Below are 112888 nucleotides of genomic sequence, written 5' to 3' on the forward strand. Positions count from 1 at the left end.
CGATCGCGATGGAGCAGGGCCTGCGCTTCGCGATCCGCGAAGGCGGCCGCACCGTCGGCGCCGGCGTTGTGTCGAAAATCACTGAGTAATCACGGTAGGCCGGGCTTCAGCCCGGCACATCGTTGAACGAATGAAGGCCGTTCCACATGGGGCGGCCTTTTTCGTTTTTGGCGAGGCATTTCCGAGGTGAATCTGAATGTGTTCGAAGGGAGCAAACGCTTGGAATGCCCGCCGTCGCCCAAGAACTGAACCGGATTGAGGCTTCTTAATCCTACGTCCACCTCACGGAAAGACAGGAAACCCACATGTGCAATGAAACAAAAAGTGGGGCGCGTATCTAGCGAACCGCTGAAGTAAGCAGGAGGAAATCATGTTTGGTTTTGAATTCTTGAATTATGGAACGCAAATCCTTCACAGCAAGGATTTGGAGGACATGCGCGCCGCCATACTTGGAGGCGACGATCAGGAAATCGAACGTGATAACAGCGACTTTTGCCGCGAGCGTAAGCGGTTCAAAGTCACGCTTGCGGAGTTGCCTAACAGAGCCTGACGCGTAAACGCGCGGCTAAAATAACTACCGTCAAGCTTCGTGCTAGTCGTTGCGTGGGGTGAGATCCATCAAGTGTCATTTTGGTTTTCTTAGGCTCAATGATTGTCGCGCGCAGGCTGTTTAGCTCATTCGTAGTCCTGCTGCGCACTATCGTTGCGAAGTTCAATCTAAAGACTGGTTTTTGGCGCCGGCTCCTGTCGCCCTTTTAGGTCCAACAAGGCCAACAAACCCCTTGCCAAACCCCACCAACCCAACTAATACGCGCGAGTTCTCGATAAGAACGTCAAGGCGGGGTGATTCCCGCCTTTTGGGTTCGAAGAGGGTTGGCGATGCGCGTCTGTCCTCCTCTCAACCTCAACGCCTAAAAAAGGCTGTTAATATGCAAAGCCAAAACATCCGTATTCGGCTGAAGGCATTTGACTATCGCGTTCTGGATGCCAGCACGCAAGAGATCGTCAACACTGCCAAGCGGACCGGCGCGAACGTGCGCGGCCCGATCCCGCTGCCGAACAAGATTGAGAAGTTCACGGTTCTCCGTGGCCCTCACGTTGACAAGAAATCCCGCGACCAGTTCGAGATCCGTACGCACAAGCGTCTGCTCGACATCGTTGATCCGACCCCCCAGACCGTTGACGCGCTGATGAAGCTCGACCTCGCTGCTGGTGTGGACGTCGAGATCAAGCTGCAGTCGTAAGATCGGAGGGTATAGATTATGCGCTCTGGTATTATCGCAAAAAAAGTTGGCATGACCCGCCTGTTCATGGAGGACGGCAAGCAGATCCCTGTGACCGTTCTTCACCTGGACAACCTGCAGGTCGTTGCACAGCGCACCGCTGACAAAGACGGCTACACCGCCGTTCAGCTGGGTGCTGGTGCTGCCAAAGCAAAACGCACCTCGAAAGCCATGCGCGGCCACTATGCCGCTGCAAAGGTTGAGCCCAAGCGTAAGCTGGCCGAGTTCCGCGTCTCCGAAGATGGCCTGATCGATGTGGGCGCCGAGATTTCGGCAGAACACTTCCTGGAAGGACAGAAAGTTGACGTTTCGGGTACCTCGATCGGTAAAGGCTTTGCCGGTGCGATGAAGCGTTGGAACTTTGGTGGTCTGCGCGCCTCGCACGGTGTTTCGATCAGCCACCGTTCGCACGGTTCGACCGGTCAGTGTCAGGACCCGGGCAAGGTTTTCAAAGGTAAGAAGATGGCCGGTCACATGGGTGCTGCCCGTGTTACCACCCAGAACCTGGAAGTCGTCAAAACCGACGCCGACCGTGGTCTGGTCTTCATCAAAGGCGCCGTTCCCGGACCGAAATCGGGCTGGGTCACTGTCAAGGACGCCGTGAAGAAGAAAGCTCCGGAAGGCCTGCCTTTCCCGGCTGCTGTGAAATCGGCTGCAACCGAAGCACCTGCGGAAGAAGCTCCCGCGGAAGGTGGTGAAGCATGAAACTTGATGTAATCAAACTGGACGGCGGCAAAGCCGGTGACATCGAGCTGAACGCCGATCTGTTCGGTCTCGAGCCGCGTGCAGACATTCTGCACCGTGTGGTCCGTTGGCAGCGTAACAACGCGCAGGCCGGCACCCACAAGGTCAAGACCCGCTCGGAAACCAGCTACTCGACCAAGAAGATCTATCGCCAGAAGGGCACCGGTGGCGCACGCCATGGTGACCGTAACGCGCCGATCTTCCGCAAGGGTGGTGTCTACAAGGGCCCGACCCCGCGTTCGCACGGCCACGACCTGCCCAAGAAGTTCCGCAAGCTTGGCCTGCGCCACGCTTTGTCGGCCAAAGCCAAGGCAGGTGAACTGGTTGTGATCGAGAACGCCGAAGCCGAAGGCAAGACCGCCGCTCTGGCCAAACAGGTTGCAAACCTGGGCTGGAAACGCGCTCTGGTCATCGACGGTGCGACCGTGAACGAAGGGTTCCTGAAAGCGTCCAAGAACATCGAAGGTCTGGATATCCTGCCGTCGATGGGCGCAAACGTCTATGACATCCTCAAGCGTGACACCCTGGTGCTCACCAAAGCGGCTGTCGAAGCACTGGAGGCTCGTCTGAAATGAGCGCGAAGGCAGAACACTACGACGTGATCCGCAAGCCGATCATCACTGAAAAGTCGACCATGGCGTCCGAAAATGGCGCGGTTGTCTTTGAAGTGGCGATCGACAGCAACAAGCCGCAGATCAAAGAGGCCGTTGAGGCGCTGTTTGGTGTAAAGGTCAAAGCGGTGAACACCACCGTGACCAAAGGCAAGGTCAAGCGGTTCCGCGGCCAGCTGGGCCGTCGGAAAGACGTCAAAAAAGCATATGTGACCCTGGAAGAGGGCAACACAATCGACGTGAGCACCGGTCTTTGATCCGACGCTTACTGCGACTATTCACGGCCTCGGCGGTTCAACCCGCCGGGGCCGATTTCGTTTCAGACCCTGAAACTATGCGTGCGCAGGTGCTGGAGCAGATGCGGGTGTTCAGTGCTGAACCCTATTTTCAGATCGCCGATGAAAAGCTGGGGTTGCTGTCGGTGTTCGATGACCTGAAATATGACCGGGCGGATGTGGACATGATCTCTCCGGCGATGCGCAAGCATGTGGTCGGCAAGCTTGGTCCGCTAGGATTCCGCCAGACCTCCGGCACGGTATTGGAGCATGCCGAGGCTGATATGTGCGTGCACATCCCCAAGTTCCACGCCCTCGGCGCTTCGCCCTTCGACATCGCGCGCTATACCGAGAAACGCCCGCAGGATTACTGCCTGCTGACGCCCACGCAGGTGGCCTGTCAGTACGTGGATTTTTACGCGCTGGACGACGCCGTACAGCGGATCGAGGCGCTGATTGCGAAGCACCCGATCAATCTGCTGAAACTGGCGGATTATCTGGAAGGAAAACCCAAACACCGCGCCTTTCGCGAGGTGCTGGGCCATATCAAGCTCAAGCAGCGGATTGCGGTGGAGTCCGAGCCGCTCTGTAGAAGACGCTCGCTAGGTTGAGGGTTTTCCTGACCCCTCAGAAACACGTCAAAGCTGGAAGTGGATAACGCTCATCGACTTGTCCAGCGGCCCCTTGTAGGATCATCTTTGGGGCGAGGAACGAGGCCAGCACACGTGAAGGTCGTTCTTAAGCAGCGACACCGAAATTTGAGCGTGAAATTCTCTAATTTTGAACAATTCACTTGCTATGTCGGGCGGGTAGTCTATCCGGCTTCAAACAAGCAAAAAAGACATGGCAGGCGTATGACCGAAACCTCTCTCTCGACCCGGGCATACCCCACTACAACCGCTGCGCGGGATTGGGTGTCGACGCTTGCCAAATACCGTGAGCCAAATCAATGGCGCAGTTCCTTTGAACTGAGTGTCAGCATTATTCCATTCTTTGTGCTGTGGGCGCTGTCCTGGATGGCGCTTTCCGTCAGTTATTGGTTGGCGTTTGCGATTGCGGTCTTGAATGCCGCCTTCCTGCTGCGCCTGTTTGCGATCCAGCATGATTGCGGGCACGGGGCGTTCTTCAAGAACCGGACAGTCAGCGACTGGGTTGGACGGGTGATAGGGGTGCTGACCCTGACACCCTATGATGTCTGGCGCCGCACGCATTCTTACCATCACAACAGCTCGGGTAACTTGGACAAACGGGGAATGGGCGATATCCACACGCTGACAGTGGCGGAGTATCAATCCAAGCCCCCCATAAACCGGTTCTGGTATCGTGTTTACCGAAATCCCGTCACACTTTTTATTCTTGGCCCCAGCTATCTATTCTTGTTCCAAAACCGCTTGCCGTTGGGGTTGACTGATAGCGCTCGGTTCTGGGTCAGTGCGATGGGCACCAATGTCGCTATTCTGGCCGCGCTTCTGGCTGTCTACTACTTTGGCGGCCTAATGCCGGTCCTGCTGATCTTTTTGCCCTCAACCCTGATTGCGGCAACTGCCGGAGTGTGGCTGTTTTATGTGCAGCACCAATTCGAAGAAACGCATTGGGATGCGGACGAGGATTGGCAATTGCACGAGGCCGCTCTGTGCGGTAGCTCGCATTATGTCCTGCCGCCCGTGTTGCAGTGGTTCAGCGCCAATATTGGTATCCACCACGTGCACCATCTGTACAGTCGTATTCCTTTCTACCGCCTTACCGAGGTGCTGCGAGATCACGACGAATTGGCAAACAGCAACCAGATGACCATCCGTGAGAGCCTTGCAAACGCGCGGTTGCACCTTTGGGACGAGAAGCATCGCCGCCTGTTGTCCTTCGCTGAGGCGCGCATACTGTATCAGTGAAGTGGCTGACGACTTAGGTTCTAGGACTGTTTGCGCAAAGCAAACTGACCGAGCGACTTTAGGAAATGAAACCCAGGGCAAATGTTTCGGTAGCGTTTTCTTCGGTCTCCATCAGAATCTTTGGCAGCATACTATAGACACCCACCCCCAACACTGCTAAACGCTCCCAATCTTACGGCCTCGGATTCGTTCCGGGGCCTCTGATATTTGTAACCGGGGACCTTCGGGGCCCTATACCCTTGGCACCTACGGGGGCCTATCACATAGCGGGGAAACCCCCTGCACTTGCTAAACGGAAGACAGAAAGCATGGCACTCAAGTCGTACAAGCCGACGACGCCGGGCCAGCGCGGGCTGGTGCTGATCGACCGTTCGGAGCTTTGGAAAGGACGTCCGGTCAAGTCTCTCACAGAGGGTTTGACCAAATCGGGCGGCCGGAACAACACCGGACGGATCACTTCACGCCGCCGCGGCGGTGGCGCAAAGCGTCTCTACCGGATCGTTGACTTCAAACGGAACAAATTTGATGTCGCGGCAACCGTCGAGCGGATCGAATATGACCCGAACCGGACCGCATTCATCGCACTGGTAAAATACGAAGATGGCGAGCAGGCATATATCCTGGCTCCGCAGCGCCTGGCTGTTGGTGACAAAGTCGTGGCATCCGCCAAGGCTGACATCAAGCCGGGCAACGCAATGCCGTTCTCGGGCATGCCCATCGGTACCATCGTCCACAACATCGAGATGAAGCCTGGTAAAGGCGGTCAGATCGCACGTGCGGCCGGTACATATGCTCAGTTCGTTGGTCGCGATGGCGGCTACGCTCAGATCCGTCTGAGCTCGGGCGAGCTGCGCATGGTCCGTCAGGAATGCATGGCCACCGTTGGTGCCGTGTCCAACCCTGACAACAGCAACCAAAACCTCGGTAAAGCCGGTCGTATGCGCCACAAAGGCGTTCGTCCGTCGGTTCGTGGTGTTGCAATGAACCCGATCGATCACCCGCATGGTGGTGGTGAAGGTCGTACCTCGGGTGGCCGTACACCGGTTACGCCTTGGGGTAAGGACACCAAGGGTAAGCGTACCCGCAACAAGAACAAAGCGTCCCAGAAGCTGATCATCCGCTCGCGGCACGCCAAGAAGAAGGGACGTTAATCCATGTCTCGCTCTGTTTGGAAGGGTCCTTTCGTCGATGCTTACGTGCTGAAAAAAGCCGAAGCAGCGCGCGAGTCGGGCCGCAACGAAGTCATCAAAATCTGGTCGCGTCGTTCCACCATTCTGCCCCAGTTCGTGGGTCTGACCTTTGGTGTGTACAACGGCCAGAAACATATCCCCGTCAACGTCTCGGAAGACATGATCGGTCAGAAGTTCGGTGAATACTCGCCGACCCGTACCTATTATGGCCACGCCGCAGACAAAAAAGCGAAGCGGAAGTAAGTCATGGGCAAGGAAAAGAACCCCCGCCGCGTGGCTGAAAACGAAGCAATGGCGAAAACGCGCATGCTTCGCACCAGCCCGCAGAAATTGAACCTGGTTGCGCAAATGATCCGCGGCAAGAAAGTTGAGAAGGCTCTGACCGACCTGACTTTCAGCAACAAGCGTGTCGCGCAGGACGTCAAGAAGTGCCTGCAGTCCGCAATCGCGAATGCCGAAAACAACCACAACCTGGACGTTGACGAGCTGATCGTCGCCGAAGCATGGGTTGGCAAGAACCTGGTCATGAAGCGCGGTCGTCCGCGTGCCCGTGGCCGTTTCGGCAAGATCATGAAGCCGTTCTCGGAGATCACCATCAAGGTGCGTCAAGTTGAGGAGCAAGCCTAATGGGTCATAAAGTAAATCCGATCGGCATGCGCCTGCAGGTCAACCGCACCTGGGACAGCCGCTGGTACGCCGACACCAAGGACTACGGTGATCTTCTGCTGGAAGACCTCAAGATCCGTGAGTTCATCAACAAAGAGTGCAAGCAGGCCGGTGTTGCCCGTGTGATCATCGAACGTCCGCACAAAAAGTGCCGCGTTACGATCCACACCGCACGTCCCGGTGTCATCATCGGCAAGAAAGGTGCAGACATCGAAGTTCTGCGCAAAAAGCTTGCGCGTATGACCGACAGCGAACTGCACCTGAACATCGTCGAAGTGCGCAAGCCTGAGCTTGACGCGCAGCTGGTTGCCGAGTCCATCGCTCAGCAGCTGGAACGTCGTGTTTCGTTCCGTCGTGCAATGAAGCGGTCGGTTCAGAATGCCATGCGCATGGGCGCCCTGGGTATCCGGGTGAACGTCGCTGGTCGTCTGGGCGGCGCTGAAATCGCACGGACCGAGTGGTACCGCGAAGGCCGCGTGCCTCTGCACACCCTGCGTGCCGACATCGATTACGCACATGCCGAAGCGATGACCCCCTATGGGATCATCGGGATCAAGGTCTGGATCTTCAAAGGTGAGATCATGGAGCACGATCCGCAGGCACGTGACCGTAAAGCACAGGAACTCCAGGACGGCCCTGCACCTCGTGGTGCTGGTGGCGGTCGTCGCTAAGGAGGGAAAGATATGCTTCAACCAAAGCGTACTAAATTCCGCAAGATGCACAAAGGCCGGATCAAGGGTCTCGCCAAGGGCGGCTCTGATCTGAACTTTGGCACCTACGGCCTCAAAGCTCTTGAGCCTGAGCGTGTAACTGCACGCCAGATCGAAGCTGCACGTCGTGCCATGACGCGTCACATGAAGCGTCAGGGTCGTGTCTGGATCCGCATCTTCCCCGACACTCCGGTCACGGCCAAGCCGATCGAAGTTCGTATGGGTAAAGGTAAAGGTTCGGTCGACCGCTGGGCCTGCAAGGTCAAGCCTGGCCGCGTGATGTTCGAGATCGACGGCGTTAATGACGACATCGCGCGTGAGGCCCTGCGCCTGGCCGCGATGAAGCTGCCGATCAAGACTCGCGTCGTGGTTCGCGAAGACTGGTAAGCGATCAGGGGGCAACCCCGTTCGTGACAAGATTGACCCCCGTCGGGAAGCCGGCGGGGGTTTTCTGTTGCGCTTGTGAAGTTAAGGGCCGCAAAAACCGTCGACCTCTTCCTATCGCGCCCCTAGGCTGCCCGGTAGAAATGGGAGGGCCCTATGGTTCGGCTGCGCAAAAAGATGTTCATCAAGGAAATCATAACCACCGATCAGTTGGGCCAGCCCTGTGATCCGATAAGCCGGGTTGCTGCTCTGGCGGTGTTCATGAACCCTCTGGCTGGACGGTTCTCGGATGACCTTTCAGAGTTGTTTGAGATTGGTGCGCTTCTTGGCCCGGACCTCGCATCCGAAGCGATATCCCAACTGGACGGTGCGCCGGTATCCTACGGTAAGGCAGCGATCATCGGCGTGAACGGCGATCTTGAACAGGGCGGGGCGGTGATCCACCCCAAACTCGGTGCTCCTATGCGCGCGGCGGCGGGCGGAGGCGAGGCGGTTATCCCCTCGAATGCCAAATTAGGCGCGCCGGGTTGCGCGATTGATCTGCCACTGGGGCATAAAGATAACCCGTGGTCGTTCGACCATTTCGACACTATGACGCTGAACATTCCAGACGCGCCGAAACCGGATGAGATCGTACTGTGCCTCGCCTATGCTGATGGCGGCCGCCCAATTCCCCGCTGTGGCAAAGGACCCGTCAAAAGCTAATCGACTGGCCTTGTAGAAAACACTGCGGTATGCCCGGCCCATGGCACAGATTGAATCACTCTTCGTAACCCGTCTCTACCGCGCGTCTCTTTCCGAGTTCGATCCGAAGATCGACGCTCAGGAATTGGAAAGCTCTTGCCTTGTTATCGCCGAGGATGATGAGGCGGGGCAGGAATGGTGCGAAGAGAACGGCTATCCCGGCTATACCAGTTATGCTTCGCTGACCGACCTGCCGTGGCGGTTCCCGATTTTCGCCGATCTGGTCGCTGCCTTGGATCAGCACGTCGCCGCTTTTGCCAAGGATTTGGAGTTCGATCTGGGTGAGGGCGCGTTGAAGCTGGAAGACCTGTGGATCAACATCCTGCCCGAGGGCGGAATGCATTCCAGCCACCTGCACCCGCACAGCGTAATCTCGGGCACGACCTATGTGGCGATGCCCGAGGGGGCGAGTGCGTTGAAGCTAGAGGATCCCCGCTCGGGTCGCATGATGGCTGCGCCGACGCGCGTTAAAGGCGGGCGGAGGGATTTGCAGCCGTTCATCTATATGAAGCCGCAGGTGGGGGACGTGCTGCTGTGGGAAAGCTGGCTGCGCCACGAGGTGCCGATGAACATGGCCGAGGATGAGCGGATCAGTGTCAGCTTTAACTACAAGTGGGAGTGATGACAGTTACCTCAGGCGCGAGCATTTTTCATTAAACATCCAGATTGTACGTGATCAAGATGAGTTCGAGCACAATACTTCACAAACTCAACAATCTGTATCTTTGGGCCAGGTTCTGGAATCATAGGAGAAAGGTTCGTAGGAATGAGCTTGCCAAGGCTAAAACTCAGAACTCCAACAAGAACCGTCTTTGCGTACTTGGAACAGCAAAAAACGAGGCCTTGAATTTGGCCGAGTGGGTCGAGCACTACGCACAGCAGGGTGCCGACAAAGTATTTGTTATCGATAACGGAAGTACAGACAACTCGATGGAAGTAATTTCGAGCTTCCTAAGTTCTGGTTTCGTAGAAGTTGTCAGTCTCCCCCATAAACACAAGCAAGTGGCTCACTATTGGAAGGCATTCCAAAAATTTTAGGTTCCGCAGTTGTTTGAGTGGATGTTGGTTGCTGACGTTGATGAGTTTTGGTTCTGCAAAGATGGGGCCAAGCTGGTTGATGCGTTAGAGCAATTTGACGATGTGGACGTTGTTTATGCGAACTGGACGGTCTTTGGTACTTCAGGTCACAAAGAACATCCCAACAGCTTGAGAAAAAATCTGGTCAAACGAAAACCCGGTTTGAGCCCACACAAATGGCGAAAGTACCTTGTGAGGACGTCAGTCCCGAAAAAACTAGGGGATATCGGGGTACACTATGTACGTGGCGCGGATTCATGCCGCACGATCTCTGACAACGAGACCTTCCAGATTAACCACTATCAGTTTCAAAGCCTACATTACTGGCAAAACGTTAAGTTGACTCGGGGAGACGCTGATAAATTCCACCAAGATCACAGTCGAAAACTCCAACATCTCATCGACTTTGATAAACTGTGCACGGAGTTGGACACGCAACTTGCAGATAGACTCCGATCGCTCGAATCGTAAAAGGGCTGGAAGATTGGAGCCTTTCAAACTTCCTCTTGCCACCCAACCCTCAAACCCTTATACGGCGGCATCTTGCGATCTCCCGGCGTTGTCGGGCGATTCGTATGTCTATCATTCATCCACCAGGTCAAAGGTGACCCGTGTACGGGGCCTTCTGGTGTTTTGAGCAAAGGAAAAAGGCGATGAACGCCCAAGAACTGCGTGACAAGACCCCGGACCAGCTCCGCGAGGAACTGGCCAACCTGAAGAAAGAAAGCTTTAACCTGCGCTTTCAACAGGCAACCGGTCAGCTGGAAAACACTGCTGGTATCAAAGCGGCCCGCCGCAACGCTGCCCGCGTCAAAACCATTCTGAACGAAAAGGCCGCTGCTGCGGCATCGGAGGAGTAATCCTATGCCCAAGCGTATCCTGTCCGGCGTGGTAACCAGCGACGCCAACGAGCAAACCGTAACCGTTTCGGTTGAGCGTCGTTTCAAGCACCCGCTGCTGCACAAAACCGTTCGTAAGTCCAAGAAATACCGGGCTCATGACGAAAAGAACGCCTTCAAGGTCGGTGACACAGTCCGCATCATCGAATGCGCGCCGAAATCGAAGACGAAACGTTGGGAAGTTCTGGAGGCGTAAGCCCCTAGGATTTTCCCATTTGTCGAAACCCTGGGGGATCTAATCAGACCAGCCCCCACAGGTCGGGAGAAACCACATGATCCAGATGCAGACCAATCTGGATGTCGCTGACAACTCCGGCGCACGCCGAGTTCAGTGCATCAAGGTCCTGGGTGGTTCCAAGCGTAAATACGCCTCCGTCGGCGACATTATTGTCGTCTCGGTGAAGGAAGCCATCCCGCGCGGCCGCGTAAAGAAAGGGGACGTCCGCAAGGCCGTCGTCGTACGCACCGCCAAGGAAGTCCGTCGCGAAGACGGCACAGCGATCCGTTTCGATCGCAACGCCGCCGTCATCCTGAACAACAACAACGAGCCAGTCGGTACCCGTATCTTTGGCCCCGTTGTTCGCGAACTGCGCGGCAAGAACTTCATGAAAATCATCTCGCTGGCTCCGGAGGTGCTGTAATCATGGCTGCTAAACTCCGCAAAGGCGACAAGGTCGTCGTGCTGGCCGGCAAGGACAAGGGCAAAGAGGGAACCATTTCCTCGGTTGACCCCAAAGCCGGTAAAGCTGTTGTCGAAGGCATCAACATTGCCATCCGTCACACCCGTCAGTCGCAAACTTCGCAAGGTGGTCGTCTGCCTCAGGCAAACCCGATCCAACTGTCGAACCTGGCGCTGCTGGACAAAAACGGCAAAGCAACCCGCGTTGGCTTCCGCATGGAAGGTGACAAGAAGGTGCGCTTCGCCAAGACCACAGGGGACGTGATCGATGCTTGATTCCGCAACCTACACCCCGCGTCTGAAAGCTCAGTACGTTGAAACCATCCGTGCCGCTCTGAAAGAAGAGTTCGGCTACAAGAACGACATGCAGCTGCCCATGCTGGAGAAAATCGTTCTGAACATCGGTTGTGGTGCTGAGGCGGTCAAAGACTCGAAGAAAGCGAAAGCTGCTGTCGAAGATCTGACTGCGATTGCTGGTCAAAAGGCCGTTGCAACCAAGGCGAAGAAGTCGATCGCGGGTTTCCGCGTCCGTGAAGACATGCCGCTGGGCGCGAAAGTGACCCTGCGCGGTGACCGGATGTACGAATTCCTAGATCGTCTGATCACCATCGCGCTGCCGCGCGTTCGTGACTTCCGCGGTGTTAAGCCGTCTTTCGATGGTCAGGGCAACTTTGCCATGGGCATGAAAGAGCACATCGTGTTCCCGGAAATCGACTTCGACAAGGTCGACGAGGTCTGGGGCCTGGATATCGTAATTGCCACCACAGCGAAAACCGACGCTGAAGCAAAGAGCCTGTTGAAAGCTTTCAACATGCCCTTCAACGCTTAAGCGCCGCGAGGATTGAGACATGGCTAAAAAAGCAATGATCGAACGCGAAAAGAAGCGCGAACGCCTGGTGGCCAAATATGCCGCAAAGCGTGCCGAGCTGAAAGAAATCGCGAATGACGAGAGCCGCCCGATGGAAGAGCGTTTCAAAGCGCGTCTGAAACTGGCGAAACTGCCGCGCAACAGCTCGGCTACCCGTCTGCACAACCGTTGTCAGCTGACCGGTCGTCCCCACGCTTACTACCGTAAGCTGAAGGTCAGCCGTATCGCGCTGCGCGAGCTGGGTTCTGCTGGTCAGATCCCCGGCATGGTGAAATCGAGCTGGTAAGGGAGACATAGATATGAATGATCCTATCGGCGATATGCTCACCCGTATCCGCAACGCGCAAATGCGCGGCAAGTCCACCGTTTCCACCCCGGCTTCCAAGCTGCGCGGTTGGGTTCTGGACGTGCTGGCGGACGAAGGCTACATCCGTGGCTATGAAAAGACGACCGGTGAAAACGGTCATCCGGCCATCGAAATCAGCCTGAAATACTACGAAGGCACCCCTGTCATTCGCGAACTGAAGCGGGTTTCGAAACCCGGTCGTCGTGTCTACATGGGCGTCAATGACATTCCGCAGGTCCGTCAGGGTCTGGGCGTGTCGATTGTCAGCACTCCGAAAGGTGTGATGTCGGACGCAAACGCTCGCTCCAACAATGTTGGCGGCGAAGTGCTCTGCACCGTCTTCTAAGGAGGTCTGCAATGTCTCGTATTGGTAAAAAACCGGTCGAGCTGCCCAGCGGCGTTACCGCCTCTGTGTCTGGCCAGACCATCGAAGTGAAAGGTCCGAAAGGCACCCGCAGCTTCACCGCCACCGACGACGTTACGCTGTCGGTTGAAGACAATGTGGTCAAGATCGACCCCCGTGGCATGTCCAAGCGTGCCCGCCAGCAGTGGGGCATGAGCCGCACCATGGTTGCCAACCTGGTAACCGGTGTGACGACTGGCTTCAAAAAAGAGCTGGAGATCCAGGGTGTTGGTTACCGGGCTCAGATGCAGGGCAATACCCTGAAGCTGAACCTGGGTTACAGCCACGATGTTGATTTCACTGCTCCGGAAGGTGTCACCATCACCGCGCCGAAGCAGACCGAAATCGTTGTGGAAGGTATCGACCAGCAGCAGGTGGGCGAAGTCGCGGCCAAAATCCGCGAATGGCGCCGTCCCGAGCCGTACAAAGGCAAGGGCATCCGCTACAAGGGCGAGTTCATCTTCCGCAAGGAAGGCAAGAAGAAGTAAGGACGCAGACAATGGCAAACAGCAAAAGAACCCTGTTTCTGAAGCGCCGCCTGCGCGTTCGGAACAAACTTCGCAAAGTCAACGCCGGCCGCGTACGCCTGTCGGTTCACCGTTCGAACAAGAACATCAGCGTTCAGCTGATCGACGACGTTCGTGGCGTGACCCTGGCCGCAGCCTCGACCCTGGAAAAAGATCTGGGTGTTGTTGGCAAGAACAACGTCGAAGCGGCCACCAAAGTGGGCGCGGCCATCGCCGAGCGTGCCAAGAAGGCGGGCGTCGAAGAGGCCTATTTCGATCGTGGTGGCTTCCTGTTCCACGGCAAGGTGAAGGCAGTTGCCGACGCCGCGCGTGAAGGTGGTCTGAAGATCTAAGACCTGCGGGCAGCTTGACGGCTGCCCCGATGATCCGGGGGCCCTGACGTCAGTCGGGGCTCACTTGGATTGACGAAAACGGCGCCGAAAGCGCCACATGAGAAAAGGGATGCCAAATGGCAGAACGTGAAAACCGTCGGGGCCGTGGCCGCGACCGTGAAGAAGCACCGGAATTTGCAGACCGCCTGGTCGCAATCAACCGCGTGTCGAAAACCGTTAAAGGTGGTAAGCGCTTTGGCTTCGCCGCTCTGGTGGTTGTCGGCGATCAGAAAGGCCGCGTCGGCTTTGGCAAGGGTAAAGCGAAAGAAGTACCCGAGGCCATCCGCAAGGCGACTGAGCAAGCCAAGCGTCAGATGATCCGCGTGCAACTGCGCGAAGGTCGTACTCTGCACCACGACATCGAGGGCCGTCACGGCGCTGGTAAAGTGGTTATGCGCACCGCACCTGAAGGTACTGGTATCATCGCCGGTGGTCCGATGCGTGCCGTGTTCGAAATGCTGGGCGTTAAGGACGTTGTGTCCAAGTCGCTGGGCTCGCAGAACCCGTACAACATGATCCGCGCCACCATCAACGGCCTGCAGAAAGAGCAGAGCCCGCGTTCGGTTGCCGCACGTCGTGGCAAAAAAGTTGCTGACATCCTGCCCAAGCGGGACGAAGCACCGGCTGAAGCCGAAGCGTAAGGAGTAGCGTACTATGGCAAAAACCATCGTCGTCAAGCAGATCGGCTCCCCGATCCGCCGCCCCGCCGAACAGCGCGCAACCCTGATCGGTCTGGGCCTGAACAAGATGCACCGCACCCGTGAACTGGAGGATACACCTTCTGTCCGCGGCATGGTCAACAAGATCCCGCATCTGGTTGAGATCATCGAAGAACGCGGCTAAGCGCGAGTTCTATCGAACAAAGAAACGCCTCCGATTTTTGGGGGCGTTTTTTTTGTAATATATGTCTGCTTTGAGCCCAATGCGGCAACAGAAGTTTAAAGAAAGCCCTACCTTAAACCCGCCGATTCCTTGAGGCCTTGCCAGACGCATTCAAAATCTGCGATCCTATTATGAGTCGGCTTCACACTATTGAAAATTCCCGGAGGTCCTAATCGGAGGCAATTGCAATGGCTTGTTCCGCGCAAAACAGAAACTGTATTTTGGTGATCATATCTACGTTTTTTCTGGCTTCGGCGAATACTGTAGGCGCGCAAAGTAATGATCCAACCGAATGGTCTAGGACGGAGCCGTTTCCTAACCAAACTGTTTATTATCCAGGAACCGAGGCTCTGGCTCCTGACGAAATGCGAGTTGTCGCCTGTGGCACCGGTATGCCTCAGCCGCGTCTGAAACAAGCTGCGGCATGTTTCTTGGTTGAATTGGGAAATGGCGAAAAGTTTATCTTCGATATGGGAGAGGGATCCTATGAAAGGATCATGGCGCTTGGGATTCCACTGGATCAGCTGGATAAAGTCTTCTTGGGTCATCTGCACCTAGATCATGCTGGCGATTTTCCAGCCTTTTACTTCACCGGTCCCGTAAACAACCGTCTCACGCCTGTTCGCCTTTGGGGGCCCGAAGGCATCAAGCCTGAGTGGGGAACAAAGTCTTGGGCAGATCATATGAAGAAAATGTGGGCATGGGAAGAAGCGACTCGTGGGGCGGCGGTCGACCCCAGAGGGCTGCAACTTGAGGTTAACGAATTCGATTGGAAAATCGTAAATAACGTCATTTTTGACGAAAACGGTGTTCAGGTCAGAACCCTGCCAGCCATACATGGCGAACAATCAGTTAGTTTTCTACTTGAATGGAGCGGTCTGAAGTTTGCTTTTTCATCCGACACTCTTCCTACGCGATGGTGGAGAGAGCATGCAGCAGGTGCGGACCTTGCAATTCACGAGTGCTTCACCCCTCCAGATTTCATGATCGAGAAATATGGGTTTGCCCCTTCCGAAGCAATTTTTGTTGGTTCTCAAGGGCACACTTCCGCGCAAGCATTCGGCAAGATTATGTCCGAAACGGAACCAAGATTGGCGGTTTGCTACCACTTCCAAAACGATCATGACATTGCGCTGGCCGTCTATTCAGCAATTCGAGAGACATATGATGGGCCATTGGACTTGGCGGCTGATTTCATGACCTGGAATGTAACCAAAGATAGTATTCGTACTCGTCAAGGAGTGCCCAATGAAGAGTCTTTCCCGGCACCGGTACAAATGCCCAAGCAACCGCCTGACTCAGCTGCAGAGTTCCCGTTCTCCGAATTTGATCTCGAGAGCATGGACCTCGGGGCAGCAGAAGCTACAAACGAAATGATCGGGGCATTCAACGAACGCACAGGGAATGACGAGGTCGGAGCTTATACAAGCATTCCCTTCCAAGAGTGAATAAGGCGTCGGAGCACCCCAAAGAATTGCAAGTTGCAAGGTCAGCTTTGTCCGCAAAGCGGATCGTGTCTTAAGTAGTGCCAAGCACCCAATTACTGGGCCATTCCGCCAACGCATACCGGATAGACCGAAACATCCGTTGTTAGCGATACCCGTCCTCCTTATCTGAGCCCTGTCCCAAACAGGAACGCAAACAGTCACTCGGGGAATTCGCCTCGGGCTTAGAAAGGAAACGAACCATGGCACATACAGCAACATTTACTCGCGAAGGCTTTGGCCTGACCGCCCGCATCACAGCGCTCGTTGCGCGCATCAAAGAGGGTTTTGCCCTGCGCACCGAGTACAATCGCACCTATGCAGAGCTGCAAAGCCTGTCTGATCGGGAACTGAACGACATCGGTGTGCGTCGCTGCGATATCAAAGACATCGCGCGTGAGCACACTTACTGCTCGTAAAACTACCACCACTCACTGATGAAGGGGCGCCAAATCGGCGCCTCTTTTGGTTTTTGGGGGTGTGATACAACAAACCTTGCATCCTGCGGGGCAAAGCTGTAGAGCGCTCCGGTGGATTTGTGTCCACGAGAATCAAAACCAAGAAATGCCGTGTTTGGCCCATCACGCTTCGGGGGTCACATCCGGCTAAGGAGAAGCGATATGAAACTGCACGAATTGCGCGACAATGCTGGCGCCGCCCCGAAACGCACCCGCGTTGGCCGTGGTCCGGGTTCCGGCAAAGGTAAAATGGGTGGCCGTGGTATCAAAGGCCAGAAATCCCGTTCGGGTGTGGCCATCAACGGCTACGAAGGCGGTCAGATGCCGCTGTACCAGCGCCTGCCCAAGCGTGGCTTCAACAAGCCGAACCGCAAGGAATTCGCCGTTATCAACCTTGGCCTGATCCAGAAATTCGTTGACGCGGGCAAGCTGGACGCATCGGCTGCAATCACCGAGGATGCGCTGGTCGCTTCCGGTCTGGTGCGCCGCAAACTGGACGGTATCCGCGTTCTGGCCAAAGGCGAAATCAGCGCCAAAGTGAACCTGGAAGTAACCGGTGCTTCGAAATCTGCTGTTGAGGCAGTTGAGAAAGCGGGCGGTTCACTGACGGTCACAAAAGCCGCTGCGGCAGAGTAAGCGCTTGTGAGCGGGCCAAGACCCGCTTACATAGACTTCAGAGTTTTCCAAGACGCCGCCCGAGCCGGAAAACGGTTCCGGGCGGTGTTTGCATAAGAGAGACCGATTTATGGTATCAGCAGCAGAACAAATGGCAGCCAATACAAGCTGGGCTGCTTTGGGCAAAGCCACCGATCTGCGCAACCGCATCCTGTTCACGCTTGCATTGCTGATCGTCTATCGTCTGGGCACCTTTATTCCGGTTCCGGGCATCGACGGCCAAGCACTGCGCGAGTTCATGGAGCAAGCGGGGCAGGGCATCGGCGGCATGGTTTCGATGTTTACCGGCGGGGCGCTGGGGCGGATGGGTATCTTTGCCCTCGGCATCATGCCCTACATTTCGGCCTCGATCATCGTGCAGCTGCTGACATCTATGGTTCCCGCGCTCGAGCAGCTCAAGAAAGAGGGCGAGCAGGGCCGCAAGAAGATCAACCAATATACCCGTTTCGGCACCGTGGCCTTGGCCACCGTTCAGGCTTACGGTCTGGCGGTTTCATTGGAATCGGGCGATCTGGCAACCGATCCGGGCCTGTTCTTCCGCCTGTCGACCATGATCACCTTGGTTGGTGGCACCATGTTCCTGATGTGGCTGGGAGAGCAGATCACAGCACGCGGCATCGGCAACGGTATCTCTCTGATCATCTTCGTGGGCATCATCGCCGAAGTTCCGGCCGCTTTGGCACAGTTCTTCGCTTCGGGCCGCTCGGGCGCGATCAGCCCTGCTGTGATCATCGGTGTGATCGTGATGGTGATTGCCGTGATTACATTCGTGGTCTTTATGGAACGCGCCTTGCGCAAGATCCATATTCAATACCCGCGTCGTCAGGCCGGTATGAAGATCTATGAGGGCGGCTCGAGCCACCTGCCGGTCAAAGTGAACCCAGCGGGCGTGATCCCGGCGATCTTTGCCAGCTCGCTGCTGCTGCTGCCGGTGACGATCTCGACCTTCTCTTCGGGGGCGACCAACGGGCCGGTCATGTCTTGGCTTCTGGCCAACTTTGGTCCCGGACAGCCTCTGTACCTGCTGTTCTTCGCTTCGATGATCGTTTTCTTTGCCTATTTCTACACGTTCAACGTGTCGTTCAAACCGGACGATGTGGCGGATAACCTGAAAAAGCAGAACGGTTTCGTGCCGGGCATCCGTCCGGGCAAAAAAACCGCCGAGTATCTAGAATACGTGGTCAACCGCGTACTTGTTCTGGGTTCGGCCTATCTGGCGGCGGTCTGTCTGTTGCCTGAAATTCTTCGGGGCCAGTTTGCCATCCCGTTCTATTTCGGCGGCACCTCGGTTCTGATTATCGTCTCTGTGACCATGGACACGATCCAACAGGTCCAGAGCCACCTGCTGGCGCACCAATACGAAGGGCTGATCGAAAAGTCCCAACTGCGCGGCAAAGGCAAGAAACGTGGCAGGAAGGGACCCGCTCGTCGATGAACATCATTCTTCTCGGCCCCCCGGGGGCAGGCAAAGGAACGCAAGCGCGTCACTTGGTTGAAACCCGCGGCATGGTCCAGCTGAGCACTGGCGACATGCTGCGTGAAGCCAAAGACAGCGGCACCGAAATGGGCAACCGCGTAGCCGAGGTGATGGCTAAGGGCCAGCTTGTGACGGATGAGATCGTGATCGGCCTGATCCGCGAAAAGTTGGAACAAGGCGCTGAAGGCGGGTTCATCTTTGACGGTTTCCCGCGCACTCTGGCCCAAGCTGATGCGCTGGGTGAATTGCTGGACAGCACCGGCGAGACGCTGGACGCGGTCATCGCAATGGAAGTGAACGACGACGCTCTGGTCGCACGTATCACGGCTCGGTCAACCTGCGGCGGTTGCGGTGAAGTCTACAACGACATCACTAAACCGATCCCGGCGGACGGCAAATGCTCGAACTGCGGCAAGGAAGGTGACTTCAAACGCCGTGCGGACGACAATGAGGAAAGCCTCAAGACCCGTCTGATGGAGTACTACAAAAAGACCTCAATGCTCATCGGCTATTATCACGCCAAGGGCAACCTGTCCTGGGTTGATGGTCTGGGCGAGATTGATGAGGTTCAGGACGCGATTGCTGGCGTGTTGGACGCCTGATCGATCCACATTTGAATATGGGCTTGACGGCACTGCCAAAAGCCCATATCGACCCCCATCCCTAAAGGGAATCAAGACTGCGTGAGGGATTCGTCCCAACCGCCCCGACCACCTCGAATAATGCTGGGCCCGCTGGCGACACTGCCAAGGTCAAGCGTTGTGAAAAAAGGTTCTGGAGTTACGGAACCGCAACGAAAAGGAAAGTGACACGTGGCACGTATTGCCGGCGTAAACATCCCGACTGCAAAGCGGGTACCTATCGCCCTCACATATATCACCGGTATCGGCAACACCTCGGCCAAAGCGATTTGCGAAGCCGTGGGCATTGAAGCGACCCGTCGCGTCAACGAACTGTCCGACGCCGAAGTTCTGAAAATCCGCGAGTACATCGACGAAAACTACACTGTCGAAGGTGACCTGCGTCGTGAAGTTCAGATGAACGTCAAACGCCTGATGGACCTGGGCTGCTACCGCGGTCTGCGTCACCGCCGCAACCTGCCGGTTCGCGGTCAGCGTACCCACACCAATGCTCGTACCCGCAAAGGCCCCGCGAAGGCCATTGCTGGTAAGAAGAAATAAGGGAGGGTCTGACCGATGGCACGCGATAAGACTCGCATCAAGCGCAAAGAGCGTAAGAACATCGCATCGGGCGTTGCCCATGTGAACTCGACCTTCAACAACACCAAAATCCTGATCTCGGACGTACAGGGCAACGCCATTTCGTGGTCGTCTGCCGGTACCATGGGCTTCAAAGGCTCGCGGAAATCGACACCTTACGCCGCTCAGATGGCTGCAGAAGATGCAGGCAAGAAGGCGCAGGAACATGGCGTCAAGACGCTGGAAGTCGAAGTTCAAGGCCCTGGTTCGGGTCGTGAATCGGCTCTGCGCGCTCTGGCTGCTGTGGGCTTCAACATCACGTCGATCCGCGACGTGACGCCGATTGCGCACAATGGTTGCCGCCCGCCGAAGCGTCGCCGCGTCTAAGCGATTTTGAATTGAGCTGGGGCTGTGTTTTTGCACGGCCCCAGCACGTCATTTTGAACCTCGGGCGTCTGCACCTTGTTGGTCATGGGGCGCGGACAGGAATGGAGGGATTACATGATCCATAAGAATTGGGCAGAATTGATCAAGCCGACTCAGCTGGACGGCAAGCCGGGCAACGACCCTGCGCGTCAGGCAACGCTGGTTGCTGAACCGCTGGAGCGTGGCTTTGGTCTGACTTTGGGTAACGCGCTGCGCCGCGTTCTAATGAGCTCGCTGCAAGGTGCGGCCATCACCAGCGTTCAGATCGACAACGTCCTGCACGAGTTCTCGTCGGTTGCTGGTGTCCGCGAAGACGTCACCGACATCATCCTGAACCTCAAAGGCGTGTCGCTGCGTATGGAAGTCGAAGGTCCCAAGCGCCTGTCGATCAATGCCAAAGGCCCCGCCGTTGTCACCGCTGGTGACATCAGCGAAAGCGCCGGTATCGAGGTTCTGAACCGCGATCACGTCATCTGCCACCTGGATGATGGCGCCGACCTGTTCATGGAACTGACCGTCAACACCGGCAAGGGTTACGTCTCGGCTGAGAAGAACAAGCCCGAAGATGCACCCATCGGCCTGATCCCGATCGACGCGATCTATTCGCCGGTCAAGAAGGTTGCCTATGACGTTCAGCCGACCCGTGAAGGTCAGGTTCTGGACTATGACAAACTGACCCTGAAGATCGAAACCGATGGTTCGATCACTCCCGAAGACGCGTTGGCATTTGCCGCACGCATCCTTCAGGATCAGCTGTCGATCTTTGTCAACTTCGACGAGCCGGAATCGGCCAGCCGCCAAGACGAAGACGATGGTCTGGAGTTCAACCCGCTGCTGCTGAAGAAAGTGGACGAGCTGGAACTGTCGGTCCGTTCGGCAAACTGCCTGAAGAACGACAACATCGTCTATATCGGCGACCTGATTCAGAAGACCGAAGCCGAGATGCTGCGCACCCCGAACTTCGGCCGCAAGTCGCTGAACGAGATCAAGGAAGTGCTGTCCGGCATGGGTCTGCACCTCGGCATGGATGTCGAGGATTGGCCGCCCGACAACATCGAAGATCTGGCGAAGAAATTCGAAGACGCGTTCTAAGCGCGTGTTCACAAATGCCCGGACTTCCGGGGATCATATGGGCACTTCCGCCCCAAGGAGAGCCGGTGACACGCATCGCCGGCCAGACAAAGCACAACGCGAAAGAAGGAACTAGAAAATGCGTCACGCACGTGGTTACCGCCGCCTGAACCGTACTCATGAGCACCGTAAGGCTCTGTTTGCAAACATGGCTGGCTCGCTCATCGAACATGAGCAAATCAAAACGACTCTGCCCAAGGCAAAAGAACTGCGCCCGATCATCGAAAAGCTGGTCACTCTGGGCAAGCGCGGCGACCTGCACGCCCGCCGTCAGGCCGCAGCACAGCTGAAAGAAGACAAAGACGTCGCCAAGCTGTTCGAAGTTCTGGGCCCCCGCTACGCCGAGCGTCAGGGCGGTTATGTCCGCATCCTGAAAGCAGGCTTCCGCTATGGCGACATGGCGCCGATGGCGATCATCGAATTCGTTGATCGTGACGTCGACGCCAAAGGCGCAGCCGACAAGGCCCGCGTTGCCGCCGAAGAAGCCGCTGACGAAGAATAAGATCAGGCCGTCTGGCTGATTAGAAACCTCCGCCCCACGTCGGGCGGAGGTTTTTCTTTTGCGGCATCGCTGACTTGCATTCGGCTGCGCGGGTCCGCATATCTGGGGCGATCCAAATCCCGGAGGTCTCATGATCCGCGTCTTACTGACCCTGATGCTATTGAGTCTTGCATCCCACAGCCACGCTGAAACCAAAGTGCCGACCTCTCAGGCCGAAATCAGTCTCGGCTTTGCGCCGGTGGTGAAGCAAGCGGCACCGGCGGTGGTGAATATTTATGCCAAGATCGTGCGGGAAGGGCGGGGGAACACTCTGTTTTCGGACCCGTTTTTTCAGGACTTTTTCGGCCGCGGTTTTGCCGAGCCGCGCCCAAGGGTTCAGAACTCGCTGGGGTCGGGGGTGATCCTGACTGCAGACGGGTATGTGGTGTCGAACTTCCACGTTGTCGGCAAGGCAACTGAAATCCGGGTGGTCACGACCGATCGTCGCGAGTATTCCGCACAGGTGGTGCTGGGCGATAAGGAAAGCGATATCGCCATTCTGCGTTTGGATGAGGCCGAGGCGTTGCCCTATCTGCCGCTGCGCGATTCCGATCAGGTTGAGGTTGGTGAACTGGCGCTGGCAATTGGCAACCCGTTTGGCGTCGGACAAACGGTGTCGTCTGGGATTATCTCGGGGTTGGCGCGTACGGGCACGGCAACCGGTAATGCGCGGGGCTATTTCATCCAGACCGATGCAGCGATCAATCCGGGCAATTCCGGCGGGGCATTGATTGACGTGAACGGTGATCTGATCGGCATCAACACCGCGATCCTGACGCGTTCGGGCGGGTCGAACGGAATCGGCTTTGCGATACCGGCCAATTTGGTTGCGGAATTCCTGCGTCAGGCCCAGGCTGGAAATAACAGTTTCATAAGCCCATGGGCCGGAATGGCGGGCCAGCACATGAGTGCGGACATCGCCGAGTCTCTGGGTCTTGTAATTCCGCAGGGCGTCGTGGTGTCCGATCTGCATCCGCTCAGTCCTTTGGGCGAAGCCGGGTTGCGGGTTGGCGACGTGGTGACGCATGTGGATGGGGACGAGGTGAACTCACCCGCTGAAATGAAGTTTCGCATGTCTGTCGCGGGTGTGGGCGGCAGCTCGGTCCTGACGCTGTTGCGGGGCGAAGTTCGGGAAGAGGTCGAGATCGCCCTGATCAAAGCGCCCGAGGTTCCGCCCTCGGACGATACGATACTGGACAACCAGACGGTTATGCCTGGGTTGAAAGTAGCGCGGATCAACCCGGCTGTCATTGCACGGATGGGGTTGATCTTGTCGCAGACCGGCGTGGTCGTCACCGATCCGGGGCGCTATGGCGGGCGCTCGGGTCTGCGTGTTGGTGACGTAGTCAACAGCATCAATGGGGTCTCAATTGAACACCCTGATGATGTGGTTCAGGCGCTGACCGATCCGGGGCGCAGATTGCAGTTGGATGTGTCGCGCGGGGGGCGTTCGGTTTCGGTAAGGTTCCGCTTGTGAGTGATCTGTTCGATACCGGCGCGGCGCAACCAGCCCCGTCAGGGCATCGTCCGTTGGCCGACCGTTTGCGTCCCCAAAGCTTGGCGGATGTGATCGGGCAGGAGCAGGTCCTGGGACCGGATGCTCCGTTGGGTGTCATGCTGGCCTCGGGCAGCCTGTCCAGCCTGATCTTTTGGGGGCCGCCGGGCGTGGGCAAAACGACTATTGCACGCCTCTTGGCGCAGGAAACCGACCTTCATTTCGTGCAGATCAGCGCGATTTTCACTGGTGTTCCTGATTTGCGCAAGGTCTTCGAGGCCGCGAAAATCCGCCATCAAAACGGGCAGGGCACGTTGCTGTTCGTGGATGAGATCCATCGGTTCAACAAAGCCCAACAGGACGGGTTCTTGCCGCATATGGAGGACGGCACGATCCTGCTGGTGGGGGCGACGACCGAGAACCCCTCGTTCGAGTTGAACGCCGCTGTGTTGAGCCGCGCGCAGGTGTTAGTGCTGGAACGCCTTGATCTGGCCGATCTGGAACGCCTGACCCAACGTGCAGAAAAAGAGCTGGGCAAAGCACTGCCCCTGACCGGCCCCGCGCGTGAGGCGTTGCAGGAAATGGCCGATGGCGACGGGCGGGCGCTGTTGAACCTGATCGAACAGGTCGCAGTGTGGAAAGTAGACGCGCCGCTTGACCCGGATGCGCTGTCGACCCGTCTGATGCGGCGGGCGGCGAAATACGACAAGTCGGGGGATGAACACTACAACCTAATCTCGGCCCTGCATAAATCGGTGCGCGGGTCGGACCCAGACGCGGCGCTGTACTGGTTCGCGCGGATGCTGAACGGGGGTGAAGACCCGCGCTATTTGGCGCGACGCATCACGCGCATGGCGGTCGAGGATATCGGGCTGGCCGATCCGCAGGCACAGGCGATCTGTCTGCAATCGTGGCAGACCTATGAACGCCTTGGCAGCCCCGAGGGGGAATTGGCGTTGGCGCAGGCGTTGGTCTATCTGGCGCTCGCCCCCAAATCGAACGGGGCCTATGTGGGGTATAAGGCGGCGATGCGGCTGGCTAAGCAATCGGGCAGTGAACCGCCGCCCAAGCATATCCTGAACGCGCCGACCTCGCTCATGAAGGATCAGGGCTATGGCGCGGGCTATGCCTATGACCATGATGCGGAGGATGGCTTTTCCGGCCAGAACTATTTCCCCGACGGGATGGACCGGCCCGAGCTGTATCAACCGGTTGAACGCGGGTTTGAGCGTGAATTGAAGAAACGGCTGGATTATTTCGCCAAGCTGAGGGCGCAACGCAACGGTTGACTCTGCCTGTAAGTCACGCCACAGACGCGCATGTTTTCAATGGCACTGAATGGCATGCAATCCGCGCGGACCCGCCGCGTGAAGGGGATATCGGTATGAGTGGCGTACAAATGATCACCGTGGCAGAAGGCGATGGCGACCAGCGGATCGACCGCTGGCTGCGCCGTCTATTCCCGCATGTCAGTCAGGGGCGTATCGAAAAGATGTGCCGCAAAGGTGAGTTGCGCGTTGAAGGCGGGCGGGTGAAGGCCTCGACCCGGCTTGAGGTTGGACAGGTCGTGCGGGTGCCGCCCCTGCCGGACGCCGATCACAAGCCTGTCGAAGTGAAACGTCGTATCTCGGATGCCGACGCCAAGATGATCCAGTCTTGTGTGATCTACCGCGACGATCACGTGCTGGCGCTGAATAAACCGCACGGCCTGCCGGTACAGGGCGGCAGCGGCCAAACCCGACATGTGGACAGTCTGTCCGAGGCGCTGCGCTTTGGCTATGACGAAAACCCCCGCCTTGTGCATCGTCTGGACAAGGACACCTCTGGCGTTCTGCTGCTGGCCCGCACCCGCGAGGCTGCCAAGGGCCTGACCGCCGCTTTCCGTCACCGCGACACGCGCAAGATCTATTGGGCCCTGGTCGCCGGTGTGCCGACCCCTTATCTGGGTGAGATCAAGACTGGGCTGGTCAAGGCCGCAGGTCACGGCAAGCACGGCGAGGGTGAGAAAATGATCCCCGTTCATCTGAACGAGATCAACGAAACCCCCGGCGCGAAACGGGCGCATACGCATTATGCCACGCTCTACCGTGTGGCCGGGCGCGCGGCCTGGGTCGCGATGGAGCCGATCACCGGCCGCACGCATCAGCTTCGGGCGCATATGGCGGCGATTGGTCATCCGATCATCGGTGACGGCAAATATGGCGGCTCGGGTCAGGAAAACCTTGGCGATGGCTGGGGTGCGCAGTTGGGCGGGATCATCAGCAAAAAGCTGCATCTGCATGCGCGGCAGGCCTCGTTCGAACACCCGGTGACGCGCAAGACGATCACCGTGAAGGCCCCCTTGCCGGATCACATGAAACACAGTTGGGACACCTTCGGCTGGACCGAGGATTTGGCCGCCGACGACCCGTTCGAGGAACTGCAATGAGCGCACCCCTGCGTCTGGTGCTGTTCGACGTGGACGGCACTCTGGTCGACAGTCAGGGCAGTATCGTTGCTGCTATGACCGCCAGTTTCAACGCGCTGTCCTTGCCGGTGCCGGATCGCACGGCGATCCTGTCCATTGTTGGCCTGTCCTTGCCCAAGGCGATGGCGCAGCTTGCACCGCAGCATTCGGATGCAGATCAGGTGCGGCTGGTCGAGGGGTATAAACAGGCCTATCACGCACATCGGTTGGAACAGGGTATGGCGGGATCGCCGCTCTATCCCGGTGCCCGCGAGGTGATTGTGGCGTTGCACGCCATCCCCGAGGTGCTGCTGGGCGTGGCGACCGGCAAATCTCAGCGCGGATTGGATGCGTTGATCGAAGGGCACGGGCTGCAGGGCTATTTCGTGACGCGGCAGGTGGCGGATCATCACCCTTCAAAACCGCACCCGTCGATGATTGACACCGCGCGGGCTGAGACGGGGGTTGAGGCTGCCGATACCGTGATGATCGGCGACACCCGGTTTGACATGGACATGGCCGCGGCTGCCGGTGTGCGCAGCGTCGGCGTCACATGGGGTTATCACGCGCGGCCCGCGTTAGAGGCAGCAACCTCTATCATCGAAACCTTCGACCAGTTGCCCGGCGCGCTGGATCAAATCTGGACCTGAAACGATGAGCGATTGGAAACCGAAACGATTCTGGACCCAAAGCGCAGTGGTTGAGACCGAAGGCGGCTTTACCGTCGAGCTGGACGGCCGACGTGTGAAAACCCCGGCCAAGGCGGGGTTGGTCGTGCCGACACAGGCCATGGCTCATGAAATCGCCACCGAGTGGGACGCGCAGGAAAAAGAGGTCGACCCGACCACCATGCCTTTCACCCGCTCGGCCAATGCAGCCATCGACAAGGTCCGGCATCAGCACGCCGAGGTTGCAGATATGCTGGCCGACTACGGCGATTCGGATCTGCTGTGCTACCGGGCCACGCACCCGCAAGAGTTGCAGCAACGACAGGCGGATCAGTGGGACCCCGCCCTTGATTGGGCGGCCGAGACGCTCGCCGCGCGCCTGCTGCCGGTCGCGGGGGTTTTGCATCAACCCCAGGACCCGCAAGCTTTGTTGGGCCTGCGCCAACGTGTCCATGGTTTCAGCGACTTCCAGTTGGCCGCCTTCCACGATCTGGTCAGCCTGTCTGGTTCACTGGTGCTTGGATTTGCTGCCACCGCAGATTGGCGCCCTGCCGAGGAGATCTGGCAAGCCTCTCGATTGGACGAGTTGTGGCAAATCGAACAATGGGGTCACGACGACGAGGCCCACGCCGCGTCCGAGGTCAAAAGGGCCGCTTTCCTACACGCCAAGCGGTTCTTTGACCTCTCGGTTTGAGCCCTTATGCTGGAATTTTTGCCGTTACTGCGGACATCTGGAAGATGATCCATCGTTTTCACTGATCCGACCCTTGACGTTTGTTTATGAATGCGACCAAACTCGGGCGCACTAAAGGGGAGACACCTTTGGGGAAACCTTTCTGGTGCCAAAGGTGCCGGACAGAGCCGTCTCTGGACAGAGGCGGAAAATCAGGAAGAGGTAAAAATGAAAAAATCCGTAATCTTGGGCGTGGCAACCGTTGCCGGCCTGGCTGCAGGCGCAGCGGCAGCGGGGACTGTCGATGATGTCAAAGCGCGCGGTAAGCTGAACTGCGGTGTGACCACCGGTCTGGTTGGCTTTGCTGCACCAGACGCGAATGGCGAATGGCAAGGCTTTGACGTCTCGCTGTGCCGCGCGGTCGCTGCTGCCGTTCTGGGCGATGCAAGCGCCGTAGAATTCGTTCCGACCACTGGCAAGACGCGTTTCACCGCGCTGGCCTCGGGCGAGATCGACATGCTGGCCCGTAACACCACCTGGACCTTCAGCCGCGACGTCGACCTGAAGTTCGAATTCGTGGGTGTGAACTACTATGACGGTCAGGGCTTTATGGTTCCCAAGGCGCTGGGCGTCAGCTCGGCCAAGGAACTGGACGGCGCAACCGTCTGCATCCAGACCGGCACCACGACAGAGCTGAACCTGGCGGACTTCTTCCGCTCGAACAACATCAGTTACGAGCCGGTTCCGATCGAAACCAACGCCGAAGCGCAGCAGCAGTACCTGGCTGGCGCATGTGACGTCTACACCACCGACGCATCGGGCCTGGCCGCAACCCGCGCCACGTTCGAAGATCCGGCGGCGCATGTCCTTCTGCCCGAAATCATCTCGAAAGAGCCTCTGGGCCCGCTGGTTCGTCACGGCGATCACGAGTGGGGCGACGTTGTCCGCTGGACTCTGAACGCGCTGGTCTCGGCTGAAGAGCTGGGCGTGACCTCGGCAAACATCGACGAGATGGCCGCTGGCACCAACAACCCCGAAGTGAACCGTCTGCTGGGCAGCGAAGGCACTCTGGGTGAGATGCTGGGCCTCGACGCTCAGTGGGCGATGCGCGCGATCAAATCGGGCGGCAACTATGGTGAAGTCTTTGCCAAGAACATCGGCGAAGAAACTCCGATCGGTCTGGCACGCGGCCTGAACGCGCAGTGGACCGATGGCGGCCTGCTGTACTCGCCGCCGTTCCGCTAAATCCTAAGGAATAGGGCGCGGGGGAACCTGCGCCCTTTTCTCATCAAATTGCTGCGGACAGCTCATGAGCGGGGAGAACCCTGCCGGAAAAGAAGAATCCGCAGACTACGGGGATCCAAAATATGTCGACTATGACCGACCCGCCGAAAGCTGACTTTCGGTTGTCTATGCTCATAAACGATACCCGCTATCGCTCGCTGACATTTCAAGTGATCGCGGCCATCGCTATTGCGCTTTCCATTTGGTATCTGGGCAATAACCTGATCCAGAACCTGCGGGCCGCAGGCCTGAACATTTCCTATACTTTTCTGGGCGATCCGTCTGGATATGACATCAACCAGCGTTTGATCGAATATGACAGCCAGTCCTCGCATGGACGTGCGGCTGTTGTGGGCATTCTGAACACTCTGCTGGTGGCGTTTCTTGCGTGTATCACCGCCACTGTCTTTGGAGTGATCGCTGGGGTCTTGCGTCTGTCGAACAACTGGCTCGTCTCAAAGCTAATGGCGGTCTACGTCGAGATCTTCCGGAATATTCCTGTGCTGATCTGGATCATCATCATCTTTACGATCATGACGGCTGTGCTGCCGGGTCCGCGCGCCTTCCGAGGTGACAACCCGACTTCAAGTATGCTGTTTGACTTGTTCGCCTTTACCAACCGCGGCGTTTATATCCCGGGGCCTCATTTCTCTAGCGGTTTTTTCAGTGCAGCTTTTCTGAATTGGTTGCTGGTGATTGCTGTATTGATTGGATCGTGGTTCGCCTCGCGCGAGGTTGAGAAGCGTGCAACCCTGCAACAGGAACAGACCGGCCAACGACCCAAAACCGGCCTTGTCAAACTGGGTGTCTGGCTAGTGCCCGTCGCGTTGCTGATGGTGCTGATGGGGCTGACTTGGGATGTGCCCGAGCTGAAGGGTTTTAACTTCTCCGGTGGCATCAAGATCGGTGGACCTCTGATCGCGCTTTGGTTCGCCTTGTCGATCTATACTGGTGCCTTCATCGCGGAAAACGTGCGCGCGGGTATTCAGGCGATCAGCAAAGGCCAGACTGAGGCTGCTGCTGCGTTGGGCCTGCGCCCCGGTCGCATCATGAATCTTGTGATCCTGCCTCAAGCATTGCGTGTGATTATCCCGCCGTTGATTTCACAGTACTTGAACATCACCAAGAACTCGTCACTGGCGATTGCCGTGGGGTATGCGGATATCACCGCCACTTTGGGGGGTATCACGCTGAACCAGACTGGCCGCGCGATTGAGTGTGTTCTGCTGCTTATGCTGTTCTATCTGACGGCTTCGCTGCTGATCTCGATGGCGATGAACGTCTACAACGCATCCGTCAAGTTGAAGGAGCGCTGAGCCATGGCTGATCAAACAACAAATCCGATCGCTTTTGTGGCTGAAGGCACCATTCCTCCTTCTCCTCCACCAGCGAACCAGACGGGGATCGTCAAATGGCTGCGCGAGAACCTGTTCTCGGGCGTGACCAACACGATCCTGACGCTTTTGTCTTTGATTCTGATCTATGTTCTGCTCAAAAACACGTTGCCGTGGATTATGAACGGGGTATGGAATGCCAATTCTCTGGCGGAATGCCGTGAAATTCTGGCTGGTAAGACTGGGGCCTGTTTCGCGGTTCTTACAGAACGCTGGCCGCAACTGATCTACGGTTTCAAATACCCTGACGAGGCCTACTGGCGCCCGAATCTGGCATTCGTATTGATGTTGGTGGCTCTGGCACCGGTCCTGTTCTTTGACCTGCCGCGCAAGCTGCTAGTGTTCACGGCGCTCTACCCCTTTATCGCTTTCTGGCTGATCTGGGGCGGCACTATTCTGGTTCCACTCGTGGCATTGGTTGGCTTTATAGCGGCAGGAGCAGTGTTTCAGAAGCTTGGCCGCAACAGCTTCGCTGCCGGGTTCTTCGGCGCGATCGTGGTGGCTCTGATTGTCTGGAATATCGGCGGGGCTCTGATCCCGGAAGATGCCAACGAAGGGGCTATGCTCACGGCAGTTCCAAGTCGTGATCTGGGCGGCTTCATGCTGAACATGATGCTGGGCCTGACCTGCGTGTCACTGTCGGTTCCGCTTGGGATTGCACTTGCACTGGGCCGTCAATCTTCCATGCCGCTGATTAAGTGGGTCTGTGTCATCTTCATCGAATTCATCCGTGGTGTGCCTCTGATCACGCTGCTGTTCGTGGCTTCGGTGATGCTGGCCTATTTTTTCCCGCCTGACAGCACGGTCGACCTGTTCCTGCGCGTTGTGATCATGATCACCATGTTCTCGGCCGCTTATATCGCCGAGGTTATCCGTGGCGGTCTGGCAGCTCTACCACGCGGGCAGTACGAGGCAGCAGACAGCCTTGGTTTGGATTACCCGCAGGCGATGCGCCTGATCATCCTGCCGCAGGCACTGAAGATCTCGATCCCTGGTATCGTGAACGTGGCCGTTGGCCTGTTCAAAGACACCACACTGGTTTCGGTCATCTCGATGTTCGATCTGGTGGGCATGATCCGGGGACCCATCCTGGCGTCAACCGAATGGAACGGCGTCTATTGGGAGCTTCTGGGCTTTGCCGCGCTTCTGTTCTTCGTCGTTTGTTACGGCATCTCTCAATATTCCCAGTGGCTCGAGCGTCGCCTTGCCACGGACCATCGTTAAGGAGTTCAACACATGTCTGAACTTGCAATTGAACGCGAAATCGACCGCTCGAAAATGCAGGTGAGCGACGAGGTCGCCATCGAAATCAACGGCATGAACAAGTGGTACGGGTCTTTCCACGTGCTGCGCGACATCAATCTGACCGTCAATCAGGGCGAGCGGATCGTGATCGCGGGGCCGTCGGGCTCGGGCAAGTCCACTCTGATCCGCTGTCTGAATGCTCTGGAAGAACACCAGCAGGGCACGATCGTGGTGGACGGGACCGAGTTGTCGAATGACCTTAAGAACATCGACAAGATCCGGTCCGAGGTTGGCATGGTGTTCCAGCACTTCAACCTGTTCCCACACCTGACCATTCTGGAAAACTGCACGCTGGCCCCGATCTGGGTGCGCAAGACGCCCAAGAAAGAGGCCGAAGAGCGGGCAATGCATTTCCTGGAAAAGGTGAAAATTCCCGATCAGGCGCTGAAGTATCCCGGCCAATTGTCCGGTGGTCAGCAGCAGCGTGTGGCGATTGCGCGGTCCTTGTGCATGATGCCGCGGATCATGTTGTTCGATGAACCCACTTCGGCGCTGGACCCCGAGATGATCAAAGAGGTGCTCGACACCATGATCGAACTAGCCGAGGAAGGTATGACCATGCTGTGCGTCACGCACGAGATGGGCTTTGCCCGTCAGGTCGCCAACCGTGTGATCTTTATGGACGCAGGCCAGATCGTGGAACAGAACGAACCCGAAGAGTTCTTCAACAACCCGCAAAGCGAACGGACAAAGCTGTTCCTCAGCCAGATTCTGGGCCACTGATCCATTCGAAATTTGGGAAAGGGCGGGGCTTTGGCCTCGCCTTTTTCTATTCCAGCAGTTCGCGCGGAATGGCGAAGTCTTGAACGTCCCCGCTGTGCCAGTCTATGTCGGCCCAATCGGTGATGCCAAAGCGGATGATCATTGTGGCGCCTGTGGGATAGTCGTGAAACCGCGCATGATCCGGCGCGCTTCGTACGATACGGCTGGCAAATTCGGCAATACCGGGATTGTGGCCCAGCATCAGCACCGTGGGCTCGGTCGCCCCGGACAATTCGATCAACATCTCTTCGGGCTCCGCCAGATAGAGCGTGCGATGAAAGCAGATTTTTTCCGCTTGCAACCCCATCCGGTCCCAGGTCTCGCGCGTGCGGGCTGAGGTCGAGCTGAGAACCTCGTCCGGGACAAGGTTGTGCTGCTGCAACCATGCACCAACCGCTTGGGCGGACTTCCGGCCTCGTTTGTTCAAAGGACGGTCATGATCGTCAAGCGTTGGGTTGTCCCAACTGGATTTTGCGTGCCGGGTCAGGATCAGCGTCAGGCTCATGACGGGTGAAAGGCCCGCATATGGTGCGCGGATTGTTCCGGGTCGCGGCCTGCACCGGCGCTCAGAGGGCAGGCCAGCCGCGCCTGACAACCGCCGGTCATGCAGGTCTGGCCTTCGATGGTGGACAGGTGGTCATGGCATGCGGCCACGTTGTAGAATTCGCGGCTGTTTAGGGCCTCCACCGGACAGGAAGTCACACAAGGGGCTGGGCAGTTCGTACAGGGAGAGAGATCAGAGACCTCGGGTATGTAAAATTCCTGCTCAAAATGCAGGGCACCCCGATATGAGATCATCATGCCCACGGTATCATGTACCAGCGCGCCGACCGGACTGCTGAACGTGCGGCCCGATTTCAGTGCCCAATCGATGAAAGGTGCATAGGGTGGGCCACCAAACGGGAAATGTGCAGTAGCGCCCAAATCCCGCGCCATCTGGCCAATAACACGGGTCGACCATTGGTCCACCGGGTCAGGTTCCTGCCATTCCGGTGCGGCTTTCAGAACGGGCCAGAAGGCTGAGCCTGCGCCCAGTAGAACCAAAGTGCCCCCGTCCAGTCCTTTGGCCTCGCTGATCCGGGGATGCGTTGCGCCCATCACGATCAGGCCTGCCTGATGTGCCACGCGCCCCACCCAGCCATAGCTGATCGCTGTGCGATAGGCTGAGGCTGGTGGAAGTGCGGTCATCTCTTTTTGGCTCTTTGGGTCAGTCAGGGCGGATCAATGACCCGGCGCCATGCTCGGTGAACAGCTCCAGTAGTACCGCGTTTGGCGCGCGCCCGTCCAGAATGACCACCGCCCGCACGCCGCTGTGTAGCGCGTCCAGCGCGGTTTCGGTCTTGGGGATCATGCCGCCCGCAATCGTGCCTTCCAGGGTCATTTCGCGGATCTGGCCGGCTTTCAACTCGGTCACGACCTCTCCGGCGGCATTCTTTACGCCCGAGACATCGGTCAGGAGCAGCAAGCGGTCCGCCTTCAGCGCCGAGGCGATCGCACCGGCGGCGGTGTCGCCATTGACGTTGAATGTCTCACCCTCGCGCCCAGCGCCCAACGGCGCGATCACTGGAATCACGTCATGGGCAAACAGATCATGTAGGATTTTCGGGTCCATCTGCGACGGAGAACCTACGAACCCCAATGAAGGGTCTGTCTGCTCGCAGATGATCAGGTTGGCATCCTTGCCCGACAGGCCCACGGCAGTGCCGCCCTGGCCGTTGATCGCCTGCACGATGCGCTTGTTCACGAGACCGGACAAGACCATCTCGACCACTTCCACGGTCGGTTTGTCAGTGACACGCTTGCCGCCGACAAATTCGGACTGGATGTCCAGTTTATCCAGCATCGCGTTGATCATCGGACCACCGCCATGGACGATCACCGGGTTCACCCCAACCTGACGCATCAGCACCACGTCGCGGGCAAAGCTTTCCATCGCTTCATCACTGCCCATGGCGTGCCCGCCCAGCTTGATGACGACAATTGCCCCGTCATAGCGTTGCAGATACGGCAAGGCGCTATTCAAAGTGGCAGCGGTGGCGATCCAGTCCCGGTTCATATCTCGTGTCTTCATGGCTTAGGTCCTTCTGACGTTCCGTGTTAGGGCCTTTGCACGGTGCTGCCAAGGGGCAAGCTATTCCAGATTGGCGATGATCGAACGCAAGGTCGGAATCCCGTCACCCTTTTCGGACGACGTCAGCACAATCTCAGGGAAGGCGGCAGGGTGTTTTGACAGCGCGCCGCGCACCTGATCTAGCACCTTTTCGCGGTCCTTGGCCTTGACCTTATCGGCCTTGGTCATCACGCATTGAAAGGTCACGGCGCTGGTGTCCAGCAGCTTCATGATCTCGGCATCGACCGGTTTCACGCCGTGGCGCGAGTCTATGAGGACAAAGGCCCGACGCAGGGTTTGACGCCCGCTCAGGTATTGTTTCAGCAGCCGCTGCCATTTCTCGACCACCTTGACCGGCGCGTTGGCATAGCCATAGCCGGGCAGGTCGACCAGATATAGCTCGGGGCCTTGGGTGAAAAAGTTGATCTCTTGCGTGCGGCCCGGCGTGTTCGAGGCACGCGCCAATCCTTTGGTGCCTGTCAAAGCGTTGATCAGGCTAGATTTGCCCACGTTCGAACGACCCGCGAAACACACCTCGAGCCGGTCGGGTGCGGGCAGGCCGTCCATGGCGACCACGCCTTTGACGAACTCGGATTCGCCCGCAAAAAGTTTGCGGCCACGTTCTTGCGCGAACTCATCCGGTGTTTCGGCTAGGGGAAAGGGCAGGGTGGTCATAGCGGTTGAACCTTGTCGCCCGGCTTGACCTCGCCGCCCTGGATCACTTCGGCGTAGACGCCAAAATCCTGATGATCCCATGTGTTCAGGGCCGCCAGCGTGTCAGCGTCGCGCTGCCCGGTATCCGGGTTCGCGGTTGTCGCAAGGCAACGGGTGATCCGTTCACGCACATTCAGAACGGCCTGACCGATCTGAATGTCGCGGCCCAGCCAGTCAAATTCTTCCCACAGGGGCAAGCCGTCGAACCATATATTGCCGCGCCAGCGAATGGGGGACAGCTCCTGCCCCAGCTTTTGCTCGACCGCGCGATGTGAGGCCATGTTGCACAGGCTGATCGAGGGGAAATCGCTGTCGGTCATGCCGCGCCCGGGCACTCGGACAATCCGGGTCGAGGCCGCGCGGTCTACAGGCATCAACGGTTTGACCCAATCCAGAAAGACATCTTGCTGCGTGTCCGGCTGAAAGCGCAGCTCGGGGCGATCGGGATGGGTGAGGGTGACGATGTCACCGTCGGTCCGGGCCGAGATTGCCATCAGTGACGGTGCCTTGGCCCCGCGACTGAAATTTGGGCACGGCACCCATTCGGACCCATCGGCCTTGGACGCCTCATGCGCGACCGCCCAAACGCGATCCCCGGGCATGGTCTGCCCGGGGTTCAGAGTGACGGTCTGGACGGCCTCGCGGCCATGGCTTTTGATCGGATGCCGCCAGAGGCTGGTTACTTCACCGGTCATTTGTCATCCGCTTTTGGCGTGCGCTTGAAGCCTGATTTGATGTTGCCGAACACATCCGGTGTATAGCCCTGGCTGCGCATGATCAGGTATTGCTGCGTGAAAGTGATCGTGTTGTTTGCAATCCAGTAGACGACCAGACCGCTGGCAAACCCACCCAGCATGAACATGAAGACCCAAGGCATCCAGGCGAAGATCATCGCCTGCGTCGCGTCAGTTGGGGCCGGGTTCAGTTTCTGTTGCAGCCACATCGAGATACCCAGAAGCAATGGCAGGATACCGATGAAGATCAGCGCCATGAAGCTTTCAGGTTGCGGCGCCGCCCAGGGCAACAAGCCAAACAGGTTCATAATCGAGGTCGGGTCCGGCGCGCTCAGGTCTTGGAAAGGGCCGAACCATGGGGCCTGACGCAGTTCGATGGTGACGAAAATCACCTTATACAGCGAGAAGAAGATCGGGATCTGCAACAGGATTGGCAAACAGCCCGCGGCGGGGTTTACCTTTTCCTTCTTGTACAGCTCCATCATGCCTTGCTGCATCTTCTGGCGGTCGTCGCCTGCGGCCTCTTTCAGGGCCTCCATCTGCGGCTGCAGCTCCTTCATCTTCGCCATCGAGACGTAGGATTTGAACGCCAGCGGGAACAAGATGGCTTTAATGATCAACGTCAGGCCGATTATCGACCAGCCCATGTTGCCAATCAGCGCATTGATGTTGTGCAGCAGCCAGAAGATCGGCTTGGTCAGGAAATAGAACCAGCCCCAGTCGATGCTGTCGATGAACTTCTGAACGCCTTCAGCCTGGTATTCGCGAATGGTTTCCCATTCCTTGGCGCCCGCGAACAGACGGGTCGTAACCTCTTCAGTCGCGCCGGGGGCTACAGACAATGTCGGAAGAACGGTTTCGGTTTGGTAAATCTTGCGGCGCGCATCGTATTTGGCGGCGGCTTTGAAGGCCGATCCTTCTTCGGGGATCAGGGTGGTCATCCAGTAGTGATCGGTGAAGCCAACCCAGCCGCCTTCCTTGACCTGAAACACCTCGGCCTGCGCACGTTCATTCGGGTCGATGTCAAAGTCGCGGACATCGCCATAGTCGATCTCGTCCAGCACGCCATCGGCCATGACCATGACGCCCTCGTGCAGGATGAAGAAGTTCTTGAGACCGGGCAAATCGCCATCTTCGCCGATCCCGTGACGGGCTAGGATGCCATAGGGGGCCATGCCCACTTCGGCCTGCGTGTTGTTTTCCACCGATTGGGTAACGTCGAACATATAGTTCTCGTCCACCGAGATGGTCCGGCGGAAGGTCAGGCCGTTGCCATTATCCCATTTCAGAGTGACCGGCGTGTCGACGCCCAACGTCTCACCGCTTTCCAGCGTCCACAGCGTATTGGGCCCCGGAACATCGGTGCCTGCAACACCTGCGCCAGGCGCCCAGCCGTACAACGCATAATAGGCCGATTCCGATCCCACCGGGGACAGTAGCTCCACAATCGGTGCGCCTTCTTCGATCGAGACTTTGTAGTCCTTCAGGAATAGCTCATCGATGCGGCCACCTGACAGGGATAGGCTGCCTTCCAGGCGCGGTGTGTCGATCGCAATGCGCGGTGCTTCGGCATCAGGCAGTGTTTCTTCCGCTGCGGCTGTTGCCTCGCCAGTCGTGCCTGCATCCGACGCGCTGGGCGTCTGAACCTCGGTCGCGTCGGTGGCGCTGATCTCGGCCTGATCGGGCAGCGTCGTTTGTTCCGGCGGCGGGAACAGCACGAACCAAACGAGGATCACGAGAAAGCTGAGCGCGGTTGCGAGGATGAGATTCTTGTTCTGATCGTCCATCTGGGACAGCCACCTTAAGCAGTGAAACACACCCGGTGGGTTCAACAGAGTGCAGCCCCAAAGGTCAAGCGGATTCGCCCGTCAAACCGCCGCAGAGTGCGTATTTGTGGTGCAATTTTGCGTTTATGGGCCGGCTTTGCGACCAATCTTGGGCACACCGTTCAGCTTGTTCTGATGGGCCGTGATCCAGTCGAACGTGTTTTCGAAGGGCATGGGCTTGCCAATCCCGAAGCCCTGAACATGGTTGCAGCCCAGCTGAGCCATCAGTGCGTGTTCGCCCGGCGTTTCGACCCCTTCGGCCAGAGTTTCGACGTTCAGCCGCTCGGCCATGGTCAGGATGGCGCTGACCAGCTGCTGCTGGCTGGCATCCCGATCTGCCTTGGCCACAAAAGAGCGGTCGATCTTGATCCGAGAAACATCAAAGCGCTTGATCGACGCGATTGAGGCATGTCCCGTCCCGAAATCATCCAAATCAATGCAGCACCCCAGTTTCGACAGGCTAGTCACGTTGCGGGTAATCACGTCATCGGGTCGGCGCGAGAAGACGGTTTCCAGCACTTCAACGGCCAACCGGTCAGGGGTCAGGTCGTTTTGGTCCAGCTCCCATTTCAGCCGGTCGATCAACGCTGGGTCGCGCAGCTCATCTGAGGAGAAATTCACGCCGATCCGGGGTACAACGATCCCGGCATTGTCCCATTGACGCATGGCGGCGAAGGCGTGGTGGCGCATGGTTTGGCCAAAACGCTCCATTAGACCCGCCTGTTCGGCAAAAGGCAGAAATACATGCGGGCTCAGCACGCCTTTTTGCGGATGCTCCCAACGTGCCAGCGCTTCGAACCCGGTGACGCGGCCGGTATCCGTCGAAATCTGAGGCTGAAACCAGGGTCGAATCTCGCCACTATCCAGTGCGGCATCAAACTCGCGCCGCAGGTTGGCCCGGATGCGTGAGCGGCGCCGCGTTTCGCTGGAATAGGCGCGGATGGTCGAGGGGCCATTTCTTTGCGCCTCATCCAAAGCAGCTGAGGCAGCATCAATCCACGCCTCAAACCCATCATTCCGGATGCTGGACAACAGGCTGAACCCGATCGAGCAAGACAGGTAAATGCCGGTGCCGTTCAGCACCACGGGTTCTTCAATAGTGGCTTGAATGCGCCCCGACATTTGGATGCAAGCTTCAAGATCAAGATGCTTGGACGGGTTCAGTCCGACGACGATTTTGTCCTCATCCAGCCGGGCGGCGATATCATGAGCGCGGATCACCGACAGCATCCGGCTGCGGAACTGATCAACCACATGTGCCGTCGCTGCGTTGCCGTGCAAATCCTCGAATTCAATGAACCCGTCCAATGCCACAATTAGGCAGGCCGAGTCGTCACGCGTGGTGGCGGTGGACCTGAAAAATCCCTCCATCCCTGCGGCAAAGCTGTCGAGCGGGATCAACCCGCTGGGCCCGGTTTGGTCATCGGGTGTTGTGGCCAGCGCCGAAAATGCGGCCAGCAAAAGCGGCAGGGTCAAAGCCACAGTAACCAAAGCCCGCTCTCCCCCCACCCAGAACGCGGCCAGGCTGATCGCAGGGGCAAAGGCCAGCGCGGGCGGGCCGCTGAGGGCGGTGGTCAGGACATTGAGAGCTTTTTCAACCGGGATACGTTTCCACATCGGTGTTCCAGGCCTTTCCCTTGGGCATCGCACGCTTGGGGAAACCGTAGAAAACCATTCTGAGTCAGACGTTAACGCAGACGCGGAATTTCATCCGAATTTTCGTCATTTTTGCCGGGGTGCAGCGCAAGCCCCTGAAAATCGAACAATTTCGGGTCCAGCAGATGTGAGGGGCGCGCATTGGTCAGGGCGCGGAACATCACCTGACGCCGACCGGGACTGTTCTTTTCCCACTGATCCAGAATCTGTTTCACCTGCTGGCGCTGTAGCCCGTCCTGACTGCCGCAGAGGTCGCAGGGAATGATGGGATAGTTCATTGCGTTGGCAAATTTCTCGCAATCGGCCTCGGCCACATGGGCCAAGGGGCGGAAAACGAACAGATCGCCTTCCTCGTTCACCAGTTTCGGCGGCATCGTGGCCAGACGCCCACCGTGGAAGAGGTTCATGAAGAACGTCTCGAGGATATCGTCGCGGTGATGGCCCAGCACCACGGCCGAGCATCCCTCTTCCCGCGCGATGCGATAGAGATTTCCGCGTCGCAGACGCGAGCACAGCGCGCAATAGGTCCGACCCTGCGGAACCTTGTCCATCACGACGGAATAGGTGTCTTGATATTCGATCCGGTGAGGTACGCCCATGCGGTTCAGAAACTCGGGCAGAACGGTGGCCGGAAAGCCGGGTTGACCCTGATCCAGATTGCAGGCCAGCAGATCGACGGGCAGCAAGCCGCGCCATTTCAACTCGTATAGAACTGCCAGCAGGGTATAGCTGTCCTTGCCGCCGGACAGGCAGACCAACCATCGCGGCGGTTTGCCGTCTTTGTCATGGGCCGACGGATCCACCATCCCGTATTGCTCGATGGCTTCGCGGGTTTGGCGCACGATGCGCTTGCGCAGCTTCTTGAACTCGGTGGTCGAGGGCGCGCCGGCAAAGAGCGGGTGGATATCGTCAGCTTCGTCAAACATGCGCAGCCCCTACAATAGTTGCTGCAACCGGGCAAGGGCGGCGCTTAGCCGAGGCGGGCCAACAGGGCTTCGGTGTCCAACCCTCGAACCGACCCGGGCACCCGACCGCTGTCGCCGGTCAAGCGCGTCGCGATGAACCCATCGGCCACGGCAGGCGGGGCGTGGCGCAACAGCAGTGAGGCCGTCAGCAGCAGAGCGGTGCGTTCCGCAAACCAGCGGGCCTCAGCCTCGGGAGGGAGGTCAGGCCAGCGTCCGATATGATCCCGCAGGGCCGCATCATATCCTCGATCCACGCCTTTTGCGGCGTCTACTTCGGCGCGCAGCACTTCGGCGGCCAAAGGTTCACGCGCCAATGTCCGCAGAATATCAAGGCAGATCACATTGCCGGACCCCTCCCAGATGCCATTCAGGGGTGCTTCGCGGTAGAGCAGGGGCAGGGGCGTATCCTCGACGTACCCCATGCCGCCCAGTATCTCCATCGCTTCGACCACGACCACGGGGCAGCGTTTGTTGTTGAGGAACTTGGCCAGCGCCACGCCGATTCGGGCAAAGGCGCGGTCTTCCGGGGTTTGTCCGTCAAAGGCCTTGGCCACGCGCATCCCAAGGGTCACTGCGCCCTGCCAATCCAGCGCTAGATCGGCCAGCACCACGCGCATCAGGGGTTGGTCGATCAGGCGGCGTTGAAAGGCGCTTCGGTGGCTCACCCAATGATGCGCCTCGGACAGGGCCGCGCGCATCAACCCGGCAGGGGCCATCGCGGTGTCCAGCCGCGTGTGATGCACCATCTCAAGGATCGTGCGAATGCCCGCGCCCTCGTCCCCTAACTGATAGGCCAGAGCGTCGTGATACTCGATCTCGGCCGAGGCGTTGGCGCGGTTGCCCAACTTGTCTTTGAGGCGCATGAGGTGGATGGCGTTGCGTTCGCCCTCTAGCCAGCGTGGCACAAGGAAACAGGTCAGCCCGCCGGGGGCCTGCGCAAGGGTCAGGAAACCGTCAGACATCGGGGCCGAGCAGAACCATTTATGCCCGCGCAACCGCCAATGATCGCCGTCCCGCGTGGCGGTGGTGGTATTGGCGCGGATATCCGATCCACCTTGTTTTTCAGTCATCGCCATACCCAACGTGGCGCTGTGTTTCTGCGCTATGGGCCGGATTGTAGGATCGTAAGTATGCGCGGTCAGTTTCGGCACCCAGAGCTTGGCGATACTGGCGTCGGTGTTCAATGCAGGTACCGCAGCATAGGTCATCGTCAGGGGGCAGCAATGACTGGGCTCGACCTGACTGGCCATATATACCATAGCGGCATGGGTCGAGTGGCCGCCGGGTTCGTCATTCCACGGTAGTGCGGCGTATCCGGCGCTTTGGCTTAGTTGCATCAACTGGTGATAGGCGAGGTGAAAGCGAACCTCGTCCAGCCGTCGCCCACCGCTATCGAACAGGCGCAGGTGCGGCGGGTGCGCATTGGCCGCGCGCGCCGCCTCGTGGATCTCGGGCATTCCCAAAGTTTTGCCATATCGGGCAAGCGGCTCGGAACACCCTTTGGCACGGGTCACACACTCTTGCAGCACAGGGTCCGCAGCCCATAGGTTGATTGGATCGCGATCGGTTGGTTGGTTGGTCACTTCATGGGTTGGCAGGGTATCGCGGGCGGGTGTGGTCATGGGCTGAGTGTTCCGCCCGCAACCCGTCTGGTCAAGCCTGACTTAGCGATGGTCGGACTCATCTGGCACTGGGTCATATCCGGTACCGCCCCACGGATGACATCGGCCAATACGGCGCGCGGTCAGCCAGGCGCCTTTGATGGCCCCGTGCTTTTCTAGCGCTTCAAGCGCATAGGCCGAGCAGGTAGGTTGATAGCGGCAATTATGGCCAACCCAAGGGCTGAAGATCAGGCGATAGGCCTTGACCGGCAGGGCAAAGACGCGCGCCAGCGGGGTCATTTCCGGTCACTATGGATTTTGCGCAGCGCATAGCGCAGATCGCCTAACAGCGCGTCATAGGGGCGGTTCGCCGTCACCTCGGCGCGGCCAATCAGGACATAGTCCCAACCGTCGTGGCCATGCACCGGCAGAACGGCGCGTGCGGCCTCGCGCAGACGGCGTTTGGCGCGGTTGCGAGCGACGGCATTGCCCACCTTCTTGGAGCAGGTAAAACCCACGCGAATCCCCGATCCTTCGTCCAAGGTGCGCTTGCGGGCCTGGACCATCATCGACGACGTCCCCTGCCGCCGCGCGCGGGCCGCCTTCAGGAAATCGGATCGCTTCTTGAGGATGATCACAGGTGCAGACACGCAAACGGACGCCGCCGGAGGCTTGCTGGGCTGGACTGAACCATCCTCAGGGGCCTCCGGCGGCGTCATGTTCATAACCTGAAAGGTCGAGCGGCTTACGCGCTCAGCGACTTGCGGCCGCGTGCGCGACGTGCGTTCAGGATTTTGCGGCCGGCCTTGGTGGCCATGCGCGCGCGGAAACCGTGGCGGCGTTTGCGAACCAGGTTCGAAGGCTGATAGGTGCGTTTCATCGCTCCGTCTCCAATCTATAGCGGTCGGGTGCGGCGCAGATTCGCCTTGCCCTAGTGTTCGAAGCCCGTCCTCTACTGGGTGGCGGGGGGTAAGTCAAACCCTTAGGTGGGGGTTTTGCCGCCTTTTGCAACAATTCTGGTATCCCACCGGGACAAACGTTTCAAAATGACAGTGTTGCCCTTTTATTCCGTCACAATCCCTGCGGTCAAGATCAACGCCGCGTGAGGGGCCTGTTGCGCAGGCACTGGACAGCGCATGTTGTGTGCAGATGAAACGCACAAAACCGGACACAGACATGAGCGATACAACACAGGCCCCGCGCAGCGGGCTTGCGCGCCATATTCCCTTGCTGGTGATCCTTGCCGTTGCGGTGGCGGGGTTCTTCACCTTGGGCGATTACCTGACCTTTGAGACCCTGCGCGATAACCGCGAATCCCTGCTGGCATGGCGAGATGCAAATTACTGGGCCATGGCAGGTGCATTCGTGGTGATCTATATCGTGATCGTTGCCTTTTCACTGCCGGGCGCCGCTGTAGCCTCGATGACCGGAGGGTTCCTGTTCGGCTTATTTGCAGGCACCGTGTTCAACGTGTTTGCGGCCACCATTGGCGCATCGGCGATCTTTTTGGCGGCGCGATGGGGGTTGGGCGAATCTCTGACCGCCAAGCTGGAGTCATCCGAAGGGACGGTCAAAAAGCTGAAGGACGGGCTGCGCGAGAATGAAATCTCGGTCCTGTTCCTGTTGCGCCTCGTACCGGTGGTGCCGTTCTTTGTGGCCAATCTGGTGCCAGCACTGGTGGGCGTCAAATTCCGAAATTTCCTGTTCACCACCGCGCTGGGCATTATTCCGGGCGGCATCGTTTACACTTGGATCGGTGTTGGTCTGGGTGGCGTGTTTGACCGGGGTGAGACGCCTGACGTGTCCCTGCTGTGGGAGCCGTTCGTGATCGGACCCATCATTGGCTTGTGTATGCTTGCGGCGTTGCCCATCCTGATCAAAGCCCTGCGCGGCAAAAAGGACGCCTGATCTTATGCAAGAATTGAAGACGGATATCCTGGTCATTGGCGCCGGGTCGGGTGGCTTGTCGGTGGCTGCCGGGGCCAGCCAGATGGGCGCGGATGTGATCCTGCTGGAGGGTCACAAGATGGGCGGAGATTGCCTGAACTTTGGCTGCGTGCCCTCGAAGGCGCTGATCGCCAGCGGCAAGGCGGCTTACGGGCAGGCGCATGCCTCGGCATTGGGCGTCGCGGATGTAGTGCCGCAGGTGGACTACGCCGCCGCAAAAGATCATGTCCATGACGTGATCGCGCAGATTGAACCGATGGACAGTCAGGAACGGTTTGAAGGCTTCGGCGTCAAGGTGATCCGCGAATATGGTCACTTCGTCTCGCCCACGCAGGTGCAGGCGGGGGACAATCTGATCTCTGCACGGCGTGTCGTGATTGCGACCGGTTCCTCGCCAATGGTGCCCTCGATACCCGGTCTGGATCAGGTGCCATACTACACCAACGAGACGATCTTCGATCTTCGCGACAAGCCCGAGCATCTGCTTATCATCGGCGGCGGCCCCATCGGGATAGAGATGGCACAGGCGCATATCCGACTGGGCTGCAAAGTCACTGTGATCGAGGGAATGCAGGCTCTGGGCAAGGACGACCCTGAGGCGGCAGAGATCGTTCTGGATTCGTTGCGCGCGGAGGGCATCGAAATTCATGAACAAGCTATGGTGGCACAGATTCGCGGCGCGGACGGAAAGGTCGAGGTCGTGACCGAGACGGGCCAGATCTATACCGGCTCGCACTTGTTACTGGCCGCTGGGCGCAAGGTCAATACTGATCGCCTGAACCTTGAGGCGGCCGGGATTGAGCCAATACGAAACGGCATCAAAGTCGACGACGCGCTGCGCACCACGAATAAAAAGGTCTATGCCATCGGCGACGTTGCAGGTGGGCTGCAATTCACTCATGTCGCGGGGTATCACGCGGGCATCATCATCCGCTCGGCCCTGTTCGGTCTGCCCTCCAAGGCGAAAACCGCGCATATCCCTTGGGCCACCTATACCGACCCCGAACTGGCTCAGGTTGGTCTGACTGAGGCGCAGGCTCGCACGCAGCATGGCGACAAGGTGGAAATCGCGCGCTTTGACTACCACCACAACGACCGCGCCATATCTGAGCGCAAAACGAAAGGCTTCATTAAGGTCATGGTCGTAAAAGGCCGACCCGTGGGGGCCACAATCGTAGGGCATCAGGCGGGGGAATTGATCAACTTGTGGTCGCTGGCCTTGGCGAATAACCTGAAGATGGGACAGGTCGCCGCGATGGTTTCGCCTTATCCGACGATCGGAGAGCTTAACAAACGCGTGGCGGGTGCCTATTTCTCGCCAAGGCTGTTTGAGAATCAGACAGTTAAACGAGTGGTCGGGTTCGTCCAGCGCTGGCTGCCCTGACTGGGAGGAGAGTAAAAAGTGAACTCGCTGTCGGGCCGATTTCTGATCCTGACCACGGTCTTCGTCATGTTGGCCGAGATCCTGATTTTTGTCCCCTCGATAGCGCGGTTCCGCGAAGACTTTTTGTTGAACCGGCTAGAGCGCGCCCAGATCGCGTCGCTGGCGCTGTTGGCCGATGACATGCTGGCCGATGATCTCGAGGCCGAGTTGCTGGCCAATGCGGGCGTCTACAACGTTGTTTTGCGTCGCGATGAAGTGCGGCAGCTGATGCTGTCTTCCCCCATCCCTGAACAGATCACCAAAACTTATGACCTGCGCGACGCAACCCCGTGGATATTGATCCGCGATGCGGTCGCGCGTTTGTTCACTCCGGAAAACGAAGTAATCCGTGTGATTGGTGAGCCGGTCAAGGGCGCCGGTCTGTTGATCGAAGTGACCACCGACAGTATGCCTTTGCGCATGGCGATGACCGATTACGGGCTGCGCATTCTCGGGCTGTCTTTCGTGATCTCAATCATCACCGCCTTTTTCCTGTTCCTTGCCGTGCGCGTAGTTCTGGTGAAGCCGATCAAGGGCGTGGTTGGCTACATGCAGCGCTATGCCGGCGCGCCCGAGGACGCGCGCGGGATCATCTCGCCCAATTCCAAGGTGACCGAGCTGCGTGAGGCCGAGGAAGCGTTGCAACAGATGCAGACCGAACTGACCCACGCGCTGAAACAGCGCGAGCGTCTGGCGCAACTGGGCGGGGCGGTGGCCAAGGTCAGCCACGATTTGCGCAATATCCTGACCTCGGCCCAACTTTTCACAGACCGGATTGAATCCAGTGATGATCCTTTGGTCCGTCGCATGGCGCCTAAGCTGGTGAACTCGATCACCCGCGCGGTGTCATTGTGCGAAAGCACGCTGGCCTTTGGCCGGGCCGAGGAACCGGCCCCCACGCTGACGATGGTCCCCATGCGCGCCGTCGCAGACGATGTCGTTGCAAGCGAGCAGTTGGCCGTCGCAGGCGGGTGCGTCGAGATCGTCAACGAACTACCCGAGGATCTGATCGCTCGTGCAGATCCCGAACAGATTTTCCGGGTGATCATGAACCTTGTGCGCAATGCGCGTCAGGCGCTTGTGGCCGCTGGGAAGCCCGGTAGAATCACGATTACCGGATGTGAATATGAAACGAACTGGTGCATCGAGATACGGGATAACGGACCGGGATTGCCGCCCAAGGCCCGCGAAAACCTGTTCACGCCCTTTCAGGGTGGCGTGCGCAAAGGCGGCTCGGGCCTGGGTCTGGCAATTTCGCAGGAATTGGTGCGCGGTCACGGCGGCGACCTCGTTCTGGCCGAGACGGGCCCGATGGGGTCTACCTTTGAAATCCGCCTACCGCGGGGCGATGTGACTTTTTAAAATATTTTTGCAGAATCGGCTTGCACGTCCCGAACACGAGGTCTAAACAGCGCCTCACCAACGCGGACCGATAGCTCAGCTGGATAGAGTACTTGACTACGAATCAAGGGGTCGGGGGTTCGAATCCTCCTCGGTCCGCCATTTGGTACTGAAAACATTGACGAAATTCCGATCAACGTTTTCCTGCCCCTGATCTGCCACTAAATTCGAAACGCTTGCCGGTTTACCCCTGCGATGCCGAGTGAGTCCGAATGTCGCACCCCACCCCCCGGCCTCACCCGGACGCCGCACGGTTTTGTTTATACCCCACGCATACCAAGCGCGGGGTATCTGGACTTTTTGACTGATAGGTCAGGTGAGATATGGCCACTCCCGCGCGGCTACAAACTCGTTACGCCGAGAGTACATCAGCTGCTTGGCCATTTGGCGCACTTAGCACGAAAGACCGCTTTGAAGTCCACGCAGACACCCGATCCATTCCGATGATTATCCGCAATGCGGACTTTGCAGCCATCCGCATTCTTGCTCTAAAGGACCACAATCAGCCCAAACCAGACATTCAGAGTCGGACTTTGCAAAGTCCGACGGAAGGAATAGGCGGACTTTCTTGCCTATTTGAAGATCATGCAAACTTCATTCAACTTGAGAACCGGTGTGGTAGCTTGGTCGAGCGAGTTCATGAGATCAGATCAGTCCAATTGGAGTACGACCATGCGTCATATCGAGCTATTTCGGATATTACCAAAAGCGACCATAGCCTTTGTGGCTTCAGTATCGATGGCCTGGGGATGCACTGGCATCATGTTGACAGGGCAGGATGGAAGCATCGTTCGCGCAAGGACCGCCGAATGGGGGCCGTTCGATCTTGAGACAAAGATCAACATTATTCCGCGAGGTTTCACTTATACCGCAGGCGAAATGCCAGATGAGCGAGACGGAGCAAACTGGACCGGCCGATTTGGAATGGTCGGTATCAGCATGTTGGATCATGGGGCTCCCGCAGATGGCATCAACGAAGCTGGGTTGACCGCCGGGTTGTTTTATCTGCCCGGCTTCACCGAGTATCAGGAGTACGACCCTGACCTTTCCGGCAACACGATTCCCGGCGATTTGCTAGCCAGCTATGTCCTTTCCCAATTTGAGACAGTTGAAGAGGCTGCCACCGGGTTGGCGAATGTCCGTGTTGTCGGGGTCGTAGATGAGACTCTCGGATTTCCCTTCCCATTTCATATGTTGGTTGCTGACCGGTTCGGCGGAAGGATCGTTGTCGAGTACATTGACGGTGAACTGACGATTTTCGATGCTCCGCTTGGCGTGATAACCAATTCGCCAAACTACGATTGGCACATGACGAACCTTAACAACTACGTAAACCTGTCGGCCCTTGGGCTTCCGGAAGTTGAGGCAAGTGGCGTTACTTTCGCGCCCCTTGGCGCTGGGAGTGGAATGATAGGGCTGCCAGGCGACTTCACACCCCCATCCCGGTTCGTCCGCGCAGTCGCCTTTTCTCAGACGGCGCGGGAGACGCAAGGTGGCTATGACACCGTGCGCGAGGCGTTTCGCATTCTGGATAATTTCAACATTCCGGCCGATGCAGCGGAGGGCGCTCAAGACGATGTGCAGTCGGACGACCTGCTTTACAGCGCAACTCAGATCACGACCGCTGCGGACTCCCTCAACCTCGTCTACTACTATCACACGATGTACGACAGAACGGTGCATATGGTCGATATGAAGCAGATTGACTTCGGAGCTATGGGAGACGAGATGATCGTCTTTGAAACCAGCGGTGATCGCGAACCAACGTTAGTCGATGTGACCCCAACGAACTGACGTTTTACCACGTGGGCCGTGGCGGCATCACCGCTGGCTGCGGCCCAATAAAACTTCGGAATGGAGGGTTTACCGCTCCAGCGAATTACCGGCGCTAGGCTCGAAGCCGCGTTCACCACTGTTCGCACTAGTGACTGGAGGCAGCCCGAAGCGGACCTTCACTATGAGCTTTACACCCTCTGAGATGCGGACTTTGCGGCCGAAGAAATTTCTTGCACCAAGGTGCTGAGCCCAAAAAGTTAACAAATCAGACCGTTCCTCTAAGCCGATGTTTTTCCTATGGTTGGTAAGTAGTACCAAGCCGGGAGGTCTTAATGAACAAGCTTATCTCAGTAACGGGTGCCGTCTGCTTTGCTTTCACTGGAGCTTGGGCCGACGAACATACCCCGCCCAACATTCTTGTCATCATGGCAGATGACGTAGGTTGGGCGAGCGTCGGCGTTTACCACGGAGGTGTCAAAAGCATCGAGACGCCGAACTTGGATCGTCTCTCGTCAGAGGGTGCTCGTCTCACAGATTATTATGCCGAGCCAAGTTGTACTGCCGGTCGATCAGCTTTCATGACCGGACAATTGCCAATACGGACTGGTATGCACACGGTTGGACTGCCGGGTGATCCGATAGGTTTAAACCCAGATGACCCAACGCTTCCGATGTTCCTGAAAAAGTTGGGGTATACGACGGGACAGTTTGGAAAAAACCACCTAGGCGACCTCAATGAGTTCCTACCGACTACAAAAGGTTTCGACGAGTATTGGGGTTGGCTCTACCACCTGAATGCTATGGAATATACGTCTGATCCGGATTGGCCAGACGACCCAGAATTCAACGCGCAATTTGCGCCTCGCAACATCATTCATTCATTTGCAACAGAGGAAGTAGACGAAACAGTCGACCCGCGATTTGGAAAAGTCGGGAAGCAGCGCATTATTGATGACGGGCCTGCGCCTCCTGAGCGCCAAAAGACTTTGGATGACGAAGTGACATCTTACACGAAGGACTTCATTTCTCGTGCAGTAGAGTCGGACACTCCGTTTTTTGTCTGGATGGCTCCAGCCCGTGCACACGTCTGGACCCACCTCAGCCCCGAATACGAAGCTATGTTGGGCAATGGGCGCGGACTTCAGGATGTTGTCATGAAGGAGTTGGACAACAACGTTGGTAACGTTCTCAGCCACCTTGAGGATCTGGGAGTTGCCGATAATACCATAGTGATGTTCACCGCCGACAATGGCCCAGAAACACTGACGTGGCCCGATGGCGGTACGACGCCGTTTCATGGGGAAAAGGGTACTACCTGGGAAGGTGGCTTCAGGGTTCCCGCGATTATTCGCTGGCCGGGCAAAATTCCTGAAGGACAGGTTTTGAACGGTATCTTCAGCGGAATGGATTGGATGCCAACACTTGTAGCCGCGGCGGGAGGCCCCACAGACTTAAGAGAAAAGCTCCTAGATGGTTATGAAGGGTACAAAGTACACTTGGATGGCTACAACCAACTATCTTACTTGACCGGTGAGGACGAAGAGAGCAATCGCCGCGAGCTGATTTACTATCAGGGTACGGACCTCCAAGCAGTACGCTACAACGATTGGAAAGCGCACTTTGTCGTTCAAAACCACGGCTGGTCAGGCCCGAAGGAAGAACTGGTCGCCCCCTTGCTTTTCAACCTCCGCCGCGATCCCTACGAAAAAGCTGCGGAGGAAAGCGGTATGTACGTCCGCTGGATGGGTGAGAAAATGTGGGCATTCGGCCCAGCCGCCCGGTTAGTGCAGGCACATCTCGCTACTTTCGAGGAGTTCCCTCCGCGCGGGAAGCCGGTCGCCAATCAAGACCATGTTGAAGAACAAACATCAACCGAAGGCGGCATCTCTCAGTAGAGGAAGCTAGGCAACCAATACGCCTTTCCCACCGCAGCGTGGGCATCCGGCTCGGATCATCGGATGCCCAAAATAACCGACTAGGAATCTCGCAAAAAGCGAAACCTCTACGAGACGGAGTCCTCCATGAGTGCTAGATTGGTCCTTCTGCTTGCTGCCGTCGGCCTCATGCCAATCGCGTTATCATACGGTCTGATGCCAAGCAGTTCGATCCCAGTTTTGCTGGGATTTTCGGTGGAAGGAACGAACCAGACGCATGTCTTCCGTGCGATTATGGGACTTTACCTGGCAAACGCTTTGTTTTGGTTAGCGGCCGTGGTGAAACCAGATCTACAACGACCGGCGCTTTGGGTTCTTTTTTTGTTTATGTCGGGACTGGCCGTTGGACGCATACTAAGCATTCTTATCGATGGAGTTCCGAACGGGATACTTCTCTTTTACCTTGCGGCCGAGATAGCTTTTGCAGCTCTGGCGGCGGTTTCACTGAAAAAAGCACGATGAAACAGGAAGTGAAAAGATGCTGAGGTTTTTCTTTGTTCTCTCGATGATTGCAACTTCATCAATATCGACATCGGCTCTTGCACAATCGTCATCTGCCCAGAGTGCGGTGGACGAAAACTTCTTAGTGCTTGAGACTGCCGTTGAAGAAGCGGGAGCTACGCCAATCGCATCGATAGATCACGCGCGACTGGCCAAAGTCGAAGGTGTAGAAATGCCAGCGTCTCGTGTGCTCCTTTTCTCTGATCCAGAGATAAACACGCCCATTCTGAAAGAGAACGTGCGAGCAGGTCTGGACCTTCCTTTTCGCGTTCTTTCCTTCGATCAGGATGGTCGTCCACAGATCGCCTACACAGACTCTCAATTTCTCAAAGTCCGGCATGGGCTCACGGACGCTTCTTCGTTGAGTGCGTTTCAGAGCAAGATGCTCGAAGTTCTAAACGACTTGGATGCAACATCAGCGCCGACCAACGGATTGTTTGCCGACTACGGGATCATCGAACTGCAAACTCTGCTCAGCGTACCAGAGGCAGTCGAACGTCTCAGGACAGCTGTCATGGGGCAGGACGATACTGTCTGGTTCGGTGAAATCGATTTTGCGACCGAAGCGTCCCAACTGGGGGTGGACCTGCCGGAGGCGGTACTTTTACTGTTCGGCGGACCAGCACCCGGTGGCGTGGCTATGGCGGGCTTTCCGGCAATTGGTTTGGATGCCTTTTGCCAAAAACTATTGGTTTACGCGAATGAAGAAGGCGGCTCCGTAGTCATTTTCAATGACATCGCTGCTTTGGCTGAGTTGCACTACGGTTCTTCAGCCGAACCTCATCACGGTTTGAACAAACGGCTTACCGCAACATTTCAAAACGCAATAGAGTAGCCGCTGATAGGAAACCGCAATAGAAACCCTATACCGATTGGCCATCTTTTCGTTGTCCACTTTGGGCTCGAAGAAGACGTTCGCTGCACTTTGTATGAGTGTCTGCTATTCATGTGTTTTACCAGTCGTTCCGTCATGCTCGAACCTGAGGCATTGAAGCGTTGGCTCCAATGTTAAGTGAGGTATATTGGGTGGTATGCATTTTAGATGACAAAATTTTGTATATGTTTAATAGCAATTTACAAAAAATATATGGCTGCTCCTTTCTCCGCAATTGCCTTCCTGTTGAACGTCACACGAACCTGACCCAACCGTCGTAGTTAGACCAGAAAAGGGGTGAGTATTCGGCATCTGAGGGCAACCCAAGTCATATTTTCTTTTGTGAACGAAGTGAGATCCAGGGCTGCAGATCAGTCGCTGTATCTTGTAATTTGTTCAATCATTTGTGTAGTTTGCGATCTGCCAAATTGGGCCCATTCCTGCCATTGGTTATAGCACGCCGACGCTGCGCTGCGGCCCATCAAACCTGCCGTTCGCCAAAGGATCGAAATTCTTAGGCGGCCGAACTCACAGTCCACGGAAAGAGCCCTCATTCGCTGCCGTCGTGCGAATATCAGGTTCCGGGCTAATCATCAGAGCCCGAGCGCCCGTGTAGTCGCCGAACTGCCTGGCGGATATGGCGAAGCGTATCGGGCATCCCAGACTATCTGTAGCAGCATGCAACTTAGTGTTCATGCTGCCTTTGGTTTGCCCGATCAACTGACGCCGCCCCGTTAATATCATGTTGCCAATTCCACAAACACCGCCCTCCAAGAAGTTTGCGACACAACGCCCACAATCAGCTTCACGTTCAATTGAATGGTCGTTGGCGAACTTGCCTGTTAGCTGCGCCACAGATCAACAGCAGGAGAATCCATGCAGGTTTCGGCAATTATTGCTCTATTCGGTGCCGTAATTCTGGCAAGTCTCTGGGTATCACCCCGGCGTGCTTCGGTTTCGGGATTCTTTGGTGGGACAACCACCGAAGGAGCCGCGCCAGGCCTGTGGACGTTGGTGCTGAGCCAAGTCACAACTTGGATTTTTGCCCGCTCGCTCATGAATTCTGCCATTCTGGGCTATTTCTACGGCATCACAGGGGTTTTGGCCTATGCCACGTATTACGGCTCTTTCCTGACTGGTGGTTTTGTAGTGCAACGGTTGCGCGCGCGGGGTGCACGGTCGGTTCAGGATTGGCTCCGCGACAGTTTCGGAACAATGGGAACAGGGTGCTATAACCTCGTGATTGCCCTCAGACTCTTGTCTGAGGTCTTTGCCAACCTGATCGTGGTCGGTCTGATCTTTAGCGCACTAGCACCTGACAGCGCCAATATCGGCACGTATTCGATCCTTTTGGTCGGGCTATTGGCGCTGGCCTATTCGGCCTGGGGCGGGCTCAGCGCAGCGCTTCGGACGGATGTTCTGCAGATGGCGGTCTTTCTTGTAGTCTTCGCCTTGGCCTTTGTCGCGCTGGTTCTCAGCCCCAACTTTGATCTGGGCGCGGTTTTGACCGCCGAAGGCACTTCGGGCCCGCACAATGGCTGGGTTTTGCTGGTCGTGGCTTTTCTGCAGGTGTTCTCCTATCCCGTGCATGATCCGGTCATGATGGATCGTGGGTTTATTGCGGACAGCGATACAACCCGGAAGAGCTTCTTGCACGCGTTCTGGATTTCCTCGCTTTGCATCGTGGCATTTGGGTTCTTTGGCATTCAGGCGGCACTGGATGGGGCGGCATATGAGGGCGAGCTGATCAGCACCTGGGCGCAGTCCCTGCCGGGCTGGGTTTTTATGGCGCTTTTGGTTTCACTCCTGGTGTCGGCGCTCTCGACGCTGGATTCCGCGCTGTCTTCGGCCGCGCGACTGGTGGTTGAAGAACTGCGCCTAGCCCCTCGCACCCTAACCGGTGGGCGCATTGCCATGGCCCTCTTCGCAGTCGCGGGCGCGGCGCTGACGCTCTGGGGTAACCAGACCCTGTTTGATGCCGTAGCGGTCTCGGGCACCGCCTCGATGTTTTTGACGCCGATCCTGCTGGCTGGGCTTATTGGCGGTCGACAGGTGGCCCTCTGGGCGTATCTTGTCAGCTTTGCCGCCGCCATGCTTGGCGCAATGGCTTACCTGTTCCGTGGGCAGGGTTTTGTGGCGCAGGTCCTCATTGATGGGCACAAATACGAGCAGCTTTTGCAGATTTGTATCTGTGTGTTGGTCGTGGGATGCATCGCTGTCTGGATTGGGTCGCAGCGCGCAGCGGGCAGGGTTGCGGGCGAATAGCTGACCCGCGCGACAGCTTGAACGGCCTATAAGAGACATTCGTCACGCAGCTCTGACGCCGCGGTCGCGCTGCATTGCCGTCGTTCGTGGCATTCGCGCAATCTGGAAATGATCGTACTCGCAGATTGCGGACAAACCTGCGGTTCGCTGAAATCACCTCAACGGTCCCGACCAATGGCTTTCTCGCTTAATCTAGCGAATTGTCCAATTTCATTTGGAATGTCAGTTCCAAGCGCAGAGCTTCAGCACAATTTCTATCATTCTGACTACCTTGTAGAATGTTTACAGCTAAGGCTTCCAATGAAGACAAACAATCCTCCGCTTCTCACCGGCCTCTTCAATTGGTGTTGTTTTAATTGACACATTGCCCTGCATGCGATCCGCTGAACCAGGTCATCTATTTTAACGCAAGGATTTGATGTCATGCCAGAATCGCTCAACCTGCATAAATTTGAAAACCTAAGTCCTTTCCAAATCAAAGACGAACTTATCAAGTTGGCGCAAAAAGAGGCGCGGCAGATGGCTCTGCCATACCTAAATGCCGGTCGAGGGAACCCCAACTGGATCGCTACCAAAGCGCGGGAAGCATTTTTCCTTTTGGGACAGTTCGCCTTGACAGAAGCTCAGCGCCATCGGAATGAGCCGGAGGTTGGTCTGGCTGGGATGCCGCAAGGGCCAGGATGTTATGACAGGCTAAAGACGTATTGCGCCAAATCGGTTGAAGGAAACGGCCCTCCTGGTGCGGATACTTTGGTGGCCACAGTTGATTTTGCGATTGAGAAATTTGGATTTACGCCTGACGATTTTGTGCTCGAGTTGACCGACGGTATTGTCGGCGACCATTACCCGATGCCCGACCGTTGCATGGAACACAACGAAATTATTGTCCACGAATACATTATGTGGGCGATGTGCGCGGGGCACCGACCGGATGCGAAGTTCGATATCTACGCGGTTGAGGGCGGAACCGCAGCGATGTGTTACATCTTCAAAGCGCTCAAGAACCAGCGATTGCTGAATGCCGGTGACACCATTGCGTTGGGTACACCGATTTTCACGCCCTATCTGGAAATGCCCGTCCTTGAAGACTATGGACTAAATACAGTGGATGTCTCTTCGAAGGAAGAGGACCACTTTCAACTGAACGACGAAGACTTCGAAATTCTGTCCGACCCGAAGGTCAAAGCACTCTTTCTGGTCAACCCGGGCAATCCGTCTTCCGTCGCTATCAGCCCAGAGGTCTCGGCGCGGCTCGTCGAGTTCGTAAAGACCCGCCGCCCGGACCTGATCATTTTGACTGACGATGTTTACGGGACCTTCGTTCCAAACTTTCAGTCGATCTTGAGGCATCTGCCCGAGAACACCATCGGGGTTTATTCCTACTCCAAGTATTTTGGGTGCACCGGATGGCGTCTGGGCGCGATTTTGGTGGCCGAGAACAACATCTTCGACAAGATGATTGCGGATGCTCCGGATGAAACCAAGGCCATCGTCAACGCACGCTACGAAACGTTGACGCCTGATCCATCCTCGTTCAAGTTCATCGACAGGATCGTCGCCGACAGCCGCGATGTTGCGCTGAACCACACTGCAGGTCTATCGCTGCCGCAACAGGTGATGATGACCTTGTTTTCACTCGTCGAGCTTATGGACGAAGAGAAGGCCTATCAGAAATTCTGCTGGGGTATTCTGAAACATCGCTTTGACGAGCTGGTCGAAGGGATGGGCATTGAAGTTCCCGAAAATCCGCTGTTCGACAAATACTACGGTATTATCGACTTCGAATTCTGGCTTCGCAAATACGTCGGTGAAGAGGTCGTCGAGTGGATCAAGGAGAATGTGCACCCGTTGGATATATCCTTCAAACTGGCTCAGGACCACGGGATCGTGTTGCTGAATGGATCGGGCTTTGACGCGCCTAACTGGTCGGCGCGGGTATCGTTTGCCAATTTGGATGATAGTGCCTACCGCCAGATCGGAAGAGCGGTGCGCGCAGTGGCCACTGGCTACGTGCAGGCCTACCGTGCCTCGAAAGGACTGCCTTTGCATGGTTGAGGTCTAGCTGCAGCGTAGAGCAACGGTTCAGCATGATGATTGGTAATCATGCTGATCTCACCCTTCCAAGCCAGGACTCTGATTGTTGTGCGGTCTGACTTACGGAACAAAAGCCACAACCAAAGGCCCCCAGAGTGTCAGGAAGATATTGGCCACGGCGTAGGTCATGGTGAAGGCTGGCGTTGGTGTCGAGTTCCCGGCTTTTTCCAAGAGTGTCGCAAAACCGGGATTACCCGAGCGTGATCCGGTCACAACCGCACAGGCCTCAACCGGGTTCTTGATACGCAAGGCAAAATAGTTGATCGGGAACTGCACGATCATGGGCATCAATGTAACCACAACGCCTAAAAGCAGAAGCGTGATCCCATATTCCTGAATCGCCTCCAGTGCGGGTTTGCCTGCATTTAGGCCAACCACACCAACAAACACGGCCAAACCGAAACTCTGAAGGAAATTCGCGGCCCCACGGTTAATACCGCCGATCTTGGGTTGCCGGATGCGCAAATAGCCGATGATCAATCCTGTAACCAGGCAACCGAGGCCGGACCCCAAAGCCACCTTCGTTCCTGCAATGACAAAACTGATCTCTCCGATCAGATAGCCGATGGCCACCCCGATCCCCAAGGCAATGAAGTTGGTGACCGAGGCCGAAGGCGGCACATAGCCTGCAACTTTGGCAACTCGGTTCAGGTCGTCCTTGTGACCGACAATACTGATCTCGTCACCTGCGTGAATCTCGGTGTTGTGCAGGACGGGGACATCATGGCCCATGCGGGTGATCTTTGAGATATGAACACCGCGCCTTTGATCTGCCGTCAGAGCCTCGCGCAGCTCCACCAAGGTTTTGCCGGTCAGTTTACGGTTGATGACCACGACGTTGCGACGCTCCTCAACAACGGTCAATTCAGGAGGATACTCTCCGATTTCACCACTGGCGCTCCCCTCGAACTGGGTCAAAGTCGTGACGAGGCCGGAGACGACCACAACGTCTCCGGCGTTGATTATCGTTTCAGGAGTCGGATCCACAGGAGCGCCATCGTGGAGCAACCGTTCGACGATCAGATCACCATCATAGCCATTTTCGATGTCCTTGACGGATTTTCCGGCAATGCTTGCATCGGCATCTACCTGATAGGCGCGGGCGTCGAACCGATTCATGGGAAGGAACTCACCTTCCTCTAGTTTGGGACCACCGCCGCCGAGTTTCTGAGCCAGCTTAATCGCTTCTTGCCGCAGATCGACACGCATGATGATGGGAATGATGCTAACTGCCAATATCGGGCCGATTGAGCCGAAGATGTAAGTAACCGAGTATCCTACAGCGATGTTGGTTTTCAGCTTTTCCGCCTCATCAGCGGCGAGCCCAAGCAGATCGATGGCGTTTCCAGCGGTGCCAATGATTGCAGATTGTGTCAGACCGCCAGCGGCCAGTCCTGCGGCCAGCCCTTTGTCCAAGCCCGCCAACCGAGCAACAACGATAACAAAAAACAACCCCCAGACGGTCATCATAAACGCGGCCAATAACTTGGTCAGCGCAGTTCGGTTCAAGGCCGCAAAAAATTGAGGCCCCCCATTGTAACCGACCATAAATATGAAGAGGGAAAAGAATACATTCTGAACATCGGTACTAAGATTGATGCCGCCGATCTGGCCTATAAAGACCGCCACCAACAACGTGCCAGCAATGCCTCCTAATTCGAACTTGCCGACCCGAAACTTTCCAACGCCATATCCCAGGCCAAGACAAAGAAACAGAGCCATGATCGGGAAGGCGCGAAGTTGTTCTGTAATCAATTCCATTTTGAAATCTCCAGAGTCCAAACGCTGGTCCTTTCCCCTAAAGATACAGAGCCTTACTGTATTGAAAACAAAAATTTAAACACCCGAGGTCATGCGGTCGTTTCGAAACTACTTGGAACAAACTCTTTTAAAGGGCAGGTGAACGTGGAACCCAATAGCCGTTTTGGGAATGCAGGTCACACCATACACTCTTCGTCTTTTAGGGTCAGGTCTCATAGCCAGTATATGGCGAGCGCTGCGAGTGCGACGGCGGACAAGAAGAATTTGGGGCACCTGTCGTAGCGGGTTGCCACACGCCGCCAATCCTTCAACATTCCGAACATGATCTCGATCCGTTTGCGCCGTTTGTATCGACGCCTGTCGTACTTTACCGGTTTCTTCCGCTGCTTCCGGCCAGGGATACAGGCTCGTTCCCTTTGTCTTTCAACGCTTCTCGAAGACGCGCCATCTGCGCATCTGTGAGCCAGAAAAGATCAGACATGGTCACCGCTCGTTTTTCGAACCGTGACTCATGCACCAACGCGGAAATCAATGGGTCCTGACCCTAAGGCGCACCAGGTAGAACGGTCTCTCTGCGATGAAATGGGAACGTGCTGTAGATGCGTCTCAGAAAATGTCGATTTTTAGACTAGAGCAACCAAGCTGCCAAATAAAACGTCGCGAACCGGCACGCGCATGACGTTTTTTTAGGCGGATGGTAGAGCGAACGTTCTACACTATGTTTATGAATGGAACCAAACAAAAGATAGCTCGTGCCCTTCACCAACAATTCTCGGAGTTGGGTTTCGCGGGCCTAGGGGTCGAGGCATTGCGTGCAGGTGCAGATGTTTCGATCCGCACGCTCTATAAGCATTTCCCGAGCCGTGAAGAGATGATTGTTGGCGCGTTGGAGCATCGGGACGCTGCATATTTCGAGTGGCTTGCGGGTGGTCCGAAACAGGGCATTGACCATGTATTGTACCCGCTTGTGCGACTGGGTGACTGGTTGAGTGATGTATCAAACACTGGGTGTCTATTTTTGAATGCACTGGCGGAGCACCCCAACAGCTCGCCGATCTCCGGTCTGGTTAAGGCGCACAAGCTCAAATTGGCGAATGAATTTGAGCTCCGTTTAGAACGTATTGCTCCAGACCAGAACACGCGCCACGCAGCCGAAACCTTGTTTCTTTTGCACGAAGGTTTGACTGACGTGGCCCGCTTAAGGGGTCCTGCAGCGGCCACCCAATCTGCGCTTCTTGCAGCCCGCAAAGTGCTGGAAACGGAAGACATCACATGAGTCACGGTCCTAAAATCGAAGAGATCCATATCTATCAGCACAATCTGCCGGTAAAGAATGGACCCTATACGATGGCCAATGCCGAAGTTTGGGCGCTGGACACAACACTGGTGAAGATTGTAGCGACCGATGGGACAGAAGGGTGGGGAGAGACCTGCCCGGTAGGCCCCACCTATGCCGAAGCGCATGCGCTTGGCGCACGCGCGGCTTTGATACATATGGCACAAGATTTGATCGGTATGCCGCTCTGGCCATTGGTGTTGCAACGAAAGATGCACAGCCTGCTCAATGGCCACAACTATGCAAAAGCGGCGATAGACATCGCAGCGCACGACCTGTTGGGCAAGTTGCTTGAGATAAGAGTGGCAGACTTCCTCGGGGGTGCTGTGACGGAACGCGTACCCTCTTACTATGCGACAGGTGTGGGTGCTCCGGATGAGATCGCCCGGCTCGCTGCTGATAAGCGCGATGAGGGCTATCCGCGCCTTCAGGTGAAGGTTGGCGGGCGTCCGGTCGAGCTGGATATCGAAACGATCCGGAAAGTGTGGGAGCAGATCAAGAACTCAGGAATGCGTCTTGCGGTTGACGGCAATCGAGGTTGGACAACGCGCGATGCACTGCGCGTGAGCCGCGAATGCCCTGACATTCCGTTCATTATGGAACAGCCCTGCAACACGGTCGAAGACTTGCAAAAGATCCGCCCGCAAGTCACCCACGCCATCTACATGGATGAAAGCAGCGTTGACTTGAATACCGTGATCAGCGCAGCGGGGGCCGGCCTAATAGACGGGTTTGGAATGAAGGTCACGCGCATCGGAGGACTGACCAACATGCGCAGCTTCCGAGATATCTGCGAAGCCTGCAACCTGCCGCATACCTGCGACGATGCCTGGGGCGGCGACATTATCGCGGCGGCTTGTGTCCATGTTGCAGCAACCGTGCGCCCCGACCTTTGCGAAGGAGCATGGGTGGCCGCACCTTACATCGACGGGCACTATGACCCCGAAAACGGTATACGCATCGAAAGCGGGTTTATCGCGCTACCCGAAGGTCCGGGTCTTGGCGTTACCCCAAATCCCGAGATATTTGGTGATCCTGTTGCCAGCTTCCAAGCGTGAGGATGGATATGAGATTTGTGGGCAAAAAAGCACTGGTCACAGGCGCAGCTGGTGGGATCGGGGCGTCAATCGTTTCCAACTTGCGGGCCGAAGGGGCGTTGGTGGCCGCGGCGGATCGAAATGTTGATGGCATTGATGCTGACGCTCACCTGCCGGGTGATCTGTCGCAGGCTGACTATGCAGATACCCTCCCTCAGGCTGCTAATCTTGCGCTCGGCGGCCTGGACATCGTAGTCAACAACGCAGGCGTTATTACACGCGGTGCCGTGACAGAGACGACAGACGCAGATTGGGATCTCTCGATCACGGTTAACGTCGAAGCCCCCTTTCGCATTTGTCGGGCAGCAATCCCGATAATGGCCAATGATGGCGGTGGGGCGATCGTAAACACAGCTTCGTGTTGGGGTGGAAAAGCTCCAGGCCCGAACCACGCGCTATATTGTATGACCAAGGCGGCAATCGCATCTTTGACCCAATGTATGGGAATGGACCACGCGCATCAGGGCATTCGGATCAACGCGGTGTGCCCAAATGAAGTGAACACGCCCATGTTGCGTAGCGGCTTTGAAAAGCGCGGTTATGACCCCGACACTGCCGTGGCTGAACTAGGGGCCACTGTCCCCATCGGCCGGATAGCTGAACCCCAGGACATTGCGGATGTCGTTTTGTTTTTGGCTTCCGACGCAGCGCGTTACATGTGCGGCGCACTTGTTGAGGTGAATGGTGGAAAGCCAGTCTCATGAGGCGATTTGAAGGGAAAGTCGCACTGGTCACCGGTGGTCGATCTGGCATCGGCCTCGCCATTGCAGAACGACTGCGGCAGGAGGGCGCGCGTGTATTCACGGCGCAACGTCAAACCGATGAGGTCTTTGAAGGCATTGTCGCGGACCTGAGCGATCCGCAGCTGCCCGCCGAGGTCGTCAAGACAGTGGTTGGGCGTGCCGGTCAACTGGACGTGCTCGTTAACAATGCCGGTATGATGCAGGAGGCCAAAATCGAAGACACGAGCATTGAGGATTGGCAACGTAGCCTGGCATTGAATCTAACGGCTCCGTTCTTGATGATCCGGGCCGCGCTCCCCCATTTGCGCAAAACACGCGGGAGCATTGTCAACACTGGGTCGATTGAAGGTTTGGGATCCAATCCTCGTCACGCGGCCTATTGTGCCGCAAAAGCGGGCCTGCACGGCCTGACTAGGTCTGTCGCTGTGGATCACGGAGAGGAAGGAGTCCGATGCAACGCTGTAGCACCCGGATGGATCGACACGGAACTCAACGAAGACTTCGTGAATTCGATGCCAGAGCCTGATGCGTTCCGACGTAAGATCGGCGGAATTCATCCGGTTAACCGAACCGGGCGACCCGACGAAGTGGCCGCACTGGTCGCATTTCTGGCGTCAAGTGAAGCCAGTTTTGTAACAGGGCAGGTCTACACGATCGACGGTGGTAGAATGAGTAAACTCAGCCTGCCTTAAGGCTTGCTGATCCGACTATTGCCTAAACAAATTTTCGCATTTCAAACACTCTTTCAACCGCACTTTAAGCAGCGGACCTTTTTGCGAACCGCAGTATCTAGCACTTTGGGTTCATTGCCAGCCCCGGATGCCGCGTAGCATCCACGCCTTCGGCAAAATTGCTAGAAATTCCTCACGTCCCAAACGTGTCATTGGTCGAGATTTCCAATCGCTGCGGTGCTGCTCACCCGACTGGCCCTTCGCAGCGCGAGCAAAGTGCTGACTCTCACGGACTCACAAATCGTGGGACGAAGCGGGCGATCGCCAATCAAACGTCCGCTTTGTAGTGCGCGAGGAACATAGCAACGCAATCGTCCAAAACATTCTTTGATGTCGGGTTCTGACCGAGGAAGAACTCTGGCCAGAAGAAGAAGTTTTTCACCAGCCCCAAAAGCTGGTTGGTTGCGAAGGCCGGATCAGCTTTTCGGATGACGCCTGCGTCCATAGCTCCACTGATCAAGCCTGTCATTGGGTAGTCATGGGACTCGGTCTCAGTGAAAAACCGCCGGGAACGATCAAGGTCACGGATCAGCTCAGATAGAACCATTCGATTAAGTCCAATAGCTGTTTCTTCTGTGATCACCTCGACGTAGCGCCACAAAGCATCCTTCAGTTGCTGGGCAAAGTCGCGAGCTGGGTCATAGGATACCGGCTCCATGCGCCGGTTCTGTTCCAACATGATCTCTGAGATTGCATCGAACAGCGCTTCTTTGCTTTCGAAGTGATTGTAGAGCGTGCGACTCGATACGTTCGCTTTTTTGGCGATTGAAGTTGTTTTCGCCCCCAGAAACCCCTGCTCTTTGAACTCATCGATGGCCGCATCGATAATATCTTTTCGTTTTTTTTCAGTGCGTTTCATGATTTTAACCTCAAAAAGTAAAAAGATGTGTTTACAAACATCATCTATTCACCATAAGTAAACACAACGATTTACTTTAGCAAGGCGCAATGATGCCTGATCCCGAAAGGAACAAGACCATGACAACCCAAAATTTCACAGCGGGCAAAAACGAAGTCACCTTCAAATCCTTTGGCGTGGATTTGGCGGGCGATCTGTACCTGCCCGAAGGCTTTGAAGAGACAACGACCTATAAGGCTATCGTGGGGGCCAGCCCGTTCCCGCAGGTCAAGGACCAAATCCCGGCAACTTACGGACCGGAAATGGCCGCGCGCGGGTTCATTTACCTTGGTTTCGACTACCTCGGCATGGGCGTCTCCCCGGCGCTGCCGGGGGAGTACAAGCAGTCGCGTTATATGTTCCGTCTGATCGAAAACACTTGGGACGCCGTGTCTTTTCTCGGCACGCTGCCGTTTGTTGACGAGATTTACGGTCTGGGCGTTTGTCAAGGCGGGTCCATCATCGCATCGGCAGCTGTGACGGACCATCGGATCAAGAAGATCGCGATGGTGTCGGGCATGATGGCGGCGGACGCTTTCCAGTGGACCGACCGCGATGTGGTTAACCAGCAGATCGCAGCCGCTAATGCGTCGATGCAGAAAATGTATGAAACCGGCGAGCCCGATTATGTCGCACCATTTGGGCTGAATGATGAGCAAGCCCGCGAAGACTTTGTCGGATCAGGCGTCAATCCGATGGCCGGAGAATCCTATGACTACTACGGGCGTGATGGTGTCAAAGGCCCGGTCGCGGTTCCGACCTACACCAACATGCATATCGGAGACCAGGGCATGCAGTCGCTGATCTCCATCGGCGAAGCCTATGCCGACAAAATCGTGCAGCCGTCACTGACCATCTACAGCAAAACGGCTTTCACCGCGCCTTGTTCAACCCAGTTTGTTAAGAAGCTGACAAATGAACACGAGGAACTGGCCTTTGATGAATTCAGCCACGTGGACTTCTACTACAAACCTGAAGCTGTAAAGGCGTCGACTGACGCGGTCGCTGAGTTCTTCGGCAGATAAACTGTAAAGGCAGAGGCCCTTTCGCGACCGCTGCCTTTTTGATTGATGAGTTGCGGGATCGCTTGAACGGTCCCGCAGAAATCTCATCGTCATCCCGTGCGATTGCAAAAAACCTCGATCATCGTTTCGGGATTTTCCGCGAAGAAGTTGCAACCATTGAAGTGACGCGTGTTGCTGTTTTCAATCCCGCGTATCCTCAAGTTATAAAATAGAATATTTTTGTTTTCACGTCGACCGATGGCGTCAAGCGACAGCTTTGAAATGATATCTATGGACGCAGTTTTCGCGCAAACAAAGCCGTTCGCTTGGTCTTCGCCGTAGCTCGACCAGCTTGGGATTAATCATTTGCCCGGTTCCAGCCCGCACCATGTTCACAAGGAATGTGAAAGTAGCGTCCATTGACACATCAGGCTCCGTCCGCTTGGTGCGATCACCAGGACCGATTTAGTAGGTCGAATGTTGCGGCGATCATCGGGTTATCTTTGCGCCGTTTTAGCGTCACAAAGCACAGGCACGCAGGAACTGAAACAGAATTACAGACGGCAAGTCCAAAGGATTGTTTTTGATGGAGCGCGATGGAATCGCGGCAGAGGCTCAGGCCAATCCCGGATCTCACCATTTCAAGCATCGAAGCTTCTTGATCCACCAATGCGACCACGTTCGGGCGGCTGGCCTGATCTTCGAAAATCTTGGCCAGCAAGCGATGGTGGACAGAGGCTTCGGGAGTGCCAATCCAAGGCAAGGCTGCAAGCGAAGGCCAGTCGGACTCTTCCACCTGCTTCTGCCAGCCAGCTGGCCCGATCACGCGATACACAAAATCGGCCAGCTTTATGGCGTGCACAGGATCACCGCCGTCCGACCCAATACTGGAAAGGTCATCGGGTCCACACAGGTAGAACCCGGCATCGACGCGACCCCGTCTGAGCCATGTCAGGATGTCCCCGCTGACCCCGTGTACCAACTCGGTTTCGACATCAGGATGCTCTGATCGCAGATGCGCCAATAGACGGCCCAAGCGAATGAACTCTGGATCGACGATCGTGCCGATCGTCAGTTTTCCACTCAAACGACCAATACGCTGGCGGGCACTGCGTTGGAAATCACCGACTGCATCGAGGACTTGTTTCGCCTTTGCCAAAACCGCAGCGCCGTCATGGGTGATCTGCAACCCAGTTGCGGTTCGGTTGAACAGCGTCAGTCCAGTCTCTTCGCTAAGACGCTTGATCTGATGGCTGATGGCCGGCTGGGTAAGGTTCAACACTTCGGCTGCGCGGGAAACGCTGCCTTCACGGGCCACCGTTACAAAGGCCAGAATGGTGTTAATATTCGAAAACCGGTCCATATAAAATTTACTAATATGGCATTGTGCGAATTGTCATTAGATTTTTGTGTGCCTCTCGCGCAGAGATCAGTGAAGCCAATGATGCGGGGCCAGGTGAACAGCCTCCCGAACTTCGGAGGTAAATGAAAGGGTCGCGTACAAGAAAATCGGAATCCATTTCCTTTCCGGTGCGCATAAGGCGAAGCAACGACTGAATAGGTGGACGACACGGATGTCTGACGGCGCAAACAGGTTCGACTATATCGTGATTGGTGGCGGATCGGCCGGGTGCCTGATGGCCAACAGGCTGAGCGCCGACACCAAGAACCGAGTTTTGCTGCTTGAGGCGGGTAAGGCCGATACCTATCCTTGGATACACATCCCTGTTGGCTATCTCTACTGCATCGGCAACCCGCGCGCGGACTGGATGTACAAAACCGAACCAGCCAAGGGGCTGAACGGTCGCAGCCTGCTGTATCCGCGCGGAAAGACGCTGGGTGGATGCTCTTCGATCAACGGGATGATTTATATGCGGGGTCAGGCCCGCGACTATGACAATTGGGCCAAGCTCACCGGTGAAGAGGCCTGGAGTTGGGACAACTCGCTGGCCGACTTTAAGGCTCATGAGAACCACTACAAGCTAGACGATGGCGCCGACCCGAGCACTGGTGACAACAGCCGGTTTTCCGACCTGCACGGGCATGGTGGCGAATGGCGGGTCGAAAAACAGCGGCTGCGCTGGGATGTTCTGGACAGTTTTGCCGATGCCGCCGTTGAGAACGGCATTTCCAAGACGGATGATTTCAACACGGGCGACAATGCCGGGGTGGGCTATTTCGACGTCAACCAGCGCTCGGGCTGGCGCTGGAACACGTCCAAGGCGTTTCTGCGCCCGGCCAAGTCACGCCCAAATCTGACGATCTGGACCGAGGCGCAGGTCGAGAAACTGACCTTTGAGAAAGGCAAAGACACCGCGTTGCGTTGCACCGGCGCGGTTGTCCACCACAAAGGGCAGCCCGTTACGGTCCAAGCCTCAAAGGAGTTGGTTCTGTCGGCGGGTGCCGTGAACTCTCCGCAAATCCTGCAACTGTCTGGAATAGGCCCAGCGGCGCTTCTCAAAGAGCACGGGATAGACGTAGCAATGGATGCGCCCTTCGTTGGTGAGAACCTGCAGGACCACCTGCAAATACGAGCGGTATACAAGGTAAAGGGCACTCGGACGCTGAACACCTTGGCCAATTCTCTGGTAGGCAAAGCCAAGATCGGTTTGGAATATGTGCTGAAGCGGTCTGGCCCGATGAGCATGTCGCCCAGCCAACTGGGGGCTTTCACTCGATCCGATCCTCAGCGCCCTCATGCCAACCTCGAATATCATGTCCAGCCGCTGAGCCTTGAAGCCTTTGGCGAAGACCTACATGACTTCCCGGCCATTACCGTCAGTGTATGTAACCTGAATCCGACCAGTCGCGGGCATGTCCGTATTGCGTCTTCGGATTTCCGTCAGCCACCTCAGATTTCGCCCAACTATCTTGACACAGACGAAGACCGCATAGTTGCCGCCCAAAGCCTGCGGCAGGTGCGCGAAATCATGGCGCAGCCCGCGATGGAAGCTTACGAGCCGGAAGAATTCAAACCGGGTATCCAATATCAAACTGACGAGGAACTTGCCCGGTTGGCAGGCGACATCGCCAGCACGATCTTTCACCCTGTCGGCACGATCAAAATGGGGCGCGAGGAAGATGAAACCGCCGTTCTTGACCCGCATCTACGCATGAAGGGGGTGGCTGGTCTGCGTGTGGTTGATGCCTCGGTCATGCCAGAGATTACCAGCGGTAACACCAATTCGCCCACTATCATGATCGCAGAAAAAGCCGCGGGCTGGATGCTGGCGGGTCAATAAGACCTGTCAGCATCCGGACGTAAAAGTTTCCCGGAGGATCCATGCGCAATTCGTTTTCCAATCTTCCGCTGACCGGTGTGAAGGTCGTCGATTTCGGCCAGTATATCGCGGGCCCTGCCGTCGCAATGTTGCTGGGCGATTTGGGGGCAACCGTGGTGCATATTGATCCGCCCAGCGGTCCGATGTGGGACAGCCCGGCAAATGCTGCACTGAACCGGAACAAGGTGATCGTTAATTTGGACCTCAAGACGCCAGAGGGGTTGGAGAGAGCCAAAACGCTCTGCGCCGAGGCCGATATTATCGTCGAGAACTTCCGCCCGGGTAAGTTGGCCGCGCTTGGAATGGACTTTGCCGCGATGCGCGAAGAAAGGCCCGAATTGATCACGATCTCGATCCCCGGTTTTGCATCAAATGACGAAGAACGGCGCGAACTTCGGGCCTACGAAAGCATCGTCGCGGCAAGTTCGGGCGTATTTACCGACATGGGGCTAAACCGAGTGCTAATGGGGCTGAACCCGTCATTTTCTCCCCTGCCACTTGCCTCGGCTTATGCCTCGCAGATCGCCGCGTCGGCTACGGTATTGGCTTTGCAATCACGGCAGGTAACAGGTCTTGGCGACCAGATCGAAGTTCCGCTGGCAGCCGCCGTGATGGAGGGGCTCTGTTACAACTCGATCAAGGTAGAAAACATGCCCGAGCGCTATCTGACCCAGCGCGAGGTCGAGATTGAACGTCGGCGTATCGAAGGTCTGCCGATGAACGTTGCATATGAAGAACTGCAGGAATTGTTGGACCCGTTCTTCCGCAGTTACATGTGTAAGGACGGGCGCATGTTCTACGTCGTTTGCCCCAGCCACAAGAACCACGCCCGTCGCTGTCTGGAAGTACTCGGCATTTATGACGAGTTGGTTGCTGACGGGCTGACTTCGGAAGAAGACACATACAAACCTTGGTCGGAATGGTCGCACGACACCTCACTCGGGGTCTATCCGATGCCCAAATTCTGGGCCGATAAAATCTCGGCGCGTATGAAAGAGGTCTTTATGACCCGCACATCGCACGAATGGAAAAAAATGTTCGGCCGGGGCCTGATCCCCGGAGCGCCGCAGCGCTGGCTACAGGAATGGATTCATGACGAATACGCCGAGACTTCGGGTCTGATGATCGACGTTCACGACCCGATTTATGGTGATATGACGCAACCCGGCCCAGTGGTCTGGATGGAAGAGAGCGGCGAAGAGGCATTGCAGCCGGAGCCCCGTCGATGGGTCGATTTCGACGAAGCGCTGAAAATATTGAAGAAACACCGCACCGAGATCCCAGACCCTTCTGAAGAAACCGCGAAAGTAGGGTGGTTAACCGGCGTACGGGTTCTGGACCTATGCAATGTGATCGCGGGCCCACATTCGGCCAGTTATCTGGCGCGGTTCGGGGCCGAGGTGATCAAGCTCGACCCCTCCGTGCCGATGTATGACAGTTGGAACACCGTCATCTATGGCATGTCCCAGATGCGCGGCAAGCGCTCCATTCTAGCAGATATCACCTCTCATCACGGACGCCGGGTTTTCGAGGATCTTGTTAAATCCGTCGACGTTATCGTTTGGAACGCACCGGACAATCAGATCAAGAAAATGGGTCTTGATGCTGACAACCTGCGCAAACTCAACCCGGATGCGTTGTTCTGCAAACTCGATTGTTTCAGCGGCGTGCGCCGGGGCACGCGTACTGACTACATCGGCTACGATGACTTGGTTCAGGCGACAACCGGTATCATGCTGCGCTTTGGTGGTGCTATGGACCGACCAGAGGAACACGCCCATGTGGGCACGATCGACGTTATGTGCGGATTTGGTGGCGCACTTGGAGTGGCCGCAGCACTCTATCAGAAATACCGCTTCGGTCGGATTGGGCGCGGTCGCACCTCGCTCAATGCTAATAGCGGTCTTCTGCAAATCCCCTTTGCTTTTGATTACAAGGGGCGAGGGCTTTTCGACGAACCGTCGGGCCCCGAGGCAAATGGCTATGATGCTCTGACACGGTTCTATAGTACCGCGTCGGGGCGCTATGTGCTGCTCAGTGCCTACGAAGCCGATCTGCCGCGGTTCCGAAAAGTCGAGGGCCTAGAGGAACTGCCTGATCTGCCAGAAGAAGACCGTGCCGCCTATCTTGCGACTGCATTCCAAACCCTTCCTGCGTCGGATTGGGTGGAAAAACTGCAATCGGCTGATATCGGCGTGGCAATCTGCGAAAATCTCGACGCCTTGCGCGCGAGGAATTCACGCGAGGCGGATGGTACACCGGGCACTGAAAATGGCAGCTACTCTTTCTCGATTTACCCCGACCACCCCAGCGGTCATGAGGTAACACAACTTGACCCCTACGCAGTGCGCCCAACCCGTGCAAAGGTATTTGCAGTCGAGCCATCCGAGAAGTTTGGCACTTCAACCCGCATGATCCTCGGTGAACTCGGTTATGTGGAGGAGGCCATCGAAGTGATGATCAAATCTGGCGATGTTGCAGAGTCGTGGAGTACGGAATATTTGCCGAGCTAAACGAATGGCAAGGTCGCTTGTGGCAGGGCGCAGGGATAAGCTTGCTTTTTGCGATTGGCGGCTCTGGGACGACATAGAGTACAGCTAATTTTGCGACCGTTGCAGCGCGCATTTCTTCCGAAAGAGTTTCGCAAGCGATAGAGCCGCGCAATGCCCAGGAAAACAAGAAACTTAGTTTGCAGGTCGTTGATCAAGGAGCTTGACTGCTTCAATCACATCGATCGTAGTCTCACCTCCAGCAATCCCATCCAAAGCAGTGCGAACATCAGATATCGCCCTATGCGCCTGTCCAAATAGTTTGCATTGTTTTGCGAAATCTACGGATGTTCGAAGTTCAAGCATCTTTGCTTTCTGTTCTCTTGCAGTAGCTAGTGCCCCACGAAATTCTTTTTCTGCCAATTCATTGTCGCAACGTGCCAGCGCGTAGACTCGATCCGTCTCAGATCGGGCCCATCCTTCATTTGTGTACTGCTGTTGTTCACGAGCCTGAGCCAGAAAATTTAGGGCCCTATCTCGGTCACCTATGTTCAATGTGAGTTCCGCCAAAAGTGTCAGAAAGAATGGTTTGTAGTTTCCCGCACCACTCTCCCACCACGCTATCGACGCTTCGTGTAACGCATCGATTGATTCTTGGTTTGGCGAAACATGGGCTTTCACCCAGCTTCGCCACAAGGTCGCAGTCAAAGACATGAATGTGAATGAGTGCTTGGCTGACAGCCCGTCAAGCTGCTTTGCGATCTCCAGCACTTTTTCGGGTTCACGGCGCAACAGATGAAGCATGCATAGATAGGTCAGAGACTGCGCGATACTGTGAGCATGCTCCAGCTCTTTTGCACCCAAAACCGCCAGCATTTGAACCTCAAGTGCTTTGTCTGGGTCCCCGCGCATCCACATTGCCAAGCTTAGGAAACACGACGTAATCGCCGCATGGTCGGATCCATAGATGTAAGCCAGATGTGCATCACGTTCCCGGCTGTAGAGTTCCAGTGCTTTGCTTAAATGATCGTATGCGGGCTCCAGATCACCAATATGAAACAGAACTGCGCCCATTGCGCGATGCGCCACCATCTGATGCTGCGTCTCACGAGTCGAGGTCGACAGATCCAGCAATTGCGCCGCGACGTTCCTGGCCAAATCATACTCGGCGCGCACCAAATGGAAGGAATACAAACCATTCAGAACTGGAAATAGCTGCTCTGTTTCTTCAACTCGTTCACACAAGTCGCGTATTCTTTCGTAAACAGAACCGGTTTCGTCGGCGGCTATTCCGGCGGTCGTTCGTAAGACACCGGCCTTGAGAACCTGAACCTCAATTTCCTTGCGGTCCCGCTCGATACTTTGATCCATTTCGCCAAGCTGCTCAATCGCCAGGGACAATTGCGTGCCTGCCTCAATGTTAGCGGATCGCTGGACTGCCCGCTGGCCTGCAAGATAACGATAGTCCACTGCCTCCTTACACATGCCTGCCATGGTGTAGTGATGAGCCAGAATTTCCGGGCTTGCATCACCCGTATGTGCCGACTTTTCTTTCAAATATTGCGCGACACGAGAGTGTAGAACCCGACGTTCCCGCTTTAGAAGGCTATTGTAAGCGGTGTCACGAATAAGGGCGTGACAGTAGCTGAAGGTTTCAAAACCTTCTGAACGAGACGCTGTTACTATGCCAGCCTCAACCAAAAGTTCCAGTCCTGCGCGCAACGCACCATCGCCTACGTTCGCCACTTTTGAGATCAATTGAAAAGTAAACTGAGGGCCTATTACAGCGCCAATCTGGGCGACCTCTTTGGCAGAGCTCAGGCGATCAAGGCGTGCCATCAATGCATCATGTAACGTACTGGGCACCGAGTTTGCCGGCGATGCCCCGCCCATCGTGTAGGTGTCCCTTCCCCTGGTCAGGACGCCAGATTCAAGGAGATCTTTCGTCACCTCCTCAACGTATAGCGGCACGCCGTTGGATCTTGCCGCGACCACGTCATACATCTCTTCAGCGACCATCTCGCCTTTGGCGACTTCGTCAACAATGCTCTTTACCTGTCGAAAGTTTAGCTGCTTCAAATCAACCTTCGTAAGGTTGGATTGCAGTGTCCAACCTGGATCGAACTCGGGCCGGAAGGTCATGACGACCAGCACCGGAAGGTTGCGAATTCGATCCACCATCCGATCAAGCAGCAATTTGGTTGTTGGATCAATCCAGTGGGCATCTTCCAAAAGGAAGAGAACTGGAGGACCGTCAGCCTCTGACGCAAGATTGTCCAGCAACAATTCCAGCGACTGTTCCATGATCTGCTGCGGTGTCAGATCTATAGGCCCCAAATGATCTTCAAACGGAACAGACAATAGGGATCCTGCCAACTTCAAAGCATCGTCCGATTGATCGCTCAACACGCCGCGGATTTTTTCAAGCTTAACGTGATTTGGCTCGTCCGCGCGAAGATCAGCTGCATTCTCAAGTTGGCGAATGATGGGATGCAGGGAAGTCGCAAAATGATATGGAGAACACTGATATCGCATTTGCTTGTGGGGCAAGTCCGAGATGTTCTGCCGAAATTCTTCTACCAGCCGCGACTTGCCAATTCCCGGCTCACCTGACACCAACACAACCTGACCCTGGCGATCACCGGCCAAAGCCCAATTGTCGTTCAGCGCCTCCAATTCCGCGGTGCGACCGACCAAGGGCTTGAGCAAAATATTGTCGATCGCCATAAATCGGCTGACTGTTTCCCGCTCCCCGGTTACTTGCCAGGCTTCGACTTCCTTAGCAAAACCCTTGAGTTTAAACGCACCGCGCAGAACGTATTTAAAAGCTTCACCCGCCAGCTGATGAGTGGTTGGGGCGATGATCATCGTACCCGGATCCGCCATCGCTTGAAGACGCGCGGCCAGATTGGGTGCCTCACCCATCGCCGTTCCGTCTTCAAACATCTTTTCGCCGCGCAGATCGCCGACCACAACCAACCCGGTTGCTATCCCAATCCGAACGTTGAGTTTCGCGTGGGTGCGAACATCTGGCATCTCATCAATGATGCGCAGACCGGCACGAATAGCGCGCTCCGGGTCGTCTTCATGGGCGTGGGGAAACCCAAAGAAAACCATAATCCCGTCGCCATAGTAGCTGGCAATATGGCCATCATACGCTGCAACAGCCGCAGCACAGGTTTCCTTGAAAAGTCGAAGAACATCAGCCAAGTCTTCCGGGTCGACGCTTTGCGCTATTTCCGTTGAACCGACAAGATCGATAAACATTACAGTAAGCTGTCGCCGCTCTGCCACGATCTCGGCGCTGTTGCTATTGCTGGGCGGGCGCTGCCCCATTTCCATGCTGGCGCGAACGGCTTTCAGAAAACGCCTTCTCGGCCCCAGCGGAAGTCCGATTGTTACAAGGTCTTCGTCAGATAGTTCAGACAGGTCGCAAAGTTCAATTTCATGTTCGGCAAAAGCGGCAGCATACTTGGACAAACCATGTCTATTTAGCCAAGACGCAATTTCTGACATCAATTGGTATTGCTTGCGTTAGGAGCAGGATCTCTGAATGCGTACTGCCAGCAAGCATCTCCTTGTTAACTTAACCCGTCAAATGATCGGTGGCTCATTTGTCCAACAGTATGATCAGTTTCTTGTTTAATGAAGACTACCGTTTTGTAAGAGGTCAAGGGCTTCATTGGCTCTCTTGACGTGTTACTGGATGCAAAGTCGGATTTAAGCGAACCGGTTCAACTGTTCCCAATGTGGTCGATGATTTGGAACTCTACCTATGCCATCGCACCGACGAAAGAACTCTTCTCCCATAAACTGCAGCCATTTACGGTCGTTTGTCATGTAATGTCGTGCTGCGATTGACGCTTAATCACGTGAGAGTCGATTCTCAGATAAACTCCAAATTGTCAGTAGGAAGCTTTCTCGGGCGTCAAGAACGAGATGACCGTCCAGTCTGTTTTAAGGAAATCGACCAGCAACGTTCCAACCATATAGATTGGTAGGATAAAGACCTTATTTTATTGGCAAACTGTCATTTGAACGATGTTAGGAAAGGGGTCTTTGGCTTGTCTCATTTCTAGCACCGTCACAACGAAACAAGAATCTTTCCGAAGAACAAAATCAATATGATATAAAGAAATTCGAATATTAGTCCGATGCGACGTAAATCACCAACGCTACCGGGTAAAAATTGATTTGGGAGGTCACAATGTTTCGTATGCTTCTAAGCTTAACAGCTCTAGGATTGACGCCGGTTAGTGCCTTCGCCGATGCTGTCCCAAGTGAAGAGGCTGCCGAGGGCTTGTTCTCGGAGCAACCCTATTCTCCATATGCCAACAGATCCTTCCCGGAACGCCCTTTATGGGGGGACACTCACCTTCATACGGGACTTTCATTGGACGCCGGAGCCTTTGGCAACACTCTGCTGCCGGACGAAGCCTGGCGCTTTGCCAAAGGTGAGCAAGTCATTTCTTCGACGGGCCAGCCTGTCAGACTGGCCCGGCCTTTGGATTGGATGGTTCTTACGGACCACACAGACTTGATGGGATTCGCTCCTGATCTGCAGGCAGGCAAACCCGGTGTTCTCGCCGATCCAAAAGGATTGGAGTGGTACAAAGGTTACAAAGCGGGTGGAGAAGAAGCTGGCAAGGCTGCATTCGACATTATTACCAACTTCTCACAGATGACTCTGCCGGAAGTTTTGCTTGAATCATACAGCCCGGGCGCTGATGCTTTTGCCTTTACTTGGGAAAATATCGTTCTGGCGGCTGAACGACACAACGACCCTGGCAATTTCACCGCTTTCATTGGGTTCGAGTGGACGTCGGTTCCGAAAGGCTTCAACCTGCACCGGAACGTTATGCTGCGCGATGGGCCTATCAGGGCGCTTCAAATGGTACCTCCGGTCACGCAACCCCCTTATGGTGATACAGATCCAAAGGCGCTTTATGCTTGGCTTGAAGAGTATCAGCAGAAAACAGGCGGGCGCGCGGTTGCATTCGCTCATAATGGCAACTTGTCAAATGGATGGATGTTCCCAACCGAAGACACCTATCACGGTGGAAAGGTTGACGAAGAATACGTCGCTGCCCGCGCTAAATGGGAGCCGCATTATGAGGTCACTCAGATCAAGGGCGACGGCGAAGCGCATCCCTTCCTGAGCCCTGATGATGAATTTGCGGATTACGAAAACTGGGATGTCGGCAATCTTGATATCTCTGAACTTAAAACCGACGACATGCTGGCTGGTGAATACGCGCGCGAGGCATTGAAGCGCGGCTTGATGTTGGAAGAAAAGTTCGGCGTGAACCCCTATAAGTTCGGCATGGGCGGCGCGACGGACAGCCATACATCTCTGGCGACAGCCGAAGAAGATAACTTCTTCGGAAAATCCGTCAGCGTTGAGCCTTCGGCCACAAGGATCAAGCATCCTTTCATAGCCAATGATCTTGGTGAAATTCCCGGCGACCTCCTCGTCGCGTCCGGCTACACGGCCGTTTGGGCGACTGAAAATACGCGCGCGGCGATTTTCGATGCATTCAAGCGGCGCGAAACCTACGCGACCACGGGGCCACGGATTGGTCTGCGCTTCTTTGGTGGATGGGATTTCAATGACGCCGATGTTGAAACCCGGTTCATTGCAAATGTTGGCTACACGAAGGGCGTTCCAATGGGTTCCGACATGCGCCCTAATGAGGGCGACGGAGCACCCTCATTCCTGATCGCTGCATTACGCGACCCGGTTGGGGCCAATCTGGATCGTGTGCAGGTGATTAAGGGATGGCTGGACTCCGAAGGTGCTTTGCAGGAGAAGGTCTACGATGTGGCATGGTCGGACGATCGAGTTGCTGATCAAAACGGCAAAATCCCTGCGGTTGGCAACACGGTGGATACCGAAACCGCAAGTTGGACCAACACAATCGGGACCGCCGAACTTGTAACCGTTTGGTCTGATCCTGATTTCGATCCAAATGCGCGCGCATTCTACTACGTACGTGCGCTCGAAATCCCGACGCCACGTTGGATACTGTACGACAAATTGAGGTTTGGTGCCGAGCTACCAGAGGATGCGGTGCTTACGCATCAGGAACGCGCGTACTCTTCGCCGATTTGGTATACACCGGCAGAGTGACGTTTCTTCGCACGCGTTTGAAGAATGAGGCAGCAACCTTTGCCGCGTTGCTCTCACCTGAGCTGCAAAACGTCGTGGGCTACGATTCCTTGGAAAATTTAACTGACTGAAGCCAGCATAAAACATATCGCCGGATGGCGTTTCACGCAGGAGCCTTCATGCGAATAGTGAAAGAACCTCTATTCCATTTCTTCTTGATCGGAGCTGCCATATTCATTTGGTTTCACATTGTTTCTCCGAATGACGAGTTGATCGCAGATCCAGAGGCCATAGCAATAAGCGAAAGCGATGCCGCGCGGTTAGCTGAACAGTTCGCAGCCAGGTGGAAACGTCGGCCCAGCAATGCCGAGCTTCAGGCTTTGGTCGATGCATCCATCCGCGAAGAGGTTCTGGTTAGGGAAGCGAGAAAGCTTGGTCTGGATCGCGGGGATAGCGTGATCAGATCGCGCCTGAGCCAAAAGATGGATTTTTTGACCGAAGCCATGGCCACGTCAGTTGTACCTGCAGACAAAGATCTAGAAGTTTTCCTCCAGCAAAATGCGGACCGCTACGCGACACCAAAAAAGATTGCCTTCACTCAGGTTTTTCTTGGTGAAAAGCCAAGTGACGCCGACATCGAAAGGGCATTGTCCGCGTTGCGAGCGGAACAAGAGGTATCCGACTTGGACCGCGCGACATTGCTGCCTGCGTCGATGCCGCTGACCGCGACGCGGGTCATCGACTCCGTCTTCGGAACCGGGTTCTCCGATGGTTTCGTCAATCTCGAAGAAGGTCGATGGGTGGGGCCAATCCAATCAGGCTACGGGGTCCACCTGGTACAGCTGCTGAAGATCGAGCCAAGCCGGATACCTCCATTGCCAGATATCTACGATGAAGTGCTGCGGGATTGGCGCCGCGTCATGAGCGAAGATCTGGCGCAAGCGCAATATGAGGCTCTTGCCGACAATTATGAGATCATTGCACCCGATTTCACAGGTCAGGCCAAATGAAATTCATAATTGGCCTATTGTATGCTCTGCTGTTTGCCTGGTCTGCCGGCAATGCAGCCGCACATGCGCTTGATCCGGGATATCTAGAAATTCGTCAAATCTCACCGGATGCCTGGAGTGTTCATTGGCGTAAGCCAGACGTGAACGGTCAGCCAATGGCGATCGACGTGGTGCTACCGGATAGCTGTACACCTGCCAGCGGGCCTGATCCAATGTCCGATGGGCGAGCATGGGTTTCTAGCTGGATTGTGGAGTGCCGCGCGGATGTCGCGGGTCAATCCATTACAATCGAAGGGCTGGAGACCCAAAAAAACGATGTATTGTTCCGCTGGCATCCCCTTCAGGCCGAGTCTGCTACACTCCGTTTCACCTCAGATATTACCGTCCAGAGGATACCCTCTGAACAGACAGCATGGTCTGTTTTCATCGCGTATTTTCAGTTGGGTTTTGAACATATTCTGGAAGGCTGGGACCATCTGTTATTTGTCTTCGCGCTGTTTATTCTAGTCCGCGATCCCTGGAGGCTGGTGGGAGCCGTAACAGCCTTTACGCTTGCCCATTCGATTACACTGGCATTGGCAACACTCGGAGTTTTAAATGTTCCCGGGTCACCGGTCGAAGCCGTTATCGCGCTTTCCATCGTTTTTTTGGCGATGGAGATTGTAAAGGGCGGCGAAGGTCGGTTCCGACTTTCAAAACAGAAACCCTGGATCGTATGTTTCGGGTTTGGGCTTTTGCATGGGCTTGGATTTGCAGGCGCTTTGGCCGAGATAGGGCTTCCCTCTAACGACATTCCTGAAGCCTTGCTTGCATTCAACCTTGGCGTCGAGGCCGGACAACTAAGTTTTGTCGGGGCTTTGGCTGTTCTGGTTTTGGTTTGGCGGTTCACAGCACTTCCGATCAGCCAAACCGCAACGCTTGTTACCGCTTATGGCATTGGTTCAGTGTCGATGTATTGGCTCATTGAACGAGTTGGTGGTTTTTAGATCGTGATGATGTTCCAAAGTTCGCTGTACCAGTATCGTTCGTTAGATTCTGTGTTGGAGAGGACAATGCCGTTCTAAGTGCGAAGATGAAGTTGCGCCGCGGCTGCTTGATTGGAGTTGTGGGAAGCTAATGGGATAAAGAGTTGTGAGAGACAAATTCGGCTAGAACCGCTTTGCTCCCATTTTTCCAGATCTCGTTTAACCACCGAGCAAAAGCAGCCACAAACTGCGTGTTATGGTCAAAATCGCCACAATACAGGTCCTGTTCAAGCCAAAGTCCGGGATCAATTTTAGCCGCCAGCGCCGTTTTTCTCAGATTTTCCCAAACAGGATCGTTAGGGGCGATTTCTGAGCCATCCTCGCGAACCCCTGCGCACATTCTGCACCAAAAAGCTTCTGCTAGAGCAAGCCCGTTTATGGAAGAGCCCGAAGCAATTGCATCGCGTATCGAGGGCAGCACAAACCCAGGGTGTCGCGCTGATCCGTCGAACGCGACCCGGCGCGTTGTGTCGTGAATTGCAGTGTTCTCAAACCGACGTTCAACCAACCCAAGGTACTCTTGCGGGGTCGTTCCAGGAACAGCGTCGACATGGGGTAGAATTTCTTCGATTTGGACTTTTTCAAAAAAAGCCAATATGTCAGGGTCTTGCATACAAGCAGAAATTGTCGGGACGTTTAGTATCTCTCCAACATTGGCGAGCAGTTGGTGGCCTCCGTTCAATATGCGCAGCTTCTGTGCCTCATATCCGTGAACATCCTCGGTTAAGGTGGCTCCAACTTGTTCAAGTGATGGTCGTCCGGCACAGAAGTTATCCTCGATGACCCATTGGCGAAAGTTCTCGTGTGAAACCGGGGCGCGGTCATCAATACCAAGTGCGTTGCATTGTGAAATCACCTGATCACTCGTTGCTGGCACGATGCAATCCACCATCGAATTGGGAAATGCGCCGTTCCGGTCGATCCAATCGGCAAGATCAGGGTCCGACAGGCGCGCTAACCCAACGATACAGTTTCGAAGGATAGTGCCGTTGCCCTGCAGGTTATCACAGCTTAGCGCGGTGAAGGGGGTCAAGCCATTTGCACGACGTATCCCGAGCGCTGCAACAATGGCGCCGAAAGCGGTGCGGGGGCGATTTGGGTTTGCCGCATCGTGGAGAATATCATCGTGATCCGTGTCGAAAGCGCCGGTGTTGGCATCCAGAAAATAGCCGCCCTCAGTTACAGTTAAAGATACAATTCGGATAGACGGATCAGCCATCCCGCGGATCAATGCAGCGTTGCCAGCCTCAATCGGTAGATAGTCGATCATCGGGCCTATGACCTCTGCGGATATTCCTTGTGGATCCAGCTCAATCAACGTGGTCAGGCAATCTTGCGCCAGCAACTTCTGGCGCATCCCGGCGTCATAGCTGCGTACTCCCGCTCCTATAATGGCCCAATCGCGGGCCTGGTCCTGCTGCATAAGCTTATGAATGTACCAAGCCTGATGAGCGCGGTGGAAATTTCCAAGGCCGATGTGAACGATACCGGGCGTCAAGTCCGAGGGTTGATAAGCAGGGGTTCTGACGGTTGCTGGCAAGTCTGCCAGCCTGTCTCGCCGCAGCTGGATCGGAGGGGTTGCGTGTGCCACAGGGTTCATCAGCTCATCCAATTTCCGCCATCGACATTATAGGTTTGTGCAACGATGTATTTTGCCTCGTCAGAGGCGAGAAACACGGCCATGCCGGTCAGGTCTTCGGCCCGGCCCATGCGACCATAGGGTACGCCAGCGGCCACTTCGCGTTTCTTCTGTCCGGGGGGTTTTCCTTCGTGTCTGGCAAAGAACGCATCTACACCGTCCCAGTGTTCGCCATCCACCACACCCGGAGCTATCGCGTTTACATTTATCCCATGTGGGATCAGGTTCAGGCCTGCAGACTGGGTCAAGGATATGATCGCGGCCTTGCTGGCGCAGTACACGGCAACCAGAGACTCTCCACGCCGCCCAGCTTGCGATGCCATGTTGATGATCCGACCTTTAGTACCATGGGCGATCATATGGCGGGCGACGGCCTGCATGGTGAACAAGGCACCGGCAACGTTGATGTCGAAGACACGCTCATAGTCGGCACGATCAATTTCAACAATCGGAGCGGCAGTGAAGATCGCTGCGTTGTTGATCAATATGTCGATCGGCCCGAAATGTGCCGTCGTGCGGGCGATGGCGTTGTCGATGCTCGGCTGGTTTGTCACGTCCATTTCCACGGCAAGAGCAGATGCGCCGATCTCAGTCGCGGCTTGTTGCGCGCGCTGGATGCCGATATCGGCTATGGCGACACGGGCTCCCTCCGCAACATAGGCCTTTGCAAAGGCCAGCCCTATGCCGCGCGCGGCCCCAGTAATCAGGGCGGTTTTACCAGCCAGACGTGTCATCCGATCCGCAAGCCTTTCGCGTCGAACCGGTGGATCACATCAGCGCGCGGTGTCAGGTGAACGCGGTCGCCATGGCGGAAACCCACCTCGCCATCCGCGCGGACAGTGATTGTGTCGGCCAGCCCGGTTTCGTGGACATGGAAAAATGTATCCGAGCCCAGATGTTCAGAAACGCTCACCACCCCGGACCAGTCCCCTTCGGTGTCTGAGACTGTGATATGTTCAGGCCTTATTCCGATGGTCTGAGCACCGTATTTCGCGGCCTCTTCGCCCTCGATGAAGTTCATTTTGGGGGAGCCAATGAAACCCGCAACGAACAGGTTTCGAGGTGTCCGGTATAATTCCAGCGGACTGCCGACCTGTTCGATTACTCCGGCCTGAAGGACGACGATCTTGTCGGCCATCGTCATGGCTTCGACTTGATCATGGGTCACGTAGATCATGGTGGTCGCGAGGCGTTCATGTAATTCGCTGATCTCTAGCCGCATGCCGACCCGCAGCGCCGCGTCGAGGTTCGACAAAGGTTCGTCGAACAGAAATGCCGCTGGTTCGCGCACAATCGCGCGCCCGATGGCAACCCGCTGGCGTTGGCCGCCCGATAGTTGTCCTGGACGGCGGTCCAGATAATCGGTCAGGTTCAGGACGCTTGCCGCGCCTTCGACGCGCTTGTCGATCTCGGCCTGATCCAGTTTCGCCATACGAAGGGGAAAGGCGATGTTCTTGCGCACGGTCATATGGGGATACAGAGCATAGGACTGAAACACCATCGCCAGCCCTCGTTTCGCGGGCGGGACATCGGTGGCGTCCGCGCCGTCAATGTCGATAGAGCCCGAGGTGATATCTTCCAATCCAGCGATCAGACGCAAAAGGGTGGATTTACCGCAGCCCGAGGGGCCGACGAAGACGGTGAACTCGCCATCTTCGATGGTCAGGTCCAGCGGCGGAATGACCTGCACATCGCCAAAGCTTTTGGTCACGGACTTGAGTTGAATACGTCCCATGTGTCGTGTTCCTTATTTCACAGCGCCGAAGGTCAGGCCGCGGACAAGTTGTTTTTGGCTAAACCAGCCAAGGATCAGAATTGGAGCGATGGCCATGGTCGAGGCAGCGCTAAGCTTGGCAAAGAACAGGCCCTCGGGGCTGGAATAGCTGGCGATGAAGGCCGTCAGCGGGGCCGCGTCGACAGCGGTCAGGTTGAGGGTCCAGAATGCCTCGTTCCAGGCCAGGATGAAGTTCAGCAAAACGGTTGAGGCGATGCCGGGGATGGCCATGGGGGTCAGGACGTAGAGGATTTCCTCTTTCAGCGTTGCGCCGTCCATCCGCGCGGCCTCCAGAATTTCGCCGGGGATTTCGCGGAAGTAAGTGTATAGCATCCAGACGATGATGGGCAGGTTGATCAGCATCAGGACAACCACCAGCCCTCCGCGTGTGTCCAGCAGGCCCAAACGGATAAACAGCAGGTAAATCGGGTAGAGCACGCCAACGGCAGGTAACATCTTGGTGGACAGCATCCACAGCAGAATGTCCTTGGTGCGCTTGGACGGCACAAAGGCCATGGCCCATGCTGCGGGTACCGCGATGATGACACCCAGAACAGTCGAGCCACCGGCGATAATGACCGAATTCCACAAGAACCGCATATAGTCCGAGCGTTCCTGCACGATGGCGTAGTTTTCCAACGTCCAGTTGAAGTTCAAGAACAGCGGTGGGCTGGCGATCGCCTGTGCCTCGGTCTTGAAGCTGGTCAGGATGGTCCACAGGATCGGGAAAAAGATCAGCAAGCCAACGGCCCAAGCGAGGGCGGTATTCAGCGATTTGCGGCGGGTTGTGACAGCGCGGGCCATGGTCTTACCTCCTCACGCGTCCAGGTTCTTGCCGACGATGCGCATCAGGAAGATGGCAACGATGTTGGCTAAGATGATTGCATAGACACCTCCGGCTGATCCAAGGCCAACATTTTGGCTTTCCAGCACCCGCTGGAAGATCAGGTAGGTAAGAGTGCGCGTGCCGAACGCGCCGCCGGTGGTCACGAAAATCTCGGCGAAGATCGACAGAAGAAAGATTGTCTGGATCAGGATCACAATGGTAATCGCGCGGCTCAGATGCGGCAGAATGATGTGGTAGAAGCGCTTCAGAACGGGGGCACCATCCATCTCGGCCGCTTCCAGCTGTTCACTATCCAGCGATTGGATCGCAGTCAGCAGGATGAGCGTCGCAAAGGGCAGCCACTGCCAAGACACGATCATGATAATCGAGGTCATCGAAGCCTCGGACAACCATGAGATCGGCTCGGCCCCGAAAAAGCGCCACAGATGGGCCAACAGGCCGTTGACCGGGTCCATGAACATGTTCTTCCAGACCAGCGCAGACACTGTGGGCATGACGAAGAAGGGCGCGATCACCAGAATGCGGACAACACCTTGCCCCCACATCGGCTGATCCAGCAGCATCGCCAGTAGGATGCCCAGGATAACGGTAATGACTAGGACCCCTCCGACAATCACAAGCGTTGCCTGTACCGCGGGCCAGAAAGAGCTGGACGATACGAACCGAACATAGTTGTCGAACCCGACCCAGCCCAGATCCCCACCGCGCAGCGGCAGGTATTTCTTGAATGAAAAGTACAGCGTCATCGTCAGCGGCACGAGCATCCAGCCAAGCAGCAGGACCACTGCGGGTGCCATCATCAGGCGAGCAATGGATCGGGAATGTTGGGTAGCCATGACGCAAGACCTCTCTGTTCAGGCATAACTCAGCCTGCGAGAAAAACGCGAGTTGTGGAAGGGGGGGAGCGGGGGGCAGATTACTGCCCGCCCGCGGGGAGAAAACCTCAGTACCCTGCGGCTTCCATCTCTTCGGCGGTAAAGGCCTGCGCCTTGGCAAGGGCTTCTTCAACCGTTTGCTGTCCGGCATAGACTGCCGAGAACTCTTGGCTGACCTGGGTCGCGATGCCTGCAAATTCCGGGATGGCAGCGAACTGGATGCCAACATACGGAACCGGCTTGACCGTGGGGTTGTTCGGATCAGCGGACAGGATCGAGTCCAGCGTCATCTTGGCAAAGGGAACCTTCTGGTATTCCGGGTTCTCATACAAAGAGGTGCGCGCACCCGGCGGAACGTTTGCCCAACCTTCGTTTTCGGCAACCAGTTCAATGTAGTCTTTGGATGTTGCCCATTCGATGAACTGTTTGGCCGCGTCTTCCTGCTGTGTACCAGCCGGAATAGCCAGTGCCCACGCCCAAAGCCAATTGGAGCGTTTCCCAAGCCCGGTATCTGGGGCCAGTGCAAATCCAACGCTATCCGCCACGGTCGAGTCAGTGGGGTTGGTCACAAATGACGCCGCAACGGTGGCGTCGATCCACATGCCGCATTTGCCCTGCTGGAACAGCGACAAGTTCTCGTTAAAGCCGTTGGTGGCATAGCCTGCAGGGCCAGATTCCGACATCATTTCAACGTAGAAGTTCAGCGTATCGGCCCATTCTGGCTGGTCGAACTGAGGCTTCCAGTCTTCGTCAAACCAGCGCGCGCCAAATGAGTTGGACATCGCGGTGATAAACGCGCCACCTTCGCCCCAACCGGCTTTGCCGCGCAGGCAGATACCGTTGATGTCAGCGTCACGGTCGGTCATGGCCGCCGCGGCCTCTTTGATGAATTGCCAGCTTGGCGCTTCGGGCATTTCCATGCCTGCTTTTTCCATCAGGTCGGTGCGATACATGATCATCGAGCTTTCGCCATAGAACGGTGCCGCGTAGAGCGTTCCTTCATGGCTCAGACCACCCGACATCGCGGGCAGGATATCACCGACGTCATAGTCTTCGGACAGACCATCCAGCGGAACCAGCCAGCCGTTCGCACCCCAGATCGGGGTTTCGTACATACCGATCGTCATGATGTCGAACTGACCACCCTTGGTGGTGATGTCGGTGGTCACGCGCTGGCGCAAAACGTTCTCTTCCAGCGTCACCCATTCGACTTCAACGCCCGTCGCTTCGGTGAATTTGTCGGTATAACCCTGCATCCGGATCATGTCGCCGTTGTTCACGGTTGCGATCGTTATGGATTGTGCGTGGGCCGCTGCCGTTGCGACGAATGTTAGCGCAGTCGCCGCACGAAGTGCGTGTTTTAAGTACATCCCTGTCCTCCCTGAGCTTGGATGCTGTGCAGAGAGCCTAGTTCAGGATTTGTCGCGCCGTCAATAAAAACTTTACGCGCGTTAATTTTAGATCGTTATGCAGATTCCCTCAGGACCAATCGTGCAGGGAAGAGAGTTTCTGTTCGGCTCTCGAATTTCCCACCGTTTTCAATGAGTTCGAAAAGTGTTTCAACACTTCGCGCGGCCACATTGTCGTAGTCATGCGCGGCGGTCGTCAGTGACGGGCAGGTGAATTTCGCAAACGGATGATCGTCGTTCGACGCCACCCGCAGTGTACAATCGTCTTTCCTACCAACGCGAATCCCCCGTTCGAAGCACGCCGCCAGAAAGCCGATGGCCAATCGGTCATTGCTACACAGAACTGAATCCGTGCGCAGCTTGCGTTCATCCAAAGCCTTGAGCGCACCCTTTCGGCCAATCTCTTCAAAGGCCCAACCTGTGCCTTCTATTTTGATCACATGCGGCTCAAAACCCAGCCGATCCATTACGTCGACATAAGCCTTGCGTCGCTTGTTGGCATTGGGGTTCGCAGGTGTCCGCATTTCGAAAAACGAAGGCGGCTCGCCGGTGCGAGTCATGTATTCTACGGTCTGAGACACAAAGCTGAAATTATCGGACCCGATAAACGCTGCGCCCAATCCATCGAGGTTACTGTCGAACAGAACCGTTGGCACACTGGCGCAGAATTTCTCAATCGCGGACTTGTCTGAGATACGTCCCAAAGGCGCCAACAAAACGCCCGCGGGTTTCAAGGATTGTAAGCCGTCCAGGATTTCGTTTTCCAGTTTTTGTTCGCCATGAGAGCTGAACAGAAACGGGCGGTACCCGGCTGCGATACAGCTTTGTTCTAGATACCGCGCGATTTCAGCGAAAAACGGATCGGCCAGGTAGGGCACGACGATGCCGATATTCTTGGTCAGCTTGCGGTTCTGGTTCACAGCATAGATGTTCGGGCGATAGTCGAACTGTTCCAGCGCTTCTTCTATGCGTGCCCGTGTAGTTGGGCGAACGCTGTCTGGGTCGTGAAAGTACTTGGACACCGTGGGGCGCGAGATCCCGCTGAGGGCTGCGAACTCTTCCATATTCTTTATCTTGGTCATGCCAGTCTGCCTGCGGATCTCAGCCGCCTTGATCTTATCCTATTTTTACATATTCTTTGCGCGCGCTAAAAAGATCAATAGCAAGACAAGTTCCGGACTTTTGTGCAGGTAAGGGGTTTGAATGTATCTCGGGATCGATATCGGTACGTCAGCGGTCAAGCTTGTCTGCGCGGATTCCAGTCGAATTCTTGCAACGTCTTCGGTGAGTATAAAGACTTCCTCTCCTAAACCCGGTTGGTCAGAGCAGCACCCGGATCTTTGGTGGCAGGCGACACGCGACGCCTTAGGCCAAATTTCTGGGCAAGTTACGCTGTCGGAGGTGAAGTGCATCGGGTTGTCAGGTCAGATGCACGGGGCCGTTTTGCTGAGCCGCGATCTGCGCCCAATCCGCCCGGCAATCCTGTGGAATGACAGCAGGGCGGCGCGGGAATGCGACGAACTGCGACAGGCCTTGCCGCAGATTGGTCAAACCGCTGGGGTCCTTCCTTTGCCGGGTTTCACCGCACCTAAGGTTACATGGCTAAAACAGCATGAGCCAAAGCACTATGCCCAACTGGGCCACATCCTGCTTCCCAAGGACTACATCGGTTTACGGCTGCATGGCGAATTGGGAACTGATACGTCCGATGCCGCCGGGACAATGTGGCTCGATCAGGCGTCGCGTGGCTGGCACGCCGGTATCGCCGAAGCCACAGATGTAGCTTTGGATTGGCTGCCGCAGGTATACGATGGTCATAGTGTCGTCGGGTCTGTGACACCACAAGCGGCGACTGAGACCGGCTTGAAACCCGGCACGCCAGTCGTTGCCGGAGGTGGAGATGCAGCAACCGGGGCGGTGTCTTTGGGCGCCACCGAACCGGGCCGGGGATTTGTCTCTTTGGGGACTTCTGGACAGCTGTTTGTGGCAGATCGAAGCTACAAGCCAAACCCTGAACGCTATGTGCATGCTTTTGCGCACACACTGTCCGACCGATGGTACCAAATGGCGGCGATGCTGAACGGCGCGCGACCAATTTCCTGGATAGGTGACCAATTGCGGCTTTCCGAAGCCGAAGTTGTCGCGCTTGCCGAAACGGTCAGCGGGGACCGTGTGCCAATTTTTCTACCTTATCTGACGGGAGAACGCAGCCCTCACGGCGATCCGCATATTCGAGCCTGTTTCTTTGGCCTGGAGGATTCCACAACGCGCGCAGACATCTGCCGTTCCGTGGTGGAGGCGATTGCTTTCTGCTTTGCCGATGCGGCGCAGAGTTTCGGTGACACTATAGAAGAATTGCCAGAGCTCGCAGCGATAGGAGGAGGCAGCAAATCAGATCTTCTGTTGAGATTGATTGCGACTGTGACCGGAAAGCCAATTGTGCGATCGACCGGAGCTGATGCCGGTCCGGCTTATGGTGCAGCTCGGTTGGCAGCTTGTGGTGATGGGGCTTTGGATATAGCTGATCTTGCGCTTCAGCCACCAACATCGGACAGGTTCGAGCCCGCAGATATGCCACTATTGTTCAAGCGGTTGGCGCGGTTTCGGAAGCTTTATCAGGCAGTCAGTTTGGCGGAATAGGAGCCGTGTACTGTCACCAAAAACTCGGCTAACTGCCTGCGCTGCGGTGGGCTCGTTCCGATATCATCGAACAAGAAACGCATCAATGCGCAGGTAGCTGATGTTCTCATTCCCGACGCGCAACATAGGCATCCAGTTCTTTACAAACGACGTCCAAATAAGGCGCTGCGAAAAAGATCCAATGTAAAACGGTCGCTGAGATAGCGCGCAACTGGTCCGACCCGCCGCATGGGCTGAAGCGCCTCATTGAACCGGTCTACTGATGTCCCGTCCGCATGTCGCGCCATCAACTGGTTTTGTGCGTCCTTGGCGATGAACTTGCCATCGCAGATGGCCAGCCGACCCGTATCCCTGCCTCCGGAATGCAGCACCAGGTTTGGCCCCGAGACGTAAAGGTTGTAGCCGTTTCATAGCCCGATTGCGCGTCAAAAGGACTTCGGGGACACATGGTTAGAAGAGGTTCGCCAAGGCACGTCGAGTTTGCATGCAGGCTGACCGATTGCTGTCGTGATCAAAGCGACCTCGGGGATGCCTGTCATTAGTGTGCTGGATTTTTTCGAGATCGAGTCGGTATATTGCCCATACATCGCAGGGGTTACGAAGCGGTAGTGCTGAAGATAGGCGATCGCGTCAGGGTCCAGCACTTCCAGCGGTTTCAAACACGCATGCAGCTGGCGCAAGGCGTGTCTGCACTGCTTTCTGGGCTAATACCCGTGTGGCGCGCCTTGATCGTCCCTCTACACGCGGCATGAAACGCCGCCGTCGACGGTAATTTCAGTGCCGGTGATATAGGACGCATCATCACTGGCCAGAAACACGGCTGCGTTGGCCACATCCCACGGGGTGCCCACTCGGCCCAGCGGAATGCGTGCTGCGCGCTGCTTGTCCAGCGCATCCCAGTCAATTGCCTCGGGGTCTTCTGCATTCTGTTCGGTGATATCGCGCGCCATTGGTGTGTCGATAAAGCCCGGCAGAATCGCGTTTGCGCGGATTCCATGTGGTGCCATTTCCGCTGCCAGATTGCGGGTGAAGGAAATGATCGACCCTTTGGTGGCATTATAGCCAATATAGGGCGTGCCCAGATAACGCAGCCCGGCGATCGAGGAAATGTTGGTCACAACTCCCTCCTTGCGATCCACAAAATGAGGCAGAACATGCTTTGTTGGCAGAAAGACCGCCTTCATGTTCACATGCACCAGCATGTCCCAATCCTCGACTGTGCTGTCCATGGCGCCGCCGGTTTTCAGGATTCCGACATTGTTTTGCAAAATGTCGATCTGGCCGAATTCGGACAGGCATTGAGTAATTGATGATTGAACCTGATCTTCCTGCGTGACATCGGCGGCCAGCGCAACGGCGCGGCCCCCTTCGGCACGGATCAGTTTGCAGGTTTCCTCAGCCGCGGCCAGATGCAAATCCAGGGCACAGATCCGTGCGCCTTCCTGCGCGAGACGAATGGCGGTGGCTTTGCCGTTGCCCATGCCACCCTTCATGGATCCCGCACCCGTCACCAGGGCGACTTTTCCTTCCAACCGTTTCAACAGTCATCCCTCATTGGATTGCAAAAAGGCATTCATACCGCCGTCAACGGCGATCAATTGCCCGTTGATGTAAGAGGCGGCCTCGGACATCAGAAAAGCCACAGGTGCCGCGATTTCCGCTGGATCCGCCCACCGCGCTGCTGGTGTCCGGTTTTCAATTCGGCGCACGAAACCTTCGTCGCCCAAGATTTTACGGTTCATCTCGGTCAGGACATAGCCGGGTGCGATGGCGTTGGCGCAGATGCCGTCCGTACCGAGATCCGCCGCTAGCGACCGAGTCAAACCTGCGACGGCCGCTTTGGACGAGGCATAATTGCCGACCCCCGGTCGCGGATGTGTGGCGGCAATGGACGAGATCGAAACGATCCGCCCTCGCTGAGGCCCTTGATTGGCACGCATCACTCGGCCCGCTTCACGCGCCAGTACAAAGGGTGCAAAGACATGCAGATCATAGATCGAGCGGTAGTCACCAACCGTCTGGTCCAGTACGTGCCCGTGATTGGTGATTCCGGCATTGTTAATCAGACCCCAGATCGGGTCGATACCCTGCACCCAATCGGTGCAGGCGTCGAAATCGGTTAGGTCAAAAGCGGCCGTTCGGACAGTTGCTCCATCCGCGCGTAAGCCGTCTGCTGTGGCTTCGAGGGCCTCGCCGTTTATGTCTTGTAGGCACAATTGCGCACCTTGCGCGGCGCAGGCATGTGCCATCGCCGCACCCAATCCGCGTGCGGCCCCGGTGATCAGAATGGTTTTGCCAGCCAGCGAGAAATTCGGCCCTCTCATGAGGCGAGGGCCGCCTTATCCGCCGCAAGCGCGGTATTCACCGCAGGCATGACCTGATCGCAGAACACCTCGAGCGAGCGCAGGGTGTTGGCAAAGGGGATCGAAGCAATCTGCATGAAGACGCTTAGATGCGTGATGCCAAACTCGCGCGCTTCGGCCACGAGACGTTGCGTGATGTCTTCGGCATCGCCAATGATGGCGCGCTGCAGAACCGTGTCGATATCCGGTTCGTTGTCGAAGGGCACGATCTTGAGGTCCGCGCCCTCCATCAGCGGTTCGGCGCGGCGCATGTTGTTGGCCATGCGGGCATGGATCAGCACCTGCTCGGCTGCCGCACGGGCATCGTCTTTGTCCTGAGCGACATAGACATAGCGCTGCACCGCAAAGGGGAAATCATCCCCCGTCAGGCCGTTCTCGATGCGCGTCTCCTTGTACAACCGCCGCGCAGTGCCCACGATCGCGTTTGGTCCGATAGCCGGCGTGGTCAGCGTTTCGGCCCCGTAGTCGATCATCTTCTGGCGCATCTCTGGTGCGTTTCCGACGGCAAAGGTGCGGATACGATCCTGAACCGGAGCGATGGACAGGGCCGCGTCGCTGATCTGAATGTGGTCGCCCTGAAAGTCGATCACGCCGCCATAGACGCCCTGTTCGACGCAATCCCAGATTTCCAGCCCGCGCATCAGACGGTCGTCGATATCGAATCCGAATTTCTTAAATTCGCGGGGCTGATAGCCAGTGCCCAGACCTAGAACCAGACGGCCCTCGGTCAGTTGATCTGCTAGGCAGATATCTTCGACCAAACGCAAGGGTTCGTAGAAAGGCATCACCACAACCGCAGGGCCGACCTTGATCCGTTTGGTGTGGGCAGCCATGTTCGCGGCTGTCATCAGCGGCGAGGGCGAGATGCAATAGTTCGATAGGTGATGTTCGGCGAACCAGGCGACGTCAAAGCCTGCCTCATCCACCATTTTCGTCATGGTGCGCATCTGGTTGAACACATCCGCATGCGACGAGCCATCAACAGGCTTGGTCATCAGGTTGAACAACGAAAATTCCATGTCGTTGGGGCTCCGGTCTGGCTACATCACTTGGTCTGTGCAGTTTGTCGGAAAGCTGGCAAAGCACCAAATGTTGAATCCTTTACCAGTGGCAAAGAATTTCTTATGGAGATTGTGCCTCCTTCCGCAACCAAGTCAGAAAGGCCTGAACGCGCGGTTGTTCTACCCGCCGTTCGGGGCAGATAAAGTGGTAGGAATACGGCCCCTTGACCGGTTCGAATGGCAATTGCACCAAAGCCCCCGAGACCAGCAGATGCCGGGCAATCACATCGCGCACAACGCCAATGCCTTGACTATAGAGAATGGCGTTCACCGTGGCACTGCTGTCGCCGAAAAAGGCCCCCCGTTCGAACGCCGCAGGATCACCGCCATTTTTCTCGATCACAGCGCGCCACTCGCTGTAATTTGTGTCGTGCAGAAAGGGGCGATCCGCCAGCGCATTGATGTCCGACAAGTCGCGCAACGTTTCGGCCGTTTGCGCAGAGGCCACAAGTATGTGCTTCTCGCCGAATAGGCGTTCCTCGTACCCGTCCTCGTACCCGCCTGGCCCCCAACGAATGGCGACATCTGCATCCTCTTGGCCAAAGCCTGTCTTTGCCACGGTCGACAGAGTGATCAAATCGACCGTAGGGTTGGCCGTCACAAACCGGTGCGCCCGCGCGGCAAACCATGTCGACGCAAACGAGGGCAGCAGACTAACCGTCAGCGTCGTCCGCCCGGCGTCCGGGGCCAGGTTCTGTACGCTTTCCCCCAGCGTATTTAGGATCTCGGCCACGTCTTCGGCAAATTGTTCACCTTGTTCGGTCAGCAGGATCATGTTGTTGCGGCGACGGAAGAGTTTGACGCCTAGTCGATGCTCCAACAGCTTGACTTGCTGGCTGACAGCCGGTTGTGTCAGGTTCAGTTCCGCTGCGGCCAGCGTAAAGCTCTGCAGCCGCGCGGCGGCTTCGAATGCGATCAGGGTCTGCAACGGCGGCAGCGGGCGACGCATTCGATTGCTGTCAAAGCCAACTGGTTCCAGTTTCGACAAAGCACCGGGGCGAAGATGATCCAGTTTGTTTCGAAGGGCGCGTCGCATCACAGGCCTGCATAAGTTTTTGTTAGGCAAAGCTTAAGCAATTCGTTCTTGTATTCAAGGCGGTCGCCGCCACAGAAATGCCTGAGACCGACGGAGGCGACATGCTGGACCCTACTGAATTTACATCCGCAATGCGCAAGGCGGTGACGCCTGTGTCAATTGTCACTACCAGCGGCGAGCACGGCCCGCATGGCGCGACCGTCAGCGCAGCCTGCTCCCTGACGGCAGCACCACCTGCAGTGCTGATCTGCATCAACAAGAAAAGCCGCATTCTGGGCATGATTGAGGAACACGGGATCTTTTGCGTGAACTATGTCGCGCCTCAGCATGACATGCTGGCGCTTGCGTTCGCCGGTGCCCCCGACCTTATGGATCAGCGTAGTTTTACCTCTGAACATTGGACGATTGACCAACGGACGAGCCTGCCGGTCCTGTCAAATGCTGCCGCAATCTTCACATGCCTGCATATTCAGACAGTCTCATTCGGCACGCACCGCATTCTGATCGGCAAGGTCGAACGCGCCGAAAGCTCTGAGAATAAACCGCTGGCGTATTGGAATGGCGATTTTCGTGAGCTGACCTATCCCAAATAGACCGGCGACCGAAGGAATTGGAGGTTATGCCTGTTCAATACTGTGCAATCCTTTGCGTTGTGGTCAATGTCCGCAATGCGGGCAACGTCCGCAGCGTTGAGGTACTCTGGCGAATGACCGAAATGGGCCGATCCTTGATCCTAAGGGGCAAAGTTATCTTGGCCATTGTTATAAACCCTTCAGGCCAGCAACGATCCCAAAGTAATTGATACTGTGGTTCGTACGAGTGTCCGACCACATCCCCCGGTTTTGTCCGATCAGATTCAAGTTTCGGTGTGGACCCTGTCAGATACACAACGGTCTTACTCGCCCCATCCACCAGCACCCTCGGTGTATTTATCGCCGCATCTTGTCTAGTTTGACTATTCCGAGACCTCGTGCGTCGAAAAGGCATCCGCGTAATCGGGATGCCAGCGTGAAAGAGCCGGGCGATTGTTGATGATATCGCCCATGGCCCATTCAACCCGTTTGCGGTCGCGTTCTTCTGACACATCGTTGTCAGGGCAGAGGATATAGAAGTCCCCGTCCGACATGCGCCTCAGCAGATAGTCAACGGCCTCTTCGCTTGTCCAGGCTGCGGCAGGTTTTTCCGGCATAAACTTTTCAATCATACCGGTATAGGTAAATCCCGGCACAAACAGATGGGCGGTGATATCCGCTTCGGCCTGCCGCAAATCATGCGCAAGCATTTCTGTCATGACCTTCACAGCAGCTTTGCTGGTATTGTAAGCGGGGTTTCCGGGTGGTGTGGTGATGCCCTGTTTTGACCCAGTGTTTATCACTACTGCCGGACGCGCCGCCTTAATCATACGCGGCAGAAAAGCATGGACACCGTTCATGACGCCAAAAAGATTGACCTCAAACAATTTGCGCCAGTTTTCCGCGTTTTCCCAGCTGCCGGACGGCACTGCGATACCGGCATTGTTCATCAGGACAGCCACCTCACCGAGCGCAAAGACCTGATCTGCCAAGGCATTCACAGCTTTGGCGTCGCTAACATCCGTCGGAACCGCCTGAACAATTGCGGACGCCCCGGCCTGATCGCGCAATTCTGCCTCAGCTCTGTCCAAGGCCTCGCCCGCCAGATCGACCAGCACAACCCCCAAGCCGTCTTGAATAAATCGTTGGGCCGCGGCCTTGCCGACACCGCTTGCGGCCCCGGTTACAACAGCCAGGCCACCTTTTTCGATTGCTTTTCGGTACATGGAGCATCCCTTTTTTCTGCGAATGACTAAAGGGTCCTTCAGGGCGCCATCTTTTGCTTGAGGCTGTCAATGAACGTCTCGTCATCCTGTTGTTTGCGCGCGTTCAGCAATTCTTCGGCATCGGGCCCTGCGCGAAAACGCAGGCGATTTCCGGTCTCGTTGGCCGCATCCCAAATGACTTGCGCGACCGTTTCTGGTTCAGAAGGGTTCGCGGCCAGTTTGCCAAAAAGACGCCCCATGGCTTCGGCCATAGGCGCGTAATCCGACAGGTTCTCATCCATCGCGAAATCGAAAGAGCTGCCGCCGAAGTTCGTCCGTATCATGCCTGGTTGGACAATACGAACTTGGATGCCAAGGGGTTCCAATTCGTAATGCAGCGCCTCGGACAGCCCTTCTACTGCGAACTTGGTACCATGATAGAGCGCGCCAAGCGGAAATGTAATCTGTCCTCCGATGGACGAGATATTTATGACCGTGCCTGACCGGTTCTGGCGGAAATGAGGCAGAACCGCTTTGGTCACTTCCATCAACCCAAGCACGTTGGTGTCAAACTGACGTCGGATGCGATCCATCGAAAAGGCCTCTAGTGCACCGCAGGCGCCGTAACCCGCATTGTTCAACAAAACATCAATCTGGCCAAACCGTTCGATGCCATCGCGAACGGCCGTTGCAATTGAGCCCGCATCCGTCACATCCAGTTGGGTCAGATGCACGTTTTCCAAAGCCCCAAGATCGGTGCTGCCCGCAGGGTTGCGCATAGTGGCGACGACATTCCAACCATTCGCTTGGAAATGTCGGGCGGTTGCTGCGCCAATACCGGATGACGCCCCGGTGATCAGAATGGTTTTCACATTGTTGCTCCGCAAGTTTATAAGCATACAATAGTCACAAAAAAGAGGATGTATCTTTCTATATCTTCCAATCTTCTTGCCTAATTCTCCACAAGTAAGCGTTTTCAGTAATAGTCATTTTTATTCCGTGCTAGCGATGAGGGCAACGACTGGAGGCATTCATGAGACCTCATACACTATTGGACTATGTTCGGGATTTGCTTGACCACGCGGGCGTCGCGCAGGGTGTCCTGACACATAAGGAAAGCGGGGCGGTTTTTCTCACCCATCCTTCGACCACTCAACATGACGCAAATGTCTACCGCCCGCTGTTGTGCGCGGTTTTACAAGGCGCCAAAGAGGTTGGGACCAGTACCAGAACGCTTTCCGTACAGGCAGGGCAGTCGCTGATCGTCAGCAACGCACTGCCGGTTGTCTCAAGGATTACCGAGGCCACACCTGAACGTCCCTACGTTGCGCTCGTGTTCCCCCTTGATCTGGATCTCGTGCGCGGTCTGGCATCCTCACTGCCTCAATCTTCTAGTAAACGCGTGTCGGATCCATTTTCGATCTGCCTGGCTGACACCGATGATGACATGAAAAGCGCCCTGTTGCGGTATTTTCAGCAGTGCGAAACCGAAGAGACGCGTCACATGCTGTCACCGATCACGGCCAGGGAAATCCATGCCCGCCTGCTGATCGGGCAACATGGCGGCACGCTTCAAAAACTGGTGTGGCACGAAAACACGTCTAGCAGGATTCTCGCGGCGACACACGAAATCCGGTCAGATCTGGCCAATCCTCTTGTTGTCGGAGAGCTTGCCGGGCGTGTAGGTATGAGCAGTTCGGCCTTCTTCGAGCAGTTCAAGGCGGTAACGGGAACATCACCGCTACAATACCAGAAAGACCTGCGTCTGCTTCATGCCCGCAATGAGCTTCAATCTACCGGAGCAAAGATATCAGAGATAGCCTACGGGGTTGGATATGAAAGCCCGGCTCAATTCTCAAGAGAATATGCCCGCAAGTTCGGGCGCTCTCCAAGACAAGATCGGGTTTTCGAAACTGTTCAATAGCCCTGCAGGAAAAACGCAAACGCCAAGCCATGTAACGAGCCAAACTTTTCGGGCCGGTCAATTTCCGATAGCGGTCGTTTTAGTTACCGGCGAATTGGCAAGTTGTCCGCAATTCGGTCTTTGGCTGATATTGCGCGCGCAGCATGCGGTTGGTTTGCTAGGCCGCGCCGCAGTATGGGGTCAATGGAGTGAAGGTCTGATTTGGACGGAAAGCTGACATTTGCTGCGTCTGCTAAGAGTAGGGGCCGTTGAGGTGAAGCGAACACTTAGTCTGAACCATGACAGCCAAATTGGTTAGACTATCAGTAGGGCATCCACTGTCGAGATTTCGCGACATCCGTTAAACTGCGAGCAGGAGGGTCCTATGCAGCGCCGACTCGCCGCGATCATGGCTGCCGATGTCGTTGGGTATTCGTCGTTGATGGGCAGCGACGAAACAGGGGTATTGTCCGCTCTCAAGACGTTGCGCATAGAGATTTTTGATCCCGCAATTGCGAGACATCACGGGCGCCTCGTCAAGTTGATGGGGGATGGTGCTCTTGTCGAATTTGCTTCGGTTGTCGATGCCGTTAACTGTGGTGTCGAGATCCAGCGGGCAATGGCTGAGGCTGCTCCTGGCCTCGCCAACGGGTCGCGATTGCAACTTCGGATCGGGATAAACCTCGGTGATGTCATGATCGCTGATGGAGACCTGTATGGTGACGGGGTGAATGTTGCCTCTCGCATTGAAGGTCTGGCGGATCCAGGGGGCGTCGCAGTTTCTGAGAGTGTCGCGCAGCAAGCAATGGCAAAGGTAGATGCCGAGTTTGAGGATCTCGGCCCCAAAACCCTAAAGAACATCGCGGAACCGGTTCGGGTTTTTCGCGTCATGCCTGACGGAGCACCCGCCTCTGAACAGCGATCCAACAAACTTCCGTTGATGACCGGTGCATCGGTGTTGGTTTGTCTAGGCGTTGCAAGCTTGATTGCGTGGTGGATCAGCTTTGATCACGAGCCGTCCGATGCCATGACCTTTGATGAAGCCGCTCTGTTGTCAGAGCCAACAGGTCCGACCGTTGCGGTTCTGCCGTTTCAAAACCTTAGCAATACGGACGCCCGCGATTTGTTGGCTGTTGGCATTGGCGAAGACATCATCGTTGAGCTGGGGAGCTACCAGGACCTCAATGTATTGTCCCGCCAATCCACCCATTCTGTTGAGCCGGGCGAAAGTGACCCGAGCAGCATCCGGCAGAAATTCGGCGCGGACTATGTGCTGGAGGGTTCCGTCCGGCAGGTTGCAGATCGTCTGCGCGTGACGGCAAGACTGATAGACACAACCTCGGGGCATCAGGTCTGGTCTGGGGCGTATGAAGAAAGTCTTACGACTTCAAACATTTTAGACGTTCAACTGAGCATCACCGAAAAAGTTGCCTCTGCTCTGGGTGACGCAGGCGGGGCGATCAAGCGCATTCACGCAGGTCATGCGCGTGCGAAACCTCCGGAACTTCTCTCGTCTTATGAATGTTCCTTGCTGCGCGTTGGTTTTCTGAACCGACGAGATATGCAAGAGCGAGTCCGGGGCTGTATTGTGCGGGTTGTCGAGGACGAACCCGAGTATTGGCGCGGGTGGGCGCAATTGGCCGAGGCACTGCTGACGGATGTGAAGCTTTTTACCGGGCTTTATCCAGGGACACAGGACCAGAAAATCCAACGCGCGGAAGAGGCCGCGCGGAACGCGGTGTCGCTGAACCCGTATTCTGCGCGCGCTCATTTCCTTCTGGCGCTTGTGCTTCAGATTCAACGCGATCTTGACGGGTTCTTCTCGTCCGCCGAAACAGCACTGGCATTGGGAACCGATCGTTATCTGCAAGGGCAAATCGGCTATGAATTCATATGGTCCGGTCGTCTGGATTTTGGGGCTGCGCTTGTCGAAAATGCAATCGCGCTAGACCCAAATGCAGCAGACCCAAACTGGTATCAGGCGCTGGCCGAGTATCATTTCCTGAACGGAGATTACGAAACAGCGCTGAAGACCTATCGCAAGGGTGCACAGCCAGACGTCTGGTGGTCGGTTTCTATTGAGGTTGCAATTCTGGCTGAACTGGGTCCTCGAGACGCAGCCATTTCCGCGCGAGACAGGCTCTACAAAATTCGTCCGGGGATAAAAATTGCCGACATTGTCTGGATGTATCGGCGCTTTGCGCGCCCGGATCAACATATCCTGCCTTTTGTCGAAGCTTACAGAGCTGTGGACATGCCTGAAGGACGGTTTGCCCCGCTGCGGGAGGATAGTGCAGGCTGACCGCTACGATGCGGTCCTGCATGGAGTAGCATCAAGCCTGGCGCACCTTCTCATTCGGCCACCCCAACCCTTTGTAAGCTTGTGAGCCAGATCCATTGGCTTTCGAGGTGATTTTTTTCCGCGAATTACCTGTTGCCAACGCGCCCAACTGCCGGGCTGCGCCCAGTGCATATTCACAACGTTCCACATTAGACTCAGATGAATTCGCACCGAAGTACCCCTTGATTTGCAAAATCATCTCGCCTTTCTGGAGCAAGAAACTGGTAGTCCGTTTCGCGCGACGCTTCCGACAGATCAGTACGGAATGATCATGGATGTTGTCCAGAGCGTGAACATGCCGACGTGCGCGCTGCGCCACTTGCTAAAGCCATACGTGACCGACGGTCGGTTAAGCATACTGAAAACGGACGATCATCGTCCCACATGGCGGGTGGCTGCAGCTTACCGGGCCGTTTCGGCACTGCTGGACATGATCGAGGACTAGTTTGATCAGCAACGACAAAAACCGACCGAAAACGGGAATTCTTGTTGAAAAATCCCAAATTCAAGGCTCAAAAAGAACCGGGCCAACTCAGCAGAGCCAGTTGTCGAAAGCGCCAAATTCAGTTTGGCAGCACTCATAGTAAGCGCCGTTTCGACAATATTTGAGACTCATGTCGATTTCGCTAAAGGCACCCAAGTATTCTATTTTCCAGATGGGCGCGAAAGGTTGACTTCACTTTTCAACTGATCCTGAAGTCGCCGCTATTGGGTTAGAATTAAGTGACACGATTTCCTACTTGTTAAGGAAGCTGCAGTAGCCCAGCACCACGGACCAAGCCGCCGGTCTCCTTCTTGCGTCCGCCTTCGAGACATCTCCGACAGCCAAGATACACCATAGGTGGGCGTCGGTTATTCTCTTCTGAGTCGACGTAATAGTTCAACTTCACCTCAAACTGGCATTCGTATTGCAAACATATTCAGAGGCGCGAGGCCGTCGTAAGCTCTTCTCTATCTTGTGTTGACCCGGGTGAAAGTTCAGAAGTAGCCACTTGTTCGGCGCAAACGAAAATTTCTTTTGATCGAGGCGATAACAGTGGTCGCGGTCACCGAAAACCTGGCTTTGAAAAAGCTATTCTCGGACCTTATACGCCTCGATTTCATTGGATAAACCGCGGATTGAGTGACAGCCGGCTGATTGCATATGGTGTGGCATATGTTCTGCGACGCTCTGCGTCACCAGTAACTTTTCATCCAAATTCTTACATAGCTCCTGAACACGACTGGCCACATTCACAGCTTGTCCGACAACTGTGAAATCCAAGCGATCTGGACTGCCGATGTTGCCAAAGGTGACGCGACCGAAATCAATGCCGACTACGAATTCTATTGGCTCTTTTCCCGTGTCGGCGGCTGTTTCGTTGTAGCCTCTCAGGGTGGTCAGGGCTTGTTCTGCAGCTAGCACCGCAGATCTACACGAGGTTTCCGCGTCGTCATCAATGTTGAAAACTGCAAGTATGCCGTCCCCCATGAACTTGAGAACGTCACCGCCCTGATCTTGGATGGGCGACACGACCATTTCGAAATACTCACCCATCATGGCAAGCAAAGCTTCTTCGGACCAGGATGAGGCTTTGCTAGTGAAGCCACGAAGATCCGCAAATAGGATCGCGGCTGAAACTGTTCTGTGTTCTCCGCGCTTTATGTGGCCCTGATCAATCTCTTCGGCGGGACCGTGCCCCAGATAGGTTTGCAGAAGGCTTTTTTGCGAATGACGCATTGCGATGGGTTCCAAAGCAGCGGCAAGTGCGTATCGCGTGTCTTCGATGTATCGGATATGTGCGTCCGAAAACCCAGCATCTGCGTCCGAGGTGAAGCTGGTGCCCTGAACCGAACCGTTGCCGTGCTCCAGCGGGATGGCCAGAAAATCTGTGGCACCTACTTCGGCCAGCTCGGCATAGACCGGATGTTCTTCCAGAACGTCAAGATCGGTCAGGCGTTTGCGCAATGGGCGCCGCTGCGTGACGACATATTCAAACGGGCTGCCGTGCCATGCACTTGTTGCCAGAACCGTGGTCGGAACGGTGTAGCGGCGGGTTTCTTCCGGCGTCCAGATGATGCCCCACGCGCTAAGCAAAGGATTCGAGTAATTCTGGGCGATCCTTGCGCGGGCCAAGGGTACGCCAAGCGCCACCAATCCTTCGCAATACCCTTTGACAATGAGACCCTCGTCGCCCAGCAGGCGACCATCGGAAATCAACCAGTGTTTCAGGTGATCAGTCTCGGTCATCGTGGTCTCACACTCTTGTTCCGCGCTGATACTTTAGCTGTCATTGGTCACGAAAGAACCCACGCCGGCTGAAAAACTCATGCCTTTCTGCCAGACGCGGGATCCGTCGGCTTCAGCTCACCGCCGCCGCCAGCGAGGGGTCGTCTTCTAGTTGCTTAAGCAATCGGGCTTGTCTCACTCTTGGATCCAGTTCGGGATCACTCGTATAAGCCAGCATAAGGGGCACATTCTCGTCAATCTGATCCTGAGTTGCCACCGCCATGCCGTGAGCCACGAACGGGCGTAGATATGTCATGCCTGCTAGGTTCGCCGTCTGTTGGAACGGTTTCAGAAACTCAGCCATGGAGAAGTTGTTGTATCCACCTGCGTGATAGCTGTGCTCCGGGCCACCGGTTGAGACGAGGATCAACAGCTCGCGCCCCTTCAACCGGTCCCCGCCCGGCCCGTAAGCGAACCCATAGTTCAGCACCTGATCCATCCAAGCCTTCATCACCGGCGGTGCGGAATACCAGTAGAATGGAAATTGAAACACGATCCGGTCATGCGCCAGCAAGAGGGCCTGTTCGGCTTCTATGTCAAAACGCATCTCGGCACCACCAATGGCGGTCAGATCTCGGGTCGTCACGTTCGAAACATCAGAAAGTGCGTCGAACCATGCGCGGTTGATGCGCGATTTGCTCAGGTCCGGATGGGCGGTCAGTACGAGGGTTTTCATGTATCAGCCTCTTGCAAGAATTTTGCGGAATAATGGGTGATTAGCGGGCGGCCGTCGGCTCGGGTTTCAAAGCGCCAGTCTTCCTGAACGCTGGCTTCAATGAGGTCGCCCGCAACGGTCGTGGCGCGAAACAGAACTTCAAACTGTGCGGCACCGGGCTTGATTACGATCTTGCTGACGTGATGCTCGGTCGGGCGCTGCAAGGTTTCCAACACGCCCCGATACCAGGCCCGCACGCGGTCATGTCCGCCAAGTGCGGTGTCGATGTCAGGCAGGAACGCGTCGATCGAATCCAGCCTGTCGAACCGGGCAAACCAGTCGGCGATGAAACCGCGGATTTCGGGGTAATCGGTCACTTGAACCACCTGTTGGTAGTTCACTTAGCCAGCCGCTCAGGGACCGGAGCCAGCGAGTACTGGGACCAGAAAAACGTGTTTGCCGCATCCTGATCGGCGGACAGGTTGGTTGCCTCGACGATCTTGCCATTCTCGATCCGGTAGACGAGCGCCCAGGTCGTATCGACATTCGGTTTGCCGTCGGCGTTCGACCAGCCGCGGTGGATATCAACCACATGGGTCTCATCCGCTCCGAAATAGATGGGTTCGGCCTGAAATCCGGCGGTTCCCAGCTGTTCGAAAAACGCCAGTACTTCATCCCGACCTGTCTTGGTTCCGGACAAGGGATGGCGGCCCGGGATGTGCCATTTTACGTTCTCGTCCATCACGGCTGCGATGCCGTTCAGATCGTTGGCGCCATAGGCGGCGAAGAAGTCCTGTACGACCTTGATATTGTCTTCGGGGGATGCGGCCATGGTGATCTCTCCTGTGATCAGGGCAGCGGTGAGGGCAGCAACTTTGGTCAGAGTGTTCATCTTGTGTCCTCCTGAATACGTGGTGACACAAAGTTAATAATTTTCATTGCGCGTGATAATTGACCAAGTTGGCATTACTTTAATGTATCATATCAAATAATGAGGTAGCTCGGAGATATGATGCGCCTGCCACTTGCCACGCTTGAAATCTTTACGGCCATCGCGCGCCACGGATCGCTACGTGCTGCGGCCGAGGCGCTAGGTATCAAGCCGTCAACCGTTAGCCATCAATTGAAATCGTTGGAAGATCAGTTGGGCACCGCGCTTTTCATTCGGACAACACGCTCGATCAGCCTGACCGAGGCCGGACGCGCCCTGATCCGTGGCGCTGGGCCTGCCTTTGATCAACTCTCTGAGGCAGTCGAAAGCGCGCGCAGCACCGGTCACGCCGCGCGGGGCACGTTGAAACTGGCGATGCCCGAGTTTGCCTATCACCTCTTTGTTGGTCCGATCCTCAACAGTTTCTGCGCCGCGTATCCCGAGATCGAGTTGGAGCTGTCGCTAACGGATGCGCTGTCAGACATACTGGGCGAAGAGCTGCACGCCGGTTTCCGTCTGGGGGATCGTGTGGCGCAGGATATGGTGGCAGTGCGGTTGACGCCGCCGCTCCCGGTGACCGTTGTCGGCAGTCCGGACTACTTGGCGGCACGAGGCATCCCGGACACACCACGTGATCTTCTGGGGCATACTTGTATCCGCTACCGGTTTCAATCCTCGGGCCAGATTGCGCCGTGGAGTTTTCAATCGAGCGAGGGAGGGTATGACGTCGATGTGCAGGGCAATCTGATCGCCAACGCCCTTCCAGCCTCCGTCGATCTGGCTAAGCGAGGGCTGGGCCTCGCCTATACATTCAAGGCCTATGTCGGCACCCAGATCGCTGCGGGAGAGTTACAACCGGTTCTGGACGACCACTTGGGACCCACCCCTGGCTTTTTCATGTATTTCCCACGCGAGTATAAATCCATGATGCCCCTAAGGCTGTTCATCGACCACATAAAGCGCCAGCAAAGCGTTTGACCCTGCGCGCGCAGACCCCACATATCGAATAGTGCCAGCCGGAGCCGCTCTTTGCCCCTAAGATACGCTGATATCTACCCGTCAGAACCGTTGCTGAACAGCGATGCGATGCAGCGCCCTTCGGCGGCAGGTTTGATGTCAGTGCGGTATTTTCGCGCCGAACCCGATCGGATGCCGGAAGAGGTGTTTTCGGAACACCACGTCCTCCTGAACCTGCAGGAAAAGGGGCATCGCGTGCAAAACTGGCGGGACGGCACGCTGCGGGATTTCACCTTTTGCAAGGATGAGGTCATCGTGACCCCGGCAGGCATGCGGTCGGGTTGGCGGTGGTACGGGCAGTCCGACGTGATCGTGATTACTTTGCATCCGGACAAGGTTCAGCGATTTGCGCAGTCTGAACTTGGTATGCTGCTGGCCCCGGAGCAGTTTTTCGACCAGCCGCAGTTTTCTGATCCTGACCTATGTGCTGCGGGCGTCATCCTGCGCGACGCGCTTGCGACCGACGATATGTCCTCGGCGGTGATGTTCGAAGCCATGAGCCGGGTTTTTCTGGTCAAACTGCTGCAGAAATACGGCAAACGCCGCGCCGAAGAGGTTGAGCTGTCCTCGCGCTTTACCTCTCAGCACTACCAAAGGGTGCTGGCCTATGTGCAGGACCGTTTGGACCAGACGATCACCGTTGATCAATTGGCGTCTGAGGCGGGCATGAGCCCCTCGCATTTCGCGCGGGTGTTCAAGGAAACGCTGGGTTCGACCCCCATGCAATATGTCATGGCCTACCGGGTCGAGCAGGCGATGAAGATGATCGAAGACCCCGCGCGCCCTCTGGGCGACATCGCTTTGGCCTGCGGGTTCTCGGATCAGGCGCATTTCACGCGCAGTTTCAAACAGGTGGTGGGCCAGACCCCCCGCGCGTTCCGTGCAGCGTGGGCTCTCTGAAGCAGAATCTTTCAAAAACGCGGCAGTCCGGTGCAAGTATCCCTGCCGCCGGCGTCGTATCTCAGGTGTCATCGGGCGTATGCCCATCCAGACAGATTTTGGGAGATACCGCTATGAACACCCTTGCTATGAACACTGCTGCCGCGTTGATGGCGTCGACAGCCGCCGTTGCGCAGGTGGAAACCCGCACCGTCACCTTTGAGAACGAAGGCGCCACCCTGTCCGGCACATTGTATTTGCCGGAAGAGCGCGGAGCCGAGCCGCTGCCGACCGTCGTCGTGACCGGGGCCTGGACCTCGGTTCAGGAACAGATGCCCGCCAACTATGCCCGCGAGATGGCCGAACGCGGTTTTGCGGCCTTCACCTTCGATTTCCGCGGTTGGGGCAAATCGGGTGATCTGCCGAACAACGTGCGCTTTGTTGAAAGCCCCCAGGCCAAGACATCGGACATCCAAGCCGCGATTGCATTCGTCGCGACCTTGCCCGAAGTAGATGCCGACCACATCAACGGTCTGGGGATTTGTGCCTCGGCCGGGTACATGGTCGATGCTGTCTCGGGCAACCCGTTGGTTCAGCGAGTGGGTCTGGTTGCACCTTGGTTGCAGAACGCCGAGATCGTCGAGGCGGTTTATGGCGGTGCAGAAGGTGTCGCCGGGCTGATCGAGGTGTCCCACGCTGCCGAGGCGGCTGGCGGTCAGATCATTCCTGCCGCAGGCCCCGAGGGTGCCGAGGGCGTACTGATGCCGATCGGCGGATATTACTATGAGGCTGACCGTGGCGCGATCCCCGAATACGATGACAAATGGAACAATGCGGGCTGGGAAGGTTGGCTGACCTATCACCCCGCCGACAATCCGCAGCGTTTGGATAAGCCACTGGCCATTGTGCATTCGGAAAGCGCGGCGATCCCACAGGGCGTGCAGACCTTCCTTGCCGGCTTTGCAGGCGAGGCGACCGCGCAATGGCTGGAGGATGTCCCGCAGTTCGACTTCTACGACAACCCCGAGAATGTCACTCACGCGGCGGATACCGTCGCTGACCACTTCCGCGCCGGTTCGAGCAACTAAGCCCTGTCCGGACGCCGAGCAATCGTTCGGCGTCCACCCCCATCTATTCGGAGCATCCTCATGCGTAGAAAACTCACATCGACCCTTGCGGCCGTCTCTATGATCGGATCCGCGGCTTTTGCTGAACAACAGGCCGATATCTCGACCGCAATCACCGACATCGCGGCAGGTGCTGACCGCCACGACTGGACCCGCGTGCGCGGCGCGTTCTCCGATACCGTCACAACGGACTACACCAGCCTCTGGGGCGGAGACCCGGTCACACAACCCGCCGACGAGCTCGTTGCTGGATGGTCCGCCTTTCTTCCCGGTTTCGACGCGACGCACCATATGGTGACCAATCACACCGTCACCTCTCTGTCCGATACATCTGCGACGGCACAGGCGGATTTCACAGCAACCCATCGTCTTGATGACGGCTTGTGGGTGCTGGGTGGCCGCTATGACTATGAGCTTGAGAAATCAGATGATCGCTGGGTTGTCACATCGATGACCATGACGGCAATCTGGGAATCCGGTGACCGTGGGCTTGTGGCTCTTGCCGGTCAGCGCGCGGCCGAGGCAAATTGAGGAAGGACCATGACCAGTCAGCGCGTCGCACTCGTGACCGGAGCCAATCGTGGTATTGGCAAAGAGGTCTCCCGGCAATTGGCCCGAGACCATGGGATGAAAGTTTTGATCGGTGTGCGCGACTTGGCAAAAGGGCAGGCCGCTGCGGATGAAATCGGATATGGGGCGGAAGCTTTGCAACTGGATGTCTCTAATCCGGACTCTGTTGCTGCCGCTTTCTTTTTGACGATTGAATCGGTCTATGGTCGCCTTGATGTTCTGGTGAACAACGCGGGCGTGGATTATGACACCGACCAACAGGTTCACCACGCCGATCTGGACAGGGTCCGCCAAGCATTCGATACGAACCTTTTCGGCCCATGGGAGACGACGATCGCGGCGGTGCCACTGTTGCAACGAGGTACGGATGCCCGGATCGTCAATGTGTCCTCTGGCGCGGGGTCGCTGACCAGCATGAGTGCCGGCACACCCGGCTATGGCGTGTCCAAAGCGGCGTTGAACGCGTTGACCCTCAAGACCGCCGCTGAGTTGAAACCTCAAGGCATTCTCGTCAACGCCGTGTGCCCCGGTTGGGTTGCCACGGACATGGGCGGCGGGGGACGTCCGATTTCCGAAGGGGCCAAAGGAGTCGTCTGGGCAGCGACCTTGCCGAAAGGCGGCCCGACCGGAGGGTTCTTTCGCGATGGTGTTGCAATTGATTGGTAGGTTCAGCCGGGTGTCATGAAATCAATTAGCTTCCTGATCCGTGCGGGCAACAGACGGCGGCTGGGATAGACTGCGAACATGTCCCGCGTCAGAGGGACGGTGTCTATAACCTCAAGCCGTTTTAGATCGCTGTTTACCATATCCGAAGGCAGCATCGCGACACCCAGGTTTCGACGGGCGGCCTGCGCAATGACATCAAGGTCGGTTAAGTTGTGTGCGGTTTGCTTCGGGTGCAGTGTTTCCCCGCTCTCTAGCACCCAGGGTTGACCAGCTGTCAGCGCGGGCAAAGCAAGAAAGTCCGGTCTGGAAATCAACCCTCTTAGCCCACGCTCTCCAATAAACCCTTGTCCGGCACAAAAGCAGTAGGGAACCGACCAGAGCCGTTTCGCGACAAGGCTGGAGTCGGTGAGTGGGCCTACCCGAAAAGCCACATCAATATTGTCGCGAAAGAAGTCCAGCATGATGTTGGTGGTGGTCATCTCAAGCGCCACATCCGGATTCTGTTCCGCAAAATCCAACAGCCGAGGGCCAATCGTCGTGCGTGCTGCCAGCGGAGGTGCCGTGATGCGGATACTCTGGCGTCTGGTATCGTCGGTAAAGCCTGCAACACCCTGCAACGCCTCGATCGGATCCTGGCATCGGTCCAGAAGGCGCCGGCCCTCCTCCGTCAGGCGAACCTGCCGGGTTGTCCGCTCGAACAGTTTGGTGCCCAGATGGTCTTCTAACTCTGCAATCCTGCGGCTGACCCGGCTGAGCGGTATGCCCAGACCGTCTGCAGCCTTGGAAAAGCTCAGATGGTTTGCGACGACAGTAAAAAGGGCAAGGTCGTTGTAGATCATTATTCTATTTTTGAGATTATAACTCCTGATATCAATCATTATCATTGCTTGATGTGACCTCTACCTTCTGCGCAACAGAAGGAGATAGCTGATGCCTTTCGCCATGGAAATCACCCAAACCGGCAAACCGGACGTCTTATTTAAGACCAACAAGGCGACCCCGACCCCCGATGCCGGGGAAATCCTGATCCGCAACTCAGCCGGGGCGGTCAACTTTATCGACACGATCATCCGACGCGGTGAGATGCCCGAGGGGATGATGCCCGATCTGCCTCATGTACCAGGGGTCGAAGGTGCCGGTGTGGTCGAGGCGCTGGGTGAGGGTGCCGAAGGCTTTTTTGTTGGGGACCGTGTGGCTTGGATGGGACCGATCGGGGCCGGTGGATACGGTACCCATTCGCTAATCGCTGCGCCCTACGTCACTCGGCTGGCCGATACCGTGGACTTCGAAACAGCCGCTGCAATCCCCGTCAACGGGATGACCGCCTATCACATGCTGGTCAATCTGGGCGGCGCGGCGGCTGGAAAATCGGTACTGGTTCACGCGGCAGCCGGGGGTGTCGGCACCATGGCCCTGCATGTTGCCAAGCATCTGGGCATGACGGTAATCGCCTCGACCAGCACTGCCAAGGTTGGATATGCCAAAGATCAGGGCGCCGATCACGTCATCGACTATCGCACCGAGGATGTCACCGCGCGGGTGATGGACCTTACCGAGGGGCGCGGTGTGGATCTGACGCTGAACCCGATCTCGGGCGATACCCTGAAATCAGACCTCGATGTACTGGCACCTCTGGGCACAACCGTTCTATTCGGGTTTCTTGCCGGTCCGCCCACAGGCAGTTTTGCCGAAGACTTGGCGAAGCACTTCCAAAAGTCCGTCTCGGTCCGTGTCAGCGACATATACACCTATTTCATCAATCGACCTGATCAGTTTGGCGCGGATATGGCCACAGTGTTTGATCTGCTTGAGAGGGGCGTTCTGCGCCCTCAAGTCACCTCCCTGCCCATTAATCAAGCTGCCGAGGCGCACCGCCGCCTAGAAGCCGGTGAAACAACCGGCAAGCTGGTGCTGAGCTTCGACTGACCCATCCAGTAAAAGAGGAATCACAGCAATGAACACTGTTTTCGAGACCGCCCTGAGTGGCAAACACATTGTCATCGTTGGTGGCAGCAGCGGCATGGGGAAAGCAACAGCAAAAATGGCTACCGCCCTCGGGGCAAAAGTTACAATCGCCAGTCGCAATACTGCCAAGCTACAGGCTGCCGCGGGCGAAATTGGGAGCGGGGTACGGATCGCGCCCGTGGATACGACTGATGGAGCAGGAGTGTCCTCCTGGGCCAGAGGGCTGGGATCGGTTGACCACTTGGTGATCTCTGCTTCAAGTGCTGCGCGTGGGGCGTTCACCGACCTGCCCATCGACGATCTGCGCGCTATGTTCGAGGCCAAGTTCATCGGCCCCTATATGACTGCACGTGAAGTGATGCCGGTGTTGGTCAAAGGCGGCTCCATCACGTTCTTTTCCGGCGTGCTCAGTCGTCGCCCATCCGCCGGAGCTACTGGCCTGGGCGCAGTAAACGCGGCGGTCGAAGCGCTGGCCAAAGGGCTGGCGCTAGAGTTGGCTGGTCGGGCGCGGGTGAATTGCGTCAGCCCTGGCATGGTTGCAACCGAAGCCTATGCCGCAATGACTGAAGAGACACGTGAAGCCATGTATGCGCAGGTTGGCAGCAGCCTGCCCGCAGGACGGGTTGGAGAGGTCGAGGACATCGCACAAGCCGTTGTCATGGCGATGACAAACGGGTTTCTAACGGGCTCGGTCTTGGATGTGGATGGCGGTCACCTTGTGCGTGATTGACGTCTGCCACAAGTCCAAAGGCAAATAGGCAGTTTGCCCAAAACGGACTTGTTTAGGGTGGCGGTTCTGGCTTCATCAAAGCAGATTATGGGTTTGGAGGCAGCGTCCAAGTTGGGCCGAACGCGAGCGCAGGCGCAACCTGCATTGCTGACATTCAATCGGTCTGCAGTGTTAGGCAAATTGGGCTCCTGAGTCGCCGCTCACTGTCTAGCTGCGTATTGTAGCCCATCGAACGTCCGGTGGGCGGACTAACCAGGCATTTGAACTGCATAAGAAAAGGGCTGATTTGGCGCGACAAGCGGTCATCCGAGTTCAGGGGGGCTACCTGCTAACTGTCATGTTATTTCAGCCACCGACTGTCGCAATTTAAGAGTAACATCAATCAACTGTGAGTCAGGGCGGATGCCGTCCTCAATCCATCGGATGACCGCGTTTGCGGTCTTCTTTCCCATTTCAACCACCGGCAAGTGAACCGTTGTTATGCCTGGTACCGATTGACCGGATACGGGCAGGTCATCGATGCTAACCAAAGAGACGTTTGATGGAACCACCATGCCTTGCCGATGTAGCTCGAAAAGTACGCCCTGCGCGAGAACGTCCGACGTGCACATTACGGCGGTGAAGTGAGTTCCAGCGCTCAGGGCGTTTTGGATGGCTGTTGCGCCGCCTTCCAAAGTGATTTTGGTTTCAAATTTGAAAGTCTCTAAACCCGGCACATCGACAAGCAGGCCTGAAAGGCGCGCCCGCGTTCTGTCGTTGTTGTCCGCTGGGCCGTGAATAACGGCAATTTGGCGGTGCCCCGCGTCGATGAGGTATTGCAGTGCCATGCGGGAAGCGCGCGCATTGTCATAGCCGATGGTAGGCAGTGAATATCCGTCGTCGTAGTAAGATGTGGCTATGGTTGGCAGCCGCGTGCGAGAAATCAGGTTGTCGAAATCAGGGCTATGGGTAATTCCGGAAACGATTAGCGCTTCTGCACCAATGTCGATCAGACGTTGTGCCTTCTCGGCTTCGATTCCCGGGTCTCCTGCGGTTGTTGCAACCACCAAGGATAACCCGAACTCGCCGAGTTCATATTCGAGTGCAGAGAGGAATCTGGCGAAGATCGCATTGTCCAGTGTCGGCACCAAAGCACCCACCACCCGAGTTCGCCCCGAGTTTATGGCCCTGGCAGCTGCGCTGGGGACAAAGTGAAGGGATTCGATTGCCTGCTGGACGCGGTCGCGCGTGTTCTTGGATACAGCCTCAGGTGTGTTTAATACACGCGAAACCGTGGCGACGGAAACACCGGCGGCTCTGGCCACGTCCCTGAGGTTGGCTCGTTTCTTTGTCTCTTTTTCAGTCATTTACTTTCTTAATCGAGGCTGTTCAGCAAGCGCTATAGAAATAAACTTGACACATGTAACTAGTTTCATCAACTTATGTAACTAGTTACATTTAGCTGCGGCTGCAGGTTTCCATGACGTCCCATTCGGTCATTCACGACTTCAGCAACATCGGGTGGACTTCTCCCGAGCGATCCTTCTTTGGCTTTCCTAAGGCGCAAAGCGGGACAACCCATCGGCTCGCGGCACGAGAAGCTAAACGGTTTGACATGCAGCCTGGGGACCTGCTTTCACTATCGGGCCGCTGGCTGACGTCCGATCTGCAGATCGGTGCATTCGACTCAAAAGGCAAAGATGCTCTCGCGGCCCTCGGGGTAAATGCCACAGGCAAGCTGGACATGAATGCTGCTGATTGTCGGGCTTTGTTGGGTTGGGTGACTGCAATGGGTGGGAATGCATCTTGTGACATTCCCGTCACCAATGTTCCGGCGTCGGAAGATCAGGTGGTTTTCAGCGTGAAAGCGCGCGTCACTGTCTGGGTGGTGCGCTTGGGCAATAACGAACAACTGGTATCTGGCGCTCTCAACAGCTGGGTCACGGCATCCTTTCAGCCCGCCAAACGCAATACGCCAATCTTGCCGCCTGAATTGGGAGATTTGCGAGACGAGTTCACCGTCGCACGGGGTACTGGCGTGGCCTATGAATTGGCCCTCGGCGAAGTTGTTCAGATCATTGATGTCGAAGGGCAGCAATGTTCGGATTTTCTTGCGCTGCGCACCGACGGGCTGGACAGGGGCGAAGAGCTGTTGATTGACAATACGGCCACGCGATCTCTGGTTCGGCGCAGCTATCCGGGGCCCGGATCATTGGACAAATTTTTTGATCAGGACATGAACCCGCTTTTGAATGTACTTCAGGACACTTGTGGGCGTCATGATACCTTTGGACTGGCCTGCACCGCACGGGGGTACGAAGAGCGCGGTTTTCCAGGCCACGTAAACTGCTCGGACAATATTTCGGCGGCGTTGGACCCATTCGGAGTACGGCGGCGTTCAGCCTGGCCTGCGATCAATTTCTTTTGGAATACCTGGGTTGATCCCCACACCCATGATCTCCGGACTGCGGAGAGCTATTCGCGACCTGGTGATTATGTGGCGATGCGAGCGATGGAGCGGCTCACCTGTGTGTCAACCGCCTGTCCGGACGACATAGACCCGATCAACGGCTGGAATCCAACAGACGTACACGTCCGGATTTACAAGCCGAACACCCCAATTCGCCGCGCTGTTGCTTATCGTGAAAAGGAAGATGCCCCAATGTCGCTCAGTCAGGAGTCTGCATTCTTCAAGCGGTTGGAGCCTTTGACGCAGGACTTCGCACCTGCGCGGGATCTTTGGGCACCTGTCAGCTTTCCTTCAGTCGGTTCGATCGGAGAATATTGGGCGTGTCGTGAAGCCGTGACCCTTCAGGATATGAGCGGTCTGAGGAAATTTGACATCATCGGACCAGATGCCGAGAAGCTTTTGCAATTGGCCACGACACGCAACGTTGCAAAGCTGTCGGTTTGGCGCGGATCGTATACTTTGATGTGCGATCAGACGGGGGCTGTGATTGATGACGGCACGCTGTTCCGGCTAAGCGATCGCCTGTTCCGCTGGTGTTGCGGCACTGAAGAGAGTGCCCGCGTGCTTGAAGCTTTGGCCTTGGAAAACAACCTTCATGTGCGCATTCATGCGATGCGAGGGTCTCTTCCCAATCTGGCGCTGCAAGGGCCGCGTTCGCGGGACCTGTTGCGCAAGATTGTGTTTACGCAGCCGCATGTCCCGTCTCTGGAACAACTAAAGTGGTTTGGTGTCACAATCGGCCGGCTGCACTCCCGCGACGGGGCGCCGTTTATGCTGTCACGGTCGGGGTATACCGGCGAACTCGGATATGAGGTGTTCTGTTCTCAGGCCGATGCGCTTTTGCTCTGGGATGCTCTTATGGAAGCCGGGCAAGAGTTTAACATCACGCCAATGGGGTCGGCCGCGCTTGAGACCATTCGGATCGAAGCGGGGCTAGCTGCGGCTGGTGCCGAATTCACCCCAGGTGTGGATGCGTTTGAAGCGGGGCTGGGCTTTGCGATTGATCTGAACAAACCCGAATTCGTCGGCAAGGGTGCATTGACGCGAAATGCCGAAAACCCACGTCGGGTTTTAAAAGGCATGACGCTGGGCGGCAGCGATGTTCCCGCGAATGGCGCTCCGATCTTTGCCGGAGAACGGCAAATCGGCGAGGTAACCTCTGCCACGTATTCGCCCACGTTTGAATGCGCCATTGCGATGGTACGGCTATCGATCGAATTTTCCGAGACTGGCACCCGCTTGGAAATTGGACAATTGGACGGTCGCTTAAAACGCCTTGGTGGGGTGGTTGTGGATATCCCGTTTGTGGATCCGCAACGCACGCGCGCCAGAGCATAAATCAAAAAAAGGAGAACCAACAGGATGAAAACGTTAACTAAAATTTCAGCAGCCATTGTGCTAAGCCTCAGCGCAACCGGTGCATTTGCGCAAGAAAAGGTAATGATTGGTGAGCCGAGCTGGCCCGGAGCAAAGATCATGGCCAACGTGATTGGCCAGATTATCGAAGGTCGTCTAGGCGGCGAAGTGGGCTATGCCCCCGGTGCGAATGCCGTCATTTTCGCCGCGATGGACGGCGGGCGTGGTGACATTGACGTGCACCCGGATGTCTGGCTGCCAAACCAGTCGTCCTTCACGGATGAGTATGTGGATGAAAAGGGCACGGTGTCTCTTTCGTCTGGTTCATACGAAGGTAAAGCCGGCTTCTGCACCCCGACTTACATGGCCGAAAAGCACAACATCAAATCCATCTTTGATCTGGCGACCCCGGACGCTCAGCAACTCTATGACGCCAATGGTGACGGTAAGGGTGAGATCTGGATCGGTGCTTCGGGATGGGCGTCGACCAACGTGCACCGGGTCAAAGTGCGCGACTACGGCGTCGAGACATTTCTTGAGCCGAGCACTGAAGACGAAACCGTCTTCTACGCACGCTTGAAGGATGCAGTGTCGAACGAAGAGGGTGTCGTCTTTTATTGCTATAAACCGCACTATGTTCATGCGCTTTACGATATGACGATGATCGAAGAACCGCCCCATAACCCTGATGAATACACGATTATTCAGCCCGGTGATGACGCGGATTGGTATGCCAAATCGAAGATCACCAGCGGCGACGTTGTTAAAACCGTCAAGGTTGCCTACTCGAACTCGTTGAACGAACGGAACCCTGCAGCCGCGTCGCTATTGGCAAATATCGACATGGATTCGGATGCGCTGTCGGAGCTCACCTACAAGGTCGTTGTTCAGGGTGGCGACATTTCCGAAGTAGTCGCCGCATGGATTGCCGAGAATGGGGACACCGTGGATGGATGGCTGGGCCTAAACTAAACCGGGCTTGATCGAAATCGCCGACGGCGGGCAGCGCCGTCGGCACGCACTATCATTTTCTGGGTGGAGCCATGGCCAAAGATATAGCCATCGACGCACGAGGCGTGTGGAAAGTTTTTGGGGATCGTTCAAAAGAAGCACTTGCGGCCATTCACGCGGAAGGGTTGGGAAAACCTGAGGTTCTTGAACGATTTAACTGCGTTGTAGGTGTCGCCGATGCCAGCTTTGAGATCGAACGCGGAGAGCTTTTCTGCGTCATGGGGCTGTCTGGATCGGGCAAATCGACCTTGGTACGTCACGTCAATCGGCTTTTGGAGCCGACTGCAGGTGAGATCCTGCTTGATGGCGAAGATGTCATGGGTTTGG

Annotated in this window: 114 protein-coding genes, 1 tRNA gene and 3 pseudogenes (1 of these 118 cut by a window edge); 80 read left to right on the forward strand and 38 right to left on the reverse strand. The window is 56.3% G+C overall.

The window, feature by feature from the left end; genetic code table 11:
- From ACR0C5_RS13765 to ACR0C5_RS13985, 45 genes and pseudogenes are all read left to right on the forward strand, one after another.
- On the forward strand, window positions 1-89 hold an 89-nt coding region (locus ACR0C5_RS13765), incomplete at its 5' end, for an EF-Tu C-terminal domain-related protein (protein WP_370001509.1).
- 281 nt (window positions 90-370) lie between these two features.
- Window positions 371-550: a hypothetical protein gene (locus ACR0C5_RS13770; RefSeq protein ID WP_353394420.1), complete on the forward strand. Its 180-nt coding sequence runs from the start codon at window positions 371-373 to the stop codon at window positions 548-550.
- Between the two features lie 379 nt (window positions 551-929).
- Window positions 930-1244 (forward strand): 30S ribosomal protein S10, encoded by a 315-nt coding sequence (gene rpsJ / locus ACR0C5_RS13775; protein ID WP_008756422.1) that lies wholly within the window; start codon window positions 930-932, stop codon window positions 1242-1244.
- A gap of 18 nt (window positions 1245-1262) precedes the next feature.
- Window positions 1263-1988, forward strand: a complete 726-nt coding sequence (gene rplC, locus ACR0C5_RS13780; protein WP_170515968.1) for a 50S ribosomal protein L3 — start codon at window positions 1263-1265, stop codon at window positions 1986-1988.
- Window positions 1985-2602, forward strand: a complete 618-nt coding sequence (gene rplD, locus ACR0C5_RS13785; RefSeq protein WP_480877386.1) for a 50S ribosomal protein L4 — start codon at window positions 1985-1987, stop codon at window positions 2600-2602. The genes rplC and rplD overlap by 4 nt, the downstream gene beginning before the upstream one ends.
- Window positions 2599-2895 carry a 50S ribosomal protein L23 gene (locus ACR0C5_RS13790; RefSeq protein WP_008757532.1) on the forward strand — a complete coding sequence of 99 codons (297 nt, stop codon included), beginning with the start codon at window positions 2599-2601 and terminating at the stop codon, window positions 2893-2895. Before rplD ends, ACR0C5_RS13790 begins: the two co-directional genes overlap by 4 nt.
- On the forward strand, window positions 2892-3524 hold the full coding sequence (locus ACR0C5_RS13795) for a hypothetical protein (protein ID WP_480877388.1): 633 nt from the start codon (window positions 2892-2894) through the stop codon (window positions 3522-3524). Before ACR0C5_RS13790 ends, ACR0C5_RS13795 begins: the two co-directional genes overlap by 4 nt.
- Window positions 3525-3767: 243 nt before the next feature.
- Window positions 3768-4802 carry a fatty acid desaturase gene (locus ACR0C5_RS13800; protein WP_480877390.1) on the forward strand — a complete coding sequence of 345 codons (1035 nt, stop codon included), beginning with the start codon at window positions 3768-3770 and terminating at the stop codon, window positions 4800-4802.
- Window positions 4803-5110: 308 nt separating this feature from the next.
- Entirely contained in the window at window positions 5111-5953 is an 843-nt protein-coding gene (gene rplB, locus ACR0C5_RS13805) for a 50S ribosomal protein L2 (RefSeq protein ID WP_008757664.1), read from the forward strand.
- A 3-nt stretch (window positions 5954-5956) separates the two neighbouring features.
- Window positions 5957-6235, forward strand: a complete 279-nt coding sequence (rpsS, locus tag ACR0C5_RS13810) for a 30S ribosomal protein S19 (protein ID WP_005980699.1) — start codon at window positions 5957-5959, stop codon at window positions 6233-6235.
- 3 nt (window positions 6236-6238) lie between these two features.
- Window positions 6239-6619: a 50S ribosomal protein L22 gene (gene rplV / locus ACR0C5_RS13815; RefSeq protein ID WP_039538267.1), complete on the forward strand. Its 381-nt coding sequence runs from the start codon at window positions 6239-6241 to the stop codon at window positions 6617-6619.
- The gene (gene rpsC / locus ACR0C5_RS13820; protein WP_008758042.1) at window positions 6619-7329 is read left to right on the forward strand and encodes a 30S ribosomal protein S3; all 711 of its coding nucleotides are present in this window, start codon (window positions 6619-6621) and stop codon (window positions 7327-7329) included. Before rplV ends, rpsC begins: the two co-directional genes overlap by 1 nt.
- 12 nt (window positions 7330-7341) lie before the next feature.
- Window positions 7342-7755: a 50S ribosomal protein L16 gene (gene rplP, locus ACR0C5_RS13825; RefSeq protein WP_058283513.1), complete on the forward strand. Its 414-nt coding sequence runs from the start codon at window positions 7342-7344 to the stop codon at window positions 7753-7755.
- Window positions 7756-7908: 153 nt separating this feature from the next.
- Window positions 7909-8457, forward strand: a complete 549-nt coding sequence (locus ACR0C5_RS13830; RefSeq protein WP_480877393.1) for an amino acid synthesis family protein — start codon at window positions 7909-7911, stop codon at window positions 8455-8457.
- Between the two features lie 40 nt (window positions 8458-8497).
- Window positions 8498-9118, forward strand: a complete 621-nt coding sequence (locus ACR0C5_RS13835) for a 2OG-Fe(II) oxygenase family protein (RefSeq protein WP_170773620.1) — start codon at window positions 8498-8500, stop codon at window positions 9116-9118.
- A 59-nt stretch (window positions 9119-9177) separates the two neighbouring features.
- Window positions 9178-10044, forward strand: a pseudogene (locus ACR0C5_RS13840) (glycosyltransferase family 92 protein).
- Window positions 10045-10226: 182 nt separating this feature from the next.
- A complete protein-coding gene (gene rpmC / locus ACR0C5_RS13845) occupies window positions 10227-10433 on the forward strand; it encodes a 50S ribosomal protein L29 (RefSeq protein ID WP_010437082.1) in 207 nt (68 codons plus the stop codon).
- 4 nt (window positions 10434-10437) lie between these two features.
- Window positions 10438-10668, forward strand: coding sequence for a 30S ribosomal protein S17 (rpsQ, locus tag ACR0C5_RS13850; protein ID WP_152459158.1), 231 nt, complete (start codon window positions 10438-10440; stop codon window positions 10666-10668).
- A 76-nt stretch (window positions 10669-10744) separates the two neighbouring features.
- Window positions 10745-11113, forward strand: coding sequence for a 50S ribosomal protein L14 (rplN, locus tag ACR0C5_RS13855; protein WP_008757934.1), 369 nt, complete (start codon window positions 10745-10747; stop codon window positions 11111-11113).
- Window positions 11114-11115: 2 nt separating this feature from the next.
- Window positions 11116-11427, forward strand: a complete 312-nt coding sequence (gene rplX / locus ACR0C5_RS13860; RefSeq protein ID WP_170356681.1) for a 50S ribosomal protein L24 — start codon at window positions 11116-11118, stop codon at window positions 11425-11427.
- Entirely contained in the window at window positions 11420-11980 is a 561-nt protein-coding gene (rplE, locus tag ACR0C5_RS13865; RefSeq protein ID WP_480877396.1) for a 50S ribosomal protein L5, read from the forward strand. Before rplX ends, rplE begins: the two co-directional genes overlap by 8 nt.
- A gap of 19 nt (window positions 11981-11999) precedes the next feature.
- The gene (rpsN, locus tag ACR0C5_RS13870; RefSeq protein WP_068340744.1) at window positions 12000-12305 is read left to right on the forward strand and encodes a 30S ribosomal protein S14; all 306 of its coding nucleotides are present in this window, start codon (window positions 12000-12002) and stop codon (window positions 12303-12305) included.
- A 13-nt stretch (window positions 12306-12318) separates the two neighbouring features.
- On the forward strand, window positions 12319-12711 hold the full coding sequence (gene rpsH, locus ACR0C5_RS13875; protein ID WP_068340741.1) for a 30S ribosomal protein S8: 393 nt from the start codon (window positions 12319-12321) through the stop codon (window positions 12709-12711).
- A gap of 11 nt (window positions 12712-12722) precedes the next feature.
- A complete protein-coding gene (gene rplF, locus ACR0C5_RS13880) occupies window positions 12723-13256 on the forward strand; it encodes a 50S ribosomal protein L6 (protein ID WP_170456135.1) in 534 nt (177 codons plus the stop codon).
- A gap of 11 nt (window positions 13257-13267) precedes the next feature.
- A complete protein-coding gene (gene rplR, locus ACR0C5_RS13885; RefSeq protein ID WP_170356678.1) occupies window positions 13268-13627 on the forward strand; it encodes a 50S ribosomal protein L18 in 360 nt (119 codons plus the stop codon).
- A 116-nt stretch (window positions 13628-13743) separates the two neighbouring features.
- Window positions 13744-14307 carry a 30S ribosomal protein S5 gene (rpsE, locus tag ACR0C5_RS13890; protein WP_170356677.1) on the forward strand — a complete coding sequence of 188 codons (564 nt, stop codon included), beginning with the start codon at window positions 13744-13746 and terminating at the stop codon, window positions 14305-14307.
- Window positions 14308-14320: 13 nt separating this feature from the next.
- A complete protein-coding gene (gene rpmD / locus ACR0C5_RS13895) occupies window positions 14321-14509 on the forward strand; it encodes a 50S ribosomal protein L30 (RefSeq protein WP_074736195.1) in 189 nt (62 codons plus the stop codon).
- Between the two features lie 227 nt (window positions 14510-14736).
- Entirely contained in the window at window positions 14737-15996 is a 1260-nt protein-coding gene (gene gntH, locus ACR0C5_RS13900) for a guanitoxin biosynthesis MBL fold metallo-hydrolase GntH (protein ID WP_480877399.1), read from the forward strand.
- Window positions 15997-16235: 239 nt separating this feature from the next.
- A complete protein-coding gene (locus ACR0C5_RS13905) occupies window positions 16236-16451 on the forward strand; it encodes a DUF1127 domain-containing protein (protein WP_170773626.1) in 216 nt (71 codons plus the stop codon).
- Between the two features lie 201 nt (window positions 16452-16652).
- Window positions 16653-17126, forward strand: a complete 474-nt coding sequence (gene rplO / locus ACR0C5_RS13910) for a 50S ribosomal protein L15 (RefSeq protein WP_170773628.1) — start codon at window positions 16653-16655, stop codon at window positions 17124-17126.
- Between the two features lie 109 nt (window positions 17127-17235).
- Complete coding sequence (gene secY / locus ACR0C5_RS13915; protein WP_170773630.1) at window positions 17236-18600, forward strand: preprotein translocase subunit SecY; 1365 nt, start codon at window positions 17236-17238, stop codon at window positions 18598-18600.
- Window positions 18597-19244: an adenylate kinase gene (locus ACR0C5_RS13920; protein ID WP_170773632.1), complete on the forward strand. Its 648-nt coding sequence runs from the start codon at window positions 18597-18599 to the stop codon at window positions 19242-19244. The genes secY and ACR0C5_RS13920 overlap by 4 nt, the downstream gene beginning before the upstream one ends.
- Window positions 19245-19454: 210 nt before the next feature.
- Complete coding sequence (gene rpsM, locus ACR0C5_RS13925; protein WP_170456119.1) at window positions 19455-19823, forward strand: 30S ribosomal protein S13; 369 nt, start codon at window positions 19455-19457, stop codon at window positions 19821-19823.
- A 15-nt stretch (window positions 19824-19838) separates the two neighbouring features.
- The gene (gene rpsK, locus ACR0C5_RS13930) at window positions 19839-20228 is read left to right on the forward strand and encodes a 30S ribosomal protein S11 (protein WP_170462414.1); all 390 of its coding nucleotides are present in this window, start codon (window positions 19839-19841) and stop codon (window positions 20226-20228) included.
- Window positions 20229-20342: 114 nt separating this feature from the next.
- Entirely contained in the window at window positions 20343-21359 is a 1017-nt protein-coding gene (locus ACR0C5_RS13935) for a DNA-directed RNA polymerase subunit alpha (RefSeq protein ID WP_170773634.1), read from the forward strand.
- A gap of 118 nt (window positions 21360-21477) precedes the next feature.
- Complete coding sequence (rplQ, locus tag ACR0C5_RS13940; protein WP_039538314.1) at window positions 21478-21900, forward strand: 50S ribosomal protein L17; 423 nt, start codon at window positions 21478-21480, stop codon at window positions 21898-21900.
- 130 nt (window positions 21901-22030) lie between these two features.
- On the forward strand, window positions 22031-23416 hold the full coding sequence (locus ACR0C5_RS13945; protein ID WP_480505980.1) for a trypsin-like peptidase domain-containing protein: 1386 nt from the start codon (window positions 22031-22033) through the stop codon (window positions 23414-23416).
- Window positions 23413-24723 carry a replication-associated recombination protein A gene (locus ACR0C5_RS13950; RefSeq protein ID WP_480877403.1) on the forward strand — a complete coding sequence of 437 codons (1311 nt, stop codon included), beginning with the start codon at window positions 23413-23415 and terminating at the stop codon, window positions 24721-24723. The genes ACR0C5_RS13945 and ACR0C5_RS13950 overlap by 4 nt, the downstream gene beginning before the upstream one ends.
- Window positions 24724-24818: 95 nt before the next feature.
- Window positions 24819-25862, forward strand: a complete 1044-nt coding sequence (locus tag ACR0C5_RS13955) for an RluA family pseudouridine synthase (RefSeq protein WP_480877405.1) — start codon at window positions 24819-24821, stop codon at window positions 25860-25862.
- Window positions 25859-26530 (forward strand): HAD-IA family hydrolase, encoded by a 672-nt coding sequence (locus ACR0C5_RS13960; RefSeq protein WP_480877407.1) that lies wholly within the window; start codon window positions 25859-25861, stop codon window positions 26528-26530. Before ACR0C5_RS13955 ends, ACR0C5_RS13960 begins: the two co-directional genes overlap by 4 nt.
- A 4-nt stretch (window positions 26531-26534) precedes the next feature.
- The gene (locus tag ACR0C5_RS13965; protein WP_480877409.1) at window positions 26535-27242 is read left to right on the forward strand and encodes an ATP12 family chaperone protein; all 708 of its coding nucleotides are present in this window, start codon (window positions 26535-26537) and stop codon (window positions 27240-27242) included.
- Between the two features lie 207 nt (window positions 27243-27449).
- Entirely contained in the window at window positions 27450-28466 is a 1017-nt protein-coding gene (locus ACR0C5_RS13970; protein ID WP_170773646.1) for an amino acid ABC transporter substrate-binding protein, read from the forward strand.
- A 122-nt stretch (window positions 28467-28588) separates the two neighbouring features.
- Window positions 28589-29821, forward strand: coding sequence for an amino acid ABC transporter permease (locus ACR0C5_RS13975; RefSeq protein WP_170773647.1), 1233 nt, complete (start codon window positions 28589-28591; stop codon window positions 29819-29821).
- 3 nt (window positions 29822-29824) lie between these two features.
- Window positions 29825-31123, forward strand: coding sequence for an amino acid ABC transporter permease (locus ACR0C5_RS13980; RefSeq protein WP_480877412.1), 1299 nt, complete (start codon window positions 29825-29827; stop codon window positions 31121-31123).
- A gap of 12 nt (window positions 31124-31135) precedes the next feature.
- Window positions 31136-31927 (forward strand): amino acid ABC transporter ATP-binding protein, encoded by a 792-nt coding sequence (locus ACR0C5_RS13985; RefSeq protein ID WP_269149621.1) that lies wholly within the window; start codon window positions 31136-31138, stop codon window positions 31925-31927.
- A gap of 46 nt (window positions 31928-31973) precedes the next feature.
- On the opposite strand, the gene ACR0C5_RS13990 is transcribed toward ACR0C5_RS13985, so the two are convergent.
- The 12 genes from ACR0C5_RS13990 to rpmH all read right to left on the reverse strand — a co-directional run bounded on the left by ACR0C5_RS13990 (window position 31974) and on the right by rpmH (window position 42452).
- Entirely contained in the window at window positions 31974-32471 is a 498-nt protein-coding gene (locus ACR0C5_RS13990) for a SixA phosphatase family protein (protein WP_480860856.1), read from the reverse strand.
- A complete protein-coding gene (locus ACR0C5_RS13995) occupies window positions 32468-33154 on the reverse strand; it encodes a ferredoxin (RefSeq protein WP_480551869.1) in 687 nt (228 codons plus the stop codon). The genes ACR0C5_RS13990 and ACR0C5_RS13995 overlap by 4 nt, the downstream gene beginning before the upstream one ends.
- 19 nt (window positions 33155-33173) lie before the next feature.
- On the reverse strand, window positions 33174-34037 hold the full coding sequence (argB, locus tag ACR0C5_RS14000; RefSeq protein ID WP_170787571.1) for an acetylglutamate kinase: 864 nt from the start codon (window positions 34035-34037) through the stop codon (window positions 33174-33176).
- 60 nt (window positions 34038-34097) lie between these two features.
- Window positions 34098-34751, reverse strand: coding sequence for a ribosome biogenesis GTP-binding protein YihA/YsxC (gene yihA / locus ACR0C5_RS14005; protein ID WP_170790535.1), 654 nt, complete (start codon window positions 34749-34751; stop codon window positions 34098-34100).
- Window positions 34748-35485, reverse strand: a complete 738-nt coding sequence (locus ACR0C5_RS14010; protein WP_170773653.1) for an MOSC domain-containing protein — start codon at window positions 35483-35485, stop codon at window positions 34748-34750. Before ACR0C5_RS14010 ends, yihA begins: the two co-directional genes overlap by 4 nt.
- Window positions 35482-37311: a membrane protein insertase YidC gene (gene yidC, locus ACR0C5_RS14015; RefSeq protein WP_170773655.1), complete on the reverse strand. Its 1830-nt coding sequence runs from the start codon at window positions 37309-37311 to the stop codon at window positions 35482-35484. Before yidC ends, ACR0C5_RS14010 begins: the two co-directional genes overlap by 4 nt.
- 123 nt (window positions 37312-37434) lie before the next feature.
- Entirely contained in the window at window positions 37435-38967 is a 1533-nt protein-coding gene (locus ACR0C5_RS14020; RefSeq protein ID WP_480877415.1) for a putative bifunctional diguanylate cyclase/phosphodiesterase, read from the reverse strand.
- Window positions 38968-39038: 71 nt separating this feature from the next.
- On the reverse strand, window positions 39039-39932 hold the full coding sequence (gene ttcA, locus ACR0C5_RS14025) for a tRNA 2-thiocytidine(32) synthetase TtcA (protein WP_480877417.1): 894 nt from the start codon (window positions 39930-39932) through the stop codon (window positions 39039-39041).
- Window positions 39933-39976: 44 nt separating this feature from the next.
- Complete coding sequence (locus ACR0C5_RS14030) at window positions 39977-41593, reverse strand: acyl-CoA dehydrogenase family protein (RefSeq protein ID WP_480877419.1); 1617 nt, start codon at window positions 41591-41593, stop codon at window positions 39977-39979.
- A 42-nt stretch (window positions 41594-41635) separates the two neighbouring features.
- On the reverse strand, window positions 41636-41872 hold the full coding sequence (gene yidD / locus ACR0C5_RS14035; RefSeq protein ID WP_170773663.1) for a membrane protein insertion efficiency factor YidD: 237 nt from the start codon (window positions 41870-41872) through the stop codon (window positions 41636-41638).
- Window positions 41869-42291, reverse strand: coding sequence for a ribonuclease P protein component (rnpA, locus tag ACR0C5_RS14040; protein ID WP_170773665.1), 423 nt, complete (start codon window positions 42289-42291; stop codon window positions 41869-41871). Before rnpA ends, yidD begins: the two co-directional genes overlap by 4 nt.
- Before the next feature lie 26 nt (window positions 42292-42317).
- On the reverse strand, window positions 42318-42452 hold the full coding sequence (gene rpmH / locus ACR0C5_RS14045; RefSeq protein ID WP_005980833.1) for a 50S ribosomal protein L34: 135 nt from the start codon (window positions 42450-42452) through the stop codon (window positions 42318-42320).
- A 296-nt stretch (window positions 42453-42748) separates the two neighbouring features.
- On the opposite strand from rpmH, the gene ACR0C5_RS14050 reads away from it, so the two are divergent.
- From ACR0C5_RS14050 to ACR0C5_RS14095, 10 genes are all read left to right on the forward strand, one after another.
- Window positions 42749-43480 (forward strand): TVP38/TMEM64 family protein, encoded by a 732-nt coding sequence (locus ACR0C5_RS14050; RefSeq protein ID WP_170787587.1) that lies wholly within the window; start codon window positions 42749-42751, stop codon window positions 43478-43480.
- Between the two features lie 4 nt (window positions 43481-43484).
- Window positions 43485-44903 carry a dihydrolipoyl dehydrogenase family protein gene (locus tag ACR0C5_RS14055; protein WP_480877422.1) on the forward strand — a complete coding sequence of 473 codons (1419 nt, stop codon included), beginning with the start codon at window positions 43485-43487 and terminating at the stop codon, window positions 44901-44903.
- 18 nt (window positions 44904-44921) lie between these two features.
- Entirely contained in the window at window positions 44922-46304 is a 1383-nt protein-coding gene (locus ACR0C5_RS14060) for a sensor histidine kinase (protein WP_480877424.1), read from the forward strand.
- 64 nt (window positions 46305-46368) lie between these two features.
- A tRNA-Arg gene (locus ACR0C5_RS14065) sits at window positions 46369-46445 on the forward strand.
- Window positions 46446-47015: 570 nt separating this feature from the next.
- Window positions 47016-48137 carry a linear amide C-N hydrolase gene (locus ACR0C5_RS14070; RefSeq protein WP_170382460.1) on the forward strand — a complete coding sequence of 374 codons (1122 nt, stop codon included), beginning with the start codon at window positions 47016-47018 and terminating at the stop codon, window positions 48135-48137.
- A 314-nt stretch (window positions 48138-48451) separates the two neighbouring features.
- Window positions 48452-50014, forward strand: a complete 1563-nt coding sequence (locus ACR0C5_RS14075) for an arylsulfatase (protein WP_170443616.1) — start codon at window positions 48452-48454, stop codon at window positions 50012-50014.
- 126 nt (window positions 50015-50140) lie between these two features.
- Window positions 50141-50515 (forward strand): DUF4345 domain-containing protein, encoded by a 375-nt coding sequence (locus ACR0C5_RS14080; protein WP_170382456.1) that lies wholly within the window; start codon window positions 50141-50143, stop codon window positions 50513-50515.
- Window positions 50516-50531: 16 nt separating this feature from the next.
- Window positions 50532-51389: a DUF302 domain-containing protein gene (locus ACR0C5_RS14085; RefSeq protein ID WP_170617466.1), complete on the forward strand. Its 858-nt coding sequence runs from the start codon at window positions 50532-50534 to the stop codon at window positions 51387-51389.
- A 915-nt stretch (window positions 51390-52304) separates the two neighbouring features.
- A complete protein-coding gene (locus ACR0C5_RS14090; protein WP_480877427.1) occupies window positions 52305-53693 on the forward strand; it encodes an SLC5/6 family protein in 1389 nt (462 codons plus the stop codon).
- Between the two features lie 423 nt (window positions 53694-54116).
- The gene (locus ACR0C5_RS14095) at window positions 54117-55748 is read left to right on the forward strand and encodes a bifunctional aspartate transaminase/aspartate 4-decarboxylase (protein WP_480877429.1); all 1632 of its coding nucleotides are present in this window, start codon (window positions 54117-54119) and stop codon (window positions 55746-55748) included.
- 99 nt (window positions 55749-55847) lie between these two features.
- On the opposite strand, the gene aspT is transcribed toward ACR0C5_RS14095, so the two are convergent.
- Together aspT and ACR0C5_RS14105 are read right to left on the reverse strand one after the other, a co-directional pair.
- Window positions 55848-57548, reverse strand: a complete 1701-nt coding sequence (gene aspT / locus ACR0C5_RS14100) for an aspartate-alanine antiporter (RefSeq protein ID WP_170773692.1) — start codon at window positions 57546-57548, stop codon at window positions 55848-55850.
- 212 nt (window positions 57549-57760) lie between these two features.
- A pseudogene (locus ACR0C5_RS14105) lies at window positions 57761-57984 on the reverse strand (transposase); the annotation flags it as partial.
- Between the two features lie 282 nt (window positions 57985-58266).
- On the opposite strand from ACR0C5_RS14105, the gene ACR0C5_RS14110 reads away from it, so the two are divergent.
- From ACR0C5_RS14110 to ACR0C5_RS14125, 4 genes are read left to right on the forward strand one after another with little or no spacing between them, the layout of a single operon-like run.
- Entirely contained in the window at window positions 58267-58824 is a 558-nt protein-coding gene (locus tag ACR0C5_RS14110) for a TetR/AcrR family transcriptional regulator (protein ID WP_480877431.1), read from the forward strand.
- On the forward strand, window positions 58821-59942 hold the full coding sequence (locus ACR0C5_RS14115) for a mandelate racemase/muconate lactonizing enzyme family protein (RefSeq protein ID WP_480877433.1): 1122 nt from the start codon (window positions 58821-58823) through the stop codon (window positions 59940-59942). The genes ACR0C5_RS14110 and ACR0C5_RS14115 overlap by 4 nt, the downstream gene beginning before the upstream one ends.
- An 8-nt stretch (window positions 59943-59950) precedes the next feature.
- A complete protein-coding gene (locus tag ACR0C5_RS14120; RefSeq protein WP_480877435.1) occupies window positions 59951-60685 on the forward strand; it encodes an SDR family NAD(P)-dependent oxidoreductase in 735 nt (244 codons plus the stop codon).
- A complete protein-coding gene (locus tag ACR0C5_RS14125) occupies window positions 60682-61416 on the forward strand; it encodes an SDR family NAD(P)-dependent oxidoreductase (protein ID WP_480877437.1) in 735 nt (244 codons plus the stop codon). The genes ACR0C5_RS14120 and ACR0C5_RS14125 overlap by 4 nt, the downstream gene beginning before the upstream one ends.
- Window positions 61417-61723: 307 nt before the next feature.
- Here the strand turns inward: ACR0C5_RS14125 and ACR0C5_RS14130 are convergent, their stop codons facing one another.
- The gene (locus ACR0C5_RS14130; protein ID WP_170773700.1) at window positions 61724-62314 is read right to left on the reverse strand and encodes a TetR/AcrR family transcriptional regulator; all 591 of its coding nucleotides are present in this window, start codon (window positions 62312-62314) and stop codon (window positions 61724-61726) included.
- Between the two features lie 119 nt (window positions 62315-62433).
- Between ACR0C5_RS14130 and ACR0C5_RS14135 the strand changes: the two genes are divergently transcribed.
- A complete protein-coding gene (locus ACR0C5_RS14135) occupies window positions 62434-63378 on the forward strand; it encodes an alpha/beta hydrolase (protein ID WP_480877439.1) in 945 nt (314 codons plus the stop codon).
- A gap of 430 nt (window positions 63379-63808) precedes the next feature.
- On the opposite strand, the gene ACR0C5_RS14140 is transcribed toward ACR0C5_RS14135, so the two are convergent.
- The gene (locus ACR0C5_RS14140; protein WP_480877441.1) at window positions 63809-64720 is read right to left on the reverse strand and encodes a LysR family transcriptional regulator; all 912 of its coding nucleotides are present in this window, start codon (window positions 64718-64720) and stop codon (window positions 63809-63811) included.
- A 211-nt stretch (window positions 64721-64931) separates the two neighbouring features.
- Between ACR0C5_RS14140 and ACR0C5_RS14145 the strand changes: the two genes are divergently transcribed.
- Together ACR0C5_RS14145 and ACR0C5_RS14150 are read left to right on the forward strand one after the other, a co-directional pair.
- Complete coding sequence (locus ACR0C5_RS14145; RefSeq protein WP_480877443.1) at window positions 64932-66599, forward strand: GMC family oxidoreductase; 1668 nt, start codon at window positions 64932-64934, stop codon at window positions 66597-66599.
- A 41-nt stretch (window positions 66600-66640) separates the two neighbouring features.
- Complete coding sequence (locus ACR0C5_RS14150) at window positions 66641-69151, forward strand: CoA transferase (protein WP_480877445.1); 2511 nt, start codon at window positions 66641-66643, stop codon at window positions 69149-69151.
- Between the two features lie 171 nt (window positions 69152-69322).
- Here the strand turns inward: ACR0C5_RS14150 and ACR0C5_RS14155 are convergent, their stop codons facing one another.
- On the reverse strand, window positions 69323-72643 hold the full coding sequence (locus tag ACR0C5_RS14155; protein WP_480877447.1) for an ATP-binding protein: 3321 nt from the start codon (window positions 72641-72643) through the stop codon (window positions 69323-69325).
- 691 nt (window positions 72644-73334) lie between these two features.
- Here ACR0C5_RS14155 and ACR0C5_RS14160 point away from each other — a divergent pair.
- The 3 genes from ACR0C5_RS14160 (at window position 73335) to ACR0C5_RS14170 (ending at window position 77232) form a co-directional block, all read left to right on the forward strand.
- A complete protein-coding gene (locus ACR0C5_RS14160) occupies window positions 73335-75257 on the forward strand; it encodes a DUF3604 domain-containing protein (RefSeq protein ID WP_170787030.1) in 1923 nt (640 codons plus the stop codon).
- Window positions 75258-75391: 134 nt separating this feature from the next.
- On the forward strand, window positions 75392-76246 hold the full coding sequence (locus ACR0C5_RS14165; RefSeq protein WP_170773712.1) for a peptidyl-prolyl cis-trans isomerase: 855 nt from the start codon (window positions 75392-75394) through the stop codon (window positions 76244-76246).
- Window positions 76243-77232, forward strand: coding sequence for a HupE/UreJ family protein (locus ACR0C5_RS14170; protein WP_170773714.1), 990 nt, complete (start codon window positions 76243-76245; stop codon window positions 77230-77232). The genes ACR0C5_RS14165 and ACR0C5_RS14170 overlap by 4 nt, the downstream gene beginning before the upstream one ends.
- A 127-nt stretch (window positions 77233-77359) precedes the next feature.
- Here the strand turns inward: ACR0C5_RS14170 and ACR0C5_RS14175 are convergent, their stop codons facing one another.
- The 7 genes from ACR0C5_RS14175 to ACR0C5_RS14205 form a co-directional block, all read right to left on the reverse strand.
- Window positions 77360-78871, reverse strand: coding sequence for a mannitol dehydrogenase family protein (locus ACR0C5_RS14175; protein ID WP_480877449.1), 1512 nt, complete (start codon window positions 78869-78871; stop codon window positions 77360-77362).
- Window positions 78871-79644, reverse strand: a complete 774-nt coding sequence (locus ACR0C5_RS14180) for an L-iditol 2-dehydrogenase (protein ID WP_480877451.1) — start codon at window positions 79642-79644, stop codon at window positions 78871-78873. Before ACR0C5_RS14180 ends, ACR0C5_RS14175 begins: the two co-directional genes overlap by 1 nt.
- On the reverse strand, window positions 79641-80645 hold the full coding sequence (locus tag ACR0C5_RS14185) for an ABC transporter ATP-binding protein (protein ID WP_170773719.1): 1005 nt from the start codon (window positions 80643-80645) through the stop codon (window positions 79641-79643). The genes ACR0C5_RS14180 and ACR0C5_RS14185 overlap by 4 nt, the downstream gene beginning before the upstream one ends.
- Window positions 80646-80657: 12 nt before the next feature.
- Entirely contained in the window at window positions 80658-81488 is an 831-nt protein-coding gene (locus ACR0C5_RS14190; protein ID WP_170448185.1) for a carbohydrate ABC transporter permease, read from the reverse strand.
- Window positions 81489-81500: 12 nt separating this feature from the next.
- Window positions 81501-82367 carry a carbohydrate ABC transporter permease gene (locus tag ACR0C5_RS14195; RefSeq protein ID WP_170773723.1) on the reverse strand — a complete coding sequence of 289 codons (867 nt, stop codon included), beginning with the start codon at window positions 82365-82367 and terminating at the stop codon, window positions 81501-81503.
- Window positions 82368-82474: 107 nt separating this feature from the next.
- On the reverse strand, window positions 82475-83776 hold the full coding sequence (locus tag ACR0C5_RS14200) for an ABC transporter substrate-binding protein (RefSeq protein WP_170773725.1): 1302 nt from the start codon (window positions 83774-83776) through the stop codon (window positions 82475-82477).
- A 95-nt stretch (window positions 83777-83871) separates the two neighbouring features.
- Window positions 83872-84897 (reverse strand): LacI family DNA-binding transcriptional regulator, encoded by a 1026-nt coding sequence (locus tag ACR0C5_RS14205; RefSeq protein ID WP_170773727.1) that lies wholly within the window; start codon window positions 84895-84897, stop codon window positions 83872-83874.
- A gap of 121 nt (window positions 84898-85018) precedes the next feature.
- Here ACR0C5_RS14205 and xylB point away from each other — a divergent pair, with 121 nt between their 5' ends.
- Window positions 85019-86455 (forward strand): xylulokinase, encoded by a 1437-nt coding sequence (gene xylB / locus ACR0C5_RS14210; protein WP_480877454.1) that lies wholly within the window; start codon window positions 85019-85021, stop codon window positions 86453-86455.
- 140 nt (window positions 86456-86595) lie between these two features.
- Here the strand turns inward: xylB and ACR0C5_RS14215 are convergent.
- The 5 genes and pseudogenes from ACR0C5_RS14215 to ACR0C5_RS14235 form a co-directional block, all read right to left on the reverse strand.
- Window positions 86596-87099 (reverse strand): annotated as a pseudogene (locus tag ACR0C5_RS14215) (trimethylamine methyltransferase family protein).
- Between the two features lie 93 nt (window positions 87100-87192).
- On the reverse strand, window positions 87193-87996 hold the full coding sequence (locus ACR0C5_RS14220; protein ID WP_480877456.1) for an SDR family NAD(P)-dependent oxidoreductase: 804 nt from the start codon (window positions 87994-87996) through the stop codon (window positions 87193-87195).
- A gap of 3 nt (window positions 87997-87999) precedes the next feature.
- On the reverse strand, window positions 88000-88779 hold the full coding sequence (locus ACR0C5_RS14225) for an SDR family NAD(P)-dependent oxidoreductase (protein WP_480877458.1): 780 nt from the start codon (window positions 88777-88779) through the stop codon (window positions 88000-88002).
- Window positions 88776-89837, reverse strand: coding sequence for an LLM class flavin-dependent oxidoreductase (locus tag ACR0C5_RS14230; protein ID WP_480877460.1), 1062 nt, complete (start codon window positions 89835-89837; stop codon window positions 88776-88778). Before ACR0C5_RS14230 ends, ACR0C5_RS14225 begins: the two co-directional genes overlap by 4 nt.
- Window positions 89838-89940: 103 nt before the next feature.
- Window positions 89941-90915 (reverse strand): LysR substrate-binding domain-containing protein, encoded by a 975-nt coding sequence (locus ACR0C5_RS14235; RefSeq protein ID WP_480877462.1) that lies wholly within the window; start codon window positions 90913-90915, stop codon window positions 89941-89943.
- 101 nt (window positions 90916-91016) lie between these two features.
- Between ACR0C5_RS14235 and ACR0C5_RS14240 the strand changes: the two genes are divergently transcribed.
- On the forward strand, window positions 91017-91508 hold the full coding sequence (locus ACR0C5_RS14240; protein ID WP_480877464.1) for a flavin reductase family protein: 492 nt from the start codon (window positions 91017-91019) through the stop codon (window positions 91506-91508).
- 362 nt (window positions 91509-91870) lie between these two features.
- On the opposite strand, the gene ACR0C5_RS14245 is transcribed toward ACR0C5_RS14240, so the two are convergent.
- Entirely contained in the window at window positions 91871-92713 is an 843-nt protein-coding gene (locus tag ACR0C5_RS14245) for an SDR family NAD(P)-dependent oxidoreductase (protein ID WP_170773730.1), read from the reverse strand.
- Window positions 92714-92751: 38 nt separating this feature from the next.
- Complete coding sequence (locus ACR0C5_RS14250; protein ID WP_480877466.1) at window positions 92752-93564, reverse strand: SDR family oxidoreductase; 813 nt, start codon at window positions 93562-93564, stop codon at window positions 92752-92754.
- Window positions 93565-93743: 179 nt separating this feature from the next.
- Between ACR0C5_RS14250 and ACR0C5_RS14255 the strand changes: the two genes are divergently transcribed.
- Both ACR0C5_RS14255 and ACR0C5_RS14260 read left to right on the forward strand, forming a co-directional pair.
- On the forward strand, window positions 93744-94616 hold the full coding sequence (locus ACR0C5_RS14255; protein WP_237215922.1) for an AraC family transcriptional regulator: 873 nt from the start codon (window positions 93744-93746) through the stop codon (window positions 94614-94616).
- A gap of 364 nt (window positions 94617-94980) precedes the next feature.
- A complete protein-coding gene (locus tag ACR0C5_RS14260) occupies window positions 94981-96897 on the forward strand; it encodes an adenylate/guanylate cyclase domain-containing protein (RefSeq protein ID WP_480877469.1) in 1917 nt (638 codons plus the stop codon).
- Window positions 96898-96928: 31 nt separating this feature from the next.
- Here the strand turns inward: ACR0C5_RS14260 and ACR0C5_RS14265 are convergent, their stop codons facing one another.
- Entirely contained in the window at window positions 96929-97135 is a 207-nt protein-coding gene (locus ACR0C5_RS14265; protein ID WP_480877470.1) for a hypothetical protein, read from the reverse strand.
- Between the two features lie 72 nt (window positions 97136-97207).
- Between ACR0C5_RS14265 and ACR0C5_RS14270 the strand changes: the two genes are divergently transcribed.
- Window positions 97208-97381 (forward strand): hypothetical protein, encoded by a 174-nt coding sequence (locus tag ACR0C5_RS14270; protein ID WP_480877472.1) that lies wholly within the window; start codon window positions 97208-97210, stop codon window positions 97379-97381.
- A 627-nt stretch (window positions 97382-98008) separates the two neighbouring features.
- On the opposite strand, the gene ACR0C5_RS14275 is transcribed toward ACR0C5_RS14270, so the two are convergent.
- The 4 genes from ACR0C5_RS14275 to ACR0C5_RS14290 all read right to left on the reverse strand — a co-directional run bounded on the left by ACR0C5_RS14275 (window position 98009) and on the right by ACR0C5_RS14290 (window position 100752).
- Window positions 98009-99166, reverse strand: a complete 1158-nt coding sequence (locus ACR0C5_RS14275) for an adenylate/guanylate cyclase domain-containing protein (protein ID WP_480877474.1) — start codon at window positions 99164-99166, stop codon at window positions 98009-98011.
- Window positions 99167-99278: 112 nt separating this feature from the next.
- A complete protein-coding gene (locus tag ACR0C5_RS14280) occupies window positions 99279-99881 on the reverse strand; it encodes an NAD(P)H-dependent oxidoreductase (protein ID WP_480505020.1) in 603 nt (200 codons plus the stop codon).
- Window positions 99878-100237: a hypothetical protein gene (locus tag ACR0C5_RS14285; RefSeq protein WP_480877476.1), complete on the reverse strand. Its 360-nt coding sequence runs from the start codon at window positions 100235-100237 to the stop codon at window positions 99878-99880. Before ACR0C5_RS14285 ends, ACR0C5_RS14280 begins: the two co-directional genes overlap by 4 nt.
- 20 nt (window positions 100238-100257) lie before the next feature.
- Window positions 100258-100752 (reverse strand): nuclear transport factor 2 family protein, encoded by a 495-nt coding sequence (locus tag ACR0C5_RS14290; RefSeq protein WP_480877478.1) that lies wholly within the window; start codon window positions 100750-100752, stop codon window positions 100258-100260.
- A 120-nt stretch (window positions 100753-100872) separates the two neighbouring features.
- On the opposite strand from ACR0C5_RS14290, the gene ACR0C5_RS14295 reads away from it, so the two are divergent.
- The 5 genes from ACR0C5_RS14295 (at window position 100873) to ACR0C5_RS14315 (ending at window position 105050) form a co-directional block, all read left to right on the forward strand.
- Window positions 100873-101769 carry a LysR family transcriptional regulator gene (locus tag ACR0C5_RS14295; RefSeq protein ID WP_170773747.1) on the forward strand — a complete coding sequence of 299 codons (897 nt, stop codon included), beginning with the start codon at window positions 100873-100875 and terminating at the stop codon, window positions 101767-101769.
- A 51-nt stretch (window positions 101770-101820) separates the two neighbouring features.
- Entirely contained in the window at window positions 101821-102708 is an 888-nt protein-coding gene (locus ACR0C5_RS14300) for a helix-turn-helix domain-containing protein (protein WP_480877480.1), read from the forward strand.
- 113 nt (window positions 102709-102821) lie between these two features.
- Complete coding sequence (locus ACR0C5_RS14305) at window positions 102822-103775, forward strand: alpha/beta hydrolase (RefSeq protein ID WP_480877482.1); 954 nt, start codon at window positions 102822-102824, stop codon at window positions 103773-103775.
- Window positions 103776-103835: 60 nt separating this feature from the next.
- Window positions 103836-104345: a nuclear transport factor 2 family protein gene (locus ACR0C5_RS14310; protein ID WP_480877484.1), complete on the forward strand. Its 510-nt coding sequence runs from the start codon at window positions 103836-103838 to the stop codon at window positions 104343-104345.
- A gap of 9 nt (window positions 104346-104354) precedes the next feature.
- Window positions 104355-105050: an SDR family oxidoreductase gene (locus tag ACR0C5_RS14315; RefSeq protein ID WP_170773755.1), complete on the forward strand. Its 696-nt coding sequence runs from the start codon at window positions 104355-104357 to the stop codon at window positions 105048-105050.
- Window positions 105051-105052: 2 nt separating this feature from the next.
- On the opposite strand, the gene ACR0C5_RS14320 is transcribed toward ACR0C5_RS14315, so the two are convergent.
- Window positions 105053-105928 (reverse strand): LysR family transcriptional regulator, encoded by an 876-nt coding sequence (locus ACR0C5_RS14320; protein WP_480877486.1) that lies wholly within the window; start codon window positions 105926-105928, stop codon window positions 105053-105055.
- A 52-nt stretch (window positions 105929-105980) separates the two neighbouring features.
- Between ACR0C5_RS14320 and ACR0C5_RS14325 the strand changes: the two genes are divergently transcribed.
- Window positions 105981-106976, forward strand: a complete 996-nt coding sequence (locus ACR0C5_RS14325; RefSeq protein WP_170773759.1) for a quinone oxidoreductase family protein — start codon at window positions 105981-105983, stop codon at window positions 106974-106976.
- Window positions 106977-107004: 28 nt separating this feature from the next.
- A complete protein-coding gene (locus ACR0C5_RS14330) occupies window positions 107005-107745 on the forward strand; it encodes an SDR family oxidoreductase (RefSeq protein ID WP_480877488.1) in 741 nt (246 codons plus the stop codon).
- 335 nt (window positions 107746-108080) lie between these two features.
- Here ACR0C5_RS14330 and ACR0C5_RS14335 read toward each other — a convergent pair whose 3' ends face one another.
- Window positions 108081-109091, reverse strand: a complete 1011-nt coding sequence (locus tag ACR0C5_RS14335) for a LacI family DNA-binding transcriptional regulator (protein ID WP_170790635.1) — start codon at window positions 109089-109091, stop codon at window positions 108081-108083.
- A 113-nt stretch (window positions 109092-109204) separates the two neighbouring features.
- On the opposite strand from ACR0C5_RS14335, the gene ACR0C5_RS14340 reads away from it, so the two are divergent.
- The 3 genes from ACR0C5_RS14340 to ACR0C5_RS14350 all read left to right on the forward strand — a co-directional run.
- Entirely contained in the window at window positions 109205-111532 is a 2328-nt protein-coding gene (locus ACR0C5_RS14340) for a DUF1989 domain-containing protein (protein WP_480877490.1), read from the forward strand.
- Between the two features lie 24 nt (window positions 111533-111556).
- A complete protein-coding gene (locus tag ACR0C5_RS14345; protein ID WP_480877492.1) occupies window positions 111557-112522 on the forward strand; it encodes an ABC transporter substrate-binding protein in 966 nt (321 codons plus the stop codon).
- A gap of 71 nt (window positions 112523-112593) precedes the next feature.
- Window positions 112594-112888: the start of a quaternary amine ABC transporter ATP-binding protein gene (locus ACR0C5_RS14350; RefSeq protein WP_170790642.1), read on the forward strand. The gene runs 755 nt beyond the window's last position; the window shows 295 of its 1050 coding nt (coding positions 1-295); its start codon is at window positions 112594-112596; its stop codon lies off the right edge, out of view.

The organism is Ruegeria sp. N8 (assembly GCF_056531325.1).

Excerpts from the sequence above, each read along its gene's own strand:
- ACR0C5_RS13770 (WP_353394420.1), top strand. The coding sequence starts at position 371 with ATGTTTGGTTTTGAATTCTTGAATTATGGAACGCAAATCCTTCACAGC.
- rpsJ (WP_008756422.1), top strand. The coding sequence starts at position 930 with ATGCAAAGCCAAAACATCCGTATTCGGCTGAAGGCATTTGACTATCGC.
- rplC (WP_170515968.1), top strand. The coding sequence starts at position 1,263 with ATGCGCTCTGGTATTATCGCAAAAAAAGTTGGCATGACCCGCCTGTTC.
- rplD (WP_480877386.1), top strand. The coding sequence starts at position 1,985 with ATGAAACTTGATGTAATCAAACTGGACGGCGGCAAAGCCGGTGACATC.
- ACR0C5_RS13790 (WP_008757532.1), top strand. The coding sequence starts at position 2,599 with ATGAGCGCGAAGGCAGAACACTACGACGTGATCCGCAAGCCGATCATC.
- ACR0C5_RS13800 (WP_480877390.1), top strand. The coding sequence starts at position 3,768 with ATGACCGAAACCTCTCTCTCGACCCGGGCATACCCCACTACAACCGCT.
- rplB (WP_008757664.1), top strand. The coding sequence starts at position 5,111 with ATGGCACTCAAGTCGTACAAGCCGACGACGCCGGGCCAGCGCGGGCTG.
- rpsS (WP_005980699.1), top strand. The coding sequence starts at position 5,957 with ATGTCTCGCTCTGTTTGGAAGGGTCCTTTCGTCGATGCTTACGTGCTG.
- rplV (WP_039538267.1), top strand. The coding sequence starts at position 6,239 with ATGGGCAAGGAAAAGAACCCCCGCCGCGTGGCTGAAAACGAAGCAATG.
- rpsC (WP_008758042.1), top strand. The coding sequence starts at position 6,619 with ATGGGTCATAAAGTAAATCCGATCGGCATGCGCCTGCAGGTCAACCGC.
- rplP (WP_058283513.1), top strand. The coding sequence starts at position 7,342 with ATGCTTCAACCAAAGCGTACTAAATTCCGCAAGATGCACAAAGGCCGG.
- ACR0C5_RS13830 (WP_480877393.1), top strand. The coding sequence starts at position 7,909 with ATGGTTCGGCTGCGCAAAAAGATGTTCATCAAGGAAATCATAACCACC.
- ACR0C5_RS13835 (WP_170773620.1), top strand. The coding sequence starts at position 8,498 with ATGGCACAGATTGAATCACTCTTCGTAACCCGTCTCTACCGCGCGTCT.
- rpmC (WP_010437082.1), top strand. The coding sequence starts at position 10,227 with ATGAACGCCCAAGAACTGCGTGACAAGACCCCGGACCAGCTCCGCGAG.
- rpsQ (WP_152459158.1), top strand. The coding sequence starts at position 10,438 with ATGCCCAAGCGTATCCTGTCCGGCGTGGTAACCAGCGACGCCAACGAG.
- rplN (WP_008757934.1), top strand. The coding sequence starts at position 10,745 with ATGATCCAGATGCAGACCAATCTGGATGTCGCTGACAACTCCGGCGCA.
- rplX (WP_170356681.1), top strand. The coding sequence starts at position 11,116 with ATGGCTGCTAAACTCCGCAAAGGCGACAAGGTCGTCGTGCTGGCCGGC.
- rplE (WP_480877396.1), top strand. The coding sequence starts at position 11,420 with ATGCTTGATTCCGCAACCTACACCCCGCGTCTGAAAGCTCAGTACGTT.
- rpsN (WP_068340744.1), top strand. The coding sequence starts at position 12,000 with ATGGCTAAAAAAGCAATGATCGAACGCGAAAAGAAGCGCGAACGCCTG.
- rpsH (WP_068340741.1), top strand. The coding sequence starts at position 12,319 with ATGAATGATCCTATCGGCGATATGCTCACCCGTATCCGCAACGCGCAA.
- rplF (WP_170456135.1), top strand. The coding sequence starts at position 12,723 with ATGTCTCGTATTGGTAAAAAACCGGTCGAGCTGCCCAGCGGCGTTACC.
- rplR (WP_170356678.1), top strand. The coding sequence starts at position 13,268 with ATGGCAAACAGCAAAAGAACCCTGTTTCTGAAGCGCCGCCTGCGCGTT.
- rpsE (WP_170356677.1), top strand. The coding sequence starts at position 13,744 with ATGGCAGAACGTGAAAACCGTCGGGGCCGTGGCCGCGACCGTGAAGAA.
- rpmD (WP_074736195.1), top strand. The coding sequence starts at position 14,321 with ATGGCAAAAACCATCGTCGTCAAGCAGATCGGCTCCCCGATCCGCCGC.
- gntH (WP_480877399.1), top strand. The coding sequence starts at position 14,737 with ATGGCTTGTTCCGCGCAAAACAGAAACTGTATTTTGGTGATCATATCT.
- ACR0C5_RS13905 (WP_170773626.1), top strand. The coding sequence starts at position 16,236 with ATGGCACATACAGCAACATTTACTCGCGAAGGCTTTGGCCTGACCGCC.
- rplO (WP_170773628.1), top strand. The coding sequence starts at position 16,653 with ATGAAACTGCACGAATTGCGCGACAATGCTGGCGCCGCCCCGAAACGC.
- secY (WP_170773630.1), top strand. The coding sequence starts at position 17,236 with ATGGTATCAGCAGCAGAACAAATGGCAGCCAATACAAGCTGGGCTGCT.
- ACR0C5_RS13920 (WP_170773632.1), top strand. The coding sequence starts at position 18,597 with ATGAACATCATTCTTCTCGGCCCCCCGGGGGCAGGCAAAGGAACGCAA.
- rpsK (WP_170462414.1), top strand. The coding sequence starts at position 19,839 with ATGGCACGCGATAAGACTCGCATCAAGCGCAAAGAGCGTAAGAACATC.
- ACR0C5_RS13935 (WP_170773634.1), top strand. The coding sequence starts at position 20,343 with ATGATCCATAAGAATTGGGCAGAATTGATCAAGCCGACTCAGCTGGAC.
- rplQ (WP_039538314.1), top strand. The coding sequence starts at position 21,478 with ATGCGTCACGCACGTGGTTACCGCCGCCTGAACCGTACTCATGAGCAC.
- ACR0C5_RS13945 (WP_480505980.1), top strand. The coding sequence starts at position 22,031 with ATGATCCGCGTCTTACTGACCCTGATGCTATTGAGTCTTGCATCCCAC.
- ACR0C5_RS13955 (WP_480877405.1), top strand. The coding sequence starts at position 24,819 with ATGAGTGGCGTACAAATGATCACCGTGGCAGAAGGCGATGGCGACCAG.
- ACR0C5_RS13960 (WP_480877407.1), top strand. The coding sequence starts at position 25,859 with ATGAGCGCACCCCTGCGTCTGGTGCTGTTCGACGTGGACGGCACTCTG.
- ACR0C5_RS13965 (WP_480877409.1), top strand. The coding sequence starts at position 26,535 with ATGAGCGATTGGAAACCGAAACGATTCTGGACCCAAAGCGCAGTGGTT.
- ACR0C5_RS13970 (WP_170773646.1), top strand. The coding sequence starts at position 27,450 with ATGAAAAAATCCGTAATCTTGGGCGTGGCAACCGTTGCCGGCCTGGCT.
- ACR0C5_RS13975 (WP_170773647.1), top strand. The coding sequence starts at position 28,589 with ATGTCGACTATGACCGACCCGCCGAAAGCTGACTTTCGGTTGTCTATG.
- ACR0C5_RS13980 (WP_480877412.1), top strand. The coding sequence starts at position 29,825 with ATGGCTGATCAAACAACAAATCCGATCGCTTTTGTGGCTGAAGGCACC.
- ACR0C5_RS13985 (WP_269149621.1), top strand. The coding sequence starts at position 31,136 with ATGTCTGAACTTGCAATTGAACGCGAAATCGACCGCTCGAAAATGCAG.
- ACR0C5_RS13990 (WP_480860856.1), bottom strand. The coding sequence starts at position 32,471 with ATGAGCCTGACGCTGATCCTGACCCGGCACGCAAAATCCAGTTGGGAC.
- ACR0C5_RS13995 (WP_480551869.1), bottom strand. The coding sequence starts at position 33,154 with ATGACCGCACTTCCACCAGCCTCAGCCTATCGCACAGCGATCAGCTAT.
- argB (WP_170787571.1), bottom strand. The coding sequence starts at position 34,037 with ATGAAGACACGAGATATGAACCGGGACTGGATCGCCACCGCTGCCACT.
- yihA (WP_170790535.1), bottom strand. The coding sequence starts at position 34,751 with ATGACCACCCTGCCCTTTCCCCTAGCCGAAACACCGGATGAGTTCGCG.
- ACR0C5_RS14010 (WP_170773653.1), bottom strand. The coding sequence starts at position 35,485 with ATGACCGGTGAAGTAACCAGCCTCTGGCGGCATCCGATCAAAAGCCAT.
- yidC (WP_170773655.1), bottom strand. The coding sequence starts at position 37,311 with ATGGACGATCAGAACAAGAATCTCATCCTCGCAACCGCGCTCAGCTTT.
- ACR0C5_RS14020 (WP_480877415.1), bottom strand. The coding sequence starts at position 38,967 with ATGTGGAAACGTATCCCGGTTGAAAAAGCTCTCAATGTCCTGACCACC.
- ttcA (WP_480877417.1), bottom strand. The coding sequence starts at position 39,932 with ATGTTTGACGAAGCTGACGATATCCACCCGCTCTTTGCCGGCGCGCCC.
- ACR0C5_RS14030 (WP_480877419.1), bottom strand. The coding sequence starts at position 41,593 with ATGACCACACCCGCCCGCGATACCCTGCCAACCCATGAAGTGACCAAC.
- yidD (WP_170773663.1), bottom strand. The coding sequence starts at position 41,872 with ATGACCCCGCTGGCGCGCGTCTTTGCCCTGCCGGTCAAGGCCTATCGC.
- rnpA (WP_170773665.1), bottom strand. The coding sequence starts at position 42,291 with ATGACGCCGCCGGAGGCCCCTGAGGATGGTTCAGTCCAGCCCAGCAAG.
- rpmH (WP_005980833.1), bottom strand. The coding sequence starts at position 42,452 with ATGAAACGCACCTATCAGCCTTCGAACCTGGTTCGCAAACGCCGCCAC.
- ACR0C5_RS14050 (WP_170787587.1), top strand. The coding sequence starts at position 42,749 with ATGAGCGATACAACACAGGCCCCGCGCAGCGGGCTTGCGCGCCATATT.
- ACR0C5_RS14055 (WP_480877422.1), top strand. The coding sequence starts at position 43,485 with ATGCAAGAATTGAAGACGGATATCCTGGTCATTGGCGCCGGGTCGGGT.
- ACR0C5_RS14070 (WP_170382460.1), top strand. The coding sequence starts at position 47,016 with ATGCGTCATATCGAGCTATTTCGGATATTACCAAAAGCGACCATAGCC.
- ACR0C5_RS14075 (WP_170443616.1), top strand. The coding sequence starts at position 48,452 with ATGAACAAGCTTATCTCAGTAACGGGTGCCGTCTGCTTTGCTTTCACT.
- ACR0C5_RS14080 (WP_170382456.1), top strand. The coding sequence starts at position 50,141 with ATGAGTGCTAGATTGGTCCTTCTGCTTGCTGCCGTCGGCCTCATGCCA.
- ACR0C5_RS14085 (WP_170617466.1), top strand. The coding sequence starts at position 50,532 with ATGCTGAGGTTTTTCTTTGTTCTCTCGATGATTGCAACTTCATCAATA.
- ACR0C5_RS14090 (WP_480877427.1), top strand. The coding sequence starts at position 52,305 with ATGCAGGTTTCGGCAATTATTGCTCTATTCGGTGCCGTAATTCTGGCA.
- ACR0C5_RS14095 (WP_480877429.1), top strand. The coding sequence starts at position 54,117 with ATGCCAGAATCGCTCAACCTGCATAAATTTGAAAACCTAAGTCCTTTC.
- aspT (WP_170773692.1), bottom strand. The coding sequence starts at position 57,548 with ATGGAATTGATTACAGAACAACTTCGCGCCTTCCCGATCATGGCTCTG.
- ACR0C5_RS14110 (WP_480877431.1), top strand. The coding sequence starts at position 58,267 with ATGTTTATGAATGGAACCAAACAAAAGATAGCTCGTGCCCTTCACCAA.
- ACR0C5_RS14115 (WP_480877433.1), top strand. The coding sequence starts at position 58,821 with ATGAGTCACGGTCCTAAAATCGAAGAGATCCATATCTATCAGCACAAT.
- ACR0C5_RS14120 (WP_480877435.1), top strand. The coding sequence starts at position 59,951 with ATGAGATTTGTGGGCAAAAAAGCACTGGTCACAGGCGCAGCTGGTGGG.
- ACR0C5_RS14125 (WP_480877437.1), top strand. The coding sequence starts at position 60,682 with ATGAGGCGATTTGAAGGGAAAGTCGCACTGGTCACCGGTGGTCGATCT.
- ACR0C5_RS14130 (WP_170773700.1), bottom strand. The coding sequence starts at position 62,314 with ATGAAACGCACTGAAAAAAAACGAAAAGATATTATCGATGCGGCCATC.
- ACR0C5_RS14135 (WP_480877439.1), top strand. The coding sequence starts at position 62,434 with ATGACAACCCAAAATTTCACAGCGGGCAAAAACGAAGTCACCTTCAAA.
- ACR0C5_RS14140 (WP_480877441.1), bottom strand. The coding sequence starts at position 64,720 with ATGGACCGGTTTTCGAATATTAACACCATTCTGGCCTTTGTAACGGTG.
- ACR0C5_RS14145 (WP_480877443.1), top strand. The coding sequence starts at position 64,932 with ATGTCTGACGGCGCAAACAGGTTCGACTATATCGTGATTGGTGGCGGA.
- ACR0C5_RS14150 (WP_480877445.1), top strand. The coding sequence starts at position 66,641 with ATGCGCAATTCGTTTTCCAATCTTCCGCTGACCGGTGTGAAGGTCGTC.
- ACR0C5_RS14155 (WP_480877447.1), bottom strand. The coding sequence starts at position 72,643 with ATGTCAGAAATTGCGTCTTGGCTAAATAGACATGGTTTGTCCAAGTAT.
- ACR0C5_RS14160 (WP_170787030.1), top strand. The coding sequence starts at position 73,335 with ATGTTTCGTATGCTTCTAAGCTTAACAGCTCTAGGATTGACGCCGGTT.
- ACR0C5_RS14165 (WP_170773712.1), top strand. The coding sequence starts at position 75,392 with ATGGCGTTTCACGCAGGAGCCTTCATGCGAATAGTGAAAGAACCTCTA.
- ACR0C5_RS14170 (WP_170773714.1), top strand. The coding sequence starts at position 76,243 with ATGAAATTCATAATTGGCCTATTGTATGCTCTGCTGTTTGCCTGGTCT.
- ACR0C5_RS14175 (WP_480877449.1), bottom strand. The coding sequence starts at position 78,871 with ATGAACCCTGTGGCACACGCAACCCCTCCGATCCAGCTGCGGCGAGAC.
- ACR0C5_RS14180 (WP_480877451.1), bottom strand. The coding sequence starts at position 79,644 with ATGACACGTCTGGCTGGTAAAACCGCCCTGATTACTGGGGCCGCGCGC.
- ACR0C5_RS14185 (WP_170773719.1), bottom strand. The coding sequence starts at position 80,645 with ATGGGACGTATTCAACTCAAGTCCGTGACCAAAAGCTTTGGCGATGTG.
- ACR0C5_RS14190 (WP_170448185.1), bottom strand. The coding sequence starts at position 81,488 with ATGGCCCGCGCTGTCACAACCCGCCGCAAATCGCTGAATACCGCCCTC.
- ACR0C5_RS14195 (WP_170773723.1), bottom strand. The coding sequence starts at position 82,367 with ATGGCTACCCAACATTCCCGATCCATTGCTCGCCTGATGATGGCACCC.
- ACR0C5_RS14200 (WP_170773725.1), bottom strand. The coding sequence starts at position 83,776 with ATGTACTTAAAACACGCACTTCGTGCGGCGACTGCGCTAACATTCGTC.
- ACR0C5_RS14205 (WP_170773727.1), bottom strand. The coding sequence starts at position 84,897 with ATGACCAAGATAAAGAATATGGAAGAGTTCGCAGCCCTCAGCGGGATC.
- xylB (WP_480877454.1), top strand. The coding sequence starts at position 85,019 with ATGTATCTCGGGATCGATATCGGTACGTCAGCGGTCAAGCTTGTCTGC.
- ACR0C5_RS14225 (WP_480877458.1), bottom strand. The coding sequence starts at position 88,779 with ATGAGAGGGCCGAATTTCTCGCTGGCTGGCAAAACCATTCTGATCACC.
- ACR0C5_RS14230 (WP_480877460.1), bottom strand. The coding sequence starts at position 89,837 with ATGGAATTTTCGTTGTTCAACCTGATGACCAAGCCTGTTGATGGCTCG.
- ACR0C5_RS14235 (WP_480877462.1), bottom strand. The coding sequence starts at position 90,915 with ATGCGACGCGCCCTTCGAAACAAACTGGATCATCTTCGCCCCGGTGCT.
- ACR0C5_RS14240 (WP_480877464.1), top strand. The coding sequence starts at position 91,017 with ATGCTGGACCCTACTGAATTTACATCCGCAATGCGCAAGGCGGTGACG.
- ACR0C5_RS14245 (WP_170773730.1), bottom strand. The coding sequence starts at position 92,713 with ATGTACCGAAAAGCAATCGAAAAAGGTGGCCTGGCTGTTGTAACCGGG.
- ACR0C5_RS14260 (WP_480877469.1), top strand. The coding sequence starts at position 94,981 with ATGCAGCGCCGACTCGCCGCGATCATGGCTGCCGATGTCGTTGGGTAT.
- ACR0C5_RS14265 (WP_480877470.1), bottom strand. The coding sequence starts at position 97,135 with ATGATTTTGCAAATCAAGGGGTACTTCGGTGCGAATTCATCTGAGTCT.
- ACR0C5_RS14270 (WP_480877472.1), top strand. The coding sequence starts at position 97,208 with ATGGATGTTGTCCAGAGCGTGAACATGCCGACGTGCGCGCTGCGCCAC.
- ACR0C5_RS14275 (WP_480877474.1), bottom strand. The coding sequence starts at position 99,166 with ATGACCGAGACTGATCACCTGAAACACTGGTTGATTTCCGATGGTCGC.
- ACR0C5_RS14280 (WP_480505020.1), bottom strand. The coding sequence starts at position 99,881 with ATGAAAACCCTCGTACTGACCGCCCATCCGGACCTGAGCAAATCGCGC.
- ACR0C5_RS14290 (WP_480877478.1), bottom strand. The coding sequence starts at position 100,752 with ATGAACACTCTGACCAAAGTTGCTGCCCTCACCGCTGCCCTGATCACA.
- ACR0C5_RS14295 (WP_170773747.1), top strand. The coding sequence starts at position 100,873 with ATGCGCCTGCCACTTGCCACGCTTGAAATCTTTACGGCCATCGCGCGC.
- ACR0C5_RS14305 (WP_480877482.1), top strand. The coding sequence starts at position 102,822 with ATGAACACCCTTGCTATGAACACTGCTGCCGCGTTGATGGCGTCGACA.
- ACR0C5_RS14310 (WP_480877484.1), top strand. The coding sequence starts at position 103,836 with ATGCGTAGAAAACTCACATCGACCCTTGCGGCCGTCTCTATGATCGGA.
- ACR0C5_RS14315 (WP_170773755.1), top strand. The coding sequence starts at position 104,355 with ATGACCAGTCAGCGCGTCGCACTCGTGACCGGAGCCAATCGTGGTATT.
- ACR0C5_RS14320 (WP_480877486.1), bottom strand. The coding sequence starts at position 105,928 with ATGATTGATATCAGGAGTTATAATCTCAAAAATAGAATAATGATCTAC.
- ACR0C5_RS14325 (WP_170773759.1), top strand. The coding sequence starts at position 105,981 with ATGCCTTTCGCCATGGAAATCACCCAAACCGGCAAACCGGACGTCTTA.
- ACR0C5_RS14330 (WP_480877488.1), top strand. The coding sequence starts at position 107,005 with ATGAACACTGTTTTCGAGACCGCCCTGAGTGGCAAACACATTGTCATC.
- ACR0C5_RS14335 (WP_170790635.1), bottom strand. The coding sequence starts at position 109,091 with ATGACTGAAAAAGAGACAAAGAAACGAGCCAACCTCAGGGACGTGGCC.
- ACR0C5_RS14340 (WP_480877490.1), top strand. The coding sequence starts at position 109,205 with ATGACGTCCCATTCGGTCATTCACGACTTCAGCAACATCGGGTGGACT.
- ACR0C5_RS14345 (WP_480877492.1), top strand. The coding sequence starts at position 111,557 with ATGAAAACGTTAACTAAAATTTCAGCAGCCATTGTGCTAAGCCTCAGC.